The organism is Xanthomonas sacchari (assembly GCF_040529065.1).
Classification (GTDB): domain Bacteria; phylum Pseudomonadota; class Gammaproteobacteria; order Xanthomonadales; family Xanthomonadaceae; genus Xanthomonas_A; species Xanthomonas_A sacchari.
The window spans coordinates 3,603,159-3,718,501 of sequence record NZ_CP132343.1 but is presented as its reverse complement, the minus strand read 5'-3'; the positions used below and the strand labels follow the sequence as shown (position 1 = coordinate 3,718,501).

General features: G+C 68.2%; 90 protein-coding genes and 1 tRNA gene (1 of these 91 only partly in view). 55 read left to right on the top strand and 36 right to left on the bottom strand.

Annotated elements, in window-relative coordinates; all coding sequences use genetic code 11:
• Nucleotides 1-173: the 5' portion of a hypothetical protein gene (locus tag RAB71_RS15640; RefSeq protein WP_010344320.1), read on the bottom strand. 730 nt of this gene lie to the left of the window's left edge; only the first 173 of its 903 coding nucleotides appear in the window; the start codon lies at nt 171-173; its stop codon lies beyond the left edge, outside the window.
• 282 nt (nt 174-455) lie between these two features.
• Between RAB71_RS15640 and RAB71_RS15635 the strand changes: the two genes are divergently transcribed.
• The 16 genes from RAB71_RS15635 to RAB71_RS15560 all read left to right on the top strand — a co-directional run bounded on the left by RAB71_RS15635 (nt 456) and on the right by RAB71_RS15560 (nt 13,791).
• Nucleotides 456-1,190: a YebC/PmpR family DNA-binding transcriptional regulator gene (locus RAB71_RS15635; RefSeq protein WP_010344319.1), complete on the top strand. Its 735-nt coding sequence runs from the start codon at nt 456-458 to the stop codon at nt 1,188-1,190.
• An 82-nt stretch (nt 1,191-1,272) separates the two neighbouring features.
• Nucleotides 1,273-1,869, top strand: a complete 597-nt coding sequence (ruvC, locus tag RAB71_RS15630; protein WP_010344318.1) for a crossover junction endodeoxyribonuclease RuvC — start codon at nt 1,273-1,275, stop codon at nt 1,867-1,869.
• A gap of 124 nt (nt 1,870-1,993) precedes the next feature.
• A complete protein-coding gene (gene ruvA / locus RAB71_RS15625; RefSeq protein WP_010344317.1) occupies nt 1,994-2,578 on the top strand; it encodes a Holliday junction branch migration protein RuvA in 585 nt (194 codons plus the stop codon).
• A gap of 133 nt (nt 2,579-2,711) precedes the next feature.
• The gene (locus RAB71_RS15620; protein WP_234006659.1) at nt 2,712-4,553 is read left to right on the top strand and encodes a potassium transporter Kup; all 1,842 of its coding nucleotides are present in this window, start codon (nt 2,712-2,714) and stop codon (nt 4,551-4,553) included.
• Between the two features lie 131 nt (nt 4,554-4,684).
• Nucleotides 4,685-5,719, top strand: a complete 1,035-nt coding sequence (gene ruvB / locus RAB71_RS15615) for a Holliday junction branch migration DNA helicase RuvB (RefSeq protein WP_010344315.1) — start codon at nt 4,685-4,687, stop codon at nt 5,717-5,719.
• A 5-nt stretch (nt 5,720-5,724) separates the two neighbouring features.
• Nucleotides 5,725-6,219 (top strand): tol-pal system-associated acyl-CoA thioesterase, encoded by a 495-nt coding sequence (gene ybgC, locus RAB71_RS15610; RefSeq protein ID WP_040902314.1) that lies wholly within the window; start codon nt 5,725-5,727, stop codon nt 6,217-6,219.
• Nucleotides 6,216-6,992 carry a protein TolQ gene (gene tolQ / locus RAB71_RS15605; RefSeq protein WP_010344313.1) on the top strand — a complete coding sequence of 259 codons (777 nt, stop codon included), beginning with the start codon at nt 6,216-6,218 and terminating at the stop codon, nt 6,990-6,992. Before ybgC ends, tolQ begins: the two co-directional genes overlap by 4 nt.
• Before the next feature lie 37 nt (nt 6,993-7,029).
• A complete protein-coding gene (gene tolR, locus RAB71_RS15600; RefSeq protein ID WP_010344312.1) occupies nt 7,030-7,467 on the top strand; it encodes a protein TolR in 438 nt (145 codons plus the stop codon).
• Nucleotides 7,457-8,458, top strand: coding sequence for a cell envelope integrity protein TolA (gene tolA, locus RAB71_RS15595; protein WP_010344311.1), 1,002 nt, complete (start codon nt 7,457-7,459; stop codon nt 8,456-8,458). The genes tolR and tolA overlap by 11 nt, the downstream gene beginning before the upstream one ends.
• Before the next feature lie 171 nt (nt 8,459-8,629).
• Entirely contained in the window at nt 8,630-9,949 is a 1,320-nt protein-coding gene (gene tolB, locus RAB71_RS15590) for a Tol-Pal system beta propeller repeat protein TolB (RefSeq protein ID WP_010344310.1), read from the top strand.
• Nucleotides 9,950-10,017: 68 nt separating this feature from the next.
• Entirely contained in the window at nt 10,018-10,536 is a 519-nt protein-coding gene (pal, locus tag RAB71_RS15585; RefSeq protein ID WP_010344309.1) for a peptidoglycan-associated lipoprotein Pal, read from the top strand.
• Between the two features lie 6 nt (nt 10,537-10,542).
• The gene (ybgF, locus tag RAB71_RS15580) at nt 10,543-11,370 is read left to right on the top strand and encodes a tol-pal system protein YbgF (protein ID WP_029562293.1); all 828 of its coding nucleotides are present in this window, start codon (nt 10,543-10,545) and stop codon (nt 11,368-11,370) included.
• A 46-nt stretch (nt 11,371-11,416) separates the two neighbouring features.
• Nucleotides 11,417-12,094: a 7-carboxy-7-deazaguanine synthase QueE gene (queE, locus tag RAB71_RS15575; protein WP_010344307.1), complete on the top strand. Its 678-nt coding sequence runs from the start codon at nt 11,417-11,419 to the stop codon at nt 12,092-12,094.
• Nucleotides 12,095-12,280: 186 nt separating this feature from the next.
• Nucleotides 12,281-12,946, top strand: a complete 666-nt coding sequence (queC, locus tag RAB71_RS15570) for a 7-cyano-7-deazaguanine synthase QueC (RefSeq protein WP_010344306.1) — start codon at nt 12,281-12,283, stop codon at nt 12,944-12,946.
• A gap of 64 nt (nt 12,947-13,010) precedes the next feature.
• Nucleotides 13,011-13,086, top strand: a tRNA-Lys gene (locus RAB71_RS15565).
• 324 nt (nt 13,087-13,410) lie between these two features.
• Nucleotides 13,411-13,791, top strand: coding sequence for a hypothetical protein (locus RAB71_RS15560; RefSeq protein ID WP_138985781.1), 381 nt, complete (start codon nt 13,411-13,413; stop codon nt 13,789-13,791).
• 257 nt (nt 13,792-14,048) lie between these two features.
• Here the strand turns inward: RAB71_RS15560 and RAB71_RS15555 are convergent, their stop codons facing one another.
• Nucleotides 14,049-14,666: a LysE/ArgO family amino acid transporter gene (locus tag RAB71_RS15555; RefSeq protein ID WP_010344304.1), complete on the bottom strand. Its 618-nt coding sequence runs from the start codon at nt 14,664-14,666 to the stop codon at nt 14,049-14,051.
• Between the two features lie 104 nt (nt 14,667-14,770).
• Here RAB71_RS15555 and RAB71_RS15550 point away from each other — a divergent pair, with 104 nt between their 5' ends.
• Nucleotides 14,771-15,667, top strand: coding sequence for a LysR family transcriptional regulator ArgP (locus RAB71_RS15550; protein WP_010344303.1), 897 nt, complete (start codon nt 14,771-14,773; stop codon nt 15,665-15,667).
• Nucleotides 15,668-16,117: 450 nt separating this feature from the next.
• A complete protein-coding gene (locus RAB71_RS15545) occupies nt 16,118-18,229 on the top strand; it encodes a TonB-dependent receptor (protein WP_010344302.1) in 2,112 nt (703 codons plus the stop codon).
• A 552-nt stretch (nt 18,230-18,781) separates the two neighbouring features.
• Here the strand turns inward: RAB71_RS15545 and RAB71_RS15540 are convergent.
• From RAB71_RS15540 to RAB71_RS15525, 4 genes are all read right to left on the bottom strand, one after another.
• Entirely contained in the window at nt 18,782-19,408 is a 627-nt protein-coding gene (locus tag RAB71_RS15540) for a TetR/AcrR family transcriptional regulator (protein WP_010344301.1), read from the bottom strand.
• Nucleotides 19,409-19,978: 570 nt separating this feature from the next.
• Nucleotides 19,979-20,473, bottom strand: coding sequence for a hypothetical protein (locus RAB71_RS15535; protein WP_010344300.1), 495 nt, complete (start codon nt 20,471-20,473; stop codon nt 19,979-19,981).
• 172 nt (nt 20,474-20,645) lie between these two features.
• On the bottom strand, nt 20,646-22,454 hold the full coding sequence (gene recQ, locus RAB71_RS15530; RefSeq protein ID WP_010344298.1) for a DNA helicase RecQ: 1,809 nt from the start codon (nt 22,452-22,454) through the stop codon (nt 20,646-20,648).
• 251 nt (nt 22,455-22,705) lie between these two features.
• Complete coding sequence (locus RAB71_RS15525) at nt 22,706-23,272, bottom strand: Dps family protein (protein WP_010344296.1); 567 nt, start codon at nt 23,270-23,272, stop codon at nt 22,706-22,708.
• A gap of 93 nt (nt 23,273-23,365) precedes the next feature.
• On the opposite strand from RAB71_RS15525, the gene hrpA reads away from it, so the two are divergent.
• On the top strand, nt 23,366-27,502 hold the full coding sequence (hrpA, locus tag RAB71_RS15520; RefSeq protein ID WP_029562290.1) for an ATP-dependent RNA helicase HrpA: 4,137 nt from the start codon (nt 23,366-23,368) through the stop codon (nt 27,500-27,502).
• Nucleotides 27,503-27,782: 280 nt separating this feature from the next.
• Here the strand turns inward: hrpA and RAB71_RS15515 are convergent, their stop codons facing one another.
• From RAB71_RS15515 to pqqA, 7 genes are all read right to left on the bottom strand, one after another.
• Nucleotides 27,783-29,552 carry a chloride channel protein gene (locus RAB71_RS15515; protein WP_010344294.1) on the bottom strand — a complete coding sequence of 590 codons (1,770 nt, stop codon included), beginning with the start codon at nt 29,550-29,552 and terminating at the stop codon, nt 27,783-27,785.
• A gap of 17 nt (nt 29,553-29,569) precedes the next feature.
• Nucleotides 29,570-30,082, bottom strand: a complete 513-nt coding sequence (locus RAB71_RS15510; protein WP_010344293.1) for a hypothetical protein — start codon at nt 30,080-30,082, stop codon at nt 29,570-29,572.
• Between the two features lie 97 nt (nt 30,083-30,179).
• A complete protein-coding gene (gene pqqE / locus RAB71_RS15505; RefSeq protein WP_010344292.1) occupies nt 30,180-31,301 on the bottom strand; it encodes a pyrroloquinoline quinone biosynthesis protein PqqE in 1,122 nt (373 codons plus the stop codon).
• Nucleotides 31,298-31,576, bottom strand: coding sequence for a pyrroloquinoline quinone biosynthesis peptide chaperone PqqD (gene pqqD / locus RAB71_RS15500; RefSeq protein ID WP_010344290.1), 279 nt, complete (start codon nt 31,574-31,576; stop codon nt 31,298-31,300). Before pqqD ends, pqqE begins: the two co-directional genes overlap by 4 nt.
• Nucleotides 31,573-32,319, bottom strand: a complete 747-nt coding sequence (pqqC, locus tag RAB71_RS15495) for a pyrroloquinoline-quinone synthase PqqC (RefSeq protein ID WP_010344289.1) — start codon at nt 32,317-32,319, stop codon at nt 31,573-31,575. The genes pqqD and pqqC overlap by 4 nt, the downstream gene beginning before the upstream one ends.
• A 34-nt stretch (nt 32,320-32,353) precedes the next feature.
• Nucleotides 32,354-33,253 carry a pyrroloquinoline quinone biosynthesis protein PqqB gene (gene pqqB / locus RAB71_RS15490; protein ID WP_010344288.1) on the bottom strand — a complete coding sequence of 300 codons (900 nt, stop codon included), beginning with the start codon at nt 33,251-33,253 and terminating at the stop codon, nt 32,354-32,356.
• Between the two features lie 64 nt (nt 33,254-33,317).
• A complete protein-coding gene (gene pqqA, locus RAB71_RS15485; protein ID WP_199774638.1) occupies nt 33,318-33,479 on the bottom strand; it encodes a pyrroloquinoline quinone precursor peptide PqqA in 162 nt (53 codons plus the stop codon).
• 179 nt (nt 33,480-33,658) lie between these two features.
• Here pqqA and RAB71_RS15480 point away from each other — a divergent pair, with 179 nt between their 5' ends.
• Complete coding sequence (locus RAB71_RS15480) at nt 33,659-35,815, top strand: bifunctional (p)ppGpp synthetase/guanosine-3',5'-bis(diphosphate) 3'-pyrophosphohydrolase (RefSeq protein WP_010344286.1); 2,157 nt, start codon at nt 33,659-33,661, stop codon at nt 35,813-35,815.
• 227 nt (nt 35,816-36,042) lie between these two features.
• Nucleotides 36,043-37,455 carry a hypothetical protein gene (locus tag RAB71_RS15475; RefSeq protein WP_104609549.1) on the top strand — a complete coding sequence of 471 codons (1,413 nt, stop codon included), beginning with the start codon at nt 36,043-36,045 and terminating at the stop codon, nt 37,453-37,455.
• A 252-nt stretch (nt 37,456-37,707) separates the two neighbouring features.
• Here the strand turns inward: RAB71_RS15475 and RAB71_RS15470 are convergent, their stop codons facing one another.
• Nucleotides 37,708-39,804, bottom strand: a complete 2,097-nt coding sequence (locus tag RAB71_RS15470) for a glycosyltransferase (RefSeq protein ID WP_010343252.1) — start codon at nt 39,802-39,804, stop codon at nt 37,708-37,710.
• Nucleotides 39,805-39,897: 93 nt separating this feature from the next.
• Between RAB71_RS15470 and mrcB the strand changes: the two genes are divergently transcribed.
• The 5 genes from mrcB to RAB71_RS15445 all read left to right on the top strand — a co-directional run bounded on the left by mrcB (nt 39,898) and on the right by RAB71_RS15445 (nt 46,742).
• Entirely contained in the window at nt 39,898-42,330 is a 2,433-nt protein-coding gene (gene mrcB, locus RAB71_RS15465; protein WP_010343251.1) for a penicillin-binding protein 1B, read from the top strand.
• Between the two features lie 23 nt (nt 42,331-42,353).
• On the top strand, nt 42,354-42,875 hold the full coding sequence (locus RAB71_RS15460; RefSeq protein WP_010343249.1) for a tetratricopeptide repeat protein: 522 nt from the start codon (nt 42,354-42,356) through the stop codon (nt 42,873-42,875).
• Between the two features lie 180 nt (nt 42,876-43,055).
• A complete protein-coding gene (locus RAB71_RS15455) occupies nt 43,056-45,059 on the top strand; it encodes an ATP-dependent DNA helicase (RefSeq protein ID WP_010343248.1) in 2,004 nt (667 codons plus the stop codon).
• Nucleotides 45,060-45,120: 61 nt separating this feature from the next.
• A complete protein-coding gene (gene tsaB / locus RAB71_RS15450) occupies nt 45,121-45,825 on the top strand; it encodes a tRNA (adenosine(37)-N6)-threonylcarbamoyltransferase complex dimerization subunit type 1 TsaB (protein WP_010343247.1) in 705 nt (234 codons plus the stop codon).
• Nucleotides 45,822-46,742, top strand: coding sequence for an ADP-ribosylglycohydrolase family protein (locus tag RAB71_RS15445; RefSeq protein WP_010343246.1), 921 nt, complete (start codon nt 45,822-45,824; stop codon nt 46,740-46,742). The genes tsaB and RAB71_RS15445 overlap by 4 nt, the downstream gene beginning before the upstream one ends.
• A 59-nt stretch (nt 46,743-46,801) precedes the next feature.
• On the opposite strand, the gene RAB71_RS15440 is transcribed toward RAB71_RS15445, so the two are convergent.
• The 3 genes from RAB71_RS15440 to gshB form a co-directional block, all read right to left on the bottom strand.
• On the bottom strand, nt 46,802-49,801 hold the full coding sequence (locus tag RAB71_RS15440; protein WP_010343245.1) for a TonB-dependent receptor: 3,000 nt from the start codon (nt 49,799-49,801) through the stop codon (nt 46,802-46,804).
• 805 nt (nt 49,802-50,606) lie between these two features.
• Entirely contained in the window at nt 50,607-51,488 is an 882-nt protein-coding gene (locus RAB71_RS15435) for an energy transducer TonB (RefSeq protein ID WP_010343244.1), read from the bottom strand.
• A complete protein-coding gene (gene gshB, locus RAB71_RS15430; protein WP_010343243.1) occupies nt 51,485-52,435 on the bottom strand; it encodes a glutathione synthase in 951 nt (316 codons plus the stop codon). Before gshB ends, RAB71_RS15435 begins: the two co-directional genes overlap by 4 nt.
• Nucleotides 52,436-52,677: 242 nt before the next feature.
• On the opposite strand from gshB, the gene pilG reads away from it, so the two are divergent.
• The 13 genes from pilG to RAB71_RS15365 all read left to right on the top strand — a co-directional run bounded on the left by pilG (nt 52,678) and on the right by RAB71_RS15365 (nt 73,443).
• Nucleotides 52,678-53,079, top strand: coding sequence for a twitching motility response regulator PilG (gene pilG, locus RAB71_RS15425; RefSeq protein WP_003472648.1), 402 nt, complete (start codon nt 52,678-52,680; stop codon nt 53,077-53,079).
• A gap of 17 nt (nt 53,080-53,096) precedes the next feature.
• Nucleotides 53,097-53,459 carry a PleD family two-component system response regulator gene (locus tag RAB71_RS15420; protein WP_010343242.1) on the top strand — a complete coding sequence of 121 codons (363 nt, stop codon included), beginning with the start codon at nt 53,097-53,099 and terminating at the stop codon, nt 53,457-53,459.
• A 1-nt stretch (nt 53,460) separates the two neighbouring features.
• A complete protein-coding gene (locus tag RAB71_RS15415) occupies nt 53,461-53,991 on the top strand; it encodes a chemotaxis protein CheW (RefSeq protein WP_010343241.1) in 531 nt (176 codons plus the stop codon).
• Nucleotides 53,992-54,031: 40 nt separating this feature from the next.
• Complete coding sequence (locus RAB71_RS15410) at nt 54,032-56,068, top strand: methyl-accepting chemotaxis protein (protein ID WP_010343239.1); 2,037 nt, start codon at nt 54,032-54,034, stop codon at nt 56,066-56,068.
• A 111-nt stretch (nt 56,069-56,179) separates the two neighbouring features.
• A complete protein-coding gene (locus tag RAB71_RS15405; protein ID WP_010343238.1) occupies nt 56,180-63,382 on the top strand; it encodes an Hpt domain-containing protein in 7,203 nt (2,400 codons plus the stop codon).
• Nucleotides 63,369-64,706, top strand: a complete 1,338-nt coding sequence (locus tag RAB71_RS15400; RefSeq protein ID WP_010343237.1) for a chemotaxis protein CheB — start codon at nt 63,369-63,371, stop codon at nt 64,704-64,706. The genes RAB71_RS15405 and RAB71_RS15400 overlap by 14 nt, the downstream gene beginning before the upstream one ends.
• Before the next feature lie 73 nt (nt 64,707-64,779).
• On the top strand, nt 64,780-65,256 hold the full coding sequence (locus RAB71_RS15395; RefSeq protein WP_010343236.1) for a chemotaxis protein CheW: 477 nt from the start codon (nt 64,780-64,782) through the stop codon (nt 65,254-65,256).
• Nucleotides 65,257-65,406: 150 nt separating this feature from the next.
• On the top strand, nt 65,407-70,281 hold the full coding sequence (locus RAB71_RS15390) for an RHS repeat-associated core domain-containing protein (protein WP_138985757.1): 4,875 nt from the start codon (nt 65,407-65,409) through the stop codon (nt 70,279-70,281).
• Entirely contained in the window at nt 70,272-70,652 is a 381-nt protein-coding gene (locus RAB71_RS15385) for a hypothetical protein (protein ID WP_138985756.1), read from the top strand. Before RAB71_RS15390 ends, RAB71_RS15385 begins: the two co-directional genes overlap by 10 nt.
• A 93-nt stretch (nt 70,653-70,745) precedes the next feature.
• On the top strand, nt 70,746-71,111 hold the full coding sequence (locus RAB71_RS15380) for a hypothetical protein (RefSeq protein WP_138985755.1): 366 nt from the start codon (nt 70,746-70,748) through the stop codon (nt 71,109-71,111).
• A gap of 57 nt (nt 71,112-71,168) precedes the next feature.
• On the top strand, nt 71,169-71,552 hold the full coding sequence (locus tag RAB71_RS15375) for an ankyrin repeat domain-containing protein (protein ID WP_010343234.1): 384 nt from the start codon (nt 71,169-71,171) through the stop codon (nt 71,550-71,552).
• A gap of 92 nt (nt 71,553-71,644) precedes the next feature.
• Nucleotides 71,645-72,709, top strand: coding sequence for a N(4)-(beta-N-acetylglucosaminyl)-L-asparaginase (locus RAB71_RS15370; RefSeq protein ID WP_010343233.1), 1,065 nt, complete (start codon nt 71,645-71,647; stop codon nt 72,707-72,709).
• A gap of 14 nt (nt 72,710-72,723) precedes the next feature.
• Nucleotides 72,724-73,443, top strand: a complete 720-nt coding sequence (locus RAB71_RS15365) for a copper homeostasis protein CutC (RefSeq protein WP_029562125.1) — start codon at nt 72,724-72,726, stop codon at nt 73,441-73,443.
• 158 nt (nt 73,444-73,601) lie between these two features.
• Here RAB71_RS15365 and RAB71_RS15360 read toward each other — a convergent pair whose 3' ends face one another.
• The gene (locus RAB71_RS15360; protein ID WP_010343230.1) at nt 73,602-74,690 is read right to left on the bottom strand and encodes an exo-alpha-sialidase; all 1,089 of its coding nucleotides are present in this window, start codon (nt 74,688-74,690) and stop codon (nt 73,602-73,604) included.
• Nucleotides 74,691-74,806: 116 nt separating this feature from the next.
• Between RAB71_RS15360 and RAB71_RS15355 the strand changes: the two genes are divergently transcribed.
• The 7 genes from RAB71_RS15355 (at nt 74,807) to RAB71_RS15325 (ending at nt 78,029) form a co-directional block, all read left to right on the top strand.
• Nucleotides 74,807-74,947, top strand: coding sequence for a hypothetical protein (locus RAB71_RS15355; protein ID WP_234006503.1), 141 nt, complete (start codon nt 74,807-74,809; stop codon nt 74,945-74,947).
• 297 nt (nt 74,948-75,244) lie between these two features.
• The gene (locus RAB71_RS15350; RefSeq protein WP_010343229.1) at nt 75,245-75,370 is read left to right on the top strand and encodes a hypothetical protein; all 126 of its coding nucleotides are present in this window, start codon (nt 75,245-75,247) and stop codon (nt 75,368-75,370) included.
• Nucleotides 75,371-75,603: 233 nt separating this feature from the next.
• Nucleotides 75,604-75,927, top strand: coding sequence for a hypothetical protein (locus tag RAB71_RS15345; protein ID WP_010343228.1), 324 nt, complete (start codon nt 75,604-75,606; stop codon nt 75,925-75,927).
• Nucleotides 75,928-75,973: 46 nt separating this feature from the next.
• The gene (locus RAB71_RS15340) at nt 75,974-76,345 is read left to right on the top strand and encodes a hypothetical protein (protein ID WP_010343227.1); all 372 of its coding nucleotides are present in this window, start codon (nt 75,974-75,976) and stop codon (nt 76,343-76,345) included.
• 340 nt (nt 76,346-76,685) lie between these two features.
• Nucleotides 76,686-76,829, top strand: a complete 144-nt coding sequence (locus tag RAB71_RS15335; protein ID WP_156148505.1) for a hypothetical protein — start codon at nt 76,686-76,688, stop codon at nt 76,827-76,829.
• A gap of 267 nt (nt 76,830-77,096) precedes the next feature.
• Nucleotides 77,097-77,636 carry a sigma-70 family RNA polymerase sigma factor gene (locus tag RAB71_RS15330; protein ID WP_029562123.1) on the top strand — a complete coding sequence of 180 codons (540 nt, stop codon included), beginning with the start codon at nt 77,097-77,099 and terminating at the stop codon, nt 77,634-77,636.
• Between the two features lie 159 nt (nt 77,637-77,795).
• On the top strand, nt 77,796-78,029 hold the full coding sequence (locus RAB71_RS15325) for a RebB family R body protein (protein ID WP_010343225.1): 234 nt from the start codon (nt 77,796-77,798) through the stop codon (nt 78,027-78,029).
• A gap of 52 nt (nt 78,030-78,081) precedes the next feature.
• Here RAB71_RS15325 and RAB71_RS15320 read toward each other — a convergent pair whose 3' ends face one another.
• The gene (locus RAB71_RS15320) at nt 78,082-78,555 is read right to left on the bottom strand and encodes a hypothetical protein (protein WP_167397487.1); all 474 of its coding nucleotides are present in this window, start codon (nt 78,553-78,555) and stop codon (nt 78,082-78,084) included.
• Here RAB71_RS15320 and RAB71_RS15315 point away from each other — a divergent pair.
• The 5 genes from RAB71_RS15315 (at nt 78,509) to RAB71_RS15295 (ending at nt 81,845) form a co-directional block, all read left to right on the top strand.
• Nucleotides 78,509-78,958: a hypothetical protein gene (locus RAB71_RS15315; RefSeq protein WP_010343224.1), complete on the top strand. Its 450-nt coding sequence runs from the start codon at nt 78,509-78,511 to the stop codon at nt 78,956-78,958. The two genes, RAB71_RS15320 and RAB71_RS15315, sit on opposite strands and share 47 nt — an antisense overlap.
• Before the next feature lie 42 nt (nt 78,959-79,000).
• Nucleotides 79,001-79,573, top strand: a complete 573-nt coding sequence (locus RAB71_RS15310) for a hypothetical protein (protein WP_010343223.1) — start codon at nt 79,001-79,003, stop codon at nt 79,571-79,573.
• Nucleotides 79,574-80,033: 460 nt separating this feature from the next.
• The gene (locus RAB71_RS15305; RefSeq protein ID WP_010343222.1) at nt 80,034-80,360 is read left to right on the top strand and encodes a RebB family R body protein; all 327 of its coding nucleotides are present in this window, start codon (nt 80,034-80,036) and stop codon (nt 80,358-80,360) included.
• Between the two features lie 69 nt (nt 80,361-80,429).
• A complete protein-coding gene (locus RAB71_RS15300; protein WP_010343221.1) occupies nt 80,430-80,771 on the top strand; it encodes a RebB family R body protein in 342 nt (113 codons plus the stop codon).
• A 216-nt stretch (nt 80,772-80,987) separates the two neighbouring features.
• A complete protein-coding gene (locus RAB71_RS15295) occupies nt 80,988-81,845 on the top strand; it encodes a Crp/Fnr family transcriptional regulator (protein ID WP_010343220.1) in 858 nt (285 codons plus the stop codon).
• Nucleotides 81,846-82,008: 163 nt separating this feature from the next.
• Here RAB71_RS15295 and RAB71_RS15290 read toward each other — a convergent pair whose 3' ends face one another.
• Nucleotides 82,009-82,395: a helix-turn-helix domain-containing protein gene (locus tag RAB71_RS15290; RefSeq protein WP_010343219.1), complete on the bottom strand. Its 387-nt coding sequence runs from the start codon at nt 82,393-82,395 to the stop codon at nt 82,009-82,011.
• Nucleotides 82,396-82,545: 150 nt separating this feature from the next.
• Between RAB71_RS15290 and RAB71_RS15285 the strand changes: the two genes are divergently transcribed.
• Both RAB71_RS15285 and RAB71_RS15280 read left to right on the top strand, forming a co-directional pair.
• Nucleotides 82,546-83,553, top strand: a complete 1,008-nt coding sequence (locus RAB71_RS15285) for an NAD(P)-dependent alcohol dehydrogenase (protein ID WP_010343218.1) — start codon at nt 82,546-82,548, stop codon at nt 83,551-83,553.
• A 227-nt stretch (nt 83,554-83,780) separates the two neighbouring features.
• Nucleotides 83,781-84,656 (top strand): hypothetical protein, encoded by an 876-nt coding sequence (locus RAB71_RS15280; RefSeq protein WP_138985753.1) that lies wholly within the window; start codon nt 83,781-83,783, stop codon nt 84,654-84,656.
• Nucleotides 84,657-84,770: 114 nt separating this feature from the next.
• Here RAB71_RS15280 and RAB71_RS15275 read toward each other — a convergent pair whose 3' ends face one another.
• From RAB71_RS15275 to RAB71_RS15255, 5 genes are all read right to left on the bottom strand, one after another.
• Nucleotides 84,771-85,166 (bottom strand): hypothetical protein, encoded by a 396-nt coding sequence (locus RAB71_RS15275; protein WP_010343217.1) that lies wholly within the window; start codon nt 85,164-85,166, stop codon nt 84,771-84,773.
• A 20-nt stretch (nt 85,167-85,186) separates the two neighbouring features.
• Nucleotides 85,187-85,543, bottom strand: coding sequence for a hypothetical protein (locus RAB71_RS15270; protein ID WP_010343216.1), 357 nt, complete (start codon nt 85,541-85,543; stop codon nt 85,187-85,189).
• A 119-nt stretch (nt 85,544-85,662) separates the two neighbouring features.
• Complete coding sequence (locus RAB71_RS15265) at nt 85,663-86,193, bottom strand: hypothetical protein (RefSeq protein ID WP_010343215.1); 531 nt, start codon at nt 86,191-86,193, stop codon at nt 85,663-85,665.
• A 363-nt stretch (nt 86,194-86,556) separates the two neighbouring features.
• Entirely contained in the window at nt 86,557-86,805 is a 249-nt protein-coding gene (locus RAB71_RS15260; protein ID WP_010343214.1) for a SymE family type I addiction module toxin, read from the bottom strand.
• A 412-nt stretch (nt 86,806-87,217) separates the two neighbouring features.
• Complete coding sequence (locus tag RAB71_RS15255) at nt 87,218-87,421, bottom strand: hypothetical protein (RefSeq protein ID WP_010343213.1); 204 nt, start codon at nt 87,419-87,421, stop codon at nt 87,218-87,220.
• 233 nt (nt 87,422-87,654) lie between these two features.
• Here RAB71_RS15255 and RAB71_RS15250 point away from each other — a divergent pair, with 233 nt between their 5' ends.
• The gene (locus RAB71_RS15250) at nt 87,655-89,940 is read left to right on the top strand and encodes an NACHT domain-containing NTPase (protein ID WP_081481978.1); all 2,286 of its coding nucleotides are present in this window, start codon (nt 87,655-87,657) and stop codon (nt 89,938-89,940) included.
• A gap of 1,236 nt (nt 89,941-91,176) precedes the next feature.
• On the opposite strand, the gene RAB71_RS15245 is transcribed toward RAB71_RS15250, so the two are convergent.
• From RAB71_RS15245 to RAB71_RS15215, 7 genes are all read right to left on the bottom strand, one after another.
• Entirely contained in the window at nt 91,177-93,027 is a 1,851-nt protein-coding gene (locus tag RAB71_RS15245; RefSeq protein ID WP_010343212.1) for a beta-galactosidase family protein, read from the bottom strand.
• A gap of 134 nt (nt 93,028-93,161) precedes the next feature.
• Nucleotides 93,162-95,504, bottom strand: a complete 2,343-nt coding sequence (locus RAB71_RS15240; RefSeq protein ID WP_010343211.1) for a GH92 family glycosyl hydrolase — start codon at nt 95,502-95,504, stop codon at nt 93,162-93,164.
• A 112-nt stretch (nt 95,505-95,616) separates the two neighbouring features.
• Entirely contained in the window at nt 95,617-97,056 is a 1,440-nt protein-coding gene (locus RAB71_RS15235; RefSeq protein WP_010343210.1) for a glycoside hydrolase family 125 protein, read from the bottom strand.
• 170 nt (nt 97,057-97,226) lie between these two features.
• Complete coding sequence (locus RAB71_RS15230; protein WP_010343208.1) at nt 97,227-98,669, bottom strand: beta-glucosidase; 1,443 nt, start codon at nt 98,667-98,669, stop codon at nt 97,227-97,229.
• Nucleotides 98,644-99,579: a carbohydrate kinase family protein gene (locus RAB71_RS15225; RefSeq protein ID WP_010343207.1), complete on the bottom strand. Its 936-nt coding sequence runs from the start codon at nt 99,577-99,579 to the stop codon at nt 98,644-98,646. The genes RAB71_RS15230 and RAB71_RS15225 overlap by 26 nt, the downstream gene beginning before the upstream one ends.
• Nucleotides 99,576-100,952 (bottom strand): APC family permease, encoded by a 1,377-nt coding sequence (locus RAB71_RS15220; RefSeq protein ID WP_010343206.1) that lies wholly within the window; start codon nt 100,950-100,952, stop codon nt 99,576-99,578. Before RAB71_RS15220 ends, RAB71_RS15225 begins: the two co-directional genes overlap by 4 nt.
• On the bottom strand, nt 100,949-102,868 hold the full coding sequence (locus RAB71_RS15215) for a beta-galactosidase (RefSeq protein ID WP_010343205.1): 1,920 nt from the start codon (nt 102,866-102,868) through the stop codon (nt 100,949-100,951). Before RAB71_RS15215 ends, RAB71_RS15220 begins: the two co-directional genes overlap by 4 nt.
• A 20-nt stretch (nt 102,869-102,888) precedes the next feature.
• Between RAB71_RS15215 and RAB71_RS15210 the strand changes: the two genes are divergently transcribed.
• Nucleotides 102,889-103,299 carry a hypothetical protein gene (locus RAB71_RS15210; protein WP_138985752.1) on the top strand — a complete coding sequence of 137 codons (411 nt, stop codon included), beginning with the start codon at nt 102,889-102,891 and terminating at the stop codon, nt 103,297-103,299.
• 488 nt (nt 103,300-103,787) lie between these two features.
• Here the strand turns inward: RAB71_RS15210 and RAB71_RS15205 are convergent, their stop codons facing one another.
• The 4 genes from RAB71_RS15205 to RAB71_RS15190 all read right to left on the bottom strand — a co-directional run bounded on the left by RAB71_RS15205 (nt 103,788) and on the right by RAB71_RS15190 (nt 115,286).
• The gene (locus RAB71_RS15205; protein ID WP_010343204.1) at nt 103,788-106,760 is read right to left on the bottom strand and encodes a TonB-dependent receptor; all 2,973 of its coding nucleotides are present in this window, start codon (nt 106,758-106,760) and stop codon (nt 103,788-103,790) included.
• A gap of 636 nt (nt 106,761-107,396) precedes the next feature.
• Entirely contained in the window at nt 107,397-110,006 is a 2,610-nt protein-coding gene (locus tag RAB71_RS15200; RefSeq protein ID WP_050946584.1) for a glycoside hydrolase family 3 C-terminal domain-containing protein, read from the bottom strand.
• A 71-nt stretch (nt 110,007-110,077) separates the two neighbouring features.
• Nucleotides 110,078-112,777 carry a glycoside hydrolase family 2 protein gene (locus RAB71_RS15195; protein WP_010343202.1) on the bottom strand — a complete coding sequence of 900 codons (2,700 nt, stop codon included), beginning with the start codon at nt 112,775-112,777 and terminating at the stop codon, nt 110,078-110,080.
• Nucleotides 112,778-112,793: 16 nt separating this feature from the next.
• The gene (locus tag RAB71_RS15190; protein ID WP_040902011.1) at nt 112,794-115,286 is read right to left on the bottom strand and encodes a beta-N-acetylhexosaminidase; all 2,493 of its coding nucleotides are present in this window, start codon (nt 115,284-115,286) and stop codon (nt 112,794-112,796) included.
• Between the last annotated feature and the right edge of the window lie 57 nt (nt 115,287-115,343).

Here is a 115,343-nt window from a genome sequence, read left to right as displayed (position 1 = left end):
GCCGCGCGGGGCTCCTGGCCGCTGATCGCATAGGTGGTGACGCCGGCGCTGTAGCGCCCCCGGAAGGCATCGGTCTGGGCGCTGGCAAGGCCCGGGGCGGCGAGGGCGGCCAGGCCCAGGCAGCGCAGGGCCAGCGACAGGAACGGGTGGGCGAGGGACGTGCTGCAGGACATGGGGGATCTCCTTCGATGCGATGGAACGCTGGCGCGACCGGCGCGTTCAGCCTCCCAGTGGGGCGCTACAGTCTTGGCGGCAGTCCGCGCGCCGGGGTAGACAGCCCGCCAAGACTTGACGGCCACCACGGGCCGGCGCGCACCCGAGCGGTAGGCGCCAGCGGAACGCGGGACGCATGCGCGCCACGTGCCCCGGTCCGTCGTCGGCCCGCCTGGGCCGCGGGATGTGCGCTGCATCAGGTAAAATCCGCGCCTTGTCCTTACAACCGTCCGGAACGCCCCATGGGTAGAGGCCCCTCGATCGAAGCCCGCAAGAACGCATCCGATGCGAAGCGCGGCAAGATTTTCACCAAGATCATCCGCGAGATCGGCGTCGCCGCGCGCGCCGGCGGCGGCGATCCGTCCAACAACCCGCGGCTGCGCGTGGCGATGGACAAGGGGCTGGCCTCCAACATGTCCAAGGACGTGATCGAGCGCGCGATCAAGAAGGCCACCGGCGAACTGGAAGGCGTGGAGTACGAGGAAGTGCGCTACGAGGGCTATGCCCCGGGCGGCGTCGCAGTGATCGTCGACTGCCTGACCGACAATCGCGTGCGCACCGTGGCCGACGTGCGTCACGCCTTCAGCAAGTGCGGCGGCAACATGGGCACCGACGGCTCGGTGGCCTTCATGTTCAAGCGCCTGGGCGTGCTCAGCTTCGCCGCCGGCGCCGATGAGGAGAAGATCACCGAGGCGGCGATCGAGGCCGGTGCCGACGACATCGTGGTCTACCCCGAGGACGGCGCGATCGACGTGCTGACCGCACCGGAGGCGTTCCAGGCGGTCAAGGACGCCATGGACGCGGCCGGCCTGGCTGCCGACCACGCCGAAATCACCTTCCGCGCCGACAACGACATCGCCGTGGACGGCGACACCGCAGTGCAGGTGCGCAAGCTGCTGGACATGCTGGAAGACCTGGACGACGTGCAGAACGTCTATTCCAACGTGGACCAGGCCGCGCTGAGTGACGGGGGCTGAGACCATGACCGCCGGGGCCCGGGGCCCAACACCCGGAACCCGGAAGAACGCCGTGCCGGCACCGGAGGCATCGCAGACGTCGATGGCTGCCACGGGCATCTCTGCCCGCACGGGCGCTGCTTTCCCGATTCCCGATTCCCGAATCCCCAATCCCGGCTCCACCCGCATCCTCGGCATCGACCCCGGCTCGCAGCGCACCGGCGTGGGCATCATCGACGTGGATGCGGCCGGCCGTACCCGGCACGTGCACCATGCGCCGCTGGTGTTGCTGGGTGAGGGCGATTTCGCCCTGCGGCTCAAGCGCCTGCTGCACGGGCTGGACGCGCTGATCGAGGAATACCGGCCGCATGAAGTGGCGATCGAGCGGGTGTTCATGGGCAAGAGCGCCGACGCGGCGCTGAAGCTCGGCCATGCCCGCGGCGCGGCGATCTGCGCGGCGGTGCTGCGCGAACTGCCGGTGCACGAGTACGCCGCCAAGGAGATCAAGCTCGCCGTGGTCGGCAAGGGCGCGGCGGAGAAGCAACAAGTGCAACACATGGTCGGTCTCATGCTGAGCCTGACCGGCAAACTTCAGGCCGACGCCGCCGACGCACTGGCCGTCGCCATCACCCATGCCCACGTGCGCGCCACCGCGCAGCGCCTGGGCGTCAGCACGCAGCAGGCGTGGAGTAGAAAATGAGTGGAGCTGGGATTCGGGATTCGGGATTGGGGATTGGCAACAGCCGCGCGCGTGCGCGCCGGCCCCGCTTTGGCGAATCCCCAATCCCCAATCCCCAATCCCGGCTCCTCGCACGAGGCGCCCAATGATCGGCCGTCTGCGCGGGATCCTGGCCTACAAGCAGCCGCCGTGGCTGGTGATCGACGTGGGTGGGGTGGGGTATGAGCTGGAGGCGCCGATGAGCACCTTCTACGACCTGCCCGACGTCGGCCGCGACGTCATCCTGTTCACCCACTATGCGCAGAAGGAGGACAGCGTGTCGCTGTACGGCTTCCTGCGCGAGGGCGAGCGGCGCCTGTTCCGCGACGTGCAGCGGGTCAGCGGCATCGGCGCGAAGATCGCGCTGGCGGTGCTGTCCGGGGTCAGCGTGGATGAATTCGCGCGGCTGATCACCGCCGCCGACGTCACCGCGCTGACCCGCATCCCCGGCATCGGCAAGAAGACCGCCGAGCGCATGGTGGTGGAGCTGCGCGACCGCGCGGCCGACTTCAGCGGCGGCGCGCCGGTCACCGGGCAACTGGGCACCGACGCGGTGTCCGAGGCCACGGTGGCGCTGCAGCAGCTCGGCTACAAGCCGGCCGAGGCGGCGAAGATGGCGCGCGACGCCGCCGCCGACGGCGACGAGGTCGCCACGGTGATCCGCAAGGCCCTGCAGGCGGCGCTGCGCTGACCGCCCGGTCGGCCCGGCTTCCCCCGCTCTTTCTTCACGTTCTGGCGCTACTCTTCCCACCATGTCCAGCTCCTCCAGTTCCGCCGCCCGCCCGGGCAGCCACGATCCGCATGCCAAAACGGGCCTGGGGGTGATGCTGACCGCCATCGGCGTGGTCTTCGGCGACATCGGCACCAGTCCGCTGTACACGCTCAAGGAGGCGTTCTCGCCGCACTACGGGCTGACCCCGGACCACGACACCGTGCTGGGCATCCTGTCGCTGGTGTTCTGGGCGCTGATGCTGGTGGTCACGGTCAAGTACGTCACCGTGATCATGCGCGCCGACAACGACGGCGAGGGCGGCATCATGGCGCTGACCGCGCTGGCGCAGCGGACCCTGCCGGGTGGCTCGCGCTCGATGTACGTGGTCGGCATCCTCGGCATCTTCGGCGCCTCGCTGTTCTTCGGCGACGGCGTCATCACCCCGGCCATCTCGGTGCTGTCGGCGGTGGAAGGCCTGGAGGTGGCCGCGCCCAAGCTGGAGCCGTTCGTGGTGCCGATCACCCTGGTGGTGCTGGGGATGCTGTTCATGGCCCAGCGCTACGGCACCGAGCGGGTCGGCAAGGCGTTCGGGCCGATCACCCTGGTCTGGTTCGTGGCGCTGGGCGCGATCGGCGTCTACAACATGGCGCGCGCGCCGGAAGTGCTGCATGCGTTGAACCCCTGGTGGGGCGTGCGCTTCTTCGCCGAACACAACTGGCACGCGGTGTTCGTGCTCGGCGCGGTGGTGCTGGCGGTGACCGGTGGCGAGGCACTGTACGCGGACATGGGCCATTTCGGCGCCAAGGCGATCCGCCGCTCCTGGCAGTGCGTGGTGCTGCCGATGCTGACCCTGACCTACCTGGGGCAGGGCGCGCTGGTGCTGCGCGACCCGGCCGCGGTCAGCAACCCGTTCTACGAGGCGGTGCCGGAGTGGGCGCTGTACCCGATGATCGTGCTGGCCACCGCGGCCACGGTGATCGCCTCGCAGGCGCTGATCACCGGCGCCTACTCGGTGGCCAGCCAGGCCATGCAATTGGGCTACATCCCGCGCATGCACATCCGCCACACCTCGCACTCCACCATCGGCCAGATCTACGTGCCGGCGGTGAACTGGTGCCTGCTGGCGCTGGTGGTGGTGGCGGTGATCGGCTTCGGCGACTCCACCTCGCTGGCCACTGCCTACGGCGTCTCCGTGACCGGCACCATGCTGATCACCACCGTGCTGATGGTGATCTACGCGCGCGCCAACCCGCGCGTGCCGGCACCGCTGCTGTGGCTGTTCGCGCTGGTGTTCCTGGCGGTGGACTGCGCGTTCTTCTACGCCAACATCATCAAGTTCCTGGACGGCGCCTGGTTCCCGCTGCTGCTGGGCCTGATCCTGTTCACCCTGATGCGCACCTGGCGCCGCGGCCGCAAGCTGCTGCACGACGAGATCCGCAAGGACGGCATCAAGCTCGACACCTTCCTGCCCGGGCTGATGCTGGCGCCGCCGGTGCGCGTGCCCGGCACCGCGGTGTTCCTGACCGCCGACCCGATGGTCGTGCCGCACGCGCTGATGCACAACCTCAAGCACAACAAGGTGCTGCACGAGCGCAACGTGTTCCTGACCGTGGAGACCCTGCAGGTGCCGTATGCGGCGGCCGGGCAGCGGTTGAAGATCGACGCGATCGGCGACGAGTTCTACCGCGTCTACGTGCGCTTCGGCTTCATGGAGACCCCGGACGTGCCGCTGGCGCTGATGCGCTCCTGCGACCAGGGCGGGATCTACTTCGACCCCATGGACACCACCTATTTCGCCAGCCGCGAGACCATCGTGGCCAGCGCCAACCGCGGCATGCCGATCTGGCGCGACAAGCTGTTCGCGGTCATGCACCGCAACGCCGCCCCCGCCACCGGCTTCTTCCGCATCCCCGGCAACCGCCTGGTGGAACTGGGCGCGCAGGTGGAGATCTGAGGCCGCCTGCGGCGGCCGGGATTGGGGAGTCGGGATTCGGGATTGGTCAAGGCCATGGCGCCGAGACCGTCTCGCAGCCGATACTATTGCGCTACCAATCCCGAATCCCCACTCCCCAATCCCGGCTCTAAATGGACCGCATCATCGCCAGCAGCGCCACCCGCGAGGATGAGGCGGCCGAGGCCAGCATCCGCCCCAAGCGGCTGGACGACTACCTCGGCCAGCAGCCGGTGCGCGAGCAGCTGTCGATCTACATCGAGGCGGCCAAGGCGCGCGGGGAGGCGATGGACCATGTGCTGATCTTCGGGCCGCCGGGCCTGGGCAAGACCACGCTCAGCCACGTCATCGCCAACGAGTTGGGGGTCAACCTGCGGGTCACCTCCGGCCCGGTGATCGAGAAGGCCGGCGACCTGGCCGCGCTGCTGACCAACCTGCAGCCGCACGACGTGCTGTTCATCGACGAGATCCACCGCCTGTCGCCGGTGGTCGAGGAAGTGCTGTATCCGGCGATGGAAGACTTCCAGATCGACATCATGATCGGCGAGGGCCCGGCCGCGCGCTCGATCAAGATCGACCTGCCGCCGTTCACCCTGATCGGCGCCACCACCCGCGCCGGCCTGCTGACCGCGCCCTTGCGCGACCGCTTCGGCATCGTCCAGCGCCTGGCCTTCTACACCCCGGACGAGCTGGCGCAGATCGTGCGCCGCTCCGCCAGCATCCTCGGCATCGCCTGCAACGCCGACGGCTGCGCCGAGATCGCGCGCCGCGCGCGCGGCACCCCGCGCATCGCCAATCGCCTGCTGCGGCGGGTCCGTGACTTCGCCCAGGTCCGCGCCGGCGGGCAGATCGACCTGGCGGTGGCCCAGGCCGCCACGCAGATGCTCAAGGTCGACGCCGAGGGCTTCGACGAACTGGACCGGCGCATGCTGCGCACCATCATCGAGTACTTCGACGGCGGCCCGGTCGGCGTCGAGTCGCTGGCCGCCTCGCTGTCGGAGGAGCGCGGCACCCTGGAGGACGTGATCGAGCCCTACCTGATCCAGCAGGGCTACCTGATCCGCACCGCCCGCGGCCGCATGGCGACCAACAAGGCCTATCTGCACCTGGGCTTGCAGCCCAAGCGGGATTCGGGATTGGGGATTGGGGATACAGGAGCGCTGTTTTGACCGCGATCGACCCGAATACGCCGCCGTCCGGCGAATCCCCATTCCCGAATCCCCAATCCCCGCGTCTATTCAGTTGGCCGACACGCGTCTACTGGGAAGATACCGACGCCGGTGGCGTGGTCTACCACGCGCGCTACGTGGCCTTCCTGGAGCGGGCGCGCACGGAGTGGTTGCGGGCACTGGGGTATGGTCAGGAGCGTCTGCGCCTGCAACACGATCTGGTGTTCGCGGTGCGCGCGATGCAGCTCGACTTCCTGCGCCCGGCACGCCTGGACGATTCCCTGCAGGTCGGCGTCGCGCTGTCGCACTGCAAGCGCGCCAGCCTGGTGTTCGCGCAGTCGATCCGCCGCGACGACGGGGAGCTGCTGTTGCGCGCGCAGGTGCGGGTGGCGGCGCTCAGCGCCGGCAGCTTCCGCCCGCGCGGCATGGACGACGCGCTGCACGATGCATTGAAAGTTCTTGAAATCACTGAAGCCGAATTACTGAGGAACGACGGATGATCGCATTGCTCCTGGCCCTGCAGGACACGGTGGTGGAGGCGCTGCCGCAGGACGTGACCCAGACCGCCACCCAGGCCGTCGCCAGCACCGCCGCCCACGGCGGCATCAACTACCTGGACCTGATGGTCAAGGCCAGCCTGCCGGTCAAGGTGATCGTGCTGCTGCTGCTGCTCGGCTCGCTGATCAGTTGGGTCATCATCTTCCGCAAGGGCAAGGTGTTCAAGAACGCCAACCGCGAGGCCGACGACTTCGAAAACCGCTTCTGGTCCGGCACCGACCTGAGCAAGCTCTACGCCGGCGCCACCGACCGCAATCGCGTGGTCGGCGGGCTGGAGGCGATCTTCGAGGCCGGGTTCCGCGAATTCACCCGCCTGCGCGACAAGCGCCGGCTCGATGCGCGCATCCAGCTGGAAGGCGCGCAGCGGGCGATGCGCGCCACCTATGCGCGCGAAGTGGACCGCCTGGAGCGCAACCTGGAACTGCTCGCCAACATCGGCTCCACCGCGCCCTACGTGGGCCTGGTCGGCACCGTGTTCGGCATCATGGTGACCATGCACGACATGATCAATAGCGGCCAGCAGGCGGGCATCGCCGCGGTCGCGCCGGGCATCTCCGAGGCGCTGTTCGCCACCGCCATCGGCCTGTTCGTGGCGATCCCGGCGGTGTGGGCCTACAACCGCTTCACCACCCGGGTCGAGCGCCTGGCCGTGCGCTTCGAGACCTTCTCCGAAGAGTTCAGCTCCATCCTGCAGCGCCAGGCCAGCGGCGACTGAGCGTCGCCCGCCTGCCCACGACTCCCAGGATTCCCGCATGACTGCCGCCATTTCCCGCCGCAAGCGCCGCAAGCTCAAGTCCGAGATCAACGTCGTGCCGTACATCGACGTGATGCTGGTGCTGCTGATCATCTTCATGGTCACCGCGCCCTTGCTCAGCCTGAGCGTGGACGTGGACCTGCCCGATTCCACTGCGCGCTCGGTGGAGAGCAAGAAGGACCCGGTGATCGTCACCGTCGATGCCGAAGGCCGCTACACCCTGACCCTGCAGGACGGCAAGCCGGAGAAGATCGCCGCGCCGGAACTGAAGGCGAAGATCCAGGCCTTCGTCGGCCAGAACAAGGACGTGCCGGTGTTCGTCGCCGCGCCCGGCAGCTCCAACTACCAACTGGTCATGGACACCATGGTCATGCTGCAGCAGGCCGGCGTGCCCAAGGTCGGCCTGATGAGTCAGCCCGGAAACAATGCACGCTGAAGCCGATTTCCGCCCGCCGCAGCAGCGCGGCGACGACAAGGGCCTGATCCTCGGGGTCACCCTGGCGTTGCTGGTGCATGTGCTGATCGCGCTGCTGTTCTTCCTGGCCTGGTGGTGGTCGCCGGTGCGCCAGGTCGAACCCGCCGCCGGTTCGCCGATGGTCGAGGCCTCGCTGGTGGTCTCGGCCGCCGACGTGCGCTCGGCGCAGAAGGCGGTGAAGGACGCGCCCAAGCCCTTGCCCGAGCCGCTGCCCGAACCGGTCAAGGATGTCGCCGAGGAAGACACGGTGCCGCCGCCGCAGCCGCTGCCCACGCCCAAGCCGCAGCAGGCGCCGACCCCGCAGCAGCAGAAGGCGCAGGACTTCGTCCCGGTGCCCGACAAGGTCGACCAGGACCGCGCCACCCGCACCGCGATCTCCCAGGAAAAGGAGAAGCAGGAGCAGGAGGCCAAGCGCCGCCAGGAACAGATCGACCTGACCGAGCAGAAGCGTCAGCAGGAGGCCGAGCAGAAGCAGCGCCTGGCCGCGCAGCAGGAAGAAGAGCGGCAGAAGAAGATCGCCGACATCCGCAAGCAGCGCGAGAAGCTGGAGCGGGAGGCGCAACTGGCCCAGCAGAAGCTGCAGCAGATCGCCGACTTGAACGCGAAGAAGGCATCCGCGGCCGCGGCCACCACGCCGCAGCAGGCGCCGGGCCAGAACGGCACCAATACCGATTTGCAGGCCAAGTACGCCGCGGCGATCCAGCAGGCCGTGCTGAGCCAGTGGGTGCGCCCGGACTCGGTGCCGCTGGGGCAGAAGTGCAAGATCTCGATCACGCAGATTCCCGGTGGCCAGGTCATGCAGGCCAAGGTCAGCCCCGACTGCCCCTACGACGAGGCCGGGCGCCGCTCGATCGAGGCCGCGGTGCTGCGTGCGCAGCCGTTGCCCTACCGCGGCTTCGAGACCGTGTTCGCGCGCAATCTGACCTTCAACTTCACTGCCCAGGACCAATGAGCTCGGCGGTCACCGCCGCGTTTGCGCGCCGTCGGCCATCCATCGGACAGGCGATGGGCGATAATGGAGAGCGTCCTGCCATCGGCTTCACATGGCGATGGTTCATGATTGCGAATACGTTCACCCGCGCATTGCTATCTCTTGCGCCTTTCCGATCCTGCTGAGCGACCCATGAAGAAACTGCCGCGCTGGCTTGCCGTTCTCACCGCCCTGTTGCTGCCTCTCGCCGCGTCCGCGCAGGACAAGGGCCTGGAAATCGACATCGTCGGCGGCAATGCCTCGGCGACCCCGATCACCGTGGTGCCGATGCCGTACCAGGGCTCGGCGACCCCGCCGAGCACCGACGTCGCCGCCGTGGTGCGCGCCGACCTGGATCGCTCCGGCCAGTTCCGCAACCTGCCCGAGTCGCAGATCGTCGAGCGGCCGACCCGCGGCAGCGAGGTGCAGTTCGCCACCTGGCGCGCGCTAAAGCAGAGCTACTTGGTCGTCGGCCGGGTGATGGATGCGGGCGAAGGCGCCTACCGCGTCGAGTACGAACTGTTCGACGTGGGCAAGGGCGAGCGCATGCTCGGTCTGGCCATGACCGCCCGCGCCAACGCCATGCGCGACGTCGCCCACCAGATGGCCGATGCCATCTACGAGAAGATCACCGGCGTGCGCGGCGCGTTCTGGACCCGCATCGCCTACGTCACCGCCAGCGGCAAGGGCGGGGCGATGCGCTATGCGCTGATGGTGGCCGACTCCGACGGCTACAACCCGCAGACCATCGTCCGCTCGGCCGAGCCGCTGCTGTCGCCGAACTGGAGCCCGGACGGCAAGAAGCTGGCCTACGTGAGCTTCGAGCGCGGCAACTCGTCGATCTACATCCAGGACATCGCCACCGGTGCGCGCCAGTTGGTCTCCAGCTTCCGCGGCATCAACGGCGCCCCGTCGTTCTCGCCGGACGGCAAGAAGCTGGCGCTGGCGCTGTCGCGCAGCGGCAACCCGGAGATCTACGTGATGGATCTGGGCAGCAAGCAGCTGACCCAGCTGACCAACCACTTCGGCATCGACACCGAGCCGACCTGGGCGCCGGACGGCAACAGCATCTACTTCACCTCCGACCGCAGCGGCCGCCCGCAGATCTACCAGGTGCCGGCCACCGGCGGCAGCGCCACCCGCATCACCTTCCAGGGCAACTACAACGCGACCCCGAGCGTGTCCTTCGACGGCAACAAGCTGGTCGTGGCGCAGGGCAGCGGCAACACCTACAAGATCGCGATGATGGACCGCAGCCTGGGTTCGCCGCGCTGGAGCACGCTGTCGACCGGCTCGCTGGACGAGTCGCCGAGCTTCGCCCCCAACGCCAGCATGGTGCTGTATGCGGCGCGTGAAGGCGGCCGTGGTGTGCTGTACGCGGTCTCGGCCGATGCCCGCGTGCGGCAGCGCCTGGTGCTCGCCGATGGCGACGTGCGCGAGCCGTCCTGGTCGCCGTATCGCACCGCACGTTGACATGTAAGTTTGGTGTTAATATTTCGCTGTTGAACCCCTCATCGGCCCAGGAGCCACAAGGTATCCCCATGAACAAGACCACCCGCGTTCTGCTTGTTTCGCTGTTGTCCGTTGCAGCTCTGGCCGGCTGCGCCAAGAAGGTCAAGGAACAGCCCCAGACCGACACCACCGGCACCACCGGTACCACCGCCCCGACCGGCCCGTCGACCTCCGGTCTGTATGGCCCGGGCGACCTGGACACCGATTCCTGCCTGCGTCAGCGCGTGGTCTACTTCGACCTGGACAAGGACACCGTGAAGCCGGAGTTCCAGGCGATCATGGCCTGCCACGCCAAGTACCTGCGTGACCGTCCGTCCTCGCGCATCACCCTGCAGGGCAACACCGACGAGCGCGGTTCGCGCGAGTACAACATGGGCCTGGGCGAGCGTCGTGCCAACGCCGTGTCCTCGGCGCTGCAGGCCAACGGTGGCTCGGCTGCGCAGCTGACCGTGGTCAGCTACGGCGAAGAGCGTCCGGTCTGCACCGAGTCGAACGAGTCCTGCTGGTCGCAGAACCGTCGCGTCGAGATCGTCTACACGGCGCAGTAAGAAAAGATGCGTATCGGTGTCCTTACATCGATGATCGTCGCGGCGGCCCTCGTGGCCGCCGCGCCGGCTCATGCGCAGCGCGCAAGCCTGGCCGACCGCGTTTCCGCGCTTGAGCAGCAGGCCATGAATACCCAGGCCAACACCGACATGCTGAACCAGCTCAACCAGCTGCGGACGCAGATGCAGTCGATGGAGGCCACGATCGAACAACTGCAGCACAGCAACGACCAGCTCAAGCAGCAGATCAAGGACCAGTACCTGGACCTGGATGGCCGCGTGGGCCGGCTCGAGAATGGTGCAGGGGCAGGGGCGACGCCGCCGTTGCCGCCGGCCAATGGCGTCGCACCGGCTGCTGCGCCGGCCGCGCCCGCAGGCAAGCCGTCCGCCGTCGCCGAGCCGCCGCCGTCGGTGCACGGCGACGCCGGCACCCTGGCTGCCGCCGGCGACGAGCGTGCCGCCTACAACGTCGCCTTCGACGCCCTCAAGGCGGGCAAGTACGCCGACTCGGCGAACCTGTTCCAGAACTTCCTGCAGGCCTACCCGAACGGCGTGTATGCGCCGAACGCGCTGTACTGGCTCGGCGAAAGCTACTACGCCACCAAGAACTTCCAGCTGGCCGAGGCCCAGTTCCAGGACCTGATCGGCCGCTACCCGACCCATGACAAGGCGCCCGGTGCGCTGCTCAAGCTCGGCCTGTCCCAGTACGGCGAAGGCCGCGTCCAGGACGCCGAGCAGACCCTGCAACAGGTCGGCGCGAAGTATCCTGGATCCGATGCCGCGCGGACCGCGCAGGACCGCCTGCAGTCGATCCGTCTCGGCCAGCAGCTGCGCTGAGCCCCTAACGCTGCCGCCGCCGTCGCGGGAGCACTCTTCTCCCGCCATGGCCGCCGTTCCCAGCGATATCGTCCAAAGCCCGCTGCCCCGCCTGAAGCTGACGGAGATCTTCCTGTCGCTGCAGGGCGAGGCCGAGAGCGCCGGCTGGCCGACCGTGTTCGTACGTCTCACCGGCTGCCCGCTGCGCTGTAGCTACTGCGACACCGCCTACGCCTTCCATGGCGGGCAATGGTGGTACATCGACGCGATCCTCGACGAGGTGGCGCGCCACGGCGTGCGCCATGTCTGCGTCACCGGCGGCGAGCCGCTGGCGCAGAAACGCTGCCTGCAGCTGTTGCAGCGCCTGTGCGACGCCGGCTACGACGTGTCGCTGGAGACCTCCGGCGCGCTGGACATCGCCGAAGTCGACCCCCGGGTGTCGCGGGTGCTCGACATCAAGACCCCGGCGTCGCAGGAAGCGCATCGCAACCGCTGGGAGAACCTGCCGTTGCTGACCGCGCGCGACCAGATCAAGTTCGTCCTGTGCGGCCGCGCCGACTACGAGTGGGCGCGCAGCGTGGTCGCCGAACATCGGCTGGAGACCCGCTGCACGGTCTGGTTCTCGCCGAGCAAGAGCGAACTGACCGCGCGCGACCTGGCCGACTGGATCGTCGCCGACCGCCTGCCGGTACGGTTCCAGATGCAGTTGCACAAGCTACTGTGGAACGACGAGCCTGGCCGCTGAGCGGCCGGGATTAGGAATTCGGGATTAGGGATTCGTAGGAGCGGCTTCAGCCGCGACTGATCTTGTCCGAACTTTCATTGCGGCTGAAGCCGCTCCTCCATGGTCAAATGGACCATGTGGATCCCATTCGCCCACGTGCGCCCGCTTTTGCGAATCCCCAATCCCCACTCCCGAATCCCCGCCCTCATGAAAAACGCCGTCGTCCTTCTCTCCGGTGGCATGGACTCCGCCGTCGTCGTCGCGATCGCCCGTGCGCAGGGCTTCGCCGTGCATGCCTTGAGCGTGCGCTACGGTCAGCGCCACACCTCCGAACTGGACGCCGCCGCGCGTGTTGCTGCGGCGCTCGGCGCGGTGGCGCACAAGACCGTCAACGTCGACCTGCGCAGCATCGGCGGCTCCGCGCTGACCGACGACATCGAGGTGCCGGATGCCGGTGGCGACGGCATCCCGGTCACCTACGTGCCGGCGCGCAACACCATCATGCTGTCGGTGGCGTTGGGCTGGGCCGAGGTGCTGGGCGCGGCCGACATCTTCTGCGGGGTCAACGCGGTGGACTATTCCGGCTATCCCGATTGCCGCCCCGAGTTCATCGACGCGTTCCAGACCCTGGCCAACCTGGCGACCAAGGCCGGAGTGGAGGGCGCCGGGCTGCGCGTGCACGCGCCGCTGCAGCGCATGAGCAAGGCCGACATCGTGCGCGAAGGCGTGCGCCTGGGCGTGGACTTCGGCCTGACCGTGTCCTGCTACCGCGCCGACGACGCCGGCCGCGCCTGCGGCCACTGCGACGCCTGCCGCCTGCGCGCTGCCGGCTTCGCCGACGCGGGCGTCGCCGACCCGACCCGCTACGCCTGATTTCGCGAAACGCCCCGTGCTGGGGTAGACTACGCGCCCCGGTGCAACGCCGGGGTCTTGTTTTGGGCCGTTAGCTCAGTCGGTAGAGCAGAAGACTTTTAATCTTTTGGTCGATGGTTCGAATCCATCACGGCCCACCACGAGTCTCAAAGAGTTAGGCGTCGCCTTTGCTGGTTTTTTCGCCGGCTCCTGAAAGCTCTCCTGAAAACGACGGTAGTTGCTGCATCCCCATGCTCGGCAGTGCGTGTTCGCAGCATTGCCGCATTGACTTCGTTTTGCGGCCGCCTGTGCCCTCGTCATCCGAACCCACGGTGGCCTCGATGCGTCGTGGCCGTGCGACGCAACGCGATGACCTGCGGCGATGACGCCTTTCTTGGCCGCGCATGGCGAAGCGCTCTCAGAGGCTGCCGAAGCGGCACGCATGTCCCTTCCCTGCATCTGAACACTCAGTTCAAGCTGCTATCATGAATTTTGTCTACAGGGGACTCGCTATGCGCTCGAAGGCTTTTATTTTCACCGCCGTCCTGGCGCTTTTTTCCGTGTCCGTACACGCCGCCCAATCTGGCCGCTATATGGTCTCGCGCAAACCACTCACGATTGCCAGCATGCCGGACGACGACATGCGCCCAGAGATCGTCGGGACCGTCGTCGACGTCAGCGCCGGAAGCACCACCCTGAAAGGTGGCGCTCATGTCCCAGCGACCGGTGCCAAGGTCGGCGACCTGGCGCGCTTCGTCTGTGCGTCGATCGACTCGGGCAACCCGCCGGTCTCCACCGACTGCGAACTGGTCAGCTCCCAGGCACCAGACAAGAAGGCGCGCGACTACAACAACTTCTGGGACTGATCCGACGCCGCGGCGCGCGCCAACATCAGCACCTTCCGAGCCCCGGCCACGCGCCGGGGTTTTTGTTGCTCGCTTCATCCGCGTCGCGGGGGACAGCTAAAGCGCGCACACCCGCGCCATCTCTGCCGTGTTGAAAGTCTGCGATCGCTGAGGGGTGATCCGGAGTGGACGGTGCTGGCACGTGCTCGGCGTCTCGGATGTCGGCGTCGCTGCATCGGCGCAGTCGTACTGTGTCGGTGTTCAACGCTTCCGAGCGTTCATCCAAGGGGCTGCAGGAGCAACGCGAGGCACAAGCCCAGCATGAACAGTGCGATTGCCGCATCCAGCAGCCGCCACGCGGCGGGCTTGCGGAACACCGGCTGCAGCAACCGCGCGCCGTAGCCCAGGCTGCTGAACCAGGTCGCGCTGGCCACGCAGGCGCCGAGTGCGAACGCCCAGCGCAGCTGTCCCGGGTAGCGCGTGGAGAGGCTGCCCAGCAGCACCATGGTGTCCAGGTAGACATGCGGATTGAGGAAGGTGAAGGCCAGGCAGGTCAGCAGGACGCGCTGCCAGCGTTGCGAATCGCTGCCCTGCGCCTGCAGGCCGCCAGTGCCGCGCCAGGCGCGTCGTGCCGCCAGCAGCGCGTAGGCGCCGAGGAAGGCCGCGCCGCCGAAACGCAATGCCTGCAGCACGCCGGGCCATGCATCCACGACGGCACCGATGCCGGAGACGCCGAGGACGATCAGCGCGATATCGCTGGCGGCGCACACGGCCACAACCAGGCCGACATGCCGACGCTGCAGTCCCTGGCGCAGTACGAAGGCGTTCTGTGCGCCGATGGCGACGATCAGGCTGGCGCCGGCGGCGAGGCCGGCCAACAGTGCGTGCAGCAACATGGGGAGTGCCCGGTGGCGTGGGCAAGCATGCTGCATGTGCCAGTAGGATTAGCCAAACTCATTTTTCTGTAGGCTGTGAAGCGTTCCTAATCTGCCTTGCTGCCATGGATCTGCTTCATCCCCAACTGTCCGCCTTCGCCGCCGTGCTGGAAGAAGGCAGCTTCGAGGCCGCTGCGCGCCGCCTGGCGCTGACGCCGTCGGCGGTCTCGCAGCGGATCAAGGCGCTGGAAGACCGGCTCGGCCAGGTGCTGATCGTGCGCCAGGCTCCCTGCCGGCCGACGCCTGCCGGCGAGCGCCTGCTGCGCAGTGTGCGGCCGATGCAGGTGCTGGAGGCCGAGGCGGTGGCCGATCTGCTGCCGGCGCCTTCCAGCAGCTCAGCGGCCCGCAGCATCGCCATCGCCGTCAACGACGATTCGCTGCAGACTTGGTTCCTGGATGCCCTGGCGGCCCTGCACGATGCACACGGGTTTCTGTTCGACATCCACGTGGACGACCAGGACCACACGCTGGAGCTGCTGCGCAGTGGCGCGGTGCTCGGTGCCGTCACCTCCGTCGGCAAGGCCTTGCAGGGCTGCAATGTGCTGGCGCTGGGGGCGATGCGCTACCGCGCGATCGCCTCGCCGGTCTTTTTCGACCGCTACTTCGCCGATGGCCTGGATGCGGCAGCGCTGGCCCGCGCCCCGATGATCGTCTACAACCGCAAGGACGCGCTGCAGGCGCGCTTCGTGCGTCGCATCACCCGTGCGCGGTTGCACCCGCCGATCCACTACCTGCCGACCTCCATCGGCTTCGTCGAGGCAGCCGCGCGCGGCCTGGGCTGGTGTCTGGCGCCGGAGCAGATGCTGGTGGCCGCGCTGCGGCAGCGGCAGATCGTCGTCGTCGACCCGCAGCGCTGGCTCGACGTGCCGCTGTACTGGCAGCACGTCGCAGTCCGTTCCAGGACCCTGCAGCAGATCGGCCAGGCCATGCGCAGCGCGGCGCAGCGCATGCGGCCGGTCTGATCGATTCTGTGCAATGCCGGCGGTAAAGGCGCGGAGCCGAGCGCGTGCGTGGTTTCCGGGCGCCGCGTAGCGGGAATCAGGTACTGCATGGAGCCAGAGGGCGTGCTTCGCCAACGGACCGCGGCCCGGTGGCCATCCACCCGCCGGCACGCGCGCACAGGCGGCGGTCGACCAGGGGCGGTGTCATCAAGCAAGCCGACGTCGCATCTTCCTGCTGATCGCCCTTGGCGTTCCTCAGCATCGGTGACTCGGCGCATGCACCCGGGGCCTGGAAGAGAGGACGCTCCATCCGGTCTGGCCATCCGCGTTCGAGCATGCTGGAGCGGACAGGCATGCGCGGGGCCTGCAAAGACGGCGTGCGCAGTTTCTATATGTTTATAATAATCATTCTCATTATTGGGTGTCGTCGACAACGCCTGATCGTATCGCCCTCGTCACAAGGATCCGTTGATGCGTTTGCCGTTTTTCCTGTTCGCCGCGATGCTTCCGGCGACTGCCGTCACCACCACCGACGCCTGGGCGCAGTCGCCCTCCACGCAGACGCTGGACAGCGTCATCGTCAGCGCATCGCGTACCGACCAGCCCGCGGAGACGGCGCCGCAGACGGTGGTGGTGATCGACCAGCAGCAGATCGCGCAGCAGCTCAGCATCAGCGGCAATTCGTCGGACGTGCTGTCCAGCCTGCTGCCGTCGTACACGCCGAGCCGCGGCAAGATGAACGGCAGCGGCGAAACCCTGCGCGGACGCACGCCGCTGATCCTGGTCGACGGCATCCCGCAGTCCAACCCGCTGCGCCCGACCGGACGCGAGGCGCATACCATCGACTACGCGATGGTCGAGCGCATCGAAGTGATCCAGGGCGCCAACGCGATGAACGGTCTGGGCGCCAACGGCGGCACCATCAACCTGATCACCCGGCGGCCGCAACCCGGTACATTCAATCAGCACTTCGACGCGCAGACCACGCTGCCGACCGACGGCGCCGATGCCCAGACGCTGAGTTACAAGACCGGTTACCGCGTCGACGGCCGCGCCGACAAGCTCGATTACCTGCTCGCCGTCGGCTACGAGGACCAGGGACTGTACGTGGACGGCGACGGCCGCGCGATCGGCACCGACGTGACCCAGGGCGACCTGATGGCCACCCGCGCCTACGACCTGCATGCCAAGCTGGGTTACTGGATCGACGACCGGCAGGAGTTGCAGTTCAGTTCCAACCGCTACCGCATCAAGTCCAAGGCTGAGTACCTGGGCGTGGCCGGCGATCGCGATCTCGGCATTCCGACCACATCGGTGCGCGGCCGGCCCGAAGGCACGCCGCCGTGGAATGACGTGTGGACCACCGGCCTGTCCTATGAGCACCACGATCTGGCCGGCATGGAACTGAAGGCGATGGTGTTCAACCAGGAATTCGAAGGCCTGTTCGGCGCCGACAATTCCGCCACCTTCCAGGATCCACGGATCGCTCCCAACGGCAGGTTGTACGACCAGTCGCGCTCGGTGGCGTCCAAGTGGGGATCCAAGACCAACCTCGGCAAGGACGGTCTGCTCGATGGCCGGCTCAAGCTCACCGGCGGCTTCGACACCCTGTGGGACCGCGGCAAGCAGGACCTGTACAGCACCGGTCGCACCTACGTGCCCGAATCGCAGTACCGCGACTTCGCTGCGTTCCTGCAAGGCGAGTACCGGCTGCTGCCGCAGTTGACCGTGCATGGCGGGGTGCGCCACGAAGATGCGGAACTGGAGATCGACAGTTACCAGACGCTGGCGCGCTACAACCGCGTGCAGGTCCAGGGCGGCACGCTGTCGTTCTCCGAGACGTTGTACAACGCCGGCGCGGTGTTCGCGCCGAGCGAGGGCTTCAACGTCTTCGCCAGCTACTCCGAAGGCTTCGGCATGCCTGATGTCGGCCGTGTGCTGCGCTCGATCAACACCCCCGGGACCACTGTCGCCAGCCTGAGCGCGCTGCAGCCGGTGCTGACCCGCAACGTCGAGCTGGGCACGCGCCTGCGCGGCGACGCCTTGGACATGGAGATGGCCGTGTTCCAGTCGCGTTCGGATTACGGCACAAGAGTGATCGCGGTGGACGGCGCGTTCCAGATGGCGCGGGAAAAGACCCGCATCGAAGGCCTCGATGCCAGCCTTGCGTACCGCGTCGACGCTCGGCAGCGCGTCGGCCTGGCCTATGCATATACGCGTGGGCGCTACGACAGCGACGGCAACGGCACACTGGATGCGCACCTGGACGGGCTCAACATCGCGCCCAATCGCGTCGTGGGCACCTGGTCGGCGCAATGGGACGACCGGCTGTCAACGTTCGTGCAGGCGCAGTACGCGTTCAGCCGGCGCTTCGACGACCCGCAAAAGGAGTTCCACGGCTATGCGCTGGTCGATGCGGCAATGAACTACCGGTTGCCGCGCGGCGAACTGCGCCTGGCGATCGCCAACCTGCTCGATCGCCAGTACATCACCTACTACTCGCAAAGCGCGCTGGTCGAACCGCTGCGCTACTTCGCCGGGCGCGGTCGCACCCTGACCATAGGCTACAGCCTGGATTTCTGAGTCGCCGCCGAGCGAGGCGGGGTGTCTGCCGCGCGCGTATGCTCACGTTCTGTCGGTTTGCCGGCGAAAGGGCAGGCATGGCGCAGAAGGAGTGGGCGCTCCGACGTCAGCGAGGCGGTGCCGGGCGCAGGCGCCATGCCAGCGCGCATGCCGGCGTGTCAGTCGTGCACGCCTCCGACGCGTAAGCATCGTAGGGACTGCCGGCGCCTCCAGGACGCTGCAGCACATCGCTCAGGCGCTGCATGCCGCAGCGGAGGGCATGCACGCGCCAGCGCCGCTTGCCTGAGCGCCGCTCGCGTTGGGTCGCTTGCTCCGGTGCCGATCATCGTCCAGGTCGACCTCCTGCTTGTGACGGCAGCAGTGCATCGACGCCGAGCGTTGGGCGGGATCAGGTCAGGGACGTGCCGCAGATGACGCCGCTTGGCCTCATGCCGCCCTCGTGCAGGAACGCAGCGCCGGCGTCTGTGTCCGCAGGGCGCATCAGGATTCCGGTCAAGGCTTCGGTGATGTGGGGGCGAACCGTCAGGACGAAGGGAGCGGCGGACGACGGCGTCAGGCCTTCGCCGTACTGAAGATCCCCGCCAGGCTTTCGCTGAGGATCAACTGCAGGTGCATGCGGTTGAGCTCCACGCCCGTGGTCATCATCATGTGCAGGCCGCCGCACATCGCGGCGACCGCATAGACGCGGGCCTGGAACTCCGCCTCGCCGCCGCTCCAGCCGTGGTCGCGCAGCATGCGTCGCAGCAGGTCGCCCAGGTTCTGCACCAGGGAGACGTTGAGCCGGCGCGCGTACTGCGCCAGTTCTGGATCGCGCACGGCGGCCAGGTCCATCTCCAGGTCCAGGCGTCGCCGGCGCTGGTTGGCATCGGCCACCAGCCATTCTTCCAGCGCACCGGCGATGAAGGCGGTGGCGTCCTGGTGCGGTGGCGGTTGCAGCAGCCACATCGTGCGGATCGCGCGCTCGTAGTCGCGTTCCATCAGTGCCTGGACCATGCCGCGCTTGTCGTCGAACTGCCGGCGCACCGCGCTGCAGGAGACGTCGGCGGTCCCGGCAATCAGTTCGAAGGTGGTGGCGCCGAGGCCGTTTTCGACGATGCAGCGCTCGGCTGCATCGAGGACGTCATCGTGCAGGCGCTGCTCGCGTTCGCGGGCGCTGTGCAGCCGGACTACGTTGGACATGGCGTGGGCTCGGGGGGAAGCGGTGCCACATGGAGGGAATATCCGCCTGGCGTCTGTCCGCGGCGCGCACGCTGTAGCGCGTGCCGCCGCCGCATAAGCAGACGCCTGTGCAGCGCGATTGTAGACGTGATGCGTTGCTGCGGCGCGTGCGGCGGCACGTTGGTCGATCCCGTCGCCACGCGCGTGACGGCCGCCACTCTTGGATGGGGGCATTGGTGCACGCTTCGTGCTCGCAATGCGCACTGCATGATTGGGGACGTGTAGAGGAGCGCGAGCTGGCCCTGGCGGTTTCAGGGGTGCTGACTCGACATGAAGCACCGCGGGGCGCCGCGACTCAGGACGTGAACAGGGGGAGGTGCTGCCGGAGAGTTCCAGGCCGCGTGCGTACCCGGCCGGGAGAGCCGCGGGCGCTGGCAATCACGGCGGGAAGTGCGCGGTAGGAGCGGCTTCAGCCGCGATGATGCGTTACCGGGAAAGCCTGTCGCGGCTGAAGCCGCTCCTACGAGGTTACGTGCATCGGTTCGACGGTGGCGGGCGTGGCTTGTCGGCGCTGCCCTCGCGTCGCCGCGCTTACCAGCCGAACGGCGGCGGGCCATACGCGCCAGGATAGTAGCCGCGACCGAATGCCGGGCCATCGCCGCGGCCGACGCTGATGCTGATGCCCATCTGCCGCGGCTTGCCGTCGTCGGTGTAGGAGGTCTTGCACATGTTCAGATTGGCGGCCTGGTAGTTGCTGTTGCCGCCATGCGTGGAATAGCCGATGCCGGTGGCGACGCTGCCGTGCACGTCGCCGTTGCAGCGGTCGGCCTGCGCCTGCAGGGCCTCGGCGCGGGCCTGCGCGGCGGCGGCCTTCTGCGCCGAGGCGGAGGTGCCGCTGGTGTCGCCGTAGTAGGTGCCCGGCGGATCGGCCTTGGTGCCGGGGTCGGCATAGGTGATCGGCTGCTGCGGCACGCTCAGGTCGAGCTTGTGCTTGGCGGCCTCGCTGTCGCTGGTGGCATCGGCGGTCTGGGCCAGGGCGGGGCCGGCGAGCAGGGTGCAGACGAGAAAAAGGAGGCTGCGGTTCATCGGGCATCCGCCAGGAGAGAGAGGGCCGGGCGGGGTCGGTGAAACTCCCCGCCATGACGCTGACGCTATCAATACCACGTTGAACCCGGCCTGTCGGCACCGGGAAATTTTCTTGCCGGCGCCGGCCATCTTTCGCGATGCGCCGGCAAGCGACGCATCGCACCTGTCGCCGCTAGCCTTGCTGCAGGACGATATCGATCAGTTGCTGGCCGTAGCGGGCCAGCTTGCTGCCGCCGATCCCGCCGACCCGCGCCAGTTCGTCCAGGCTGCTGGGGCGCTGCTCGGCGATGTTGCGCAAGGTGCTGTCGTGGAAGATCACGAAGGCCGGCACGTTCTGCTCCTTGGCCAGGCCGGCGCGCAGGTCGCGCAGCGCATTGAACAGGGGCAGGTCCTGCGCCTGCACCGGCACGCCGGTGCGCGGGCTGCCGCTGCGATCGCCGCGTTCGCGGCCACGGCTGGGCAGTTCGCGGCGCATCATGATCTTGCGTTCGCCCTTGAGCACCTGGCGGCTGGCGTCGGTGAGGCGCAGGCCGCCGTAGGCGTCGCTGTCCACTTCCAGCAGGCCGGTGGCGACCAGTTGCCGGAACACGCCGCGCCAGGCGCGCGCGTCCAGGTCCTTGCCGATGCCGTAGGTGCTGAGCTGGTCGTGGCCGAACTGCTTGATCTTCTCGCCCTCGTTGCCGCGCAGGATGTCGATCAGGTGGCCGACGCCGAAGCGCTGGCCGCTGCGGTACACGCAGCTCAGCGCCTTCTGCACTGCGACCGTGGCGTCCCAGGCGTCGGCCGGCTGCAGGCAGTTGTCGCAGTTGCCGCAGGGCTGCGGATAGGTCTCGCCGAAGCCGGCCAGCAGCACCTGGCGGCGGCACTGCATCGATTCGCAGTAGCCCAGCAACTGGTCGAGCTTGCGCCGTTCCACGCGCTTGCGTTCTTCGCCGGCCTCGCCCTGCTCGATCATCTGCTTGAGCAGCACCACGTCGCCCAGGCCGTAGCACAGCCAGGCCTCGGCGGCCTCGCCGTCGCGCCCGGCGCGGCCGGTCTCCTGGTAGTAGCCCTCCAGCGACTTGGGCAGGTCGGTGTGGGCGACGAAGCGCACGTCGGGCTTGTCGATGCCCATGCCGAAGGCGATGGTGGCGCACATCACGATACCGTCCTCGCGCAGGAAGCGGCGCTGGTTGTCGGCGCGCACCTCGGCCGGCAGGCCGGCGTGGTAGGGCAGGGCGTTCAGGCCCTCGCGGGCCAGGAAGTCGGCGGTCTCCTCGACCTTGCGCCGCGACATGCAGTAGACGATGCCGGCGCTGCCGCGGTGCGCGCGCAGGAAGTCCAGCAGCTGGCGCCGCGCATTGTCCTTCTGCACCACGGTGTAGCGGATGTTGGGACGGTCGAAGGAACTGACGAAATGGCGGGCCTGCGCCAGGTCCAGGCGCTCGGCGATCTCGCGCTGGGTTGGCGGGTCGGCGGTGGCGGTAAGGGCGATGCGCGGGGTCTGCGGCCAGCGCTCGTGCAGCACGGTGAGCTGGCGGTATTCCGGGCGGAAATCGTGGCCCCATTGCGATACGCAGTGCGCCTCGTCGATGGCGAACAGGGCGATGCGGCTGCGCTCGATCAGCGACAGGAAGCGCGGGGTCAGCAGCCGTTCCGGGGCGACGTACAGCAGGTCCAGTTCGCCGGCCAGCAGGGCGCGCTCGACCCGCTGCGCGGTCTCGCCGTCCAGGGTGGAGTTGAGGTATTCGGCGCGCACGCCGAGCTGGCGCAGCGCCTCGACCTGGTCCTGCATCAGCGCGATCAGCGGCGAGATCACGATGCCGGTGCCGTCGCGCAGCAGCGAGGGGATCTGGTAGCACAGCGACTTGCCGCCGCCGGTGGGCATCAGCACCAGCGCGTCGTGGCCGGCGGCGACGTGTTCGACGATGTTCTGTTGCAGGCCGCGGAACTGGTCGTAGCCGAAGACGCGGCTGAGCAAGGCGTGGGCGGGGGAAGACATCTATGTAGGATACCGCGCCGCGCAAGGGCGCTTGCCTTCCTGGTGTGCGCAAGCGCGTGTCAGGCGAACGCGCGCTGGTCTGTAGGAGGCGACTGCCTTGCGGTCGCGGCAGACGAAGCCTGTCGCGGGCCGAGCTCGAAAGGCGTCGGGACTGAAGTCCCTCCCACAGTGCGCCGAGCCGATGTCTCGCTCCGCGCGGCGAGGCGCGCGGGCGGCTGGCCCTGCCTGCCAGGCAGGCAGGGCGGAACCCCTTACTGCAGCAGCGAGCGCAGCATCCAGGCGTACTTCTCGTGGGTCTGCAGGCGCTGGGTCAGCAGGTCGACCGAGGGGTCGTCGCCGGCGTCGTCGGCGGTCTTGAGCACCTTGCGCGCGGTGCGGCACACCGCTTCGTTGCCGACCACCAGCTGGCGCACCATCTCGCGCCAGTCGGCGCTGTCGCTGAGGCCTTCCTCTTCCGGGATCGAGGTCAGCGCCGCGTATTCCTTGTACGAACCGGGGGCGTTGAAGCCCAGGGCGCGGATGCGCTCGGCGACGTCGTCCAGCGCCGCCCACTGCTCGGTGTACTGGGTCTCGAACATCAGGTGCAGCGAGTTGAACATCGACCCGGTCACGTTCCAGTGGAAGTTGTGGGTCTTCAGGTACAGGGTGAAGGCGTCGGCCATGTAGTGCGACAGGCCGTCGGCGATCTTCTTGCGATCGCCGCCACCGATCCCGATATCGATGTTGGGCGCGGACGGCGCCAGGCCGGCCAGCGGCTGGCCGGCGACGGCCTTGCTGGCGGCGTTCTTGGTCTTGCCTGGGGTCTTGTTCTTGGCCATGGGAATTCCTCTTTGGGGGTTACAGACGAGATGGCGTCACAATAGACAGACTAAAGCATGTGCTGTGATTCAACGTTCAATGGCATCCGATTGATGAACGCTATCGAAAAACCTACCGTGCCGGCACGCCTGCGCGAACGCCGCGCCGCGATCGACGGCGCGCTGACCCGCGACCGTGGCCGCCTGCTGGGCCTATGGTCGCGCTGGCAGGCCGCGCCCGGCAATGCCGCGCTGGAGACGGCGTTCGAACAGGCGCTGCAGGCGTCGCAGTCGCGTTGCGCCGCGCGCGCGGCGCAGCAGCCGGCGATCACGTTGGATCCGCAACTGCCGATCGCGCGCGAGGCCGAGCGCATCGTCGCGCTGATCCGCGAGCACCAGGTGGTGGTGATCGCCGGCGAGACCGGCTCGGGCAAGACCACGCAGTTGCCCAAGCTGTGCCTGGCCGCCGGACGCGGCGCCGCCGGCATGATCGGCTGCACCCAGCCGCGGCGCATCGCCGCGCGCGCGGTGGCCAGCCGGGTGGCCGAGGAGCTGCGCACGCCGGTGGGCGAGACCGTGGGCTTCCAGGTGCGCTTCAACGACCGCGTCGGCGAGCAGACCCGCATCAAGTTCATGACCGACGGCATCCTGCTGGCCGAGATCGCCAGCGACCGCTGGCTGTCCAGCTACGACACGATCATCGTCGACGAGGCGCACGAGCGCAGCCTCAACATCGATTTCCTGCTCGGCTACCTGAAGCAACTGCTGCGCAAGCGCCCGGACCTGAAGGTCATCGTGACCTCGGCAACGATCGACACCGCGCGCTTCGCCGCGCATTTCGACGATGCGCCGGTGATCAGCGTGGAAGGCCGCACCTATCCGGTGGAGGTGCGCTACAGGCCGCTGGAGGAGGCGGGCGGCGAGGAGGCCGACGCCGACAGTGGCGACAACGCCGGCGACCGCACGGTCAACCAGGCGATCGTGGCGGCGATCGACGAAATCACCCGGCTGGATCCGCGCGGCGACGTGCTGGTGTTCCTGCCCGGCGAACGCGAGATCCGCGATGCGCACCATGCGCTGGAACGGCGCAAGTACCGCGAGACCGAGGTGCTGCCGCTGTACGCGCGGCTCTCCAACGCCGATCAGGACCGGGTGTTCAACCCTGGTCCGCGGCGGCGCCTGGTGCTGGCCACCAACGTCGCCGAAACCTCGCTGACGGTGCCGCGGATCCGCTACGTGGTCGATCCCGGCTATGCGCGGGTCAAGCGCTACAGCCCGCGGCAGAAGCTCGACCGCCTGCACATCGAGCCGATCTCGCAGGCCAGCGCCAACCAGCGCAAGGGCCGCTGCGGCCGCATCGCCGAGGGCATCTGCTACCGGCTGTATGCCGAGGCCGATTTCCAGGCGCGGCCGGAGTTCACCGACCCGGAGATCCGCCGCTCCAGCCTGGCCGGGGTGATCCTGCGCATGCTGCAGCTGGGGCTGGGAAGGATCGAGGATTTCCCGTTCCTGGAGCCGCCGGACGAGCGCGCGGTGGCCGACGGCTGGCAGCAACTGGTGGAGCTGGGCGCGGTCGGCGAGCCGGACCGCCACGGCCTGCGCAAGCTCACTGAGATCGGCCGCAAGATGGCGCGGCTGCCGGTGGACGTGAAGCTGGCGCGCATGCTGGTGGCCGCGCAGCAGCACGGCTGCCTGCGGCCGATGCTGGTGATCGCCGCGTTCCTGGGCATCCAGGACCCGCGCGAGCGCCCGCCGGAGGCGCGCGAAGCCGCAGACAACGCGCATGCCAAGTTCGCCGATGCGCGCTCGGAGTTCGTCGGCATCCTGCGCTTGTGGGACGGCTACCGGCAGGCGCACGAGGACCTGACCCAGTCCAAGCTGCGCGACTGGTGCGGACGGCATTTCCTCGGTTTCCTGCGCATGCGCGAGTGGCGCGAACTGCACCGCCAGCTGCATCTGCTGTGCGCGGAGCTGGGCTGGACCGAGGAGCCGGCGGAGGCCTCCCTGCGGCCCCTGCTGGCTGGCGCTTCCGCGCCCGCGCCGGCGCGCGATGCCGAGACCGCGGCGCGCGCGACACGCGGGCAGTTGCACCGCGCCGCACGCCTGGCCCGCGAAGGACGCGGCACCGGCACGCCGGCCGCGCCCGCACCGGTGGCCCAGGCCGCGCCACCGGCGCCCGCCGAGGCAGGCGAGGCGCCGCGTGCAAGCGAACGCGAGCGTGCCGCCGCCTACCAGGCGCTGCACCGCGCCTTGCTGGCCGGGCTGCCGACCCAGGTGGGCCACCGCACCGACAAGGGCGATTTCCTGGCGCCGCGGCAGCGCCGCTTCCTGCTGTTCCCCGGTTCGGCGCTTGCCCGCAAGCCGCCGTCGTGGGTGCTGCCGGCGACGCTGCTGGACACGCAGAAGGTGTGGGGCCTGACCAACGCCGCGATCGAGCCGGATTGGGTGATCGCCGAGTTGCCGCACCTGCTGGCGCGCAAGCATTTCGATCCGCACTGGTCGCGCGCGCAGGGGCAGGTACTGGCCTCCGAGCAGATCAGCCTGTTCGGGCTGGTGCTGGCGCCGAAGAAGCCGGTGCACTACGGCCGCATCGATCCGCCCGGTGCGCACGAGCTGTTCGTGCGCCAGGGCCTGGTGCCGGGCGAGATCAACACCCGCGCCAGCTTCGTTGCCGACAACCAGAAGGTGCTGGCGCAGGCGCACGAGGAAGAAGCCAAGCTGCGCCGCGCCGGCATCGTCGCCGACCAGGACTGGCAGACGCGCTGGTACCTGGACCGGATTCCCGGCGAGATCCATTCCGCCTCCGGCCTGGACGCCTGGTGGAAGGCGCTGGCGCCGGAGCAGCGGCGCACGCTGCACTGGTCGCTGGCCGACCTGCTGCCGGGCGAGGGCAGCGCGGCCGAACGCTATCCCAAGTACTTCCCGCTGGGCGATGCGCGGCTGCCGCTGCACTACCGATTCGAACCGGGCGCGGCCGACGACGGCGTGACCCTGGAAGTGCCGGTGCACCTGCTCAACGCGCTGGATCCGGCGCGGCTGTCGTGGCTGGCGCCGGGCTTCGTCGCCGACAAGGCGGCGGCGCTGATCCGCAGTCTGCCCAAGGCGCTGCGTCGCAACTACGTGCCGGCACCGGATTTCGCCCGCGCGTTCTACGAGGCGTTCCCGCAGCCCAGCGCCGACGACATGCGCGGCGAGCTGGCGCGCTTCCTGCAGCGCGCCACCGGTGCGCCGCTGAGTGCGCTGGAGTTCGACGAGAGTGCGCTGGAGCCGCATCTGCGCATGAACCTGCGCCTGCGCGACGAGGCCGGCAAGGTGCTGGCCGAGTCGCGCGACCTGGACGCGCTGCGTGCACGCTTCGGCGAACGCGCCGGACAGGCTTTTGCCGCGCGCGCCGGCCGCGCCATGGCCGCGGCCGGGCTGCGCGAGTTCCCGGCCACGCCGATCCCGTTGCAGGTGCCGGGCGAAGCCGGCGTGCCGGCGTATCCGGCGCTGGTGGACGAGGGCGACAGCGCCGCGCTGCGCATCTTCGCCGACCGCGCGCAGGCCGAGGCCGCGCATCCGCGCGGCGTGCGCCGGTTGCTGGAGATTGCCCTGGCCGACAAGGTCAAGCAGGCGCGCAAGCAGTTGCCGGTATCGCCCAAGACCGGCCTGCTGTACGCGGCGATCGAGTCGCAGGAACGCCTGCGCGGCGACCTGGTGGAGGCGGCGTTGAACGCGCTGCTGGAGCAGGGGCTGGAGGCGATCCGCGACGCGGACAGTTTCGCCCAGCGTCGCGATGCCGCGGCCAAGCAGCTATTCGGCGAGGCGATGGAGCGGCTGAAGCTGGCCGAGGCGATCATGGGCGCGGCGGCGGAGCTGAAGCCGCAACTGGAATCGCCGCTGATGGGCTGGGCCAGCGGCAACCTCGACGACCTGCGCGCGCAACTGGCGGCCTTGCTGCATCCGGGCTTCCTGCGCGAAACCCCGGCCACGGCACTGGCGCAGTTCCCGCGCTATCTGCGCGCGATGATCCTGCGCGCCGAACGTGCCAAGCGCGATCCCGCCCGCGACCAGGCACGGATGCTGGAGCTGAAGCCGTTCGTCGACGCCCTCGCCGACGCGGCCGCGGCCGGACGCGGCGACACGCCGGAATGGCAGGCACTGCGCTGGGATTTGGAAGAGCTGCGCGTGTCGCTGTTCGCCCAGGAATTGGGTGCCCGTGCCGGCATTTCCGCCAAGAAGCTGGCGCAGCGGGTGGCGCAACTGCGGTGATTCGGGATTAGGGATTGGGGATTGGTGGCGGGATTTCCGTGCTGTTTCTGCTATCCGTGGCCTGGGTGTTTGCGTTTGCAACTGTGGGAGGGGCTGCAGGGCAGTCGCACCACCCGGGTTCGTCATACGCGTCATTGCATCTGTAGGAGCGGCTTCAGCCGCGACCGCGTTCCCGGCAAAGCCTCGTCGCGGCTGAAGCCGCTCCTGCGACATGCGATCACGGCCCTCAACCTCTCAGGGGCCAGCAGTCCTGCGAATCCCCAATCCCCAATCCCGCCCCTCAATCATCCACCCGCTCGCCCATCAGCTCGCGCTGGCGCTTGTCCAGTTCCTCGGCGTAGCGCTTGCGCACGAAGCTTTCGCTCAGCACGCCCAGCACCTTGCCCTGCTCGTCGACCACCGCCAGTTCGTCGCTCTGGGTCAGGTCGAACTGGCGCATGGCGGTGACCACGTCGGTGTCCGCGGGCAGGGCCACGTCGCGGTTGCCGGCGTAGTTCACAATGGCTGCGTCGGCGTTGACGCCGTCGGCGTAGGCGGCGGCCAGGGTGACAAGGCCGGCGTAATGGCCGCTCTCGTCCTCCAGCACCACGCGCGTGCCCGAGCCGAGCGGGAAGCGGCGGCGGAATTCGGCCACGCTGGTGGTGGCGGCCAGCGGGTGCACGTCCTTCTGCATCATCCGCCCGGCGCTGAGGTGCTTGACCCAGCCGACGTCGCGCGCGCTCTTGATGGTCTCGCCGCGCAGGTGCAGGCGCCAGGTCGAGAACGAATAGCCGAAGATCTGCCGGACGATGGTGTTGGCCACCAGCACCGCCACCATCACCGCGCTGGCCAGCACGAAGTCGTGGGTGCCTTCCAGCACCAGCATCGCCATGGTCATCGGCGCGCCGATCACCGCGGCGGCCATCGCCGCCATGCCGGCCAGCGACGCCGCGGTGCCGTCGACCAGGGCCATGCCGCTGCCGAGATTCAGCACGCCGGCGAACAGCCCGCCGACCAGCGAACCCATGAACAACGAGGCGAAGAACAGGCCGCCGCGGAAGCCGAAGCCCAGCGAGATGGCCGAGCCCAGGCACTTGAGCAGCAACAGGATGCCCAGCCAGCGCAGCGAGGTCGGGCTGGTCAGGTCCAGGTGCAGCGCGCCATGCCCGGAGGACAGCACCTGCGGGGTGATCAGCGCCAGCGGGATCAGCAGCAGGCCGCCGGCCACCGGGCGCGCCCAGCGCGGCAGCGGGCTGCGGTTGATGGCCTGTTCGATCGCGCCGATCAGGCGCATCACCGCCACCGCCAGCAGGGCGCAGAGCACGCCGAGCAGCGCGTACAGCACGTAGTCGCGCGCCTCCAGCGCCGACGCCGCCGAGGCCGGCAGCAGGTACGGCTGCACCCCGGCCAGCTGCGACACGAACACCGCACCCAGCGAGGCCACCGCCACCGGTGCCAGCGCCGATGGCGAGTAGGCGCCGATCACGATCTCGAAGGCGTAGAACGCCCCGGCCAGCGGCGCGCCGAACGCGGCGGCGATGGCTGCGCCGGCGCCGGCGCCGACCAGGGTGCGGATGTCGGCGCGGCGCAGGCGCAGCACCCGGCCCAGGTGCGAGCCGCTGCCGGCGCCCATCTGCGTGTACGCCGCCTCCAGGCCGACCGAGGCGCCGACGCCGTTGGAGAACAGGGTCTGCACGGAGACGATCAGGTTGTCGCGCATCGACATGCGCCCGCCGTACAGCGCGTTGGCTTCGACGGCGTCGACCAGTTGCCGCTTGCGCGCGCGTGCGGCCATGCCCAGCAGGCCGACCAGCAGCCCGCCCAGCGGCAGCACCAGCAACTGGTGCACGCTCAGTTCGGACATGGCGCTGAGCCGCTCGTCGGCCTCCAGGCCGTACAGCAGGGCCTGCGCGCCATGCGCCAGGCTGCTCTGCAACAGGGTCAGCAGGCCGGCGATCACGCCGACCAGCAGGGCCAGGGCGATGAACCAGACATCGCTGGCGCGCAGGCGCCGGCGCAGCGCGTCGGCGAGGCTGTGCGAGGCGTCGGCCAGTCCCGGCCGCGGGCGCATGTTCACGGCGCGCGACCCTATTTGACGCGGCGGACCTTGGCGCGGGTGTTGTAGGTGCCGACCTGCATGTACCAGACGCCGGCGATGCCGGGGGTGATCTTCACCTTGGGCGCGGTGAGGTGCACGCTGGACAGGCTCGCTGCCTCGGTCTGTTCCCACTCCTGGCCGTTGGCCAGCACGTACTTGCGGCCCTTGCCGAAGCCGGTGAACTCGCCGACCAGGGTGCTCTCGATCGGCTCGGCGCTGCCGAAGTCGAAGAAGCCGCGGTTCTTGGTGATCACCTCGCGACGGCCCTCTTCCTTGGCTTTTTCCAGCGCCACCGCGGTTTCCTTGGCGACCTTGCCCTGCAGCCAGTCGTTCAGCGCGGCCAGCTCCTGTGGCGAGAGCTTGTCCAGCCCGGCCGCCTTGAACTCCTGCGGCGACATCTGCGTCTGCAGATCGCCGGAGACGGTGCGCTGGGCGAGCGCCGGGGCGGCGGACACGGCGAGCGCCGCGCACAGGACCAGGGGAGCGAGACGCGCAAGGGACATGGCGGGGATCCGGGCAGTGGGATGCGCCGTAGTGTAGTCGCAAGCGGTGACCGCGCACGGGACGCCGGGCGCGCCCGGGACCGCGTCGGCGCCCGATTCAGTCGTCGGCGGAGGCGGGCACGGCGGTGGCGCGTGGCGGCCGTCGGTACACGAAGTCCGGGGCCGGCGCGGCGGCTTCGCGCTGTGCCAGCGCCTGCAGCGCCGCGTGCGCCGGGGCGCGTTCGCACACCGGGTCCAGGGTCGCGGCATCGCCGCTCAGCGCCAGCGCCTGGCAGCGGCAGCCGCCCCAGTCGACCTCGCGTTTCGGGCAGCCCTGGCACACCTCGGGCATCCAGGCGCTGCCGCGGAAGCGCACGAAGGCTTCGCCGTCTTCCCAGATCGCCGCCAGCGGGCGCGTGCGCAGGTTCTCGAAGCGCATGTCCGGCAGGGTCTCGGCGGCATGGCAGGGCAGCACGTCGCCGCGCGGGGAGATGTTGACGAAGCGCTGGCCCCAGCCGCCCATGCAGGCCTTGGGCCGGTGCGCGTAGTAGTCGGGGGTGACGAAGTCGATGTGCAGGCGGTCCTGCAGGCGCAGCCGGGCGGCATCCACCGCGGCCACGGTCGCGTCGATCTGCGCGCGGCTGGGCATCAGCGCGGCGCGATTGCGCAGGCCCCAGCCGTAGTATTGGGTGTGCGCCACTTCCAGGCGTTCGGCACCGAGTTCCAGCGCCAGCTCGATCATCGCCGGCACGCGTTCGGCATTGTGGCGGTGGATCACCGCATTGATCGTCAGCGGCAGGTCGAGCGCGCGCACCGCCGCGGCGAAGGCGCGCTTCTTGGCCAGGCTGTCGCGGTAGCCGGCGATGCGGTCGGCGCCGGCGGCGTCGGCGTCCTGGACGCTCAGCTGCACGTGTTCCAGCCCGGCCGCGGCCAGGTCCGCCAGCATCGGCGCGCCACCGGCCACGCCGGAGGTGATCAGGTTGCTGTACAGGCCCAGCGCCCGCGCATGCGCCACCAGCGCGGGCAGGTCTTTGCGCAGCATCGGTTCGCCGCCGGAGAAATGCGCCTGCAGCACGCCCATCGCCGCGGCCTGGTCCAGCGCCGAGCGCCAGCCGGCCGTATCCAGTTCCTCGCGCAGGCCGGCCAGTGCGATGGGGTTGGAGCAATACGGACAGGCCAGCGGGCAGCGATGGGTCAGCTCCAGCAGGATCGACAGCGGCGGCGGCACCGAGACGTTCATGCGCGCAGCAGCCGCTTGGCGTGCAACTGCTGCGCCAGTTCGCGCACGTCGTGTTCGACCTCGGCCGGGTCGGCCTCGAATTCGGCCGCCAGTTCCGCGGCGATCGCCGCCAGGCTGCGCGCGCCGTCGCAGCGCGAGACGATGGCGTGGGCGATGGCGTCCAGTTCGATCACCCGCTCCGGCGCCAGCAGCACCCACTGGTCACGCGCACGGTCGTGCCGCAGGCGCACGCCGGCGGCGAGCCGTGGCTGGCTGCTGGCGTCCAGCGCGTTCATGCCGCGGCCTGCGACGTGTCCGGGACGAACGCGTCCGGCCAGGCCACGCCCGGTTGCACGTAGGCGAAGTGCAGCGCATCCAGTTGCGACCACAGCACCCCGCACTTGAAGCGCAGCGCGTCCTGCACCAGTTGCTGCTTCTCCACGGTGTCGGCGTGGCGTTTGACGTAGTCCAGGGCGAAGTCCGAATCGCGCGGCGCCTCGTGCAGGCGATGCTCGAAATACGCCAGCGCCTCGCGCGAGACGAAGTCGTAGTGCTGCAGCATGCCGGCGACGCGGTGGCCGATGATGCCGGGCGCGAACAATTCGGTCAGCGACGAGGCGATCGCTTCCAGCAGGCTCTTCTCGCGCACGAAGTGCAGGTAGGCCTGCACCGCGAAGCGGGTGCCGGGCAGCAGGCCGCGCCCGGACTGCACCAGGTCGCGGTCCAGTCCCAGCGCGTCGGTCAGGTGCAGCCAGCGGGCGATGCCGCCTTCGCCCTCGGCGCTGCCGTCGTGGTCGACGATGCGCTGGCGCCAGATCCGGCGCAGCGCCGGGTCGTCCATCCGCGCCAGGATCGCCGCGTCCTTGAGCGGGATGCAGCGTTGGTACTCGTAGCGGTTCAGCGCCCAGGCCTGGACCTGGCCGCGGTTTAGGCGGCCGCTGTGCAGCAGGGCGTGGAAGGGGTGCTGGTCGTGGTACAGCCGCGCACCGATCCCGCGCAGCGCTGTTTCCAGTTGTTCCGGGCTCAGCAGTGCGCTCACGGGGTCGGTCTCGCAGGCGATGGGGCGGCAGGGGTCACAGCGCGATCTCCATGCCGTCGTAGGCCACGTCCCAGCCGTGCGCGGCGACGGTGGCGCGCTCGGCGGAGCCGGCGTCGAGGATGGGGTTGGTGGTGTTGATGTGGATGAAGACCTTGCGGGCCACGCCCAGGTTGGCGAAGGCATGCAGGGTGCCGGCCTCGCCGTCGATGCTCATATGGCCCATGCGCTGGCCGGTCTTGGCGCTGATGCCCAGCTGCACCAGCTCGTCGTCGCGCCACAGGGTGCCGTCGAAGAACACCAGTTCGGCGCCGTGCAGGCGCTCGCGCAAAGCGTCGGTCAGCGCCGCGCAGCCGGGGATGTAGTGCAGGCGGTGCGTGCCGTCGTCGATGGTCAGGCCCAGCGTCTCCTCGGCCGAGCCGGCCAGGTCGCCGCTGTGGCGGGATTCCATGAACAGCGGCACCTTGCCCGGCACCGCAAACGGCGTCACCTGCAGGCCGAGCAGCGACAGCGGTGTGTCGAGGGCGAACGGATGGCGGTGCACGTAGGCCGGGTGCAGTGCGTCGAACACAGGGTTCTGCGCCAGCAGGTCGAGCACGCGGCTGCTCGCGTACAGGTCGAAGCGCTGGCTTTCGCGCATCGACAGCAGGCCGGCGATATGGTCGATCTCGCCGCTGGTCAGCAACACCGCCTCGATCGGCGAATGGCGCTGGTCGCGCTGCGGCCATAGCGCCGGCGTGGCCAGCACCTGCTGGCGGAAATCGGGCGAAGCGTTGATCAGCAGCCAGCGCTGGCGGTCGACGCTGACCGCGATGCTGGCCTGGGTACGGCGTTGGGCACCCGGGTGTTGCTGCCACGCGCGTTGGCTCGCGGGCGTGTGGCAGTTCCACTGCGGATGCCCTCCGCCTGCCGCCGATCCCAAAACGATGAGGTGCATCCGGTCTCCGTTGATGGCGCCTGGCCGGTCGCGCTTCGGTCGCGGGAAGGGAGGAGTGCGCGGGTCAGAGCTCGCCGGAGGCGTAGCAGTTGATTTCCGCGCCGACGCAGATTTCGCGGATCACAGGCTTGTTCCACTTCTTCATGTGCGTTCCTCTTCGAGTCGGTCCAGGGACGACGGCAGCGGCGCATGCGGACAGCAGCGGGTCGCCGTCGCGTTCGAGCATAGGCGCGGGAATTTGGGCGGTTGTGAAATTCCGGTAAAACCGCCGCAAGTCGCAACCGGATCACAGTGACGCGGCGGTGCGTATCCGCCAAGCGCCCCCGGCGCGCGGCCGGCGCAATTGTGAGAACGCGCACAAGCGCGTTAGTGTAGGCGGCACCGTTTCGTCGACTGCGTCCGTCCTTGAACCACACCGTCCACTCCGGCCTGGAGGCGTTGCTGCAGCGCCCGTCGGCCGCGACCCTGGCGCCCGCCCTGCGCGCGGCGCTGCTGCAGGCCTGGCAGACACAGGCCGAGCCGCTGCCGCGGCTGCCGTGGCCGGTGCTGGCCGACACCCTGGACGCGCTGGCGCTGCTGTCGGCCGACGAGGCCTCGCTGCTGGCGGCGTTGCTGTTCGACCTGCCGGCCTTGCGCGCACAGTTGCCGCAGTTGCCGGTGGCGCCACCAGCGCGGGCGCAAGCGGTGGCCGGCCTGCTGGAGGCGCAGGACGCCGCCGACCCGGTGTGGGCGCTGCATGCCGGGCGCGAGGCCGGGCGCAACAGCGAAGGCCTGCGCCGGCTGCTGCTGTCGATCGTGCAGGACCTGCGGGTGGTGCCGATCCTGCTGGCGCGGCAACTGGCGCAGATGCGCGTGGCCGACAAGGCGCCGGAGGCGCAGCGCCGCGCGCTGGCGCAGCTGACCCGCGACATCCACGCGCCGCTGGCCAACCGCCTGGGCATCTGGCAACTGAAATGGGAGCTGGAAGACCTGGCGTTCCGGCACCTGGAGCCGGACACCTACCGGCGCATCGCCCGCGAGGTCGACGAGAGCCGGGTGGCGCGCGAGCGCTACATCGAGGCGGTCAAGAAGATCCTGTCCAAGGCGCTGGCCGAGCAGGGCCTGCGCGCGGAGATCAGCGGGCGGCCCAAGCACATCTACAGCATCTGGCGGAAGATGCAGAAGAAGCGCCTGGCCTTCGACCAGCTGTACGACCTGCGCGCGGTGCGGGTGATGGTCGACGACGTCGCCGCCTGCTACGCCGCGCTGGGCGTGGTGCATGCGCTGTGGGCGCCGGTGCCCAGCGAGTTCGACGACTACATCGCCCGGCCCAAGGCCAACGACTACCGCTCGCTGCACACAGCGGTGGTCGGCCCGGAAGGGCGCACGATCGAGGTGCAGATCCGCACCCACGACATGCATGCGCAGGCCGAACTGGGCGTGGCCGCGCACTGGAAGTACAAGGAAGGCGGCAAGGGCGCGGAGAAGGCCTTCGACCGCAAGATCACCTGGATGCGGCAGCTGCTGGAACAGTCGCAGGACGGTGAGCAGGGCGGGCTGGCCGGGGCGCTGGACGCCGAACTGGTCGAGGACCGGGTCTATGCGCTGACCCCGATGGGCGAGGTGATCGACCTGCCGCAGGGCGCCACGCCGCTGGATTTCGCCTACCACGTGCACACCATGGTCGGGCACCGCTGCCGCGGCGCCAAGGTCAACAACCGCATCGTGCCGCTGACCCACAAGCTGCGCAGCGGCGACCGCGTGGAGATCCTCACCGGCAAGGAGGCCGAGCCGCGCCGCGACTGGCTGCTGCCGGCCAACGGTTACCTGGCCAGCGGACGCTCGCGCGACAAGGTGCGCGCCTGGTTCCACAAGCTGGACCGCGCGCGCAACGTGCAGGCCGGCAAGGAACTGCTGGAGCGCGAGCTCAAGCGCCTGGGACTGCAGCAGGCCGACCTGCTGCCGGCGGCGAAGAAGTTCCATGCCGATGGCGTGGAGGAGCTGTACATCCAGGTGGCGCTGGGCGACGTCGGCCCCAGCCAGGTCGGGCGCGCGCTGCACGAGGCCGAGCGCGCCGCGGCGCAGCCGACCGCGCCGGCCATGCCGCGGCCGACCGCACGGCGCACCGGCCTGGGCAAGTCCAAGTTCACCGTGCAGGGCGTGGGCAATCTGCTGGTGCAACTGGCGCGCTGCTGCCAGCCGGTGGCCGGCGAGCCGATCGCCGGGTATCTGACCCGCACCCGCGGCGTCACCGTGCACCGCAGCGACTGCGCCGCGTTCGCGCGGCTGGCCGCCAGCCATCCGCAGCGGGTGCTGCCGGTGGAATGGGGCCAGGCCGGCGGCGGCTACGAGGTCGACGTGCTGGTGCGCGCGGTGGATCGGCGCTGGCTGCTCAAGGACATCACCAACCTGATCGCCCAGGAAGAGGCGCACGTGCTGGAAATCAACAGCGAGAACGTGCGCGACAGCGGCCTGGCGCAACTGCGGCTGCGGCTGAAGGTCGGCGATTACGGGCAGTTGTCCACCTTGCTCGGCAAGCTCGATGCGCTGCCGGGCGTGCACGAGGCGCGGCGGCTGGGCTGAGGGGCGGCGCCGCGGCGTCCTGAGGCGCGCCGGCCGCGGGGTCGCTCGCCGTGGCGATGGCCGGTGCCATGCACAGCTGTTCGTCATCGGGCCGACGCTAAGCTTGCGCGGTGAGCATGCCGCCGGATCAGGTCAGGGACGAACCCACGCGCAGGCAGCGGCCGGTGCCGCTGTGGCGCGATCGGCGTGTCTGGCGCTGGGCGCTGGCGGTGCTACTGGTGCTGGGCATGGCCTTGGTGGTGTTCCGCCGCCCGCTGGCCGACCTGATCTGGCCGGAGACGCGCATCCAGCAATTGCTCGACCAGGGCCACGCGGCGCTGCGCGCGGGCAAGCTCAGCGCCGCCGACGGCAGCGGCGCGCGCGAGCGCTTCGAGGCCGCGCTGGCGCTGGACAGCGACCGCATGCAGGCGCGCGTCGGCTTGGCCGCGACCGGGCGTGCGGCACTGGGGCAGGCGCGTGCGGCGCTGGCCGCCGGGCGCTATCCGCAGGCGCGCGAGGCGCTGGCGCTGGCGCGCGCGCTGCAGGTGCCGCGCGCCGATGCCGACCGCATCGAGGCGGCACTGCGCGCGCGCGAGGCCGCGCACGCCGGCATCGATCAATTGCTGCAGCGGGCGGCGCAGGCGCGCCGCGACGGGCATCTGGACGATGGCCCGGACGCGGCCCTGCCGCTGTACCAGCGGGTGCTGGAATACGCCCCGGAACGCACTACGGCGCTGGAAGGCCGCGAGGATGCATTGTCGGAACTGCTGCAGCACGCGCGTAGTGCGCTGGCGCGCGGCGACCTGGCCGCCGCCGCGGCGCTGGTGGAGCGCGCGCGTGGCTACGACCCCGGGCATGTCGACCTGCCTGAGACCCAGGCGGAATTGAACCGGGCGCTGGAGCGCCTGCAGCGCGAGGCCGAGCAGGCCCTGCGCCGGCAGCGCCTGGACGCGGCGGCACACGCGTTTGCGCAGTGGCACGCGGCGGTGCCCGACGCCCCCGGCGCCAGCGACGGCCTGGAGCGGGTGGCGGCGGCCTATGCGCTGCAGGCGAGCCGTGCCGCCGCCGATTTCCGTTTCGGCGAGGCCGAGCGCGCCTTGCGCAAGGGCCAGGCCCTGGCACCGGACAGCCGCGCGCTGGCCGACGCGAAGCAGGCGTTGCAGCGCGCCCGGCAAAGTCAGGCCACGCCGCCTTCGCGGGTGTCGCCGGCCGAGCGCGAGCGGCGCCTGCAGCGTCTGCTGGCCGATCTGCAGGCCGCCGAGGTGCGCGGCGACTGGCTCACTCCGCCCGGCGCCAGCGCCTACGACACCTTGCTGGCGGCGCAGACCCTGGCGCCGCGCGATGCGCGGGTGCGCGCGGCCGAGCAGCGCGTGCTGGCGGCGCTGCGGCGCTGTTTCGACGATGCCATGCGCGGCAACCGGGTGCTGGCGGCGAGCGCCTGCTACGACGCCTGGCGCGCGCTGGCGCCGGGCGGCAATGGCTTGGTCACTGCGCGCCGGCGCCTGGCGCAGCGCTGGCTAGCGGTCGGCGACGAGCGCCTGAGCGGCGGCGATGCCGCCTTCGCGCGGCAGGCGCTGCAGCGCGCCCGCGCGATCGATCCGGCCACCCCGGAACTGGCCGCCTTCGAGCGCCGTTTGCGCAGCCTCAGCCCTGGGCGTTAGTGGGCGCAGTGAAGTGGGGGCTTCCTCAGGCTGATGGTGCGGCGCGTCGGGACTGAAGTCCCTCCCACAGGGGGGCGCTGAGCGATTGCGGCGATCGGTTGTAGATCCGCGGCTGCGAGCGTACTGGTTTGCCGTTCCCGCGTGGATGCGCGACAGCGCCTGCCGAGTGCCTGCCATAGCGGCGATGCCTGCAGCACCGTTGTGGGAGGGACTTCAGTCCCGACGCGATAGAAAACGGCGCGCCACCGCCGCTCAGGCCAGGAACGCCTCGCGCACCGTGGCGCGCGCAGCGTCCAGCGAGAAGTGGGTTTCGATGTTGCGCAGGCCGTTGTCGGCCAGCCGTTGCCACAGCGCCGGATCGGCGTACAGCTGCGCGATGGCGTCGGCGAACGCGGCGGGGTCGTCGGCGATCAGCACGTCCTCGCCGTCGCGCAGGTGCATGCCTTCCACCGCGCAGGCGGTGGCCACCACCGGCTGGCCATGCGCCATGCTGAGGTTGACCTTGCCCTTGACCCCCGCGCCGAAGCGCAGCGGCGCCACGGCGATGCGCATGCCGTCCATGTAGGCGGCGATCTCGGGGACGTGGCCGAGCAGCTCGACGCCAGCGGTGGCCTCGCCGAGGCGGCGGATGTCCTCCGGCATGTCCGCACCGATGCAGTGGAAGCGCACCTCCGGCAGGCGCAGGCGCACCGCCGGGAACACCTCCTGCAGGAACCAGCGCACCGCGTCCACGTTGGGCGCGTGGCGGAAGCCGCCGACGAACACCAGGTCGCGGCGCTGCGCCCACGGCAGGCCGGGGCCGGCGACCTCGTGCAGGTTCGAGATCAGCGCCGTGCGCACCTGCGGCGCCTCGCGCTGCAACTGTTCGCGTTCGACCGCGCTGACCAGCACGGTCACGTCCACCTGCGCCATCACCTCCAGCTCGCGCGCGCGGGTGCGCTCGGCCTCGCGCAGCAGGCGCGCGTCGCCGGCGAGTTCGGCACCGCGGCGCTCGCGCAGGTAGTGCAGGTCCACGGTGTCGAACAGGCGCCGTGCCTGCGGCGCGAACCGGCGCAGCAGCGGCAGGCAGGCGTGGGCGACGTGGTGGCGCACCAGCAGCACGCTGTGGAAGCGCGCGCCGTGCTGCTGCAGGAACCAGGTCAGGTTCTTCAGGTACGGCGCGTACCACACCTCCACGCCGAGCCGTTGCAGGGTCTCGCTATGGCGGCTGGCATAGCTGCGCTCGCTGGGCACGAACACCACGTGCGCGCCTTCCTCGAGCAGCAGGCGGATCAGGTTGAGCTGGCGCAGCGAGGCGGAATCGCGGTCCGGCTGCGGCAGCGCTTCGTCCAGGATCAGCACCTGGCGCTGCCGGCGGTGCAGCAGCGCCGGCGTCGGCACCTCGCCGGGCTGCAGGTACTGCGCCAACACCTCCGCCCACTTGCTGGCGAAGACCGCACGGTTGCGCACCTGATAGGCCTTGATCCCGCTGCCGGTGTCGGTGCCGTTGCTGGTGCCCTCGTCGTGCACCACGCGGCTGGCCGGCTGCACTAGCGTGCACAAGCCGGCGGCGCGCACCGCGAAGGCCAGGTCGGTGTCCTCGTAGTAGGCCGGCATGTAGCGCGTGTCGAAACCGCCCAGCGCCAGGAAGCGCGCGCGTTCGATCGCCAGCGCCGCGCCGCTGCCGTAGTCGACGTCGCGCAGGTAGGCATAGCGCGGATCGTCGGGCGACTCGAAGCGGCCGTAGCTCCAGGCGCTGCCGTCGGCGAAGACCACCCCGCCGGCGTCCTGCAGGCGGCCGTCGGGATACAGCAGTTGCGCGCTGACCAGGCCGGCCTGCGGCAGCTGCGCGAACGTGTCCAGCAACGCGTCCAGCCAGCCCGGCTGCGGCACCGTGTCGTTGTTGAGGAACACCAGGTAGCGGCCCTGCGCGCGCGCGGCGCCGTCGTTGCAGGTGGCGATGAAGCCGCCGTTGCGCTCGCGCACGTGGTAGTGCAGGCCGACCACCTGCGGCAGCCACTGCGCGGTGGCGTCGCTGCTGCCGTCGTCGATCACCAGGATCTCGCAGGGCGCGGCCGGCGGATGCGCGGCCAGCGCACGCAGGCAGGCGAGGGTATGCGCGACGTGGTTGTAGACCGGGATCACGATGCTGACCAGCGGCGCGGGACTGTTCGGCACCGCGAACGGCGCGAACGGCGCCGCTTCCACCGCGAACAGCGCGCGCTGCGGCGGCGGCAGCGGTTGCGCATGCACGCGCAACCGCTCCCAGGTGCTGCGCCAGCCGCGCGTGCGCAGACTGGTCAGGCCGCGCCGGAACAGGCCGGCCAGGCGGTTCAGGGCGTAGCGCGCATTCGCCCACGACATCGACATCCGGTACCACTCCAACTTAAACGAAGAGGCCGTCGCGCCGCGCTGCCCGCTGGGCTGCGCTAGACTCGGCGGAATTTACATTCTCGCATTCCCGTGCCCCGACGCTACGACGATCACGACACCGACGATCAGGACGACGCCCTGGACAGCCCCGCCGCCGTATGGCGCAGGCGCCTGCTCACCTGGGGCCTGGCCGCTGCCGCACTCGGCCTGGGCTTCCTGATTCCGTACACGATCTATCTGAACAAACAGGTCACCCAGCGTTTCGGCGAACTGCGCTGGCAGATTCCCACCCGCGTGTACGCGCGGCCGCTGGTGCTGGCGCCGGACACGGCGATGGACCCGCAGACGCTGAAGACCGAACTGGATGCGGCCAGCTATCGCGCCGACGCCGGCGCCGAACGCCCCGGCAGCTACCAGCAGGACGGCAGCCGCTTCACCATCGCCAGCCGCGGCTACGTCGACGTCGACGGGCGGGTCGCCCCACGGCGCATCGAGGTGGGCCTGGCCGGCGGGCGCGTGGTGGCGCTGCGCGATGCGCAGACGCGCAAGGCGCTCAAGGCCGCGCGGCTGGATCCGGCGCGCATCGCCACGCTGTACGGGCAGAAGCAGGAAGAGCGGCGCCTGGTGCGCGTGGACGAGGTGCCGGAACTGCTGGTCACCGGCTTGCAGGCGGTCGAGGACCGCGACTTCAATTCGCACCACGGCATCGACCTCAGCGGCATGGTCCGCGCGGCCTGGGTGATGGTGCGCTCCGGCGGCAAGAGCCGGCAGGGCGCCAGCACCCTGACCCAGCAGCTGGCGCGCAGCGGCCTGCTCGGCATCGGCAAGGAACAGACCGTCACCCGCAAGTTCAACGAGATCCTGTACGCGCTGATCATGGAGGCGCGCTACGACAAGCGCACCATCCTCGAGGCGTATCTGAACCAGGTGTACCTGGGCCAGCGCGGCAGCCAGGCGGTGCATGGTGTCGCGTCTGGTGCGGAGTTCTGGTTCGGCCGCGAACTCGATGCGCTGGCGCCGGAGCAGGTGGCGCTGCTGATCGGCCTGGTCAAGGGGCCGTCCTACTACGACCCGCGGCGCTATCCCGAGCGCGCGCTGGACCGGCGCAACTTCGTGCTCGGCAAGCTGCGCGAGAGCGAGCTGATCGACGAGCCGACCTATCGCAAGGCACTGGCCGCGCCGCTGGGCGTGCCGGCCGAACCCGGCCTGGTCGCGGCCAACCGGTTCCCCGCCTATGTCGACCTGGTGCGGCGCCAGCTGGCGCGCGATTACCCCGAAAGTGCGCTGCAGGGCGCCGGCCTGAGCGTGCTCACCGGCATGTCGCCGTCGGCGCAGGCTTATGCCGAGGGCGCGGTCACGCGCACCATCACTGCGCTGGAGACCAACAAGAAGCGCCCGCCGCTGCAAGCTGGGCTGGTGCTCACCGACACCCACAACGGTGAGGTGCTGGCGGTGGTCGGCAGCCGCGACGTGGCCCAGCCCGGCTTCAACCGCGCGATCGAGGCGCAGCGCCAGGTCGGTTCGCTGCTCAAGCCGTTCGTGTACCTGCTGGCGCTGGCGCAGCCGGACCGCTTTTCGCTGGCCAGTTGGGTCGACGACACCCCGGTCACCGTGCAACTGGGCCGCGGCCGCACCTGGAGCCCGGGCAATTCCGATGGTCGCAGCCATGGCACGGTGCGGGTGGTCGATGCGCTGGCGCACTCCTACAACCAGGCCACGGTGCGCGTCGGCATGCAGGTCGGGCCGGAGCGCGTGGCGCAACTGGTGAAGGTGCTGGCCGGCATCGAGGCAGAGGTCAATCCCTCGCTGATCCTCGGCGCCACCGACCAGAGCCCGTACGCGATGGCGCAGCTGTACCAGTTCCTGGCCTCCGGTGGCGAGATCCAGCCACTGCATGCGGTGCGCGGCGTGCTCGATCCGCAGGGCAAGCTTCTGAAGCGCTACGACAAGACCCCGGCGCCGGCGCAGGAGGGCGATTCCATCGCCGCCAACCTGGTCGGCATGGCGCTGCAGCAGGTGGTCAGCAACGGCACCGCGCGGCAGTTGCTCAGCGATGGCCTGGGCAAGCTGTCGCCGGCCGGCAAGACCGGCACCAGCAACGACGGCGTGGACAGCTGGTATGCCGGCTACACCGGCGATCACCTGGCGGTGATCTGGATCGGCAACGACCAGAACAAGCAGACCGGCCTGTACGGCGCCACCGGCGCGATGCGGGTGTGGTCGGGCATCTTCTCGCGGCTGCCGAGCGCGCCGCTGCAGGTGCAGGGCAAGGGCATCGACTGGCAGTGGATGGACCCGGTGGGGTACAACAGCACCGACCCGAGCTGCCCCGGCGCGCGCCAGTTCCCGTTCGTGGTCGGCTTCGTGCCGGCGTATGCCGCGTGCACGCCGCCGCAGGCGCTGCCGGAAGAAGCCGCCCCCGCCGAGGGCGAGCACCAGGGCGGCGGCTGGCGCAGCTGGTTCGGCCTGGACAAGAAGAAAGACCCGCCTGCCGACGCGGCCGCGCCGCCGCCGGCGCATTGATTCCCGGATCCCGGATACCGCTCATGACCCCACGTCTTCCCGCCATCGCCGCCCTCAGCCTGCTGCTCGCCTCCTGCGTCAGCGCACCGCCGCCGCCGCCGCCGGCTGCGCCGGTGGACACCACCACGCCGGCGCAGCGCATCGCCGCGATCGACGCCAGCGGCGGTGCCGACGACACCGAACTGAGCGTGCAGCCGCTGCGCGATCCGGAAGTGGAGGACCTGCGCGAGAGCGCCAAGCGCAAGCGCAGCGCCGGCGACCTGGCCGGCGCCGCCGCGGCGCTGGACCAGGCGCTGAAGCTGGTGCCGGACGACCCGGCGCTGCTGCAGGACCGCGCCGAAGTGGCGCTGCTGCAGAAGGACGACGCCCAGGCCGAAGCCTTCGCCAAGCGCGCCATCGACCTCGGCTCGCAGACCGGCCCGCTGTGCCGCCGCCACTGGGCGACCATCGAACAGGCGCGCCTGGCACGCGGGCAAAAGGAAAACGCCGCCTCGGCGCACGCGCAGATCGCCGGGTGCACGGTGCCAGGGATCAAGAGGTACTAAAGGGCCGGGAATGGGGAGTCGGGATTGGGGATTGGCAAGAGCGCATTCCGCGCGTTGCAGGCTGAAGTCGCTGGTTGGCGTGTCCTGCGCCTGCTTGGCCGAGCGCACTGACCCGCGACGCGCACGCCTTGTGCTTTTACCAATCCCCAATCCCGACTCCCCAATCCCGGCACCACCCCAATGTCGTTAGCTCACGCAAGCACCGAAGCGCTCAGCGAAGGCGGGGCGCTTGCGCGCCAGCTCGATGCGTTCGTGCCGCGGCCGGCGCAGTTGCGGTTGACCGCGGCGATCGCCGAGGCGTTCGAGCAGCGCGACGTGCTGCTGGCTGAGGCCGGCACCGGCACCGGCAAGACCTATGCGTACCTGGTGCCGGCGCTGCTGTCGGGGCTGAAGACCATCGTCTCCACCGGCACCCGCGCGCTGCAGGACCAGCTCTACCATCGCGATCTGCCGCGGGTGCGCGCGGCGCTGGGCGTGGGCCTGAGCAGCGCGCTGCTGAAGGGGCGCGCCAACTACCTGTGCAAGTATCGTCTGCAGCAGGCCCGCGGCGAGCCGCGTTTCACCGCGCGCGAGCAGGTGGCGCAGTTCCAGCGCATCGTCGCCTGGAGCGGGCGCACCCGCTTCGGCGACATCGCCGAACTGGACGCGCTGGCCGACGATTCGCCGCTGCTGCCGCTGGTCACCTCCACCGTGGACAACTGCCTGGGCACCGAATGCCCGTTCTGGGGCGAGTGTTTCGTGGTGCAGGCGCGGCAGCGCGCGCAGGCGGCCGACCTGGTGGTGGTCAACCACCACCTGCTGCTGGCCGACCTGGCGCTGAAGCAGGAGGGTTTCGGCGAGATCCTGCCCGGCGCACAGGTCTTCGTGATCGACGAGGCGCACCAATTGCCGGAGCTGGCGGCGAACTTCTTCGGCGAAGGTTTCGGCATGCGCCCGCTGCAGGAACTGGCGCGCGACTGCCTGGCCGAGAGCCGCAATGTCGCCGGCGCGCTGGCCAGCCTGCAGGCGCCAGCGCAGGCACTGGAACAGACCCTGCGCGAACTGCGCGCGGCGATGGAAGGGCTGCCGGCGCGCGGCACGCAGTGGCGGCTGCTGTCCAAGCCGCAGGTGCGCGATGGTTTCGATGCACTGCTGGCCGATCTGGCGCGGCTGCAGGAGCCGCTGGCTGTTTTGCGTGAGGCCTCGCCCGGTTTTGATGCCTGCGCGGCGCGTGCGCGCGAACTGCGCACGCGGTTGGGCCGCTGGCTCGGCGAGGATGCGCCGATCCCGGATTTCGAGGCCGAGCCGGAAGCGGACGCGCCGTCGAACGACGTGCTGTGGTACGAACTGACCCCGCGCGGCTTCCGCTGCCAGCGCACGCCGCTGGACGTGTCCGGGCCGCTGCGCGCGCACCGCGAGGCCTCGCACGCGGCCTGGGTGTTCACCTCGGCGACGCTGGCGGTGAAGGGCGAGTTCGAGCACATCGCCACCCGCCTGGGCCTGCGCGATCCGATGACCTTGCTGCAGCCCAGCCCGTTCGACTGGGCGCGGCAGGCGTTGTGCTACCTGCCGGCGTTGCCCGATCCGGCGGCGCGCGGCTTCGGCACGGCGCTGATCGCCGCGCTGCAGCCGGTGCTGGAGGCCTCGCAGGGCCGCGCTTTCCTGCTGTTCGCCTCGCACCGCGCGCTGCGCGAGGCGGCCGAGGCGCTGCGCGACGGGCCCTGGCCGCTGTTCGTGCAGGGCGAGGCGCCGCGCGCGACCTTGCTCGAGCGCTTCCGCGCCTCCGGCAACGGCGTGCTGCTCGGCTCGGCCAGTTTCCGCGAGGGCGTGGACGTGGTCGGCGATGCGCTGAGCGTGGTGGTGATCGACAAGCTGCCGTTCGCCGCGCCCGACGATCCGGTGTTCGAGGCGCGCCTGGAGGCGATCCGCCGCGACGGCGGCAATCCGTTCCGCGACGAGCAGCTGCCGCAGGCGGTGATCGCGCTGAAGCAGGGCGTGGGCCGCCTGATCCGCAGCGAGCGCGACCGCGGCGTGCTGGTGCTGTGCGACCCGCGCCTGCTGTCCAAGTCCTACGGCCGCACCTTCCTGGAGTCGCTGCCGCCGTTCGCCCGCACCCGCGACGTGGAGGACGTCCGCCAGTTCTTCGCCGCCGAGGTCCCGACGCTGGGCGATAATCCCGAGGCCGGCATGTCGCCATCCGGCTAGCCGCCGCGCCGCTCCTGCTTTTGCGAATCCCCAATCCCGAATCCCCAATCCCGGCTCCCCAATGAATCTGCTCGCCTTCGAAACCTCCACCGAAGCCTGCTCCGTCGCCGTCATGGTCGGCGACCGCGTGCTGGAGCGCTTCGACCTGGCGCCGCGGCGGCATGCCGAACTGGCGCTGCCCTGGGCCGAGCAACTGCTGGCCGAGGCCGGCATCGGCCGCCGCCAGCTCGATGCGGTGGCCTTCAGTCGCGGCCCCGGCGCGTTCACCGGCGTGCGGCTGGCGATCGCTGTGGCACAGGGCATCGCCCTGGCTTTGGACCTGCCGGTGTTGCCGGTGTCCACGCTGCAGGTGCTGGCGTTGCGCGCGCCGGCCGATGCGCCGCGGGTGCTGGCGGCGATCGACGCGCGTATGGGCGAGGTCTACACCGCGGCCTACGCGCGCCAGGCCGAGGGCGGCCTGCAGGCGCTGACCGCCGAGCAGGTGCTGGATCCGGAGGCCTTCGTGCTGCCGGAACCTGAAGCGGCCTGGGCCGCGGTCGGTACCGGGCTGGCGGCAGTCGATGGCACCCTGCAACGCCGCTTCGGCGCGCACTGGCGCAGCGCCGACGCGCAGGCGCTGCCGCATGCCGCCGACGTGCTGACCCTGGCCGCGGCCGCGTACGCGCGCGGCGAAGGCATTGCGCCGGAGCGCGCCGAGCCGGCCTACCTGCGCGACAACGTCGCCCTGACCCTGGCCGAGCAGCAGGCGCAGCGGGCCGCACGATGAGCGGTGGCGTGACGCCCGGCGACCGCTTCCGCGGTTGTCTGCTCGGGTTGGCGATCGGCGACGCGCTGGGGACTACCCTGGAATTCAAGGCGCCCGGCAGCTTCGCGCCGATCGACGACATGGTCGGCGGCGGCCCGTTCGAGCTGCAGCCGGGGCAGTGGACCGACGATACCTCGATGGCGCTGTGCCTGGCGCACAGCCTGCTGTACCGGCAGGACTTCGACGCCGCCGACCAGATGAACCGCTACTGCAACTGGTACCGGCACGGCTATCTGAGCAGCACCGGCACGTGCTTCGACATCGGCAACACCGTGCGCGCCGCGCTGGATAGGTATCTGCAGGGCGGGCCGGCGTTCAGTGGCAGCGACGATCCGCGCGCGGCCGGCAACGGCGCGCTGATGCGACTGGCGCCGGTGGCGATGTTCTACGCGCAGCGTCCCGACGAACTGGCCGCGCGTGCCGCCGACAGTTCGCGCACCACCCATGCCGCGGCCGAGGTGCTGGACGCCAGCCGGCTGTTCGCGTTCCAACTGCGTGCTGCCTTGCTGGGCGAGGACCGTGCGCAGGTGCTGCAGCCAACCGGTGCGCCGCCGATGCAGACCCCGGCCCTGCGTGCGCTGGTCGACCGCGACCATGCGGCGGTGCCGGCGGCGCAGATCCGCGGCACCGGCTACGTGGTCGATGCGTTGTCGGCGGCGCTGTGGTGCTTCGCGACCACCGACAATTTCGCCGATGCGGTGCTGCGTGCGGCTAACCTCGGCGACGATGCGGATACCACCGCGGCGATCTGCGGCCAGCTGGCTGGCGCGTTCTACGGCCTGCACGGCATTCCCGCGGCATGGCGCACGCGGGTCCAGGATGCGACGGAGATTTTGGCGCTCGCCGATCGGCTGTACGCCGCCAGTGTCGCCGGTTGAAGGCTGCCGCGGACGCCGGCCTTGCGTGGCCGGCGTCCTTGGCGTTGCTGTGAAGCGGATCAGTAGTCGTAGCTGACGCTCAACCGCAGCGAACGCGGGGCCTGGCGCAGCAATGCCGCGCCGTACACCGGGTCCGCGTTACCCGGGTCGGATTCCGAGTACGGATACTTCCACAGCGTGGCCTGGCCGTTGAAGACGTTGAACACGTCCAGGCTGAAGGCCAGTTTGCGGTCGGCGTAGGCCGGCCGCCACGACACGCCGAGATCCAGTTGCTGCAGCCACGGCAGACGACCCTGGCTGCCCGGAGGCGCCGGCTGACCTTCGTAGTAGTGATAGGCAATGCCATAGCCGGAGGGGTCAGTGTGGTCGGGGCCATAGGAGCCGAGCGCACTGAACGGCGAACCGGAGATCAGCTTGAAGTTGGCCGACACCAGCCATGCGGGGTTGATCTGGTAGTAGCCGTAGAACTTGAACTGATGGGTGTGGTCGTTGCTCTGCGGGCCGTTGGTGTGCTCCATCAACTGCGCGAAGTCCCAGGCCTGGGTGGTGGACACCGCGGTCTGGCCGATGCCCGACAGCAACTGGCCCTCGGTGGTGCCGTAGCTGCGCGACCAGGTGTAGTCGAGGCGGCCGTACCAGCGCTGGTCGAACGGATGCTCCAGCGACAGGTTGAGCCCGTAGTAATTGCGCTTGAACGCCGGGAAGCCGAACTGCGCATTGGTCAGCGGCACCTTGACGTAGTTGCCCGAGGTGTCGACCAGGGTGAAGGTGTTGGCCCGGCCCGGGTTGATCAGCCAGCAGCTGACCGGATTGCTGGCCAGGGTCACCGTATGCCCTTGCGCCGCGGCGGCGGCGAACACGGTATCGCTGTCGCAGTAGTCGTCCACGCCGCTGCGCAGGACGCGGTAGGTGCCCTTGGCGCCGTAGACCCAGCTGTCGCCCCAGGCCTTGGTGAAGCCGAGGATGAACTCGTCCTGGAACGAGGGCTTGATGCCCTGCGTGGCGACGGTCTTGGGATCGGGCAGGATGCCGTAGTTGTTGTTGGACGAGACCGCGCCGGAGATCTGGGTCAGGCCGGTCGGGTAGCCATTGGCGTCGATGCCGCCGTAGGTGTAGTAGGTCGAGGTGGCCAGGGTGGCGCCGGCGGCGTTGAACGCCGGATTCAGCGGCAGCGCCAGGTAGTAGCGGCCGACGTTGCCGTAGACCTTGAAGCGCGCGTCGCCGTCGACGTCCCAGCTGAAGCCCAGCCGTGGCGCCCATTGCCCGCTGGTCTGCTTGATGTACGGCGCGCCGTCGCGGTTGTAGTTGGTGAACTGGTCCAGGCGCAGGCCGAGGTTGAGCAACAGCCGGTCGTTGACCTGCCAGTTATCCTCCACATATTGCGCGCGCTGCGCCGAGCGCACCGATGCCAGCGCGCTGTAGATGTACTTGCGCACGTAGTAACCGTCCTGGCCGTTGGGATAGCCGCCGGTGGCCGGCACGCCGAGGCCGGTATTGATCGGCACGTTGGGGTTGGCCTGGCCGTAGATCCAGTAGTAGCCGTCGCCGGAGGCCACCGAACCGCGGTTGAGCGCGCGCGCGTTCTGGTTGTCGATGCCGACGGTGATGCTGTGCGCGCCGATGGCGTAGTTCAGATCCAGGCGCAGGTTGTCGGTGCGGTTGCCGCGCGCCGGGTCGACCAGCAGCGAGGTGGTCTGCGCATTAGTGATCGGGGTGCCGCCGGTGTAGGCCGGGTTCTCGAACGAAGTGCCGCTGAGGTAGGTCAGCGCGCCGTTGTAGCTGGGATTGCCGGTGTAGTCGTCGGTGCGCTGCTGGCCGTACTGGGCGCTGAAGGTCAGGCGGTCGGTGAGATAGCCGGTGTACTTGGCGGTCCACAGGTCGCCGCCGGTCTTGGTGGTGTTGGCGTCGCCGCGCAGGCTGCCGATATCGTAACCGCTGTAGTCGTAGTACTTGCCGCGGGTGATGTAGCGGCTGGAGGCGCCGGTGATCTCCAGCAGTTGGTTGTCGCTGATGTTCCAGTCGAGCTTGGCGTACCAGCTCGGCCGGCGGTACTGGTAGTCGTAGTAATAGGTTCCCGGGGTGGTCTCGCGCGCGCCGTAGAACCTGTCGCCGTCCTGGCGCTGCAATTCGTAGGCGCCGAAGAAGAACAGCTTGTCCTGGATCAGCGGGCCGCCCGCGTAGATGCTTTGGGTGCTGAGCGTGGAACCGCTTTTGCTGTCCGGCCGGTACAGGCTGCCGTCGCCAGGCGAGTAGACGTCCTTCTGCGAGGAGCGCAGCCCGTCCGGCTCCCAGGTCGCCTGGCCGCCGAAATGCCATTCGTTTGTGCCGCGCTTGCCGACGGCGTTGATCACACCGCCGTCGGAACGGCCGTACTTGGCGCTGTAGCCGCCGGTGTAGACCTCCAACTGGTCGATGCTGCCGTAGGGCAGGGTCAGTCCGCCCAGTCCGCGCAGCGGGTCGGTGGTGTTGAAGCCGTTGATGTAATAGGCGTTCTCCGCGGCAGAAGAGCCGCCGAAGCTGAGCAACTGCGCGCCGGTCGGGCCGATGTAGGTACCGCTGCCGCTGTTGCCGGCCACGCCGGGCGCCAGTTGCGCGATCGCCTCGGCCGAGCGGCCCAGCGGCAGGCGCTGCAGCTGTTCGGCATTGATCACCGTGCGCGAGTCCACGCTGCTCACGTCGATCGCGGCGGCGGCGCGATCGGCACTGACCTGGACGCCCGCCAGGCTGGTGGTGGCTGGGGCGAAGGAGACCTCGGTGACGCCGCCGACGGTGAGGCCGACGCCGTCGCGGCTGCCCAGCACGCTGCCGTCGGCGCCCTTGGCGATGATGGTGTAGGTGCCAAGCGGCAACTGGCCGACGCTGTAGCGGCCGCGCGCGTCCACGGCGACCTCGCGGCTGAGGCCGCTGTCGCTGCGCACCAGGATGCGTTGGGTGTCGGCGGGCGCCTGGCCGGCGACGGCGCCGGTGGTGGACTGGGCCTGGGCCGGCGGCAGGGCGAGGGCGGCACTCAGTGCCAGGGCGAGCAGGGCGGGCCTGCGGAGGGAGCGATGATTGTGCATGCGGAAGGCGACTCGGGTGGTGGGGACGGGGGCCCGCCGCGCCGACTCGAATCCGCCCGTCCTGGATGATGCGGTGTGCGCGGTAACGTTCCCCCGCTCCATTAACCTTAATAGGACGCCATCACAGAAATGCCGCGTCGTTATGTCGGCGGCACCAATGGTTATGTCCTTCTTCGCCGGGCTGCGTGCGGCTTTACCCTCACCCCAACCCCTCTCCCGAGGGGAGAGGGGCAGCGCTTCTCCCTTCTCCCATCGGGAGAAGGTGCCCCGAACGGGCGGATGAGGGTACGGGCGAAGCCTCGTGCATCCGAACTTCGCGACTCGCTGCGCGCCGACCCTCACCCCAACCCCTCTCCCGGTGGGAGAGGGGCTAGCGCCTTTCCTTCTCCCCTCGGGAGAAGGTGCCCCGAAGGGGCGGATGAGGGTACGGGCGAAGCCTCGTGCACCCGAACTTCGCGACTCGCTGCGCGCCGTACCCTCACCCCAACCCCTCTCCCGGTGAGAGAGGGGCTAGCGCTTCTCCCTTCTCCCACCGGGAGAAGGTGCCCCGCAGGGGCGGATGAGGGTACGGGCGGAGCCTCGTGCACCCAAACACCACGAGACGCTGCGCGCCGACCCTCACCCCAACCCCTCTCCCGGTGGGAGAGGGGCAGCGCTTCTCCCTTCTCCCGCCGGGAGAAGGTGCCCCGAAGGGGCGGATGAGGGTGCGGGTGAAGCCTCGTGCGTCAGAACTTTACGAGACGCTGCGCGCCGTACCCTCACCCCAACCCCTCTCCCGGGGGGAGAGGGGCGATCTGCATGCCGCTCAACGATCGTCGACCAGGCTGCCGCCAGGCAGGAACACCCAGGTGCGGGTCACCTGCAGGATGTCGACGTTGTCGTCGGTGCGCGGCAGCGGCGGGAACGGCTGCGCCAGTTGCACGATCCGCAGTGCGGCGGCATCGAGCATGGGGACGCCGCTGGAGCGCAGGATGCGGCTGCTTTCCAGGCTGCCGTCGCGGCGCACGCCGACGCTGATCACCACCTGGCCGCCAAGCCGGCGCCGCCGCGCTTCGTCGGGGTAGTTGAGGTTGCCGACGCGCTCGGCGCGGTCGACCCAGGCGCGCAGGTAGTTGGCGTAGGCGTATTCGCGGGTGCTGGCGGAGACGAACTTGCGGTTGGGGCGCTTGGCGTACTGCTCCGAGCGCAGGTGCACTTCGGCGGCCAGCCGCGCCATCTCGGCATCGCGCTGTTCGCGCTGCGCGTCCACCGGCCGTTGCGGCTCGTCGGTGCGCGGCTGGGTCTGCGCCAACGGCAGCGGTTGCTCGCCGCGCGCGCTGCTGACCACGCGCGGGGTCGGTTCCGGTGCGGCGGCCGCGGTCTGCGCGCGCAGCGCCTGCGGGGCCAGGCCGTCCTGGCGCTGCGGTACTACGCCCGGCTGGCTGTCGCGTGGGCGCTGCGGCGTGTCGTGGTCGCCGCCGCCCTGTTGGTTGGCCTGGGCCAGGAAGTCGGCCTGCTTCGGCGTCAGCGGCGTGCTGGTCTGGCTGAAGATCACGTCCAGGGTCGGCACCAGCGGTGCGTCGTCGTCGATCGCAAAGCCCACGCCGAGGATCAGCAGCCCGTGCACGATCAGCGACAGCACCAGGGTGGCGCTGAGCCGTTCGCGCTCGCCGATACGCGGCGCGGGCGTCGCGGCGGCCGCGCTCATCGCGCCGGGTAGGCCTCGATGGCGTCGAACAGCAGCCCGGCGATGTTGAGCCCGAACTGCGCGTCCAGTTCGCGCACGCAGGTGGGGCTGGTGACGTTGACCTCGGTGAGGTAGTCGCCGATCACGTCCAGGCCGACGAAGCGCATGCCGCGCCGCTTCATCTCCGGGCCGACCTGGGAAGCGATCCAGCGGTCGCGCTCGCTCAGCGGGCGGCCTTCGCCGCGGCCGCCGGCGGCCAGGTTGCCGCGGAACTCGTCGCCCTGCGGAATCCGCGCCAGGCAGTAGTCCACCGCCACGCCGTCAACCAGCAGGATGCGCTTGTCGCCGGCGCTGATGTCCGGGATGAAGCGCTGCGCCAGGGCCAGCTTGCGCCCGCCGTCGGTCAGCGTCTCCAGGATCACGTTGAGGTTGGGGTCGCCGGTGCCGCTGCGGAAGATCGAGCGCCCGCCCATGCCGTCCAGCGGCTTCAGCACCGCCTGGCCGTGTTCCAGCACGAAGGCCTTGAGCGTGGCGGCGTCGCGGCTGACCAGGGTCGGCGGGCAGCATTGCGGGAACAGCAGGGCCGCCAGCTTCTCGTTGAAGTCGCGCAGGCCCTGCGGGTCGTTGACCACCTGCGCGCCGGCGCGCTGGGCCACGCTGAGCACGTGGGTGTCGTACAGGAATTCCGAATCGAATGGCGGATCCTTGCGCATCAGCACCACCTGCCCGGGGCCGAAGGTCAGTTCGACGAACGCGTCCAGCTCGAACCAGCCGGCCTTGTCGTCGCGCACCCGCAGCGGCGCGGCCTGGGCCAGCGCGCGGCCGTCGCGCAGGGTCAGCCCGCCGGGGCGCACGTAGTGCAGGCGATGCCCGCGGCGCTGCGCTTCCAGCAGCATCGCGAAGGTCGTGTCTTTGGCGATCTTGATGCTGGCGATGGGATCCATCACCACGATGACATCGAACGGCATGGGGGCACCTGTGGGGCTGAGCGGAAGATGGTAGCGGGTCGGCGGGGGCGCCGCGCACCGGGCGTCCGGCGCGGTCGCACGGTGTCGCACGTCATCCGCCAAACTGTGACATAGTTTGTGCTGTTACGCGGTTCAACGCGGACCCGTCGCGGCGGCCTTGACAGTCGCAGCGGGTCTTGGGATACATGTCGTTTCGCAGCGAAGCCGGATCCGATGAAGCGTCGCGCGCTTGGGGGCAAGTGATGAGTGAAAACACGACTGCGGGTGGGGAACTCGCAGGCTTGCGGGTGATGGTGATCGACGATTCGAAAACAATCCGTCGTACCGCCGAAACGTTGCTGAAGCGCGAAGGGTGCGAAGTGGTGACGGCGACCGACGGCTTCGAGGCCCTGGCCAAGATCGCCGATCAGCAGCCGCAGATCATCTTCGTGGACATCATGATGCCGCGGCTGGACGGCTATCAGACCTGCGCGCTGATCAAGGGCAACCAGCTGTTCAAGGCCACGCCGGTGATCATGCTGTCCTCCAAGGACGGCCTGTTCGACAAGGCGCGCGGGCGCATCGTCGGGTCCGAGCAGTACCTCACCAAACCCTTTACACGCGAAGAGCTGCTGGGCGCGATCCGTACATACGTCAACGCCTGACCAGGGGGAAAGGCAGCATGGCCCGTATCTTGTTGATCGAGGACTCACCGACCGACCGGGCGGTGTTCACGCAATGGCTGGAAAAAGCCGGGCACCAGGTCCTGTCCACCGACAATGCGGAGGACGGGATCAAGCTGGTGCGCGAGCAGGCGCCGAGCCTGGTGCTGATGGACGTGGTGCTGCCGGGCATGAGCGGCTTCCAGGCCACCCGCGCGCTGTCGCGCGACGAGGCCACCCGGCACATCCCGGTGCTGATCATCAGCACCAAGAGCATGGAGACCGACAAGGTCTGGGGCATGCGCCAGGGCGCCACCGACTACATCGTCAAGCCGCCGCGCGAGGACGAGCTGATCGCCCGCATCAACCAGCTGGTGGGCTGACATGCGTTCGCCCTTCGACATTCTCGAGGCCTACGAGCGGCGCAGCCTGGCGCACGCCGTGCAGATGCCCGAACGCGCCTTCGACGACGACGTCTGGCGCGGCGTCGGCTACCGCGTCGGCACGCGCCACCTGGTCTCGGACTTCCGCGAAGTGGTGGAGATCGTGCGCATGCCGCCGGTCACCCCGGTGCCGGGCGCGCAGCCGTGGCTGCTGGGCGTGGGCAACCTGCGCGGCAACCTGTTCCCGGTGGTCGACCTGAAGCAGTTCCTGGAAGGCGAGCGCACCGCGCTGCAGGAAGGCCAGCGCGTGCTGATCATGCGCCAGAGCGGCGGCGACGTGGCCCTGACCATCGACGAACTGTTCGGCCAGCGCAGCTTCACCGAGGCGCAGGCGGTGGAGCCGGGCGATCTGGCCCAGGGCCGCTACGCGCACTTCATCGACCGCGCCTTCCGCGGCGACGCCCAGGATTGGGGCGTGTTCTCGCTGTCGCTGCTGTCGCGCACTCCCGAATTCCGGCAAGCCGCCGCCTGAGCGCGCGCGCTGCCTCCGCATCGAAGACCGAGGTCGCATCATGAGTACTGCTCCGGACGCCCGCAAGGCCAGCAAGCTCGGCAGCGTGGGCACGAGTTTCTGGCTGGGCCTGCTGGCGTTGTCGCTGGTCGTGTTCGGCGCCAACACCGGCGTGGCCACCTGGCAGGGCAACCGCCTGGCCGGCGCCAGCACCGGCGCGGCCGACCTGCAGGTGCTGTCGCAACAGTTGGCCAACCAGGCCCGCGACGCGGTGTCCGGCAACGCCGAGACCTACAAGCAGTTCAAGCAGACCAAGGCGAAGGTGGAGAGCACCGTCGCCGAGCTCAACGCACGCTACGCCAACGAGACCAACGTGTCCGGACCCCTGCAGGCCCTCGACGCCACCTGGGCGCCGCTGGCCAAGAACGCGCAGCAGGTGGTGGACAGCGAGCCGGCGGTGCTGGCGCTGGCCGGCAATGCCGACCGCTTCGTCGGCGGCGTGCCGCAGCTGCAGGCGCAGTTGAACGAGGTGGTGCGCGCGATGACCGTCGGCGGCGCCCCCGCCGCGCAGATCTACAACACCCTGCAGCAGGTGGTGGTGGCCGGCACCATGGCCCGCCGCGTCACCGAAATGCGCGCCGGCGGCCGCGGTGCGGCCAGCGCCGGCGACGCGCTGGCACGCGACGCGGTGGTGTTCGGGCAGATGCTCGAGGGCCTGCGCAACGGCAACGAGGAACTGGGCATCGCCCCGGTGCGCAACGCTGCCGCCCTAGCCGCGCTGGAGCAGTCGCAGGCGCAGTGGGCGGAGATGAAGAAGGACCTGGACGCGCTGCAGGGCAGCTCGCGCAGCCTGTTCGCCGCCCAATCCGCCGCCGCGGCGCTGACCGCCGGCTCGGGCAAGATGCTGGAGGACAGCAAGAAGCTGTTCGATGCGTTCTCCGCGTTCGGCTCCGCCCGCGACACCCGCCTGTTCCCGAACTTCTGGCTGGGCGTGGTGTCCGGCCTGCTGGCGCTGCTGTCGATCATCGGCTTCGTCTGGACCACGGTGCGCAGCCGCAGCCGCGAGCAGGAAATCCGCCTGCAGACCCAGGTGGAATACAACAGCCGCAACCAGCAGGCGATCATGCGCCTGCTCGACGAAATCAGCTCGCTCGGCGAAGGCGACCTGACGGTCAAGGCCTCGGTCACCGAGGACATGACCGGCGCCATCGCCGACGCGATCAACTACGCCGTCGACGAACTGCGTCACCTGGTGACCACCATCAACGACACCTCGGCCAAGGTCGCCGTGTCCACCGAGGAAACCCAGGCCACCGCGCGGCAATTGGCCGAGGCGGCGGGCCACCAGGCCGAGCAGATCGGTTCGGCCTCGGTGCGCATCAACGAAATCGCCGCCAGCATCGAGCAGGTCTCGCGCAACTCCACCGAGTCGGCGGAAGTGGCGCAGCGCTCGGTGGTGATCGCGGCCGAGGGTGCCGGCGTGGTCCGCGAGACCATCCAGGGCATGGACCAGATCCGCGACCAGATCCAGGAGACCTCCAAGCGCATCAAGCGCCTGGGCGAATCGACCCAGGAGATCGGCTCGATCGTGGAACTGATCAACGACATTTCCGAGCAGACCAACATCCTGGCGCTCAACGCCGCGGTGCAGGCCGCCTCGGCCGGCGAGGCCGGTCGCGGTTTCGCCCTGGTCGCCGACGAAGTGCAGCGCCTGGCCGAACGCACCTCCGGCGCCACCCGCCGCATCGAGGGCCTGGTGCAGACCATTCAGGCCGACACCAACGAAGCGGTCAGCTCGATGGAGCAGACCACCTCCGAAGTGGTGTCCGGCGCGCGCCTGGCCGAGGACGCCGGCACCGCGCTGACCGAGATCGAGCGCGTGTCCAACGCACTCAACACCCTCATCAAGAACATCTCCATCGCCGCGCACCAACAGTCGGCGGCGGCGATCGACATCACCCAGACGATGGACGTGATCCGGCAGATCACCGGACAGACCTCGCAAGGCGCGGGACAGACCGCCGAATCGATCGGCCGCCTGGCGCAACTGGCGGCGGACCTGCGGCGCTCAGTCGCCGACTTCAAGCTGCCGGCGTAAGCGGGCCGGAACCGGGTGGAAGGAAGCGCACATGACGTACCGTGAACAACTCCCGCACTCCGTCGCCGCGCTCGCGCGGCGCGGCGCGTGCCCGGCCGCGGGGACGCGGCGATGAGCGCGCTGCGCGATGCGATGAGCCATGCCGCGCTGGGCTGGGTCAAGCCGGAACTGGACGAGACCCTGCGCCAGGTCCGCGGTGAGATCGAAGCCTTCGTCGAGGAGCCGGCCGACACCGGCCGCATGCGCTTCTGCGCCGGCTACCTGCACCAGGTGCAGGGCACCTTGCGCATGGTCGAGCTGTACGCGCCGGCGATGGTGGCCGAGGAACTGGAACTGCTCGCCACGGCGGTGCAGCACGGCCAGGCGGCCGACCGCGACGAGGCCTGCGCGACGCTGATGCGCGGCACCGTGCTGTTGCCCGACTACCTGGAGCGCCTGCAGGACGGCCATCGCGACATTCCGATCGTGCTGCTGCCCTTGCTCAACGAGATCCGCGCCGCGCGCGGCGAAGCCGGCCTCAGCGAGGGCGCGCTGTTCGCGCTGGCCCCTGACGCCGCCGCCGCCACCGAGGCCGAACTGGACCATGCGCGCGGCAGTCTCGCCGGCCGCAACCGCGAACTGCTCGACACCGTCGGCACCGCGATCAAGGAAGAACTTCTGCGGGTCAAGGACGCGCTGGACCTGCACCTGCGCACCGGCGGCGACGTCGCCGCGCTGCAGACCCAGGTCGACGAACTGGGCAGCGTCGCCGACACCTTGGGCGTGATGGGCCTGGGCGTGGCGCGCAGCGTGGTGGTGCAGCAGCGCGATGCGCTGCGCAGCATCGTCGACGGCGCCCGCGCGGCTGACGAAGGCCTGCTGCTGGATATCGCCGGCGCGCTGCTGTACGTGGACGCCTCGCTCGACGACCAGGTCGCCTACCTGGGCGCCGGCGGCGACGTGCACGACGACGCCAGCGCCGCCGAGGCGCGGCGCACGGTGGAAGTGCTGGCGCACGAGGCCATTGCCAACTTCGGCAGCGCCCGAGAGCATTTCGTCGCCTTCATCGAGACCAACTGGGACCATGCGCGCCTGGACGAAGTGCCGCGCCTGCTCGGCGAGGTCGCCGGGGCGTTGCGCATGCTGGAACTGCCGCAGCCGGCCGACTACCTGGAAGGCGTGCGCCGCTATGTCGCCACCGAACTGATCGGCAAGCGCCGCGTGCCCAGCGGCCGCCAGCTCGACACCCTAGCCGACGCGATGGCCAGCCTCGAGTACTACCTGGAAGCCTTGCGCGAGCGCCGCCCCGGGCGCGAGGAGATCCTCGACATCACCCGCAGCAGCCTGGAAGCGCTGCGCTACTGGCCGCTGCCCGACACCGCGCCGGCCGCGCCCGGCGTGTTGCCGAGTGCAAGCGACTCTGCCGAGTCGGCCGAGGCCGCGCCTCCGGTGGTTGCCGACCGCATGGCCGAACCTGCGTCGCCACCGTCCATCGCCGCACCGGCCGTGCCGGCCTGGGATCTGGCGCCGGCCGAGGCCGCGCCGGAGACGACGTCGCGCACGCAGGACACGCCGTCCGCACCGCAGGCACCGCAGTGGAGCCTGGCGACGGACGAGCCCGACACCGCCGCCGAACATGCCTCCGCGCCCGCTGACGCTGACGCTGACGCCGCTGGCGATGCGCACGAGCAGGAACCTGTCGCGCCATCGCAGGCGCTCAGCTTCGATCCGGTCGCGGCCGAGCAGGACAGCTGGACCGGCACCGCCGAGCCGCTGCACATCAGTCTCGATTCCCTGGTGCTGGAACAGGATGCGTTGCGGCCGCAGACGCCTCCGGCGTTCGCGCGGGAAGACGACGTGGCAGCCGCTTCCGAGGTCACCGGCTTCGATCCGGTGGCCGCCGAGTACCACGACGAGGCGCAGGCCGATGGGTCGGCTGCGTTCGCCGAGCTTAGCCAGCACGACGATCCCAACCTGATCATCGTCGACACGCCCGCCGCGGCAGAACACACCGACGCCGCCACGCCGCCGCTGGTCATCGAACTGGAAGACGCGCCGGCGTTCGCCGACGCGCCGAACACGGCAGACGACGAAGTACACACGCTCGACTGGCACGCCACCCCGGCCGCGCATGACGAGGAAGCCGCGTCCGCGCTGCCGTCGGATGCGGATGCGCTGGCCGACGCGGGCGCCCATATTGCGCACGGCGAGCGCCTCGACGCGGCAGGAGCGGCTGAGCCTTTCGAGGACGCCGCTGCCGACGCCGAAGACGCCGCGCACGCGAGCCCGGCCGAGACCGCGGAGGTTGCCACCAGCGACGCCGCACACGAGACCGCGCCTCACGCTTCCCTCGATGACCAGGCGCATGTCGATGCCGACCTTGCCGCCATCGGCGAGGAAGCGCACATCGATGTTGTGGCCGATGCGCCATCGGCGCCGGAGCATGCCGCGCTGGAGTCCGAGGAACCTGCGGCGCCCGAACCGGCGCCGGAACACGCGGCCACCGCTGCGCCGGTGTCGGACGCGGAAGCCGCGTTCCTCGCCGACCTGGAAGCTGCCGCCGCGCAGTTCGATGTGACTTCTGCCGCGAGCAGCGGCGAGTCCGCGGCCGCAACGCCCGCCAGCGCGGAGGCGAGTGCCGCGCCCGCTACCGCAACGCCTGCCCTAGAGACTGGCTTCATCGACGGCGATGGCGAGATCGACGACGAGATCCGCGCCGTGTTCCTCGAGGAATTCGACGAGGAACTGGTCAATCTCGGCACGCTGCTGCCGGCCTGGCGCGCCGCGCCTGCCCATACCGAAAGCCTGCGGCCGATCCGCCGCGTGTTCCACACCTTGAAGGGCAGCGGCCGCCTGGTCGGCGCGCGCGTGCTCGGCGAGTTCAGCTGGAAGATCGAGAGCATGCTGAATCGCGTGCTCGACGGCTCGCGCCCGGCCAGTCCGGCGGTGGTGGCCATGGTCGAGCAGGCTTACGCGGTGCTGCCGCAGCTCAATGCCGCGCTGCGTGGCAACGGCACGGTGCAGGCCGACCTGGACGCGATCCAGACCGTGGCCGAGCGCATCGCCGCCGGCGAGGACGCGTTCTATTTCGCCACGCCGCAGGCGAGCGCCGCACCGCGCGCGGGCACGCCGGCGTCGGTGGACAGCGTGCTGCGCGAGATCCTCGAAGCCGAGGTCGCCACCCATCTGGAGACCGTGCACGCCTGGCTGCAGGACGCACCGCAGCCCGCGACCGAAGCGCTGCTGCGCGCGGTGCACACCATGAGCGGCGCGTTCGCGATGACCGACGTGCCGGAGATCACCGCGGTCACTGGCCCGGCCGAGAGCTATGTCAAGCGCGCCTTGGCGTCCGGCAGCGTTCCGACCGCCGAAGGCGTGCGCGCGCTCGAGGAGTCGGCGCGCGCCGTTGCCGACACCATCGCGGAACTGCAGGCGCCGTCGCCGGTGATTCCGCCGTTCACCGAGCTGTCGCAGCGCCTGCGCGCGCTGGTGGAGACCCTGCCGGAAGTGCAGTGGCCGCCGATCGCGCACGACGAGGACGACGAAGACCTGTCCGCGCCGGCACCGGCCGAGGCAGGCCTGGATGAGCAGGCCGTGCAGGCGGTGGAACTCACCGCGGCCGACGATCTGTCGGCGTTCCTCGGCGATGCCGGGCATCTGCACGAGACGCTGCCAGCGGACGAGGCGGCTGGCCAGGTAGGCGAGGGCGACGTCCATGCAGATGCGGCAGTCGCACCGTCTGCGGAAGAGGTACCGGCGTCCACGCAGGATCAGGCGTCGGCTCAGGACGCGCCCCCGGTCGAGGAACCGGCGGCATCGCAGGATGCAGTCCATGCCGAGGAACAGGCGGCCTTGGCGCAGGACGGCCAGCTCGACGCGTTGACGGTCGAGGCGCCGCTGAGCGCCGAGCAGGTGTCGGACGATCCCGCACCGGACGCGTTGGATGCGGCTGCGGCGCCGGACGCGACGGCCGATGCGGCCGCCGTCGATGCCCTGATCGACACGCCGACGGACGTGCAGGAACCACAGGCACCGTCGCACGAAGGCGAAGCGCACGATTCCGAGGATCGCCAGGCCGAGGAACAGGCCGACGCGACGCAGGACACGATCGTACACGCGCAGGATGCGCAGGCATCCGATCACCCGGCGGTCGACGGCGCTGCCGAAGGCCACGCGGCCGATGCGCAAGCAGACGCCACTCAGGATGACGCCGAGCACGCGCACGATGCGCAGGCGCCGGATCACAGGGCAGTCGACGGCGATGCCGCGGACCAGGCGACCGAAACGCCGGCCGACGACATCCACGACGCACATGCGCAGGAACAGGCGGCGGATGAAGCGGCCGCGCATGGCGCCGCCGACGCGCCCGCGCCTGCGGACGACACCGCTGAAGCGCACGAGCAGCATCTCAACGAGGACGCCCCTGCGCTCGGCTTGCAGCAGCAGCCGTTGGCGCCGTCGAGCGGCTGGCGCCACGATGGCGTGGCCTCGGCCAACGACGATACCGAGTCCGCCGCCGAGCACGGCGACACGACACCGGATGCCGCAGCGCATCTGGAGGACGCAACGCACGAGGGCGATGCGGCGTCTCTCGCCTCCGACGCGGTAGGCGAACACGCCGAAGCGGATGCGGAACACGTCGCGCCGACCGGTGATGCGGGTGATGGCGCGCCGCACGACGACGACGCCGAAGCGGAGCATGCCGTGCACGCGACGCCGTCCGACGGCGAAGCGGCGTCGGACGCGCATCCCGTGGCATCCGACGAAGCGCACCACGCGCCCGAGGACGCCGTCGGTCAGGGCGACACGACCACGGCGGCCGATGCCGACACGGCGTCCGCCAGCGATATCCACGAAGAACACCACCAGCACGCGCCGGAGGCCACCGCACCCGCGCCGTCCGATACCGACGCAGTGCAGGCCGCGGCCGATCCCGCGCGGACCGATCTGTCGGCCGTCGATCTGGGGCCGCTGGACTTCGCCGACCTCGATCGCGAACTGGTCGATATCTTCGTCGACGAAGGCAAGGACCTGCTCGACCATTGCGATCGCCTGATCGCCGAGTTGCGCGCCGCGCCACAGGACCGCGACGTGCTCGGCGGTCTGCAGCGCGACCTGCACACGCTCAAGGGCGGCGCGCGCATGGCCGGCATCAATGCCATCGGCGATCTCGGCCATGGCATCGAGTCCTTGCTGGAGGTGGTGGCCGCGCATCGCACCGAACTCGACCGCCAGGACGTGCAGTTGCTGGAGCGTGGCTTCGACCGCCTGCACCAGTTGCTGACCCTGACCGGCAACCACCGCGCGGTGGCGATGCCGCAGGACCTGATCGGCGCGTTCGACGCGCGCGCGCATGGGCAGGCGCCTGCCGCCATCGGCGATGTCGACACCGCCGCTGCGGCGCCGGTCGCGGCGACCGAGGACACGCAGGCTGCCGCGGCCCTGGCGGCGGTGGCGGCGCCGCTGTCGGCACCGCTGCCGGTGGAGGGCACGCTCGACGAAGAGTCGACGATCGCCCGGCCGATGCAGGAACAGGTGCGCGTGCGCGCCGACCTGCTCGACCGCCTGGTCAACCACGCTGGTGAAGTGGCGATCTACCGCTCGCGGCTGGAGCAGCAGTTGGGTGCGTTCCGCGGCGCGATGGCCGAACTGGACCGCACCAATGCGCGTCTGCGCGACCAATTGCGGCGCCTGGACCTGGAAACCGAGGCGCAGATCGTCGCCCGCTACCAGCGCGAACAGGATCAGGCCGAGCAGAGCTTCGACCCGCTGGAGCTGGACCGCTTCTCCACGCTGCAGCAGCTCAGCCGCGCGCTCAACGAGTCCGCGGCCGACCTGGGCGGCCTGCAGGGCGTGCTCGACGACCTGGCGCGGCAGTACGACGGCCTGCTGCAGCAGCAGTCGCGCGTCAGTTCCGAGTTGCAGGACGGGCTGATGCGCGCGCGCATGGTGCCGTTCGACGGCCTGGTGCCGCGGCTGCGGCGCGTGGTGCGCCAGGCCGCCAGCGAGACCGGCAAGCACGTGCACCTGAGCCTGGAAGGCACCCACGGCGAACTCGACCGCAACGTGCTCGACCGCATGGTCGCGCCGCTGGAGCACATGCTGCGCAACTCGGTCGCGCATGGCCTGGAAACGCCCGAACAGCGCCGCGCCGCAGGCAAGGCGGAGGAGGGCAACATCGCCATCCGCCTGCGCCGCGAAGGCTCGGAAATCGTGCTGGAAGTGGCCGATGATGGCGGCGGGCTCGACCGCGAGGCGATCCGCCGCCGCGCCGAGCAGCGCGGGCTGATCGCCGCCGACGCGGTGCTGTCCGACGACGAGCTAGATGCGCTGATCTTCGCGCCCGGGTTCAGCACCTATGACCAGGTCAGCCAGCTGGCCGGCCGCGGCGTCGGCATGGACGTGGTGCGCAACGAAGTGCGCCAGCTCGGCGGCTCGGTGGACATCCACTCGGTGCGCGGCCAGGGCGTCACCTTCACCCTGCGCCTGCCGCAGACCCTGGCGGTCACCCAGGCGGTGTTCGTGCAGATCGGCGACACCACCTTCGCGGTGCCGGTGGCCTCGGTCAGCGGCATCGGCCGCATCGGCCGCGAGCGCTTCGAGGCCGGTACCGGCGGCTACCGCTACAGCGGCGAGGAATACGCGCTGCACGACCTCGGCTCGCTGGTCGGGCAGGCGCCGGCGCGCGCCGAAGGCCAGGCGCAGGTGCCGTTGCTGCTGGTGCGCGCGGGCGACCTGCGCGCGGCGGTGGCGATCGACCAGGTGCTCGGCAACCGCGAAATCGTGGTCAAGCCGGTCGGCCTGCAGATCGCCTCGGTGCCTGGCATCTACGGCGCCACCATCACCGGCGACGGCCGCGTGGTGGTGATCCTCGACATCGCCCCGCTGGTGCGTCGCTTCCTGGCGCAGCCGCAGCGGCCGGTGGTGGAGGCCGCGCCGACCGAACAGCGGCGCGTGCCGCTGGTGATGGTGGTCGACGACTCGCTGACCATGCGCAAGGTCACCGGCCGCGTGCTGGAACGGCACAACTTCGACGTGGTGTCCGCGCGCGACGGCGTCGAGGCGCTGGAGCGTCTGGAAGAGCGTGTGCCCGACCTGATGCTGCTGGACATCGAGATGCCGCGCATGGACGGCTACGAACTGGCGACCGCCATGCGCGCCGATCCGCGCTACGCCGCCGTGCCGATCGTGATGATCACCTCGCGCAGCGGCGAAAAGCACCGCCAGCGCGCCTTCGAACTGGGCGTGCAGCGCTATCTCGGCAAGCCTTACCAAGAGTTGGATCTGATGCGCAACGTCTACGACCTGCTGGGGATCGCCCGTGTTCGCGAATGACGGCGACGCCACCTCCACGCCGGTCGCGTTGCTGGCCCGTCCCGGCAAGGCGCGCGAGCGCCTGCGCGAAGCGCTGCACCTGGTCGGCGCGGCGATCGTGCTGGAGGACGACCCGGGTGCGATCGACGCGCAGACCCTGTCCGACGCTGCGCCGGCGGCGGTGCTGATCGCGCTGGAGCCGGCGATCGAGGACGCGCTGGAGCGGCTGGATGCGGCGCTGGCGCTGCCCGGCGTCACCGTGATCTTCGACGAAGCCGAACTGGCCGCGCGCCGCGAAGGCTGGGAAGCGCAGCGCTGGGCGCGGCATCTGGCGGCCAAGCTGCAAGGCCACCAGGATGTGCTGCCCCCCGGCCGCGAGACCGAGACCGGCCTGCAGCCGGAGCCGGGCCTGCCGGCGACACCGGCGCAGTTGCATGACGACGCACCGATCGGCCTGCACGTCGACGAAGCCGCCGGCTTCGCCGAGGCCGCGCCGGAAGACGGCATGTATGCCTGGCAGCCGCCGGCCGACGTCGCGCCCGGCTTCGAGGAGCTGCAGTTCGCGCGCGCCGAAGCCGCTGCCAGCGAAGCGTCTGCGCAGCCGGCTGTGCCGCACGTCGATGCGGCACCGGCTGCGCCCGCCGCCATACCCGCCGCGCTGCCGGCCAGTGCCTGGTCGCTGGTCGACGACGACGCGCCCTTGCTCGCCGCCGCGCCGCGCGCGCCGCAGCACATCCCGCAGTTCTCCACCGAGGGCCTGTCGCTGGTCGCGCTGGAGTCCGAAGAACCCGCGGCCACGAGCGGCGCCGGTGCAGGCGCCGCCGCGCGCGGTGCGGTGCTGGTGATGGCCGGCATCGGCGGCCCCGACGCGATCCGCCGCCTGCTCGCCGCGCTGCCGGAGAGTTTCCCGCTGCCGCTGCTGGTGCAGTTGCGCCTGGACGGCGGCCGCTACGGCAACCTGGTCAAGCAGATCGCGCGCGTGTCCGCGCTGCCGGTGCTGTTGGCCGAGGCCGGCGAGCCGGTCGTTCCCGGCAACGTCTACATCCTGCCCGACGACGTCGGCGTGCACGGCACGGCCGGCCTGCGCTTCGTCGCCCAGGACGCCGGCGCCTCCGTGGTCGCCGGCCTGCCGGCCGCGCACAGCGCGGTGCTGCTGCTCAGCGGCAGCGACCCACAACAGGTGGAGGCCGTGCTGGCGCTGGCCGCGCAGGGCGCCTGGGTGGCCGGGCAGTCTGGCGATGGCTGCTACGACCCCGCCGCCGGCGCGCACCTGATCCTGCAGGGTCATCCCGGCGGCGATCCGGCGCAACTGGCCCAGGCCTTGACCGCGCGGTGGAGCGGCTGAGCGAGGCGGCACACGCCAATCATCGCTGCGCCCGTATCGCGCGTTTTTTCCGCTTTCAGGACGAAGTCACTCCATGAGCAGCTACGCCAGCAACGACGAAATCCGCGGTGTCCTCATCCTGGCCGGCAGCGAGCGCGTGCTGCTGCCCAACGCCACCATCGCCGAAGTGATGTCGCGCGTGCCGGTCGAACCGCTGCCCGACGCCCCGCACTGGCTGCTCGGCCAGATCGCCTGGTACGGCTGGAAAGTCCCTCTGGTCTCCTTCGCCCGCCTGACCGGCCTGGGCGCCGAGATCGTGGCCGCCAACAACAAGATCGTCGTGCTCAAGGCCCTGGGCGGCAACCCCGACCTGCCGTACGTGGCACTGCTCACCCAATCCTTCCCGCAACTGATCTCCGTCCCCCGCGACGGCCTGCTCGCCGACGCCTCCGAAGAAACCCTCCCGCCCGGCGTGCACATGCGCGTGCTGCTGGGCGAGCAGAGCGCGTTGCTGCCGGATCTGGAGGCGATCGAGGGGATGGTGGTGGAGCGGTTTGCGGCGGTTTCATAACTTCGAAACTGCTTGCTACACAACACTGTTGGATTTTTTGCCGACCTTTCTGAAGTCGGCAAGCGGTTAGCTGACTGTTGCGAAGGTATCTTTTCGCTCGGTCGATTTTTGAACATGCCTCTTGAACTGATGTTCTAATGGAGCTGGATTATGCGTGGATTTTTGCCTTTCCTGTTCAGTATTTTTATGGGCGGGATGTGCTGTCTTGTTCCGCCTTCGGCAGAGGCGCAGGCAGTGGGGCAATATTGTTATCAGTCCTGTTTTGGCTCGCTTGATGAGGCTGAGGCTGAAATGCGTTCAGCCCTTACTTATGGCGCTTATCTTGTCAGGGATGAGACAGTCATCACCGACGGTGATTCGTCCGCGCCATCCTACCAAATTAGGTATAAGGTAAAGCGTCAGCCCCCATCCTATATCAGTTCACCAGGGTTTTTGATTGGTGGAAATGGGCCTGACAGTACTAAGCCATCTATTTGTGCGGCCAACTCCGATCCGATCTTAAAAGATTACTGCGCTACTGAGTCGGAGATGGTGCAGGGGTGGATGAATTTGATGCGTTATAATTCTCCGGATTGTACAATCTCCAATGAGCGTATAACCGGTGCTTACGGTGAGCCATTTGTTCAGAGCATCCTTTATCATAGTGGGCTTGGAATGCTCACTTTTGATCTTCCTGGGTTTAAGTGGTTGAAATATAGCATTTCATGCCCTGGTTGGGATGATCCCACTCCTTCTCCTCGGGAGGCTACGCTTGTAAAGACAAGAGTTTATTCTTGTCCGGCAGGGTTGAAGCCGGTTGTGGGGTACGGTCCTTCCTATAGTCCGTCTGGAAGTTCTACGTCTGTGGTTGAGTATCCGTACCTTTGTGGTAACTCTGATGCGCCAATTATCTATGTAAAAGGTATTGATCAGACGAAGTCTTGTGCAGTCAACGCAAATCCGTGCTTTCCTGCGACTGGAGATAAGTTTAGGCAGGAAGATGATTTGGTCTTCGCAGGCAGAAGCTTTCAACGCTTCTATCACTCTGTTCAGCAGCTTCAGGTCGGCATGGGGATGGCGCCGGGTTGGAGTCATTCGTTTGCTGACCTTATAGGCTCCGGTGGGAGCTACATGGTTACCTATGACGGATTTTTTGAGCAGTTCGTCAGGGTGGCTGACGGTAAATATAGAGGTCGTAGAAACGCGGCTGAGATGATGTCGCGTTCTTCCGATGGTGTTTGGACTCTTGTCCAGGCAAACGGAGATCGGCGGATATATAACGCCCAGGGGCGCCTCGCTTCCATTAAGTCTAGCGCTTCTCCGGCGTTTGACATTGATTTTGTATATTCAGGAGAGAATCTGGTCAAGGCAATTGATGGGCTTGGGCATGTCTTGACTTTTGCCTATAGCAATGGATTTCTCGGTAAGGTGACATTGGACGATGGGAGTTACGTGAAATATGATTACGATGCTGCCCAGAATCTAGTGAGCGTCACCCGTTCTGACGGAAGCGTTCGAGCTTACCGTTATGGAGAGTCCGGGCATGCGCCTGCGGGGCGTGCGCACCTGCTGACTGGTATTGAAGAAGATGGCGTTCGATACGCGACCTTCAGTTATGCAACTGATGGGCGGGTGGCGGGCAGCAGCCTGCATGCAAACGGAGCGGAAGTGGAAACGACCTCCATCACCTACTCTGGCGCCAGTAGCGCACAAGTTTTGCAGCCTAATGGCGCGAGCTATACATATCAGTTCGGGCAAGGCCTTTTCCGCCAGATCGAAGCCATCAGTGGCCCTGATGGGACCAAGGCAATGAGTTTCGATGCAGGGCGGCCCGTCTCCATTACGGATAGGTTAGGGAACTCCACTCAATTCAGCTATCAGGATTCTTTGGATGACCAAGGTGCCTCTTCGAGCACTGTGACTGAGGGGGTTGGTACGTCTTACCAAAGATCTCAAACCCTTACTCGCGACTCGGAGAATCAGGTCGTGGCGCAGCAAGGGAGCGAGGGGAGTGGAACAACGTCTCTTTCTCGTGCAGTTTACGCTGCAGGGCGGGTGACTTTCCGCTGTCAGTACGATGTGTCTGTTTCGGCTGCTTCCGCCTATGTCTGCGGTTCGATGGCAAGTGCGCCCGCTGGTGTCCGACAGGATGCCTATACCTATTGCACCGATAGCGACCTGGCTGATGGTTCAAGTAATTGTCCGAAGTTGGGACTTCTAAAACAGGTCGATGGCGCGCGCACCGACGTCAGCGATACCACCAGCTTTACCTATTACCCCACCGACGACAGCACCTGCGCCACGTCCGCAGCCACCTGCCCGCACCGCAAGGGCGACCTGTGGAAGGTGACCAACGCGCTGGGCCAAGTCACCGAGTACTTGGCCTACGACGGCGCCGGTCGCGTGCTGTCGGTGAAAGACGCCAATGGCGTGGTCACTGACTACACGTACCACCCGCGCGGCTGGCTGACCGCCAGCAAGGTGCGTGGGGCCGACGACAGCAGCGAGAGCGACGACCGCATCACCACGATCGACTACTGGCCGACCGGCCTGGTCAAGCAGGTGACGCAACCCGATGGCGCCTTCACCCGCTTCACCTACGATGCGGCGCATCGGCTGACCGATATCGCCGACAACGCCGGCAACACCATCCACTACACCCTGGACAATGCCGGCAACCGCCTCAAGGAAGACACCAAGGACGCGTCTGGCACGCTCAAGCGCACCTTGTCGCGCATCTACAACCAGCTTGGCCAACTGGCCACGCAGGCCACCGCGCAGGGCGATCCGACCGACTTAGGCTACGACGGCAACGGCAACACCAAGACCGTCACCGACGCGCTCGGTCATGCCACCCAGAACGACTACGACCCGCTCAATCGCCTGGCGCGCACGCTGCAGGACGTGGGCGGCATCGCCGCCGAGACCAAGTTCGGCTACGACGCACTGGATAACCTCACCAAGGTCACTGACCCCAAGGGCCTGGACACCACCTACGCCTACAACGGCCTGGGCGACCTGACCAAACTCACCAGCCCGGACACCGGCAGCACCACCTACACCTACGACAGCGCCGGCAACCGCGCCACCCAGACCGATGCGCGCAACATCAAGACCAGCTACGGTTACGACGCGCTGAACCGGCTGACCCAGGTCACCTATCCGACCACCAGCCTCAACGTCAGCTACACCTACGACGTCAGCCAGAGCACCTGCGCCAGCGGCGAGACCTACGCGGTGGGCCGCCTGAGCCGGATGCAGGACGGCAGCGGCAGCACCGACTACTGCTATGACCGCTTCGGCGATCTGGTACGCAAGGTGCAAACCACCAACGGCAAGGTGTTCGTGGTCCGCTACGCGTACACCAAGGCAGGGCAGCTGAGCCGCCTGACCTACCCGGATGGGGCGGTGGTGGACTACGTGCGCAACGCCCAGGGCCAGACCACCGAGGTCGGGGTGACTCCGCCCGGCGGCACGCGCCAGGTGCTGCTGAATCAGGCCACCTACTATCCGTTCGGCGCGGTCGCCGGCTGGACCTACGGCAACGGCCGTCCGATGCAGCGCGTGCTGGATCAGGACTACCGCCCGCTGGCGGTCAACGACACCCGTAGCGACGGCCTGGCGGTGGGCTTCGCCTTCGACCCGGTCGGCAACCTCAGCGCGCTGACCGCACCGGGCAACACCGCACCGGTCATCAAACTGGACTACGACCCGCTGGGCCGGCTGACCGCGTTCAAGGACGGCCCGACCGACACGGTGATCGATGGTTATACCTACGACGCCACCGGCAACCGCCTCAGCGCCAAGGTCAATACCACTACGCAGACTTACAGCTATCCGACCACCAGCCACCGCCTGAGCAGTGTGGCCGGTACCGCGCGCAGCTATGACGCGGCTGGCAACACCACCGCGATCGGCGGCACGGCCGTGCAGTACGTATATGGCGCCAATGGCCGGCTGACACAGGTCAAGCGCAGTGGTACCACCGTGGCGAACTACGCCTACAACGGCCGCGGCGAGCAGGTGCGGCGAGTGGGCAAGACCAACGTCTACACGCTGTACGACGAGAGCGGCCACTGGCTGGGCGACTACGACAACAATGGCGCGGTCGTGCAGCAGGCGATCTGGCTGGATGACCTGCCGGTGGGCGTGCTGGCCAAGACCACGCTGCGCTACGTGCAACCGGACCATCTGGGCACCCCCCGCGCGGTGATCGACCCGGTCCGCGACGTGGCGATCTGGCGCTGGGACCTGAAGGGCGAAGCCTTCGGCACCACCGCGCCGGATCAGGACCCGGACAAGGATGGCACTGCCTTCGTATTCGATATGCGGTTCCCGGGTCAGCGCTATGACGCGTTGAGCGGGCTTAACCAGAACTACTTCCGTGACTACGAGTCCGGCACTGGGCGGTATGTGCAGAGTGATCCGATTGGGTTAAATGGCGGGATTTCGACTTATGGCTACATCGGCTCAAGGCCGATGGCCTCTATCGATCCCATGGGGCTAGCCTGTAGCTCAGTAAACGGTACCACGCGCTGTGATTATCCTGGTGGTCCTTCTTTTAGCTTGCCAACTCCCCCTGGTTGGAAGGATTTTAACGGCAGCGAGTGGATGTACCATCATTATGACGTCAGGCGCAAAATAGGATGTGCGAATGCGAACGGCGTAATGCAGGACCTCATAAAGCATCCGACTCCATCACCTAATGCTAGGCCTGCTACATCATCTGGGACAAAGAGGAACGACGCTGGAGTTCCTTACTTGCCTGTTTCTAATTTTGTAACTAGCTATTTGACGACCGATTTGCGGACTGGCCAGCCCGTAGTTGTGAACATTACTGCTCCAGGTAGTTTTTTTGATCCTGGTTACGTTGCGCGTACGGTCACTAACGGAGTTGCTCATACCTATGGGGAGGGCACGAGCTCTGTTCAGCATGACAAAAGTATGAATGGTGCAATGATCAATTGGGTCGTAAATGAGCTCGTGTGGGGAGATCAAATGCAGGGATTTATTGACGAAAATTCACCTAGTTGCGGATGTTCTTAGCTATGGATGTACGCAGGGCGACTCTATCGCTTCTCGTTGCTGCCCTCATGCCGGGGGGTGTTGCACTTGCTGTAACTCCTAGTCAGTCTGAAAGTTTTCTTCATGCGGTTGTTATTTTTGGTGCTTGGTACTTTTTGTCATTGCCTATAGTTTTAATATTAGGTCTTCTCACTCTGCATTTTTCTATGAAGATGAAGTATGGGGCAGTTATTTTGCCGCCATTGATTGGTTGCTTATCTGGAGCGGCCATTGCCAAGATGATGTATGCGAGTGGAACGCCTCTGCATGATATGTGGTTGCTTGTGCTTGATGGGTTGCTTGTGGCAGTAATGGCGGCCTTTATATATTTTAGGCCTTGGGTTAAAGCGTGAAAAAGCTATAAAGTTTTCGCTTTTTTTGGTTGCAATGAAGTGCATGCTCAAATACGAGTTGACTGAGGCGGACTTCTGCGGCACGTGGCCACAATGCGAACTGAATTTCGGGATGATTTCAAAAGTGCCAATGTATTGATCGTCATGGGGTCTGCGTTGGATATGCAGTCATTTAGTGCAGGCCTCCATGCTTGGATCTCACGTCCAGAGCAGATGCTTGTGTCCTCGATAGTGCCATCATGCGAGGGTGTAGAAATCATGTTGCAGCGACACGAGTTACCCTGCGCCTCAACAGCGAGCGACTCGCCTATCGGCGTCATCTGGCGCATCGGCGAGGATGCTGCCCGTCATCTTGCCGACCTCATCGGCCAACTCTCCCGGCATCCACGGCCAGCGCATCTCTATCTTGATTTCGAGGGCTATGCGCGGACCATCATCGTTTCGATGGATGAATACTGATCATCGGGCCTTACATTGGCGGTGAAAGCTTTGTGGTTATCAGCGTGGGCGTAGTAAATGAATGGCTCGTATGATTTGGAGGCTGCGCTTTCCACTTTCAGGCAGCTGGCAATGTTCGAGGATTGCGAGGTAAGCGGACCTGAGAGTCCCGGGATGGATGGCGATACGCCGTTGCACATTGCGGCAATGAATGGTGATCTTAAGGTGGTCGAGATTTTTATCCCGTTCGTAAAAAACATCGACATCAAAGGCGGTATTGGTTCTTCGCCTCTTCACTATGCTGTCAGATGGGGCCATCCTGAGGTTGCCAAACTTCTTCTGAGGCATGGCGCCGATATCAACTTGCAGGACGACTATGGGGACACGCCCTCGAGTCTGATGAAAGGCCAGGCCTGCTTCCACGCAATCCTGCAGGAGCGAGCGGGCCAAGTTACTCCCTGACACCAGCAGGCCATTCAATCCCATCCCGCTCTGCCGCATGATGTAAGGCCACGCGCCCCCTCCCGCGCGCCCTCGCAACGCCGGAGCCTCCCATGCCGCAACGCCGCCACTTCCTGAAAACCGCCGCCTTCGGCGCCCTGGCCGCCGGGTTGGGCGGTGTGCTTCCTGGCGCACACGCCGCCGTGGCCAAGGCGCAAGCCAAGGCCGGCGTCGGCCCCTTGCCACACGGCGCAGCACGGGTGATCTCCACCTGGGACTTCGGCGTCGCCGCCAACCAGGCGGCATGGCAGGTGCTGTCGCGCGGTGGGGCGGCGCTGGATGCGGTCGAGGTCGGGGTGCGGGTGCCGGAGGCCGATCCGGACAATCACACGGTCGGACTGGGCGGCTATCCGGACCGGGATGGGCGGGTTACGTTGGATGCCTGCATCATGGATCACACCGGCGGCTGCGGGTCGGTCGCGGCGCTGGAGGACATCGTGCATGCGATCTCGGTGGCGCGGCGGGTGATGGAGAAGACGCCGCATGTGATGCTGGTCGGCGATGGCGCGCTGCAGTTCGCGCTGGCGCAGGGGTTCGAGCGCACCAAGCTGCTCACGCCTGAGTCGGAACAGGCGTGGAAGGAGTGGCTGAAGACCTCCCACTACGCGCCCGAGGCCAATATCGAGAACCGTGCCTATCGCCGCGGCACGCTGCCCGGCGGCAAGGACAACCACGACACCATCGGCATGCTGGCGCTGGATGCGCACGGCAATCTGTCCGGGGCCTGCACCACCAGCGGCATGGCCTGGAAGATGCACGGCCGGGTCGGCGACAGCCCGATCATCGGGGCAGGGCTGTACGTCGACAACGAGGTGGGCGGGGCGACCTCAACCGGCGTCGGCGAGGAGGTGATCCGCAACGTCGGCAGTTTTGCGGTGGTGGAGATGATGCGGCAGGGCAAGAGTCCGGCCGAGGCCTGCCGCGAGGTGGTGATGCGCATCGTGCGGCGCAAGCCGGAACTCACCCACGATCTGCAAGTCGGGTTCCTGGCGATGAACAAGCGCGGGGAAGTCGGTGCGTTCGCGATCCAGCCCGGTTTCAGTTATGCGGTCTGCGATGCGCAGCGGCAGGATTTGCTGCTGCCCGGGCAGAGCCATTTCGCGGCGCCGGCGGCATGAGCGCGATGGTGCCGATGGGCCTGGAGGTGGCCGCCGATGCGATCGGCTCGGCGCTGGCCGCGCAGGACGGTGGGGCGATGCGGGTGGAGCTGTGCGGCGGCCTGGATGGCGGTGGGCTGACGCCGTCGTTCGGCACGCTGGCGGCGGTGCGCGATCGGTTGCGGATTCCGCTGTACGTGCTGATCCGTCCGCGGGTCGGCGATTTCGTGTTCGACGCGGCGGAAGTGGAGGCGATGCGTCGCGACGTGGAGCAGTGCGTGCGCCTGGGCTGCGACGGCGTGGTGCTCGGCGCGCTCACCGCAAACGGCGAGGTGGACACGGCGACGATGCGCGAGCTGATCGCCGCGGCCGGGCCGCTCGGCGTCACCTTCCATCGCGCCTTCGATGTCAGTGCCGATCCGCGGCGCGCGCTGGAGGATGTGATCGCGCTGGGCTGCGAGCGGGTGCTGACCTCCGGTGCGCGCGAGACGGCGGAAGAAGGTGCAGACCTGATCGCCGAGCTGGTGCAGCAGGCCGGCGCGCGCTTGAGCGTGATGCCGGGGTCCGGCGTCACCGAAGTCAACCTGGCGCAGTTGCGTGCGCGCACCGGTGCGCGCGAGTTCCATGGCTCGGCGCGTGGGCCGCTGGCGTCGCGGGCGACGTCGCCGCATTCGCATGTGCGCAGCCTCGGCGGCGACCGCATGCAGACCGATGTGGCGCGGGTGCGGCGGATGGTGGCCTTGCTGGCGGAGTAGGGCGCCGCCGATGCGTGGTGAGCATCGGATCGCAGCGGTGCGGCGGATGGTGACGAGATTCGTGTGTCGCGGCTGAAGCCGCTCCTATGAGAGGCGGCGGTTCGGGGGGGGCTACCACCACTGACGGGTGGTGCGCGGCGCGCTACCCCGCAGCTCGGTCAGCGTGACGCGCCCGTTGCGGGCGTGCCGGTCAAGCGCTTCGGATCCAGCACCACGTGCTTGATGCGCGTGCGCTTCCAGGTGTAGCTGATGTGCACCTTGCCGTCGCGGGTCTGGATCACCGCGGGATAGGAGAACTCGTCCTTGGGGCTGTCTTCCAGGGTCAGCACGCGGGTCCAGTGCTGACCATCATCGGACAGCGCAACGGCGAGCACGCCGCGGCCGTCCCACCAGTCCTTGCCGGCCTCGGTCGGGTTGTAGACCAGCAGCGAACGGCCGTCGGCCAGCACCACGGCGTCGGTGCCGGAATTGGGATTGGCCAGGTCGAGCAGGGTCATCGGTTCCCAGGTGCGGCCGTTGTCGCGCGACCAGGTGCTGAACACGTGGTTCTGCTGGCTGCGGCCCACCGCCTGCAGGCGGCCGTCCTTGTGCAGCAGCACGCTGGGCTGGATCGCGCCTATCCTGGCCGGGTCGTTCATTGCCGGGCCGCGGGTCCAGTGCGCGCCGTTGTCGTCGGACCATTCCATGTGCGCCACCCAGCCGGCGTCTTCGCTGCTGCTGGGGCTGAGGATGCGGCCGCTCGGCAACTGCACCGGCTTGTTCTTGATCGGGCCGAGGATGCCGTCGGGCAGGCGCTCGGGCGTGGACCAGTGATGGCCAGCATCGCTGGACGTGGTCTGCATGCCCCACCAGCGCTTCGGATCCGGACCCACCTTGTAGAACAGCCGCAGCGGCCCTTGCGCAGGCTGGAACAGGACAGGATTCCAGGTCGGCAACGGCTTGCCCTGCGGCTGCGCGCCGTCGGCCACCCGCTGCGCCGGTTGCCAGCCGTGCGCGTCGCGACGCGCCACCCAGATGGCGACGTCGTCGGCGCCCTCGTGGCGGCCGCCGAACCACGCCGCGAGCAGGCCGTCGCGGGTTTCCACCAGGGTGGAGGCGTGGCACTGCGCGGTCGGCGCCTGCGCATTGACGAATTCGCTGTAGACGATGGGCGAGGGCGGCACCTGCGGCGGGGCGACGGCGGCCGGACCGGCGATGGCGCGCACCGCGAACAGCGACAGCAGGGGGAACAGCGAAGGCGACATCATGTGGTACGGTCCTGGCCTGCAAATGAGGATACCTATTTATCATCAATTAAATACCATGTGCTGACACCACCGGTAGCGCCGCCTGTCTGCCCGACCGACGATTGCGCGGAATCGCAATGCCGGACTCTCCGCTCCGCCGGCTGGCGGCATTCGGCCTGAATGTTCTGGCCGCGCCGCCGCTGCTCGCCGAGAACTTCGCCGGCACCGCGCTGTTCGAGTACGGCGACGTGCGTTGGGTCGGCAGCGAGGCCGGGTGATAGAGGGCGAGAACTGGAACACCATCGATCGCCACGGCGACCTGCGCTGGCGCCCGGTCGAGGTGGACACGCCGCTGCGCAGGCTGCAGTGGTTCTGGCATCCAAACAGCGATCAGACGCTCGAGAGCGTCGACGAGCCTGGTGCAGATCTGGGAAGACAGCGGCGGCCAGATGGCTGGGCATCGTGCCGGACAAGCGCGGCCTGCTGCCCGAGGTCGACGTGCAGCGGCCGGAGGAAATGGGCCCGGCGCTGCAGGCGCGCTACGGCGCCGAGCGCAGGCGCAGGCGAGCGGCCATATGAAGATCGACCACTTCCCCGCGGTCACCGCCTCGCGCGTGCGCCTGAACATCCTGTCCAGCGTGGATGCCGCGCATATCCGCGCGTTCCAGTTGTTCAACGTGGGCGCTTCCGTGACGCCTTGATCCGCACGCCGCTGCCCACGGCGGCGCCCATCGCAGTTCACACGCCATCGGCTGCACCGTTCTTGACGGGAGCGGCCGATGGCGTTTCTGGCGTACGCAACATCGCCATCGGCAACCGGCAGCGGCGACGTAGCGGATGCCGCTGTCCGGGCGCGAAGGCTGCCGGCGCATTGACGGCGCAGCAGCGGTGCCCGTGCAGTGCGGGCGCTGCCATCTAACAGGAGCGTAAGCAAATGAACGGCGATGGGATGTTTTCGGCAGGCACCGCCTGCCAGGAGGGCGGCCGTTTCGGAACGGGCGAAGGCGATCCGCTTTGGGACGATGGCAATGGCTGGAGCGATGAACCCGTGGCCGACGGCAGCGGCCCATGCGTCATCACGCTGTTTCGGACGCAGACGACGCCGAGTGGCAACGGGTATCTGCGGGATGAAGAAGGACTCACGATGGAAATGCTGTCGCCACGCCGGGGCGATAGCGATGCTGCACTGCGCGGCGTACTGAACGACCCACGCCTGCTGGCGATGATCTGGCTATCGCGGCTGCCCCGAGGCAGATGAGGTCGGCGGGTTGTATCCACTCCGTTCCATTCACGGGAGCATGACCATGGCTTACGAAGACGATTTCTACATCCGCGGCAACATCATCGGCTATACCGGCGCGCTGAACAATGCGCCGACTGTGTATTTCGCCAAGGTATTTTCCGACGCGCTGTTGGGGAAGAAGATGTTCGAGTTCGGGCGGATCACCCAGGATCATCCGCACCGCGACAATATCGGGCGCAACAAGGTCCGCTATGCGCGCGATTACGCCATCTACAATCTTCAGTCGGATAACCAAGAGTATGCGGCCGAGTTCTATCAAGGCGATATTCGCCACAGAAGCCGGAATCCGTTCATCCAGGTGCACGAAGGCGATCCGGCGATGGACGCATTGGCCGCCGCGATCGCCAGATTCCCGGATCGGAAGCCGAAATAGCGCCTCGGCGCGTTGAGCGGATGCGGCGGCACCCGCTGGGATGTCACGTTTGTCGCATTCGCCAGTTCCGCGCTAGGCCGCGTAGCGGCGGAGACCTGGTCTTCGCCGCGCCCAACTCGGTTTCCCTTGTGCTGTTCATTGCACGCCGTGTCGGCGCTCGCGAAGACCGCCAGGCATCGCGACCTGCCCGCTGCGCCACTGTGGCGGTGCGGAACCAGGGCTTCATCCATCGTGGAGTAACGCCATGCCTAACGGTGAGGTCGGATCGAGATTGCGTTCTGCATCGATCGGGCTGCGCAGGCGACTGCGGTGGCGGGCGCGCCTGCGCCAGGGTGTGTGCGTGACCCTGGCCTGCGTCGCGGTGGCCTTGGCGCCGTCGTGGGACGCACGCGCCGCGCCGCCGCATTCGCAGGCGCGCCTGCACGCTCGGCTGGGCTGGAGCGACCAGATGGCAATGGAGGCACTGATCAAGCTGTTGCGCTGAGCCGCTCGCAAGACACGATTCGGGCCCGCTGTCCGTGAAGCGGGCCCATTTTTTTGCGCGACTGGCCCACATAACCGCAGCGCCGCCGCTTCAGCCGTATGCAGGTGTAGACAAAGCGCGCGCCCACGCCACACGCCGTGCGGCTGCGCGTGCATTGCGCCCGCGGTTGTCACCCAGGGAACAGCTATTGCCGCCGACCGGCACAGAGACTCGTCGCACAACCGGATTTCGGAGCATGCGATGGAGATGGCAAAGGAAAAGGCAGGCGTGACCGCCAAGCGATTCGTGGAGGCCGACGAGATGTTCACCCGCGCCTGGCGCGCGACGCTGCCGGACCTGCGGCGGCGTGCGCTGCGGCTGGCCAACGGGCGTGCGGACGCGGCCGAGGACCTGCTGTCGGATACCGCGGTGAAGGCGCTGCTGTTCATGCGCCGCTCGCCGGAGGCGATGACCGACCCGCAGGGATTCCTGTTCGTGGTGCTGCGCCACGTGTTCCTGGACCTGGTGCGGCGGCGCCGCGGCGGCGGCGAACCGCTGGACCGCCCATCCGAGGCTAAGGAAGTGGACGCCGTGGCCGATCAAGCAATGACCGCCCTGCAACGCGCCGAGCTGGAGGAGCAGATGGAGCGCGTGGTGGCGGCGGTGGCGGCGCTGAGTCGGGAGCAGCGCCGCCTGTTCGCCTATCGCTTCGTCGAGGAGTTGCCGTATCCGGCCATCGCCAACCTGTTGCGCATCAACCAGCCGCTGGCGCGCAAGCGCGTGGAACTGCTGCGCAAGCGGCTGCGGCTGGCGATGGTGGCCGAATGAGCGCGTCGGCTGCTGTTTCACAAGCCGCCCACGGCGGCGTTTTCCCTCCACGCCGGGCCGTCCAGGGCCGCGGCATCGCGGGCGCCGCGGCGGGGCGTGGCACCGGCCATCCCCGTCGCGGCGCCTACCCGGCAGGCGACTCACCAAGGAACCAGGCTCATGGCAGACAACACGCTCGTCAATTCGCAGATCACCGACGCGGTCACCCAGACCAACGTCAAGGTGGTGGCCGAGGCGCCCGCCCAGGCGATCGCCTCGCTGTACCAGGTCTCCAGCCACTCCACCGGGCTGGCGTTGCAGAACGCGGTGCACAGCCAGCAGGCGCTGAACCAGGTCTCCAACGCCGTGGTGTCCAAGGCGGTGGCGCTGATCATGGCGATCGGCGAGAAGTGATGCAGCGCCGTGGCCCGCGCCGCGGCGGCTGAGGCGGGCACCGATCCATCCATCAGGAGAGTGGCATGTGGCCTTTCGCAAGCAAGAAACCCCCAGGATCGACGGCCGCGGCGCCGACAAGCGCGGCAACGGCGTCAGTATCGGCCGCGGCTGCGGCGCAGACGCCGGACGCGCCTGCGGCGGCACCGGCGACGACCGACGCAGCGCCAGCCCCCTCGGCTGCGGTGCGTGACACACCAGCACCCACTGCGGCCGCGGCGAGCGACCCGTCCGCCACAGCGCCGGCGAGCGACAGCGCGCCGGCCGCTGCAGCCGCCGGCACCGCCGCGCCCAGCAGCACAGCCGAGTCCAGCGCCGATGCCGCAGCAGCGGCAGGTGGCGATGGCGCCGCGCCGCCCACGGCATCGCCTGCGGCTGCGGTCTCGCCGCCGCCACCGCCGCCACCACCGCCGTCCATGTTGAGGACGCTTAACACGCACATGCTCGCGCAGGCCTCGGCGGCCAGCCCGGCCAGCGATGCGCTCAACAGCAAGATCGTGCAGGCCGTGCAGCTCACCAATGCCGAGACCATGGCCTACGCGCCGTCGCAGATCGTGGTCGGCTCGAACATGCTGATCAGCCAGGCCTCGGGCCTGATCGCGCAATCGGCGGCGGTGTACTTCGACGGCGTCAGCAAGATGGCCTTGGCCAGCCAGGGCGTGCTGCTCAAGCAGATGACCGAGAACCTGGCCGAGAACAAGATGGAGCAGGCCGCCGAGGATGCGCTGGGCGTGCTGGCCACCGACGTGCTGGTCGGGGCCGCCGCAGCGGTGGCGGCCGCTGCCGGCGCGCTGGAGGCCGAGTCCGCCGGCTTCGCCATCGACAAGATCGACCAGAGCATCGCCAAGTACGCGGACCTGATGCGCGGCCGCAAGTCCGCGTCCACGTAGGCGTTCGCACCACCGGTTTCACCACACGCACAGGGGAGCACCATGCAAGACAACCAAGCATCCGATTTCGCCACGCTGCGCCAGTTCGCCGAGAAGTGGCTGGGCCGTCCACTGGTCGGCGCCGAGGAAGAGCAACTGCGGCGCTTCGCGTCGGAAACGTCCGCACCGCCGGCAGTGCCTGCCGCCGAAACAGTCGGCACTTCGCCGTCGCTGATCGATGCCGAGCGCCAGCGGGTGCAGGGCCTGATCCAGCAGATGATGCAGAAGATGCAGAACACCCGCGGCGACCTGAACGGCGCCACCGCAGCCAGCGAAGCGGCGGTGCTCAGGGCGGTCCAGTCGGCCAATTCGCTGGATCAGCTGCGGCCGGGCCAGTTGCGTCCGCCGCAGAGCGGCGAGGGCGGCAGCAATCAATTGGTGATGTCGCAGATCGCTGATCGCCTGGCCAATCTCGTGCAGGCCGAAGTGCGCGCGTGCTTCGAGCGTGAGTTCGGCAGCCTGGCCCAGCAGATGCAGGCGGTGGTCGAGGCGGCGCGTGCGCAGGGGCTCATCGCGGCCACGCCGGCCGCGCCGGCCGCGGAGCCGCACGCGCCATCGCCGCCTCCGGCTGCCTGAGTCGTTCCGCGGCACGGCGTCGCCTTCGCGTATTCCACGCGAAGGCGTGCGCCGTGTGCGCGTGTCTGCTGCGCACGAACGTATGGGTGTCGCGTGGCGCGTGTCGCATACGTCGGCTGTGCCGTGTGGCGTATGCCAGGCCCTGGCGCCACGTCCCGGCAGCGAACGCAGCTGCGCGCCATCGGCGATCCAGTCGGTGGCATGTCGCACGCCATCGTCCGTTCGCCTGCGGTACGGGTGAATCGCACTGCATGGTGGCGTAGGCAGCAAGGCGGCCTGCGCCGCCGTGGTTGCAACACGCATCGGTCGAGGTCGCGGCGTATCGCGGTCGATGTTCCTGCGTCGCGCACATCGCGACGACGCCGGCGAGACAAACGCCGCACCGGGTTTCACAGGTTCTGCACTGTCCCGTTTTCAGAGATCGTACGGCGTGGGCCGTACCCCAACCAGGAGCGAACACATGGCATTTCCCACCGCGGTCAACGACCAGATCACCGATGCGGTCACCCAGTCCAACGTGAAGGTCATCGGCGAGGCGCCGGCCTTTGCGATGGCGTCGATCTACCAGAGCATGGCGCACTCGACCGGCATCCTGTTCGAGAACGCCGTCTCCGCGCAGCAGCAGCAGAACACCCTGGCGCAGGCCGCGGCCAACCAGGGCGTCATGCAGATCTACAGCCTCGATTCCACCGCCGCCGCCGGCGCCACCGAGAAGGTCGCGCAGACCGGCGTGTCCGACAACCTCACCAGCCTGCTGACCGTGCTCAACGCGTTCAAGCAATCGTAAGCCACGCGCGCTAACGCCGCCGCCAGGCCGCGCTAGCCATGCAACTCCCTTCCTAACGAGGACCGTTCCATGGCCTATCCCACCGCAGTCAACAACCAGATCACCGACGCCGTCACCCAGTCCAACGTCAAGGTCATCGGCGAAGCGCCGGCCTTCGCGATGGGCTCGATCTACCAGAGCCTGGCGCACTCCAGCGGCATCCTGTACGAGAACGCGGTCGCCGCGCAGCAGCAGCAGAACACGCTGGCGCAGGCGGCGAACAACCAGGGCGTCATGCAGGTGTACAGCCTGGACACCACCGCGGCCGCGGGCGCGTCGGAGAAGATCGCCCAGACCGGCGTGTCGGACAACCTGACCAGCCTGCTGACCGTGCTGCAGGCGTTCCAGGGTTCGCCCTACAGCAAGGGCTAAGCCCGCAAGGCACGACGTCACGCGGCTGCGTGGCGCCGTCCGGCTGGACGCGTCGCTCCGGTCCCGACACGGGCCGGAGCGACGCCATCACCACGCGGCCATTGCCGCCCTTTGATGACCCACTGCACTCGAACGGCACGCGCCTTGGCTGCCTGCCGCGACAGGGTGCGTTCGAGGCCCTGGCGCCACGCCCCCTGCGCCCAGGGAAGGGGAACTATGGACCTTCCTGCAATCGCCGATTTGCAGCGCGCCGACCGCATCCTGCCGGCCGACGCCAGCGACGCCCCGCCCGCGGATGCGGCCGGTGCCCGCCATCGCCCGTTGCTGGAGCGCTCGGCCGTGTTCCAGGGCATGCCGGCGTCGGCGCTCGATTACCTGCTCGCGCACGCCAGCGAATGCGCCCTGGATTCGGGAAGCGTGCTGTTCTTCAAGCACGATCCCAGCAGTTTCGTCGGGGTGGTGGTGCAGGGGCGCCTGTACAAGGTGCTGTACGGGCCCGATGGGCAGGAGTTGATCGTCGGCACCATCGAGCCGGGCGGGCTGGTCGACGAACAGGCCTTGCTGGAACAACATGGGCGCAGCTTCACCGCCATCGCCTTCGGCCCGAGTTGCGTGCTGAAACTCGCGCGCCGCCATTTCGCCGCGCTGATGACGGTGCCGCTGTTCCAGCAGCGGATCGATGCACTGCTGCGTCTGCGCCTGCGGCAGACCCTGGACAGCCTGGAAAGCATCTGCCTGCACCGCCTGGAAGTGCGCCTGGCGCGCTACGTGCTGCATCAACTCGAACTGCAGGCGCCGCACGCGGGCGGCGGCGATACGGTCGCGCTCCCGCCGAACCAGAGCATCCTGGCGGCGATGCTCAACGCCAGCCGCTCCAAACTCAATGCGCAACTGCAGCGCTGGGTCCGCAGCGGCCTGGTCAGCCGACGCCGCCACCTGTTGCGCGTCCACGACCTCGGCGCGCTGTATGCCAAGGCCAGCCTGCAGGGCGCGGCGGCGATGTCGGTGTCGGACGGCGAGGGCACGCCAGCGCGTGCCGCCTGTCCGCCGTGGACCGATCGCCGCGCCGACTGAGGCCACTGCTCACCGATGGCGGGATCGAATGCCTGCCGCGCGTTCGCCGCACGCGCCGTGTGGGATCGCAACGCAGTCCTGACCTGAGCGGCTTGTGGTCATGCGATACCAACGGCACCGACACCAGTGCTCGACCCGTTCCAGGGAAGCGCTTACGCGACCATCAACTCGCCACTGTCTCGCGACCAACGCAGTCCGGTGCTGCGGCCGGTGCGCGCGACAGTTCGCTGCTGCGATACGCCTCGCCCCATTCGCGCAGGCTGATCAGCACCGGCGCGAGGGAGTGGCCCAGCGGCGTCAGCGCATATTCGACCTTGGGCGGCACCTGCGGATAGACGTGGCGCACGATGACGCCGTCCTCCTCGAGCTCGCGCAACTGCAGGGTCAGCATGCGCTGCGTGGCATTGGGAACCAGGCGCGTCAGTTCCATGAAGCGCTTCTTGCCGGAGAGCAGGTGGAACAGGATCACCGGCTTCCACACCCCGCCGATCACCGAAAGCGTGACTTCGACCGCGCAGCCGCTCTTGCCATCCAGACGTTTCAGACGCATGGTCGTTGTACCTACAAAATTGATAGTACCTGCGAAAATTGTACGTTCTTGCGATGCAGGAAGTGCATCCCGACAATGCCTGCAACGCGGTGTCGCTGCAACTGATGCGGCGCTGTCCCTCGCCACTTTTCCGCTAAGGATGTCGTGCCCATGAAAGCCATCACCCTGCGCCAGCCCGCTGGCCTCGAGAACCTCCGCCTCGTCGATCTGCCCGATCCCGGCCAGCCGGGCGCCGGCGAACTCCGCGTGCGCGTGCATGCCAGCTCGCTCAACTTCCACGACCTGGGCGTGGTGACCGGGCGCATGCCCAGCGCCGACGGCCGCATCCCGATGTCCGACGGCGCCGGCGTGGTCGAGGCGGTGGGCGAGGGCGTGGACGAGTTCGCCGTGGGCGACGCGATCGTCTCGACCTTCTTCCCGACCTGGCTGGACGGCGGCCCGACCATCGCCGATTTCGCCACCGTGCCCGGCGATGGCGTCGACGGCTATGCACGCGAATACGTCGTTCGTCCCGCGCACTGGTTCACGCACGCACCGCGCGGCTACAGCCACGCCGAAGCGGCGACGTTGACGACCGCCGGGCTCACCGCCTGGCGCGCACTGGTGGTGGATGCGCGCCTGAAGGCCGGCGACACCGTGCTGGTGCTCGGCACCGGCGGCGTGTCGATCTTCGCGCTGCAGTTCGCCAAGCACATGGGCGCCACCGTGATCGCCACCTCGTCCTCCGACGAAAAGCTCGCGCGTGCGCAGGCGCTGGGCGCGGACTTCACCATCAACTACCGCCGCGACACCGACTGGGCAGCCAAGGTGCTCGACTACACCAACGGCCGCGGCGTCGACGTAGTGATCGAAGTGGGCGGACCGGACACGCTGGGCCAGTCCATCCGAGCCTGCCGCATCGGCGGCCATATCGCGTTGATCGGCGTGCTGACCGGCATTGCCGGCCAGGTGCCGACGGTGGCGCTGATGCAACGCCACCAGACCCTGCAGGGCCTGATCGTCGGCAGCCGCCGCCACCAGCGCGACATGGTCCGCGCCCTCGACGCAACCGGCATCAAACCGGTGGTCGACCAGACCTTCGCGCTGGCAGATATCGCCGATGCGTTTGCGCATCAGGCGGCGGGGAAGCATTTTGGGAAGTTGTGTTTGTCGATTTGAATCGGGCGGGCCAAGGAAGACATGGCCGAGTCAGGAGGTTGCCAACGCCGCTGCACGGCCCTGGCGATCTTCGATGTCGGCATCTTGGCCGACGAGCAGCATGGAACGCTGCTCGTGGTGGTAGGCTTCACGCGCAACGAGGCTCAAGCGTCACGGATGTCTGGTGACGGCAGCGCTTAGCGCCATCCTCAGTGTTCCTGCCGTTACGCGCTATATCTGGGGGTGGCGTGAAAAAGTACCTTTCCGTTTCTCTGGTCATTGTCGCCCTCATTGCAGGGCTGATGGTGCGTGGCGTTGTCGGAGGCGAGAAGCGGGTTGGCGATCTCAGCGGCGATGAGGTGTCAATTCCCTCTGCAGTCGAACCCAGGGGAACGCCAAGTGACGGTGTCCATGTCGAATCTGGTGTCGCCAGATCGCGATCGGCGGAATATCTGTCCAGGTTTGAAGCAGTAAAGGATAAGGCGTTGCGTGGGGATGCAGCGGCTCAATTGGAGCTGTCCCGGATGTACGACCGCTGCTTCTCCGTCAGCATGTCGCGGCAGCAGTATCTCTCCGGTGTGGATGCCATGGCACTTCAAGTGGGCAAGGCTGCAGCCGCCATGAAGGCAACTGCCAGGCGCATTGCAGACGACTGTGCGTTGGTTGGAGGTGGTTCTCCCATTCCGCTTGATGCGCAAAAGGAATGGTTGAAGGCATCTGCGGCTTCAGGAAATCTGGCTGCAAAAATAAGATTTCATGTGAGATATGCGGGCGAGGCAAGGGGGAGTGTCACCGATCTGGTGCAGGCGGCGGTCGAGAGGCGAGATTCCGAAGCCATGTTCGAACTTGCGGATTTGCTGTCGACTCAGTCGTCCGATGCAGAACTGGGGCCGTTTGAGGCCGTTGCTGGGGATGAGACATCCGCATATGCCTGGGGAATCGTCGCGTGTCGGATGGGTGCGGAGTGTGGTGCTGGATCGGCGGTCATTGAAGGGTCTTGCTTGAATGGTGCCTGCGCCTCGAACTACGAGCAGTTGGTTCGCAATGACCTGTTGCCCAAGGGAGAGGGTGAGCGCTTGGATAGAAACATAGCGCGCATAGATTCTCTGCTTGGTCGGAGATGAACGTCCCATCCAATTGATGGGGTTCCGCCTTCGCAAAGTGGGGATGGCGGCATCGTGAGTAGCTGGTGGTTGCGTAAGTTCCGCCACGGAACCGCGCCGGCGCGGCCTGACGGGCTAGTCGCCCGCCACGAAGTAGACCATGCGCCAGCCCTGGTCCGTCTTGGAGAAGCCTGCGCGGTAGCCGATACCGGCGTGCGTCGGGCATTGAATCAGGTTCTTGTCGACATACCCGCATGCGTGCGCCGTGAGCCGGGCAAGCATGCGCAGCTTGGATGGCGATGTGCGCCAGCTCTGGATGGCCTGGTCGGCATCGCCGTCCCCACCGAAGCTCCAGACGAACTCCTGCACCATCAGCCTGCGAAGGGACTGCAGATCGCGGTGCGCCGCGGCCCGATGCGCGGCGGCGATGGCCGCGCTCGCGTTCTTCGGGAGCTTGGGATGCGGCGTACCGGCGAGAGCGCCGATCGGCGACAGCAGGGCGAAGCAGATGGCGGCTTTCAGGATCGTCATGGGAGTCGCGCCGCGCGTCGTCATGGTTTCGCGAGCGCAGCGCCGCACTTCCGGCATTCCGTGCGCGCCTGCCGATGGCCTTGTGGCGCGTTGAGCGCCGCACAGGCGTCGCAGAAGCGCGTCAAGTGAATGCTCTGCCAGAGGCCGTAGCCCACGACGGCGGCCGCAAAGACGAGAAACAGGGGCGGGGCGCCGGTCGCCCAGAAGAAGACCAGCATCAGTCCATTCGTCGCGATGCTGCCCACAATGAGGACCCGCCGCTTCAGGGGCGCATTCTTGTTGAAGGTGAAGAACGCCAGCGCCACAAGCCCGATCGCGGCCCAGAACCCGAATAGGTAGGGATAGAGTTCGTTCAACTGTTGGGGCGTGAGGTGCATGGATGTCCTGTCCGGATGCAGATGTGCTGGTCGAAGTCTAGGGCCTGGCGACATCAGGCGCGCGACAGCCTGCGATGCCCTGGTGTCATCGCGTGGAGGCGGCTGGCCCGGGCGCGCAATCAGGTTCCCGCATCGCGCTGCGGAAGTGCGGCACCGCAGGACGAGCAGAAACGATCGGCATGGTCCACGCGGTGGCCCGACGGGCACTTGGCGACGCTGAGCAGCCACGGCTTGCGGTACACGGAATACAGCATCGAGAAGGCCATGCCATAGAAAAACATCCAGTGCCCGGAGAATCCGCGCAGCAGGGTGGGTGTCACGCCTGGCGCTTTCGGTTGGTCGCCCGTCAGGTGGGCGACGATCAAGAAATTCACGATGGCGTAGGCGAACAGGCCGTAAGTGGCGTATCGCATCCAGCGTGGAGATCCCGCCAGCGAGCGCTTCCAGCTATGGCGGGATTTCAGGGTGTGGTTGAGCCGCAGGGAAAGCAGCACGGTCGGCAGCCAGACGATGAAGACGCCGAAGTGCATGGCGAACACGGCCTCGCCGCCTGGCGGCACATACCCGGCAAGCGCCATCACGTGGACGATGAGGCTGAGGACGAAGCCGAGGGCGGCGAGCACCATCAAGGGAAGCAGGAGCGCGATCATGCGGTGGCTGCGATGTGAGTGCGGTGCGTTAGGGCGGTGGCCCTAGGGCGGTCACGTGAATGGCCGGGCTATCGACAAGTCTACAGAGGGAAGTCCAGCCTGAACCCTGCCGTCTCCGGCCGGCCAGCGCGCAGACCACTATCGGCGCTTCGTGCTGGATGCGATCGACCCGGACGAGACTGCAGCCATCCGCCTCAACTTGCAGCGGCAACACGCGATGGGCAACGACCGCTTTCGAGAGGCGGTTGAAGGCTAGCTTGGCCGTCGAACTGGCGCTGCACGCATGGGCGGCCATGGAAAGTCAGATCGAAGTAGAAGAGGGCAGGTGCACTCTGCCCCTGTTTTCCGTGGGCGACCGCCGTGTCAGTCCTTGCCGGCTACGCTCACCACCAGTTCGCCGTCGTGTACCTGCACGCGCAGGGTGCTGCCGATGGTGAAGCCCAGTTCTTCCATCCAGCGGCCGCCCAAGCGCAGCGCGGGCGTGCGCTTGCCGTTGGCGGAGTGGCCGCAGCCGACGGTGCACTGCTGTGGCGGGCGTGGGCGGCGAGGCGGTCGCGAGGCGCGGGCAAGATCGGCGGCGTTGGCGGCGGCGATCTGTTCGGGTGTCAGCATGGGGATGAGCGACGACTCGACGATCGTCCACTGCGGGCAGTGGCGATGCTTGTGCGACTTGCGCTTGCAGGGAGCGGCGGAGCGGGGTGACGGTTGACGCATGGCACAGCCTCCTTGGCAGACAGGAACCCTCGCCGAACGGCGACGGGATGTCGGGAGGTTAGAAACCGCAGAGAGCCGGCGGGCTTATTTCCCCGAAGGGTGTTGTATTCACCGCCCTCCCGACGCAGACAGCGCGTCGGAGTGTGCCTGCGAACAGGCACAAAAAACCCACCGGTTTGACGGAGGTGGGTGCCGCTCTCTGAGGAGTTTCTACGCTCCTTGGAAGGAATGTTGCTACTGGTTTTTGGGCATGTCAACTGGTATGGACTGCGGCGCGAAGATGCGCTTTGAACCTGACCCGTTATCGAACCTAACCCCGTTTCTGCTTCATCCATCGTGGCGATTCCGCCAGCGAGCGTTTCCAGCCATAGCGGGATTTCAGGATGCGGTTGAGCCGCAGTGCGATCACCACGTTCCGAAACCACACCGCGAAAGCGCCGAAGTACATGGCGAACACGGCATCGTCGTCTGGCAGGACATACCCGGCAGGGACCGAGTCGCGGGTCAGGTCCACTTAGAAAGTCAACCTGCCCCTGTTTATAGCTGCCAGCGGCTGACCAAGCGCTACCTCGCAGAGACGAAAAAACTATCATGTCCGCGATTACGTGCCCATCACCAACTAGCCAACCCGCTCTGGGCAAGCTAGCAGGTAACTGGCAAACTGGGCCATGCCCGTCCAATTCACGCCAGCCGGCCTCCACGTAAGGCGGGAAAATTCAAGGCGGAAACGCCAGAAGGGAGTTTAACATGACCGCACAACTCACAGAGAATGAGACTTCCATAGAGTTTGAGCAGAGAGGGGTTGAGCTCGCGCGCGCACTTCATGATCCGTCTGGAGTCCAAGGTGCATTGATGATAAACGGGCGAGAACGTGATGGCGTATTTGTCTCCCACGAAGACATTAACGCCTACGAGTTCACGCTCATGCGTACTAAGGACAAAGCGGAGAAAGACGCTGGCAAGTTGGTGGAGCTTCTTGAACATCTCTCAAAAGTTCCCGAGAATTCATTTAAGACCACCACCGGATGGTTTGTTACCCGGGATGAGCCAACAGCCGACCAGCGCACGGCCGTCAACTTCATCGCGCGGAAAGCTGGCCGCCAGATTCATGCGATCAGTATTGCTCAAATGTACAAGCGGATCTGTAATTCCGAAATGTACATCCAGGGGCGTGACAAGGCCCCCTTTGGAAGCACCGTTTTTACACCGGAGAGATCAGGTAAGCCAGTTCGCGTGCGTGTTCAGTTAGTGAGCTCAAGCGGCGGGATTTCATTGACTGAAGATATAGCAAGAGCGTTAGCGGATGGTCAGCGAACCTTAATTATCGGAGACTACGGGACGGGTAAGAGTCACGCATTGCGCGACATTTATTCATTCCTTCGTAAGGAACACTTTCGGCATGGTCACCTCAATCCCTTTCCAATTCACATCAATCTGCGGGACTGCGTCGGGTTGAGGACACCTGCTGAAATCCTCCGCCGCCATGCGGAGGAAATCGGCTTTAGCCACGCCAATGGTTTGATCTCTGCTTGGCGTGCAGGCCTTTGTGCGCTGCTACTGGATGGCTTCGACGAAGTGTTGCCAAGTAGATGGCTTGGAAGCGTAGCAGACCTAAAGCGCGTACGATGGGAAGCTCTCGCTCCAATCCGCCGTCTTGTCGATGAAAGCCCGGCTAGCGTCGGCGTGGTTGTAGCTGGCCGCTCTCACTACTTCTCGGGCACGGCCGAGATGACCGAGGCCCTTGGCTTCAAGCCCCGGGAAATCCTGTCCATGCTTGACTTCGACGAAGAACAGCTCGCCGACTTTCTAAAGCAATCGGGCGCAACTTGGACGCTGCCGGAATGGGTTCCCACACGCCCCCTACTTCTCGGTTACCTCGTCACTTTGGGAGAGGACTCATCCGGAGCAATTGCGTCGTCCGTGAGTCGCGCAGAAGGGTGGCGCGCATTCCTTGATGCCATTTGCATACGTGAAGCGAAGATGTTCAGTGCGGTACGCCCTGAAATCATTGGCCAGATTATTTCACGTGTCGCCACGATTGCCCGAGGAGGAACATCGGCGACTGGGCCAATCTCAACAGAACAACTCCGCACGGCCTTTGTTTCAGTCAATGGTTTTCAGCCTGACGAAGAAGGTATTCAACTTCTTCTTCGACTGCCAGGTCTTACAGCGGCGTTTGGTCCTGGCGGTGAGGAGATGCGCTCGTTCGCAGATGAAGACTTGGCGGAAACCGCCTACGGGCTTGATCTGGTGACCTTTATTATTAACCCCTACGATGAAACAAACCCGCTGGCTAGCCCGGCAGCATGGATAAATGCTTCTTCCGGATTGGGTGCGGAGGTTGCCGCAAGTCATCTCCTAGCCGATGCCCAATCATCTGGAGTGGTATCAGCAGTCATCACAAAACGGCAGAGAGCTGGGAAACATGATGCCGTGCTGGCAGATCTTCTCGCTATAGCGGCAGCTATGCCCATCGATGGACTAAAAGCTCAAGGACATTTTCTTGTTGCAGGCGTCGCGTTCGAAGAACTCCAGATAGTCGAACACCCTATCTATGGCGGTACGACCTTTCAGGACTGCCTCATCGAACGCCTCGACCTGAGCGGAATCGACGAGCATTCAGCGGCGCCACACTTTCAAAGTTGCGTCATTTCATACATGGAAGGGCTCGCAAGTATTCCAGAGTGGCTCAAAACCAACTTTGTAAACACCGAGATCGAGCGCTTTAGCACTGCAGCGCAGACTACCGCTGGAATAATGCAACTAAAAATTGACCGAGAGTCGCGGGTTGCATTGACTGTGCTAAAGAAGGTCTTCAGCCAACGTGGCTCTGCTCGAAAGGAGGGTGCTCTCAGTCGCGGGCTTGCTCCAAACGATAGGGTGATTGTGCCAGCCGTACTCGCAGAACTTGTATCGAAAGGGTGGATCCGCAAAGAGGATTCAGGCAATAATGTTCTCTACGTAGGATCCAAAGATCGGCGCAAGGAGGCCCTTCGCGCATTGGAGGCACCTAATGATTTCCGACTTCAATAGGTGTAGCCGGTGCCAATTGCTTGGGTTTAGGTTGAGCCACCCCTATGCTCGGACACCTTAAAGCGAGGACAATCCTCGCACGCAGGTGTTCGATGCAGACGCGACAACGGCCACTGCGGAATTCAAGCGGTAAGGGATGTCGTTACTCAAGGCGGGAGATCGGCCAGAGGGCGTGATCGCGGGAGTTAGGCATCCCGCGCAACCGTCTCTACAAGTGGGCCGCAGATCTAGATGCGAAGGGCGCGGCGCCTTTGGCGGCAGTGGCCGGCCCGCTGTAATTGGGTTAGGTTCACTTAGGAAGTCAACCTAACCCCGTTCCCTTTGCGCTTAACTCTTTTTCTTTGGGTTGTGAATCGGTAGCGTTGGATGCTTAGGGGCTGTGGGCGGATCTACGCGACGCCTTCTGTCGTCTTGGCCATCGTCTCGTTTCGGCTTTGGTCCTGGTTTGATGTTGAACATAAAAAATCCTATCTCATTGATATGTGAGTATTTTATTTAGTCTGACTGTGGTGCATTAACGAAAGTCACGAATAAGGCGGTCAGATCACTTATCAGTCGGTCTGGATGCTTTGCATGTGCGAGATGTGGGCCTGATGCGAAGCGCCGAGTGCTGGCCTGGACCGTGTAACGAGTCAGGTGCACTTAGAAAGTCAACATGACGCGCTTCTAGTAATGAAGCCGCGCCGAGAGGCGGCGTCGGTTTTTGTTGCGTGTTTCTTAGCGGGTGTGGCAGTCCCTAGAGCACCAGAAGCAACCATCTACATTGTTGTAGTATCGCTTTGCAGCAACTATTGCATCTTTACAGTTAAAAAATGCTCCTAGATACGTCCTATTAGGCGGGAGATATGTGCATGTATCTTTGTGTACCTCATGCTCTCCCGTCGGCTGAGGATTGTTATTCACGTAGTAAGAGGTCATCTCTTTGTCCCCGTGGATTGATTATGGTTATTAATTGATGGCGAGCGCTTGTATAAAGGCGGCTAGCAGAAATAATCCGCCACCTTGTGATAGCGCACGCTTTAGCTTCTGTCTAATGAAGTCCCACTTTCGCGTATCCCTGCGCCTGATCCTAAAGCCAAGCCTCGGTGCCCTTCCGCACCAAGCCAACGCTACCACTTGTTGACGTACGTCACAAGTTAAAGGCCGCTCGGCGAACAGCCGGCGGCCTTAATTTGTAGACAAGTTGTTTCTTCCCACGCCATCCGGATTTACCGGACGGCGCGCTTCGCGGATAAGTCAGTTACTGGGCGTACTCCAAACCTGCCCCGTAACTCCCCGCACGCTCGCATCAGGCGTGCTATCCAAATCAAACACAATCACGCTATTCCCGCCCTTGCGCTGCCAAGGCGCCGGAAAATACAACGCCCGCTGCGGCCCAATCTTCCAGTGCCTTCCCAGGTTATGGCCATTGGCCCACGCGAAGCCCTTGCCGAAGGCCTGCATGTCCAGGAACGTATCGGCAGGCGTGCCGATCTTGAGGGTGCCGCGGTGGAAGGCGGGGCCGTCGATCTTGGCCGTGGTCCAGCCGGTGAGTTTGCTCGGGTCGTCCATCGGCAGGGGGAAGGTCTGCCAGCCGGTGAGTTGCTTGCCGTCAAGCAGCACGGGGTCGACCAGGCCGGCGCGGCCGTCGGGGAGGTGGGCGCCGTAGTTGATGCGGCCGGTGTTTTCCACCAGCACGTCCAGGGTGTGGGTGCCGGCGGGGATGTCCACGTCCACCGCCACTTGCTGCAGGCGGCGCTCGGCGCTGCCGGCCAGTTTTCGATCGACGTAGACGCGGGCGTAGTCGCGCACGTCGCCCAGGTACAGGCTGCCCTTGCGCGGGCCGGTGACGGTGGTGCGGTAGAGGATGTAGCCGTAGGCCTGGCCGTAGCGCTCCATCGGTTGCGGGGTGTCGGTGGTGGCGGCCGGGGCGGGCAGGTTGTCCCAGAGCGAGGCGGATTCGCGCAGCGGCGTGGCGGGGAGTTCGGCGAAGCGGATCGGCTTTGGCAGCGCCGGCGGGGCGATGCCGGTGACGCGCTGGATGGCGTCGCGGAACAGGGTGAACTTGGGAGTGGGGCGGCCGGCTTCGTCGAGCACGGCGTCGTAGTCGTAGCTGGTGGTCTGCGGGGCGTAGTGGTCGCTGGGGTTCTTCTGGAAGTTGGCGCCGTTCATGAAGCCGAAACTGGTGCCGCCGACGAACATGTAAATGTTGGCGGAGTGGCCCTGGCGCAGGATCCATTCGAATTCGCTGGCCTGCTTGGTGGCATCGGTGGCCGCGTGCTTCTCGCCCCACTGGTCGAACCAGCCGGCCCAGTATTCGCCCACCATCTGCGGTTGCCCGGGGCGGAACTTGGCCAGGGTCTCGAAGGCGTTCTTGGCGTCGCCGGGCGCGAAGTTCACCACGGCCAGAGTGTCGGGCAAGGTGCCGTTGGCGAGTACGTCGGGGCCGTCGGCGGTGAACAGCAGCGCCTTGTCGAAGCCGGCCTGCACGAACATGGCGCGGTTAAGGCGCATGTAGGCGTGGTCGTCGCCGTAGGAGCCGTATTCGTTCTCCACCTGCACGGCGACGATCGGGCCGCCGTTGCCGTTGAGCCGCGGTTTGACCTGGGCGGCGAGGGCGTCGAGGTAGGCCTGGCTGGCGGCGAGGAAGCGCGGATCCTGGCTGCGCACGCGCATGCCGGGTTCGGCGAACAGCCACGCCGGATAGCCGCCGGCTTCCCACTCGGCGCACACGTACGGGCCGGGGCGCAGGATCACGTTGAGGCCTTGCGCGGCGGCTTCGTCGACGAAGGCGGCGATGTCGTTGTTGCCGCTGAAGTCGAACTGGCCCGGCCGCGGTTCCACCAGGTTCCAGAACACGTAGGTCTCCACCGTGTTCAGGCCCATCGCGCGCGCTTTCTGCAGGCGGTCCTTCCAGTAGGCGCGGGGGATGCGCTGGAAGTGGATGGCGCCGGAAATGACCTGGTACGGCTTGCCGTCGCGGATGAAGTGATCGCCCTGGGTGGCGAAGGCGGGCCAGGCGGTCCCGCTGTCGGCCGCGCGCACGTGGGCGGCGGGCAGGGCGAACGCCAGGGCGAGGGCGAGAGCGGCGAGGGTCTTACGCGGCATGGGGGATTCTCGAAAAAAGCGATGCGATGGCGACAGTAGGACGACCGGAGCGCGCGCCGTCGTGCATCGGGTCACGCACAGGCGCGGATGTGGGGAACCACCAATCCCGATTCCCCAATCCCCATTCCCGGCGGTCAGCTAAACGATGGCGGCAGATCGTCCTTGCCCGCGCCGAACGCGGTGTTGGGCTTGGGTCCCATCTCCAGCTCCAGCGTACCGCCCGCGGCGAGGTCGGCGTGGCGCAACCAGCTGCGGGTGTACGGCTTGCCGTTCCAGCGGGCGCTCTGGATGTAGACGTTGGCCGGGCTGTTGCCGTGGGCGACGATGCGCAGGGTGCGGCCGTTGCCCACGTCCAGTTCGGCGCGCTTGAACAGCGGGCTGCCCAGCACATAGTTGGCGCTGACCGGGTCCACCGCATACAGGCCCAGTGCGCTGAGCACGAACCAGGCGCTCATTTGCCCGCAGTCCTCGTTGCCGGACAGGCCGTTGCGCGCGTCGTGGTATTGCTCGCGCAGCAGCCGCCGCACCATCGCCTGGGTCTTGTACGGCTGCCCGGCGTAGGCGTAGAGATAGGCGACGTGGTGGCTGGGTTCGTTGCCGTGCGCGTACTGGCCGACCATGCCGTCGATGTCCGGCGGTGCGTCCGCCGGCAGTTCGGAGCTGGTGGTGAACAGTTCGTCGAGCTTGGCGACGAAATTGTCGCGGCCGCCGAACAGGTCCATGTAGCCGTACAGGTCGTGCTGGTTGAGGAAGGTGGCCTGCCAGGCGTTGGACTCGGTGAAGTCGCGCCACTGCGCGCTGTGGCCCATCGCGCGCGGATCGAACGGGGTGGCCCACTGGCCGTCGCTCAGGCGCGGCTGCACGAAGGTGCTTTCGCGGTTGAACACGTTGCGGTACTGGCGCGAGCGTTCGCGCAGGTGCTTGGCGTCGTCGTCGGCGCCGACCGCCTGCGCCAGGTGCGCCACCGCCCAGTCGTCGTAAGCGAATTCCAGGGTGCGGCTGACCGATTCGTCGACCTTGTCGCAGGGGATGTAGCCCATCTGCCGGTACAGCCCCAGGCCGTGCACGTCGTCGTCCATCGCGCGCTTGCGCCAGGCCGGGTAGGCGGCCTTCCAGTCGATGCCGGTGAAGCCCTTGGCGTGCGCTTCGGCCAGCACCACGGCGGAGTGGTAGCCGATCATGCAGTCTGTCTCCACGCCCTGCAGCGGCCAGATGGCGACGCCTTGCGGCGATTCGTGGGCGCCGCGCACCAGGCACTGCACCAGGTCGGGCACGCGCTCGGGCTGCACCAGGGTCAGCAAGGGATGCAGGGCGCGGTAGGTGTCCCACAGCGAGTAGGTGCTGTAGTTGTGGTAGCCGGCCGGCGCTTGGTGCACCTGCAGGTCCATGCCGCGGTAGCGGCCGTCGGTGTCGCTGAACAGGGTCGGCGCGATCAGGCTGTGGTACAGCGCGGTGTAGAAGATGCGGCGCTGCGCTTCGTCGTCGCTGTCGATGCGCACACGGCCCAGTTCCTTTTCCCATTCCGCCACGGCGGCGGCGTGCACGCGGGCGAAGTCGAAGTCGGGCAGCTCCGCGTCGAGGTTGGCCAGGGCGTTCTCGGCGCTGACCGCGGAGAGGCCGACCTTGACCAGCAGCGGCGCGTCGGCCGCATCGGGGTAGTGCAGGGCCAGTTTCAGCCGGTTGCCGTCGGCGCTGCGCGCGCTCGCGGCTAGCGGTTGGTCGTCGGCATACAGCTGCGCGCTGGCGAACGGCCGCGACAGGCGCATGGCGAAGTAGATGTAGCGGCCCTTGGCCCATTGGTAGACGCGGCGGCCGCCGGTGACGGTCTGCGTGTCGACCAGGCGCAGGCTGGCGTCCTCGACGCGGGCGGGGATCTCCGGCTTGTCCTGCATGCCGTGGCACAGGTCCAGCAGCAAATGCGCCGGCTTGCCCTTGGGGAAGTGGTAGCGGTGCAGGCCGGCGCGCGCGGTGGCGGTGAGCTCGGCATGCACGCCGCTGTCCTTCAGCCGCACACGGTAGTAGCCGGGCGAGGCGGCTTCGTCGGCGTGGTCGAAGCGCGAGCGGTAGCCGGTCTCGGGGTGCTCGCGCGTGCCGGGCTGCAGCTTCACCGGGCCGGTGGCCGGCACCACCAGGAAGTCGAGCATGTCGCCGACGCCGGTGCCGGACAGGTGGGTGTGCGAGAAGCCCATGATCGAGCTGTCGTCGGCGTGGTAGCCGGAGCAGGCGTCCCAGTCGGCGTTGTAGGTGTCCGGGCTCAGTTGCACCATGCCGAACGGCAGCGTGGCGCCGGGAAAGGTGTGGCCGTGGCCGCCGGTGCCGATGAACACGTCGACGTTGCGGATGAGCTCGGCCTTGGCGCGCGCATCGGCCGGCAGCGCGTAGCTGCCGGCGCGTGCCTGCGCCAGGCGCGCGATGCCGCTGCTGCCGAACAGGGCCAGGGCGATGGCGCCCTGCAGGAAACCGCGTCGTGTGGCCATGGTGCTGTCCTCGGGATGTGCGGCGGTGCGGTGGGGGTTTGGTTTTTTTGTAGGAGCGGCTTCAGCCGCGATGGGCGTTACCGGTAAAGCCCGGTCGCGGCGGAAGCCGCTCCTACGACAGCAGGTGCGGCTTGCGCTGATGCAGATCGATGATCAACTCGCCGAACAAGGTGTTGGCCCAGGCGAACCAGTCGCGGGTGAAGGTGCTCGGGTTGTCCTTGTCGAAGGCCTCGTGCATGAAGCCGCTATCGGCGTCGGTGGTCTTGAGCCACTGCAGGCACTGGCGGATCTGTGCGTCGTCGTCGCTGGCCAGCGCGTACTGCATCAGCGACATCGGCCAGATCGTGCCCAGGCCGCTGTGCGGGCTGCCCACGCCGTCGGCGGCACGGCCGCGATAGAAGTACGGGTTGCGCTCGCTCCAGGCCAGTTGCCGGGTGCGCAGGAACACGGGATCGCGGCGATCGCAGCAGCCCAGGTAGGCCAGGCTCAGCAGGCCGGGCGCGTTGGCGTCGTCGATGAACAACTGGTTGCCGTAGCCGTCCACTTCGTAGGCCCAGAACGGCTGACCGTCGGCATCGCGCATCTGCCCGAACTGACGGGTGGCGGTCTCGACCTGGTCGGCCAGGGCGCGGCATTCGCCGGCGAAGGCGGCGTCGTGATGCAGCGCCTCGCTCATCGTCGCCAGTTGCCGCAGCGAGGTGACCGCGAACAGGTTGGCGGGGACGAACAGCGGATACAGGCAGGCGTCGTCGGACGGGCGGAACATCGAATGGATCATGCCGTTGGGCCGGGTCGGCTGCCCGTAGCCGTCCAGCACCAGGGTTTCGGTGGCCAGCGGCGAGGGCCGCTGGAAACTGTACGGGCCGCGGCCGTGCAGGCGCTGCTGCTCGCGGAAGGTGCGCACCACCACGTGCATGGCCTCGCGCCAGTCGTCGTCGAACGGCGCGGCATCGCCGCTGGCGCGCCAGTACTCGTGCGCCAGGCGGATCGGGTAGCACAGCGAATCCACTTCCCATTTGCGCTCGCCGACGCCGGGCTTCATCTCGGTGATATCGGCCACCGACCACTTCAGGCGCTGGCTGGTGCCGTCCGGTAGGAAGGCGTTGGCGTAGGGATCCAGGCGGATGCAGGCGGCCTGGCGCTGGATCAGCCCATGGAACATGCGCCGCAGCGCCGGGTCGCGCTTGGCCAGCGGCACGTAGGGATGCACTTGCGCGGAGGAATCGCGCAGCCACATCGCCTCGATGTCGCCGGTGATGACGAAGGTGTCCGGCTTGCCGTTGCGGGTGCCGGTCTCGACGGTGGTGTCGAGGGTGTTGGGGTAGCAGTTCTCGAACAGCCAGGCCAGGCGCGGGTCGGCGATGCCGGCCTTGACCGTGCGCAACTGGCGCTCGACCGCGGCGCTGACGAAACGGCGCTTGCCCGGCGGTGGCCGCTTGCTGGGCAGCGCGGTGGAGGCCGAGGCCGCGGCGGCGGCCGGCAGCGCCCCGCTCAGCAGCGCGGCGCCGGCGCTGGCGCCGAGGAAGTGGAGGATGTCGCGGCGGGTGGGCATGGCCTGGAACGCTCCGTGGAATCGACGAACGCTCCCGGTGCGGGCCGGCACCGGGGAGGTGCCGGCCGCGGCCGGGAGGGCAGGTTGATGGTACCTATAACGGACCAATTTGCGACGACCTTACAACGTGTGGCCGTCCGATGCATCCTGCGACTGCACAACCGACCCGCTCACGGATGGTGATGCGCGCCGTGCCAGTGCATCGGTCCCGAGCACACGCATTCGCCGTCGTCGTCGCCGTTGCCGGCATGGCCGAACAAGGCCTCCAGCAGCCGCCGCGACGGGCTCCACTCGCCGATGGCCGGGTGGATCAGCATCGCCTTGCAGGCGTCCAGGTGGCTGCCGCTGAGCGCGGCGTCGATGGCGGCGTGCTCGTAGGCCTTGACTGTGCGCACCAGGCCCTGGATCGCCTCGGGCATCGGCCGCGCCGGCAGCGGGGTGATGCGGTCGCGCTCGATGGTGGAGGAGATCTCCACGATGTCGTCGTCGGCCAGTTCCGGCATGCAGCCCTGGTTGCGCACGTTGACCACGTGCCGCCCTGGCAGCGCGCCGGTCAGTGCGCTCATCACGTCCACGGCGATGCGGTGGTAGCCGGTGCTGGCGCGGAACGGGTCCGGCTGCGGCGCGAGGTCGTCGGCGAAGGCCGAGCCGGCCTCGGCCTCCAGCCGCATGTACGAGCCGGAGCGCTGCTGCAGGTAGGCGGCGTAGGTCTGCACCGCGCCGCTGCCGTCGCCGGCGTTGAGGCGGCTGCGCAGGTCGGCGATCAGGGTGTGGTTGAGTCGCTCGATCTCGCTGCCGCGGCTGGCGCCGCTGGCGCGCTGGTTTTCCAGGGCGCGACTGCGCTCGTAGTAGAAGTACAGGTATTCGGTTGGGATCAGCCGCAGCGTGCGCAGCATGTCGAAGTCGAACAGCGGCGCCAGGTACAGCTGGCGCAGGATCGCGTCGTCGGCCAGGATGCGGTCGAGCACGTCCTCGCCGCGCACGCGCACCGCGCGGATCCAGCCCAGGTGGTTGAGGCCGACGTACTCGCAGTCCACGTCCGCGGGCGGCTCGCCGAGCGCGCGGGCGATGTTGTGGAACAGTTCCACCGGCGTGTCGCAGATGCCGACCACGCGCGCGCGGGTGTGGCGGCTGATGGCCTGGGTGATCAGCCCGGCCGGGTTGGTGAAGCTGACCAGCCAGGCGTCGGGGCTGAGCCGCTCCACCATCCGCGCCTGCTCGATCGCCACCGGCACCGTGCGCAGCGCCTTGGCGACGCCGCCGGGGCCGGTGGTCTCCTGCCCGGCGTAGCCGTGGCGGATGATGGTGTGCTCGTCGGTGGCGCGCTGGCGGATGCCGCCGATGCGGATGCTGTTGAGCACGAAGTGCGCGCCGTCGATCGCCGCTTCCGCCGAACTGGCCGCGTTGACCTGCAGCTCGCCGCCGAACTCGGCGACCACGGCGCGGCCCAGCGCGACCATCAGCGCCAGCCGATCCTGGTCAGGATCGTAGAGCACGATCTCGCGCGCGCCGAGCGCTTCGGCGGCATCGTTGACGCCGTACACCACCAGCGGCGCGCGCACGCCGCCGCCGCCGATCAGGGCGAGCTTACGGTTGGGAAAGGAACTGCTCATGGAGACTCCTGAGACGTGGGGGATCGGGAAGGCCGTCGAGCGCGCCGAGCGCGGTGCAGCAGGCGGCGCCGCACAGGCAGCCGCGCTGCGCGCAGGCATCGAGGGAAAGGTGGTCCAGCAGCGCGTCGATGAAGCCGGCATCGAAGGCGTCGCCGGCGCCGGTGGTGTCCTGCACGGCGACCGTGGGCGCGGCGACCCGCCGCGCGCCGGCCGCATCCACCACGCAGGCGCCGGCGCCGCCGAGCTTGATCGTGACCTGCGCCAGCCCCAGCGCCTGCGCCCAGGCGTGGCAGGACGCCACGTCATCGCCCGTGCAGCCGGCCAGTGCCGCCTCTTTCTGGTTGGGCAGGAAGTGATCGACCGCGCGGCAGGTGGCGTGGTTGTCCGGATCGGCCAGCCACGCCGGGTTGAAGCCGACGTCCAGCGAGGTGCTGCAGCCGGCCGCGCGCAACGCCGGCAGCAGCGTGCGCGCCAGCGTCGCCGGCAGCGGCAGGGCGAAGTGCACATGGCGCGCGGCGCACATCGCCTGCAGCGCGGCCGCACTGCCCAACAGCGGTTCCAACTCGGCGTTGGCGCCGGGATAGGTGAAGAACGAGCGGTCGTCGTGCAGCGACACGCTGGCGGTGACGCCGGTGCCGGCGGGGTGGTCGACCAGGCCTTCTGTGCCGACGCCGAACGCGCCCAGGCGCTGCGCGAACCAGTCGCGGTCGCCGGCGCCGATCGCGCCGATCAGCGTGACCTTGCGTCCGAGCCGCGCCAGCCCGCAGGCGGTGTTGACGGTGCCGCCACCGAGGTCGCGATGGTAGTGCCGCGCCATCGCTTCCTCGCCCGGCCCGGGCCAGGCGGTGAAGCCGCTGAAGATGTGGTCGAGATAGACCTCGCCGACCACCGCGACGTCGTGGGTTTTCATTGCTGGAAGGGCCATGCTGCCTCGCGTTTGGCCTGGATGAGATAGAGCGCAGTACCCAAGCACAGCGCCAGCACCGCCGCCAGCAACCGCGGCAGCGGGCTGGTGGCCAGCAGCGCCAGCCAGCCGCAGACGCTGATCAGCAGCGGCCACGGATACAGCGGCATGGCGAAGCGGGCGCGGCGCCGCGGCTGCCGCCGCAGCAGCACCACCGCCAGGCATTGCGCCAGGAACTGGAACAGGATCTGGATGATCATCAGCGTGGCGATCAGGTCGTCCAGCGACAGCGGACAGGCCAGCGCCGAGGCGATGCCGACGAACAGCAGCGACACGGTGGGAAAGCGCCCGCGCGGATGCAGCCGCGCGAACACGCCGAAGAACTGGCCGGACGCGGCCGCGGCATACGGCACCCGCGAATAGCCCAGCAGCACCACCAGCGCCGAACCCCAACTGGCGAGCACGATCAGCGCCACCGCCACGGTGCTGCCCACCGGGCCGTAGATGGCCTGCATGAAGTCGGCCACCACCGCCTTGGACTGCGCGGCCTGCTGCCACGGCAGCACGCCGAGCAGGGTCACGTTCAAGCCCAGGTACAGCACCGCCACGATCGGGATCGACCACAGCACCGCACGCGGAATCGTACGGCGCGGCTTGCGGATCTCGCCGCCGAGCATGCACACGTTGTTGTAGCCGCCGTAGTCGTACACCGCGATCAGCGCCACCGCGCCGAAGCCCAGCCAGAAGCCGTGCGGCGAGGCCGGCCGCGCCTGCAGGAACTCGCGCGCCAGCGCCATGTCGAAATGCAGCGCGCCGCTGAGCACGATCCACACGCACGCGGCGATCACCACCGCACTGACCAGCAGCGACAGCAGCTGTACCGAGCGCACCTGCCGGTACAGCAGCGCGGTGTTGAACAGGCACAGCGCCATGGCGATGCCGGTGAGCGCGGTGTGGCTCAGCCCCGGCATCAGGTAGGCCAGGTATTGCGCGCAGCCGACTGCCGCCGCCGCTACCGACAGCGGCGCGGTCAGCAGCGTCTGCCACAGGTACAGGAAGCCGAACAGGCGCCCGGCGCGGTCGCGGCCGTAGGCGTCGCGCAGGTAGTGGTAGGGCCCGCCCGAGCGCGGGATCGCCGAGCCGAGTTCGGCCCACACCAGGCCGTCGCACAGGCACAGCAGCGCGCCGACCACCCAACCCAGCAGCACCGCCGGCCCGGCCAGCGCCGACAGCGCCAGCGGGATGGTGATGAACGGGCCGATGCCGATCATGTTGAGCAGGTTGGCCGACAGCGCGCTCCAGAATCCCAGCGTGCGCGGCGGCGCGCCCTGGTCCGCGGCGGACGAAGAGGACGCGACGGGTGCGGCGAGCGATGTCATGTGCATGCGCGATCCTGCGGGGAGGGAAGGGGAGCGGAGGCCTGCGTTGCAGGCGCGGGCACCAGGCCGTCGGCGCAACGCACCAGGCCCGGTTGCAGGCGATGCAGATCGAGGATCAGCACCTGGTTGGAACCGGCGCGCAGCCAGGCGCCGGGGCAGTACAGGCATTGCTGCGGGCCGATGTCCCAGTAGCGGCCGAGCAGGCGCCCGTTGACCCACAGATAGCCCTTGCGCCAGTCGCGCATGTCCAGGTGTACATCGCCGGGCTGGTCGAGGGTGAATTCGGTGGCGAAGAACAGACCCGGGCGCTGCGGCGGCGCCTGCAGCGGGCGCAGCGACGGCGTCGGGTCTGCGTCCAGCGCCAGCCCGCGCACCTCCCAGCCATGCAGCTCCTGCCCATCGAGCCGCACCGGACCGAGCAGGCCCTTGCGATCGCCCAGCGCCGGGCCGAAGTTGATGTGGCCGAAACTGTCGACCAGCACCTCCAGCTCGCGCGTGTCCTGCGCTGCATCGGGCAGGCGCAACTGCAGCGCGCTGTGCAGGCGAGGATGCCGCACCCGCGACACGTGGTCCAGTTCGCGGCCGTCCAGATGCACCACCGCGTAGTCGTGGACCTGTCCCAGGTGCAACGCCTGGCCCGCGCCGATCTGGCGCCGATACAGCACCAGGCCCTGGTCCTGGCCGAGCAGGCGTTGGTTATCGATGGGCGTGTCGGTCTGCAGCGCGGGGCCGAGGTTGTCCCACAGCGCGGCCACGGGCCTGGCCTGCACTGCGTCGAAGCGCGCGCGCCGCGGAGTGGCTGGTAGCGGCGGCGGTGGCATGTCGGCCTGCGCGGCGATGATCTTGCGCAGCGCGAAGTACGCCGGCGTGGCACGGCCGGCCTCGTCGATCGGCGCCCCGTAGTCGTAGCTGGTCAGCGCCGGCTGGAACTGCGAGCCGTCGTCCTCGGCATTGGCCCCGGCGCTGAGGCCGAAGTTGGTGCCGCCATGCACCACGTACAGATTGAACGAATAACCTGCGGCGGCGATGAGGCGCAGCAGCGGCGCATAGTCGCGGCGCGCGAACTGTGGCTCGCCCCAATGCGTGAGCCAGCCGGGGTAGCCCTCGGACACCCACACCGGCGCCTGCCCGGCGAACGCGGTGGCCGCCTGCAGATCGTGCAGATCGGGACCATCGAGCCCGAGCGCTGCGCCTGGCAGCATCGCCTGGCGCCGCCGCAGATCCTTGAGCCCTTCGGCCAGCGAGAACGGCCCCTCGACCCCATGCGCCCGCCACAGCGCGGCCAGCGCCTGCAGATAGCCGACGTCGCTGCCGTGCATCGAGTATTCGTTCTCGATCTGCAGCATCAGCACCGGCCCACCGGCACTGGCCATCAACGGCGCGATGCGCGGCGCGATCGCCCCGATGTAGCGCTGCACCGCCTCCATGTAGCGCGCATCGTGGCGATCGCGCAGACGGATGTTCGCCTCGCGCAGCAGATACGGCGGCAACCCGCCCAGCGTCCACTCCGCGCACACATATGGACCCGGGCGCAGATACACCCATAGTCCCTCCTGCTGGCACAGCCGGATGAACCCGACGAAATCGCGCTCGTCGCTGTCCAGATCGAACTGTCCCGGCGCCGTTTCCAGCGCATTCCACATCAGATACAGCGCGATGGTGTTCAATCCCATCGCCTTGGCCATGCGAATCCGATGCAACCAATCCGCCTTCGCGATCCGTAGCGGATGCAGTTCCCCGCTGCGGATCTGCCATGGTTGCCCGTCCAGCGTGAAGCGGCCCTGGGCGAAGCCGAACGCGTGCGGCTGTCCATCCGGCACCGGCGCTGATGCCGGCGCCGCCGCGCGCAGCATCGGCATCGCCGCCAAGCCCAACGGCGCGAGCAAACCGAACCGACAGAATGCGCGGCGTTTCATTGCAGGCTCCAGGAGGATTGGTGGCCTTCAGCGGCGGCCGGAATCCCGAAGCGATGGGAGGGGTGTTGGATGCAGGAAGTAACGCGTGGCGCAGTGCTGCCGCGTGCATCGACTGTGTCGATCCACGAAGGGACTTCGTATTGCTGATGCTGATTTTGCTGTTGCTGTTGCTGTTGCTGTTGCTCTTCAGCTGTTGCTTTTCTCGGGTCCCCTCCGCAGCGGCGGAGCTGGCGGGTAAAACCCCCCGCAGGGGGGCGGCGCACAAGGATGTGCGCCGTTTTCGGCCGGGGCAGGATGCCCCGTCCGAAAATCCCGTCAGCGGAGCGGACCCGCGTAGCGGGCGCGAAGGCGGGGTGTGCTTGATCAGCCATTCGGCTGCTGTAAAGCGGCTTCTTTTGGTTACTTTTCTTTGCACAAGCAAAGAAAAGTGACTCGCCGTCAGGCGAAAGCTTTTGCCTTCGCTTTCCAGCATCCCCACTAAAGCCCGTCGGGACTGAAGTCCCTCCCACAAGAGCGATGGTCCAGGCTTTGTCGGTGGAGCCTGTCGCGGCTGAAGCCGCTCCTACGACAAGCGGGCTGCGCGCTGCGCGAGCGGGCTGCCGATGCAGCCTGATCCAGGCCGCATCGGTAACGCCCGTCGGGACTGAAGTCCCTCCCACAAAAAGCGTTGTTCCAGCCGAGTCGGGAAAGCCCGGCGCGGCTGAAGGCGCTCCTACGACAGCCGAAGCGCGCGCTGCTTGAGTGGACTCCCGATGCGGCCTGATCCAGGCCGCACCGGTAAAGCCCGTCGGGACTGAAGTCCCTCCCACAAAAGGCCTGATCCATGCGGAGTCGGTAACACCCGTCGGGACCGAAGTCCCTCCCACAGAGCGCGTGGTACCTCTCCGCCATGGCATCCCAGTGAGCACGCCGCCGCGCCCTAGAACGCGTACTTGACGGTCAACAACGTCATCATGCCGGCATCCACGATGTCCGACACCGCCAGATTGTGCCGGCCCACATGCCCCCAGTAACTGTATTCCTTGGTGAGATTGGAGATCGACAGATCCACATTCACCCCATTGTCGAACCGATAGCCCGCATGCAGATCCACCCGCCGCGTCGGCCGCGCCCACAGATCATCCCACGGCGCGTTCTGGTGCAGGAAATCGTAGTTCAGCAGATACGAACTGCTGAAGTGATAGCTCAGGTTCACCGAGAACTTCGAACGCTCGTAGAACAGTTCCAGATTGGCCATCGCATTCGGCGCCGACTGCATCTGCTCATCCTCGAAGCCGACCATGCCCAGATCCGCGTGCGCATGCTGGCGCGTGGCGTTGGCGCTCACGCCCAGCCCGTCGAACGGCGCCGGCAGATCCTGGAAGCGCTGCCGCGCGCTGACCTCCACGCCGTAGACGCGGCCGTCGCCGCCGTTGGTCGGCATCTGGTAGAACACCGTGCCGCTGCCGCTGGTGCCCGAATTGGCCTGGCCGGAACCGGCGTCGTAGATGTAGTGGTGCAGGCGCTTGTAGAAGCCGGCCACCGAGAAGAACCCGCCATGGTCGGTCGCCCACTCGCCGGACAGATCCAGGTTGGTCGAGGTGATCGCCTTCAGGTCCGGATTGCCCTGGGTGATGGTGGTGATGCCATTGGAGATGTTGATCTGGGTGCCGCCGCCCAGCTGCACGAACGCCGGCCGCGTATAGCTGGTCCACAGCGCGGCGCGATAGGTGGTGGCGCTGTCCGGGCGCCAGGTCAGGAACACGCTCGGCAGCGGCTGGTCGTAATGCGTGCTGTTGGCGGCGAAGTAGCCGACCTGCTGGTTGCCGTCGCTGTCGGTGGGCGTGGTCCAGAAGGTGTTGTGGATGCTGGTGTGCTCGAAGCGCACGCCCGGCACCACTTCCAGGCTGCCGAAGGAGAAGGTCGCCATCGCGTAGGCGGCGCTGACCGCCTCGGTACCGCGCATGGTGTTGCAGTTGTAGTTGTTGACGTAGAACGCGCTGCCGCAGGTGTCCAGGTCGTCGTCGGTGAGGTGGTTGGCGATGACCTGCGCCACCGCGCCTTCGCTGACCCGCGGCGTGGCCCAGTGGTACTTGCCGGGGAAGATCGCCGCGTAGCCGCCGTTGAAGATGCCCAGGTCGCCCAGCGTGCTGGTGTCGGGCACCGGGCCGGTCCACCAGTCGCGGTTGCTGTAGTGGCGGCTACTCTTGCTGTACTTCACGCCGAACTGCAGCGCGGTCAGCGCGCCGTCGGCGAAGTCGTAGCGCGCGTCGAACTTGGCGCCGCCCTTCTTCTGCCCGGAGTAGATCTTGGTGGATTCGCCGTAGCTGCTGGCGTACAGCGAGGGGATGTTGTTGACCTGCGCCAGCAGCGCCGGGGTCAGCTGCGGATAGGGGAAGGCGCCGCTGCCGTACTGCATCAGGCTGCTGCCGGAGTAGGCGAAGTTGGCCTGGCTGAACTTGTCCTCGCGCCCGTCGATCTCGATGTGGTCGGGGCGGTCGTTGTCGCCGAAGCTGTAGAACAGGTTCGGCGACAGCGTCCAGTTGCCGGCGGTCTTGCGCGCGCCCACCTGAAAGGTGGCCAGGTCGGCGATTTCCGGGTTGGTCTCGTACCAGAAGCGCGCGGCGATGCGGTTGATGTTGGGCGAATACACGCCGGGCGTGGCGGTCGGCACGAAGCTGACGTCCTGCGGCAGCAACTGCACGAAGGTGGTGCCCTGGTCGGTCTTGGCGTAGGCGTAGGTGGCGCGCGCGTACAGCGACAGGGTCTCGTCCACGTTCCAGTCGAAGGCGGCATTGCCGCCGTAGCGGCGCTCCCAGCCGGCGACCACACCGACGTTCATGCCGGTGCTGGTCAGGTTGTCCTGCGGCGCGTAGCCGGCGGCGTTGCTGCCGTCGGCGTTGGCGTGCAGGAATTTCCAGGAGCCGTCGTTGAGCGCGCTGGTGGCCGCGGCCACCTCGCTGTTGGTCGAGGTGCGGTAGTCGTAATAGGCGCTGGCGTAGAAGCCGAACTGCTGCTCGTCGCCGAACTTGTGCTGGAACTCGCCGGCCAGGCCGCCACCGAGGCCATCGCCGCCGTAGTCGCGGGCGCGGCTCTCGACGCGGCCGCTGACGGTGACGCTGCCGCTGGTGGTGTCCTTGTAGTCGTAGGCGGTGGGCGTGCGGAAATCCAGGGTGCCGCCGATCGCATCGCCGTCCATGTCGGCGGTGGAGGTCTTGTTGGCGACGATGGTCTGCAGGCCCGAGGGCGGCAGCAGGCTCAACTGCACGCTGCGGCTGTACGGCATGCCCTGGGCGACGGTGACGCCGTCGATCAGGTTGACGTTGTATTCGGAGGGCAGGCCGCGCACCGAGGCGAACATGCCTTCGCCGCGCGCGGCGCCGTCGACGCCGCCGAAGTAGCCCGAGCCGCTGTAGGTGATGTTGATGCCGGCGATCAGGCCCAGCGCCTCGGCAACGTTGTGCACCGCGGTGTGCTCGAGGTCGTTGGCCGAGAGCACGTCCACCGTGTTCGAGGAGTTCATCTTCAGCGTGCTGGCGTCGTAGCGGTTGGCCGCCACGCTGATGGTCTGCAACTGCTTGGCCTCGTCCAGCGCGATCGACACCGTGGCGGCGCCGCTGTCGGCGACCTGCACGGTGGTTTCCGGGGCGCTGAAGCCGGGGTAGTCCAGTTGCAGCGCGTACTGCCCGGCCGGCACGTCGGCGATGACGAAGCGGCCCTGCGCGTCGGTGACGGCGCTCAGTGCGGTGCCGGTGATGGCGACCTTGGCGTGCGCGGCGGGCTTGCCGCTGCTGCGCTCCTTGAGTTCGCCCTGCACGGTGCCGGCCAGCGCAGGTGCGGTGGCGGCGAGGCCGGTGATGGCCAGAATGGCGGCGCACAGCGCCTTGCGCTTGCAATGGGGATGGGTTGCCACGTGACACCTCGCTGATCGTGATCGGTGCGGGCACGCGCCGAAGGCGACGCGCCGCTGCGTTCCTGGATGGCAGACACGGTGGACGGAAGGCGCGCGCGCTCGAACCGCACGCCGGACGGCGTGCGAACAGGACAGAGCGAACGGCGACCGACGCGAGGCGTCTGCCGGCTGGGGCGGACCGTTAGATGGCGATCAGTGGCGTGGCGGCGAGTAGCCGGCGATGCACTTGGAGCGCGAACGCAGCGCGCTCAGCTTGTAGCGACGGGTCATGCGCAGCGGCCCCCGTGCGTGCCCGCGGGGAACGCGGACGACAGGCAGGGCGCCGGAACTCCGGCGAGGCATCGATCCTGGCTGCGACGACTGCATGACATGGCACATCACCCCTGGAACTGCCCTGGAAAGCGCCGCAAGTGCTGCGGCGTTCGGCGCGTCTGGCATCGTCGGCGCGTGGCACCGACGTGTTATCGATACCTCTGTCCCGGAAGACTGTCAATAGGTCGTGAAAAATAAATTAGCAGGGCGCTGAAACGCAGGGAGTTGGAGCCCGGCGGTGGAAGCGCGCCGGGCCGTTACGCTGCACCGCCGCATGCGCTGGCGCATTTTGTAGACAGGGGCCGCGGGCGGCGGCCCCGTCGCTCACTTGGGCAGGGCCATGCGGCCGCTGATCGAGAACACGGCGTCCTGGCCGGGCGCGCCGGTGCCGGGCTGGCCGCCGCCGACGAACAGGCGGTAGTCGCCGGCCTCGACCGCGCGCTGGCCGCTGCGGTCGACGTCGCTGAGCTGGCGCGCATCCAATGCGAAGCTCAGCGTCCGCGCCTCGCCCGGTTGCAGATGCACGCGCTGGAAGCCGACCAGGCTGCGCAGCGGCGACTGCGCGCGCTGCGGGTACTGCAGGTAGACCTGCACCACTTCATCGCCGGCGCGCGCGCCGGTGTTGCGCACGGTGGTGCTCACCTGCAGCGGCTGGCCGGCCTGCAGCGTCGTGGTCGACAGCTGCGGTGCGTCGTAGGCGAACTGGGTATAGCTGAGGCCGTAGCCGAACGGGAACAGCGGCTCGCCCTTGAAGTAGCGGTAGGTGCGGCCCTTCATGTCGTAGCTGACGTAGGGCGGCAGGTCCTTGGTCGAGCGATAGAAGGTCACCGGCAGGCGGCCGCCGGGGTTGATGTCGCCGGCCAGCGCCTGGGCGATGGCGGTACCGCCGGACTGGCCCGGATACCACGCGGCGATGATCGCGTCGGCATGCTGCTCGGCCCAGTTCAACGCCACCGCGCTGCCGCTCATCAGCACCACGACCAGCGGCTTGCCGCTGGCCTTGGCCCGTTCCAGCAACGCCTGCTGCGCCGCCGGCAGGGCCAGGTCGTTGCGGTCGCCGCCGTCGAAGCCGGGCACGTCGATGCGCAGTTCCTCGCCTTCCACGTCCGGCGACAGGCCGACGAAGGCCACCACCGCGTCGGCCTGCGCCACCGCACGTTCGGCTTCGGCCAACTGCAGCGCCGGCGGCGCCAGCCACTCCAGGCGCAAGCCTTGGTCCTGGCCGCGGTGCTCCAGCTCCAGGCGGATCCGCCGCGGTTGCGCGTCGTCGAAATGCAGCACCGCCTCGACGTTGCGGCCGTCGGCGTTGTGCATGCCGGCCGGCAGGTGCTTGTCCTCGGCGTTGCCGGCGATCACCAACTGGTCGTCGACGTACAGGCGCACCGGGTCGTGGCCGGCGCAGTCGAAGCAGCGCGCCACCCGCACCGCCAGGGTGTAGTCGCCGGGGCCGGGCGGCAGCAGTTCGCCGCTCCAGCGTACCGAGTAGCGGTCCTTGTCCACGCCCTTGGCCGGGGCCACGTGGTCCCAATTGAAGCCGACCACGCGGTCCTGGCGCTGCACGCGCGGCGTGCCGGCCAGGTCCAGGTTGTCGAAGTACTCGCCGCGCAGTCCGGGCTTGCCGTCGCTGCGCAGCGCGGTCTCGGGGATCATGCCGGGCACGCCGGCGGCCAGCGGCGCGCCCTGCGCATAGGCGACCTGAGCGGCGCCGAAGCGCGTGCGCAGGCCCTGCAACGGCGTCACCGGTTGCACCGAGGTGCCCTGGTAGTTGGCTTCCAGCGCGGCCAGCGCATCGGCGTTGGGTCCGAGCACGGCCAGGCGCAGGCCCGGGCGCAGCGGCAGGGTGGCGTTGGCGTTCTTCAGCAGCACCAGCGATTGCTGCGCGGCCTGCAGCGCCAGCGCGCGGTGCGCGGCGCTGTCGATGTCCCTGGCGCCCAGTCGCGCATACGGATCGTTGCGCCGCGGCTGCAGTTCGCCGAGCCGGTAGCGCGCGGCGAACAGGCGCACCAGCGAGCGGTCGAGCAAGGCTTCGTCGGCTTCGCCGCGGTCGAAGGCGATGCCGAGCTCGCGGTAGGCGGTGCCGCAGTTCAGATCGTGCCCGGCCTTGAGCGCGGCCGCGGACGAGCCGGCATTGTCGGGGCGGTAGTAGTGGAACTGGGTCATGTCGTCGATCGCATCGCAATCGGACACGACGAAGCCCTTGAAGCCCCAGTCGCCACGCACGCGGCCGTCGATCAGCCAGTCGGCGGCGCAGGCGGGTGTGCCGTGCAGCGAGTTGTACGCGCACATCACCGAGCCGGCCTGGCCGTCGACGATGGCGGCGCGGAACGCGGGCGAGTAGGTCGCCTCGAAATCGTGCGGCGACACGTCCACGTCGAAACCGTGGCGGCCCGGTTCCGGCCCGCTGTGCACGGCCAGGTGCTTGGGCGTGGCGATGGTGCGCGGATGCGCCGGATCGTCGCCCTGCAGGCCGTGGATGAAGCCGACCGCCAGCCGCCCGGTGAGGTAGGGATCCTCGCCGTAGGTCTCCATGCCGCGGCCCCAGCGTGGGTCGCGGAAGATGTTGATGTTGGGCGACCAGATGGTCAGTCCGGCGTAGCGCGGATGGTCCTTGCCGGGCCCGCCAGCGAGGTTGAACTTGGCCCGCGCCTCGGTGGAGGTGACGGTGCCGACGTCGTGCAGCAGCTCCGGGTTCCAGGTCGCGGCCAAGCCGATCGCCTGCGGGAACACCGTGGCCTCGCCGTTGCGGGCGATGCCGTGCAGGCCCTCGCTCCACCACTCGTAGGCGGGCACGCCCAGGCGCGGGATCGCCGGCGCAGCGTTCATCGCCTGCGCGATCTTCTCGGCGCGGGTCATCTTCGCCACCAGCGCGGCGGCGCGGTCTTCCGCGTCGTCGGCATGGGCGAGCGGGGCGGCGAGCAGGCCGATCGCGCACAGCGCCTGTGCCAGCGGCTGTAGGAGCGGCTTCAGCCGCGACCGAGTCACTCCCGGTACCGTCGTCGCGCCCATCACTTCGCCTCCGCCGGCTCGGCCGGCGCACCGGCCAGGGTCCCGCCCAGGTCGCGCACCTGCAGCGCCGCACGCACCTGCTCCAGCGTCGCGCTGCTGTGCACGCGCACGGTCAGCGGCTCGCCCGGCAGCAGGTCGAAGGCGTTGTCGGACACGGTCACGTCGAGGTCGCCGAAGCTCAGCCACACCTGCGCGGCGAGGGTGGCGCTGCTCAGGGTCAGCGCGTAGCCGTCGCCATCGGCGCGCAGGTCGCTGCGGATGTCGGCCTGCGGCCACTGCAGGCGCTTGGCCGCGTCGAAGTACACCAGGGTGCGCGACAGCACGCGCTCGCCGTCGAGCAGCTCGAACACTGCCACGCTGCGGCGCGGATCGGCGCGGCGCAGCAACTGCGCATCGCTGAAGCTGCCCACGCGCACGCTGGACAGCGGCGCCAGGGTCACCGGCTTCTCGGTCTTGCTCAGCACCTTGCCGGACAGGTCCATCACCCGCATGCGCCAGCGCGCAGCCAGCGGCGTGGTGCGGTCGGAAACCAGCGACACGGTGGTCTGCCCCTTGTCGTCGCGCAGCGCGGCGATCAGTTCCGGCGCGTAGAAGCGGCGCGCGTGGTACTGCAGCGCCTTCCAGCGGCCGAAGTAGTCCACGCTCGACCACGAGGCGCCGGGCCACACGTCGTTGAGCTGCCAGTACAGCGAGCCCATCGCCTGCGGCCGCGAAGCGCGCAGGTGTTCGGCGGCCAGGGTGATGCCCTCGGCCTGCATGATCTGGCTCAGGTAGACGAAGCTGGCGAAGTCCTTGGGCTCGCCGAACGCACGGCGGATATACAGCAGCAGGCGCTGGTTGCCGTTGCCCTTGTCGAACTTCTGGTGCGCGCGCATCACCGGCGATTCCGGCTTCAGGTCGCCGGGTTCGGCGAAGGCGCGGATGGTGCGCATCTCGGGGAACGACTGCAGGCCGTATTCGGACATGAAGCGCGGGGTCATGTTGAGGTATTCGGTGACCGGCAGCGCCGGCCCGCCCCAGACCTTCCAGTAATGCATGTCGCCGTCGTCGGGCTGGTCGGCGGCGCCATCGAAATCGGTGCCCGGCGAGGTCGCCCAGTATGGGGTGTCGCTGTCGTACTTCTGTACCGCCTCGCGCAGCACCGTGCCGAACAGCGTGGTCATGCCGCGGACGATGCGCTCGCGCTCTTCCGGGTCGATCGACTGCTTGAACTTGATGCGGTCGCCCCAGTTCTCCCAGCCGGTCTGCACTTCGTTGTTGCCGCACCAGATGACGATGCTGGGGTGATCGCCCAGGCGCCGCACCTGCTCCTCGGCCTCGGCGCGGGTGTTCTCGCGGAAGGCGACGTCGTAGGGCGGGATCGCGCCGCCGAACATGAAGTCCTGCCAGATCATGATGCCCAGGCGGTCGGCGTCCTCGTAGAAGCTGTCCGGCTGGTAGTGGCCGCCGCCCCACATGCGCAGCATGTTCATGTTGGCATCGCGCGCGGACTGCAGGAAGCCGCGCATGCGCGCGGCGTCGACGCGGGTGGGGAAACTGTCGAACGGAATCAGGTTGGCGCCTTTGGCGAACACCGGGATGCCGTTGACCACCAGGGCGAAGCTCTTGCCCCACTGGTCCTTCTCGCGGCGCAGTTCGACGCTGCGCAGGCCGGTGACGCGCTGCGCCTCGAATCGCTCGCCCGCGGCATCGCGCAGGTGCGCCTTGAACGTGTACAGGTCCTGGCGGCCATAGCCGGCCGGGAACCAGCGCTGCGGCTTGGCGATGCGCACCGGCACGGTCAGGGTGTTGGCACCCGGGTCGACGACCGCGCGCTGGCTGAACTGGCCGACGCGCTGGCCGTCGGGACCGAGCACGTCCAGGTCCAGCTGGACTTCGCCGCTGCGGCCGGCCTGCACCTGCAACTGTGCCAGCAACTGCGCCGCGTCTGCGTCGACGCGCTGCTGGGCGATGCGCAGGCCGTCCACGCGCAGCTCGTCCCAGGCCTCCAGGCGCACGCCCTGCCAGATGCCGGCGGTGACGATGCGCGGGCCCCAGTCCCAGCCGAAGTTGTAAGGCGCCTTGCGCACGTAGGTGGAGCTGTGACGCGCCACCGGTTCGTCGCCGAACGCCGAATCGTAGGCGCCGGGCAGCGCGTAGGGCTGCTTGGCCAGCCACGGCTGGATCTTCTTGATCGGCGAGGCGATGCGCACTTCCAGCACGTTGTCGCCGCGCTTGAGCAGCGGTTTGGCGTCGACCCGCCACTGCCGGAACATGTTGTCGGCGGCGAGCAGCTTCTTGCCGTTGAGGTAGACCTCGGCGAAGGTGTCCAGCCCGTCGAACACCAGTTCCAGGTGCGGGCGCGCCAGCAGGGCCGCGTCGACCTGGAACCGGGTCTGGTACTGCCAGTCGCTCAAACCCGCCCACTGGATCTGCGCTTCGTTGTCGCGATAGAACGGATCCGGTACCACCCCGGCGGCGATCAGGTCGGTCTGCACCGTGCCCGGCACCTGCGCCGGCAGCCACTGCGCCGCCTTCGGGTGCACCTTGGCATTGGCGTCGCCCGGCGCCAGCCGCACCTGCCAGCCCTGTTGCAGCGACAGCGTCGTCGGCGCCGCCGCCTGGCCCAGCGCCGGCAAGGCCAGCGCCAGCAGCAGCCCGAGGCGGGCAGGAAGGCGCGTGCGCGACGCGGAACGGGGGCGGCAGGGCGGCTGGGTCATGCGAGGGTCTCCGTGGTCAGTGCGCGGCGGCGGGGGGCGCCTGCGCTGCGGTGTCGATCAGATGGACGGCGCCGATGGCGTAGTACGGCCCGGCGATGGGCGCGGTGGAGCGCAGGCACAGGTCGTGCACGCCGCGCTGCTTGGGCAGCCGCGCTTCCAGCGCGAACTGGTCGCCCAGGGTCTTGCCGGCCGGCAGCGGCAGCCGCGCCAGCAGCTTGCCCTTGCAGTCGCCCAGCCGCACTTCGAACTCGCCGCGCGCGCTGTGCGCCGGGTAGCGCTTGACCTTGGCCTGGTCGTGCGCCAGCCCGTAGTTGCGCGCCAGGCGGGCGGCGTCGATGCGGATGCGGTCGATGCCGTCCAGGCGCGCGTCGGCATAGCGCCAGCAACTGGTGAACAGGTCGATGTTGAACACCGGCGTGTCCTGGTCGGCCAGGTCCGGCAGCAGCGGCACGCGCAGGCCCAGCTCGCCGCCTTCGCACGAAGCCAGGCCCTGGGTGTCGCGGCTGAGCAGGTTGGCGCGGTCGAGGATGCGGCTGCGCGGCGCGGCCAGCAGGCGGCCGTCGTCGGCGTAGGTGGCCGCGCGCACGGTCACCGGCAGGGTCACCGCGAACGGCGTGGTGTAGCGCGGCGAATCGGCCTTGGGCTCGCTGCCGTCGGTGGTGTAGCGGAAGCTGCCGAACTTGGCCTGGTTGCCCAGCACCACCGTGGCCTGGCCGCTGTCCAGCGCCGCGTTGTCGCCGCCTTGCACGGCGATGTCCGGGGCGAAGGCGCCGTCGCCGTAGGCGATGCCCTGCAGGCGGTAGCGGTCCAGCTGCGCCGGCATGCGCTGCAGGAAGCCGTTCCAGTCGCGCGCGGCCATCGGCGACCAGCCGGCCTCGGCCACCGCGCTCAGCCGCGGGAACAGCGCATGGTCGATATGCCAGGTGGAGGGGATGTACTCGCTCCACAGCGCCGCCTGCACGCCGAGCACGTGCTTGCTCTCCTCGGCGCTGAGCGCCGCCGGCACCGGGTCGAAGCCGTAGACCTTCTGCAGCGGCAGCGTCGCCAGACGGCCGTTGGGCTCGTCGTTGCGCGCGCTCTGCAGGTTGTCCAGGTACATCCAGCCGGCCGGCGCCAGCACCACGTCGTGGCCCTGCTTGGCGGCGGCGACCGCGCCGTCCACGCCGCGCCAGGACATCACCGAGGCACTCGCGGGCAGCCCGCCTTCCAGGATCTCGTCCCAGCCGATCAGGCGCCGCTGGTGCTGGGTCAGGTAGTCGGCCAGCTGCTGGTTGAACCAGCCCTGCAGCGCGTGCGCGTCCTTGATGCCGAGCTTGCGCATCTGCGCGCGCACCGCCGGCGAGCGTTCCCACTGGTCCTTGACCGCTTCGTCGCCGCCGATGTGGATGTACGGCGAGGGGAATAGCTGCAGTACTTCATCCAGCACGCCGCGGATGAAGGTCATGCTCTTGTCGTTGGTGTTGAACAGGTAGGGATTGACGCCCCAGTCCACCGACACCTTGGGCCGCTGCCGAGTCACCCCGACCAGTTCCGGATACGCCGCCACCGCCGCCTGCGCGTGCCCAGGCATGTCCAGCTCCGGCACGATGGTGATGTGGCGTTCGGCGGCGTAGGCCACCAGGTCGCGGATCTGGTCCTGGGTGTAGAAGCCGCCGTAGCGATCGGGCAGGCCGTGGGTGCCCGCGCCGGGCGGGGTGCGCCAGGCGCCGATCTCGGTGAGCTTGGGATAGCGCTTGATCTCGATGCGCCAGCCCTGGTCGTCGGTCAGGTGCAGGTGCAGCACGTTGAGCTTGTGCTGGGCCATCGCGTCGAGCAGGCGCTTGACCGTGTCCGGGCCATGGAAGTGCCGCGCCACGTCGAGCAGCACGCCGCGCCAGCCGAAGCGCGGCCAGTCGCGGATGTGCACCTGCGGCACGTCCACCTCGCCCTTGCCGGCGTCGGGGGTCATCAACTGCCAGGCGCTGATCGCGCCATAGAACAGGCCGCGCTCCTCGCGCGCCTGGATCAGCATGGTGCGCGGGTCCACGTCCAGCGTGTAGCCCTCGGCCTGCGCGACCTCGGTATTGGGATTGAGCTGCAGGCGGATGCTGCCGTCGGCGGGGATGGTTTCCGCACGCACCTCCAGCGACAGGCCGCGGGTCTTGCTCAGCAATTGCGACAGTTGCTGCGCCACGCGCTGCGCGCCGGCGTCGTCGAGGGGCACCGACAGCACGGCGCCGGTGCCGATGGTCAGGGTGCCGCCGTCGCGCTCGGCCTTGGCCGGCGCCGGGATCAGCGGCAGCGGCGTCTTGTCGTCGTCGTCATCGTGTTTCGGGGCCGGCGGCGGCGCTGCAGCAGGCTTGGCCGCGGGCGCCGGTGCCGGCGGCGGAGCGCGGTCGCAGCCGCCGAGCAGGCTGCCACAGGCGAGCAGGGACAACCCCAGCCAGGCGTTGCGGGAGGCCGCCGCGATGCGCGCGGCGGCGGGCATCGGGCGGTGCGGCAATCGGGGGTGTGCACCCACTGCAGTCATCGGTCTACCTCAAGCGATCGAGATGCATATCGTAGAGGCTGCGGGGTCGCCTGAGGT

Excerpts from the sequence above, each read along its gene's own strand:
- RAB71_RS15635 (WP_010344319.1), top strand. The coding sequence starts at position 456 with ATGGGTAGAGGCCCCTCGATCGAAGCCCGCAAGAACGCATCCGATGCG.
- ruvC (WP_010344318.1), top strand. The coding sequence starts at position 1,273 with ATGGCTGCCACGGGCATCTCTGCCCGCACGGGCGCTGCTTTCCCGATT.
- ruvA (WP_010344317.1), top strand. The coding sequence starts at position 1,994 with ATGATCGGCCGTCTGCGCGGGATCCTGGCCTACAAGCAGCCGCCGTGG.
- RAB71_RS15620 (WP_234006659.1), top strand. The coding sequence starts at position 2,712 with ATGCTGACCGCCATCGGCGTGGTCTTCGGCGACATCGGCACCAGTCCG.
- ruvB (WP_010344315.1), top strand. The coding sequence starts at position 4,685 with ATGGACCGCATCATCGCCAGCAGCGCCACCCGCGAGGATGAGGCGGCC.
- tolQ (WP_010344313.1), top strand. The coding sequence starts at position 6,216 with ATGATCGCATTGCTCCTGGCCCTGCAGGACACGGTGGTGGAGGCGCTG.
- tolR (WP_010344312.1), top strand. The coding sequence starts at position 7,030 with ATGACTGCCGCCATTTCCCGCCGCAAGCGCCGCAAGCTCAAGTCCGAG.
- tolA (WP_010344311.1), top strand. The coding sequence starts at position 7,457 with ATGCACGCTGAAGCCGATTTCCGCCCGCCGCAGCAGCGCGGCGACGAC.
- tolB (WP_010344310.1), top strand. The coding sequence starts at position 8,630 with ATGAAGAAACTGCCGCGCTGGCTTGCCGTTCTCACCGCCCTGTTGCTG.
- pal (WP_010344309.1), top strand. The coding sequence starts at position 10,018 with ATGAACAAGACCACCCGCGTTCTGCTTGTTTCGCTGTTGTCCGTTGCA.
- ybgF (WP_029562293.1), top strand. The coding sequence starts at position 10,543 with ATGCGTATCGGTGTCCTTACATCGATGATCGTCGCGGCGGCCCTCGTG.
- queE (WP_010344307.1), top strand. The coding sequence starts at position 11,417 with ATGGCCGCCGTTCCCAGCGATATCGTCCAAAGCCCGCTGCCCCGCCTG.
- queC (WP_010344306.1), top strand. The coding sequence starts at position 12,281 with ATGAAAAACGCCGTCGTCCTTCTCTCCGGTGGCATGGACTCCGCCGTC.
- RAB71_RS15560 (WP_138985781.1), top strand. The coding sequence starts at position 13,411 with ATGAATTTTGTCTACAGGGGACTCGCTATGCGCTCGAAGGCTTTTATT.
- RAB71_RS15555 (WP_010344304.1), bottom strand. The coding sequence starts at position 14,666 with ATGTTGCTGCACGCACTGTTGGCCGGCCTCGCCGCCGGCGCCAGCCTG.
- RAB71_RS15550 (WP_010344303.1), top strand. The coding sequence starts at position 14,771 with ATGGATCTGCTTCATCCCCAACTGTCCGCCTTCGCCGCCGTGCTGGAA.
- RAB71_RS15545 (WP_010344302.1), top strand. The coding sequence starts at position 16,118 with ATGCGTTTGCCGTTTTTCCTGTTCGCCGCGATGCTTCCGGCGACTGCC.
- RAB71_RS15540 (WP_010344301.1), bottom strand. The coding sequence starts at position 19,408 with ATGTCCAACGTAGTCCGGCTGCACAGCGCCCGCGAACGCGAGCAGCGC.
- RAB71_RS15535 (WP_010344300.1), bottom strand. The coding sequence starts at position 20,473 with ATGAACCGCAGCCTCCTTTTTCTCGTCTGCACCCTGCTCGCCGGCCCC.
- recQ (WP_010344298.1), bottom strand. The coding sequence starts at position 22,454 with ATGTCTTCCCCCGCCCACGCCTTGCTCAGCCGCGTCTTCGGCTACGAC.
- RAB71_RS15525 (WP_010344296.1), bottom strand. The coding sequence starts at position 23,272 with ATGGCCAAGAACAAGACCCCAGGCAAGACCAAGAACGCCGCCAGCAAG.
- hrpA (WP_029562290.1), top strand. The coding sequence starts at position 23,366 with ATGAACGCTATCGAAAAACCTACCGTGCCGGCACGCCTGCGCGAACGC.
- RAB71_RS15515 (WP_010344294.1), bottom strand. The coding sequence starts at position 29,552 with ATGCGCCCGCGGCCGGGACTGGCCGACGCCTCGCACAGCCTCGCCGAC.
- RAB71_RS15510 (WP_010344293.1), bottom strand. The coding sequence starts at position 30,082 with ATGTCCCTTGCGCGTCTCGCTCCCCTGGTCCTGTGCGCGGCGCTCGCC.
- pqqE (WP_010344292.1), bottom strand. The coding sequence starts at position 31,301 with ATGAACGTCTCGGTGCCGCCGCCGCTGTCGATCCTGCTGGAGCTGACC.
- pqqD (WP_010344290.1), bottom strand. The coding sequence starts at position 31,576 with ATGAACGCGCTGGACGCCAGCAGCCAGCCACGGCTCGCCGCCGGCGTG.
- pqqB (WP_010344288.1), bottom strand. The coding sequence starts at position 33,253 with ATGCACCTCATCGTTTTGGGATCGGCGGCAGGCGGAGGGCATCCGCAG.
- pqqA (WP_199774638.1), bottom strand. The coding sequence starts at position 33,479 with ATGCTCGAACGCGACGGCGACCCGCTGCTGTCCGCATGCGCCGCTGCC.
- RAB71_RS15475 (WP_104609549.1), top strand. The coding sequence starts at position 36,043 with ATGGCCTTGGTGGTGTTCCGCCGCCCGCTGGCCGACCTGATCTGGCCG.
- RAB71_RS15470 (WP_010343252.1), bottom strand. The coding sequence starts at position 39,804 with ATGTCGATGTCGTGGGCGAATGCGCGCTACGCCCTGAACCGCCTGGCC.
- RAB71_RS15460 (WP_010343249.1), top strand. The coding sequence starts at position 42,354 with ATGACCCCACGTCTTCCCGCCATCGCCGCCCTCAGCCTGCTGCTCGCC.
- RAB71_RS15455 (WP_010343248.1), top strand. The coding sequence starts at position 43,056 with ATGTCGTTAGCTCACGCAAGCACCGAAGCGCTCAGCGAAGGCGGGGCG.
- tsaB (WP_010343247.1), top strand. The coding sequence starts at position 45,121 with ATGAATCTGCTCGCCTTCGAAACCTCCACCGAAGCCTGCTCCGTCGCC.
- RAB71_RS15445 (WP_010343246.1), top strand. The coding sequence starts at position 45,822 with ATGAGCGGTGGCGTGACGCCCGGCGACCGCTTCCGCGGTTGTCTGCTC.
- RAB71_RS15440 (WP_010343245.1), bottom strand. The coding sequence starts at position 49,801 with ATGCACAATCATCGCTCCCTCCGCAGGCCCGCCCTGCTCGCCCTGGCA.
- RAB71_RS15435 (WP_010343244.1), bottom strand. The coding sequence starts at position 51,488 with ATGAGCGCGGCCGCCGCGACGCCCGCGCCGCGTATCGGCGAGCGCGAA.
- gshB (WP_010343243.1), bottom strand. The coding sequence starts at position 52,435 with ATGCCGTTCGATGTCATCGTGGTGATGGATCCCATCGCCAGCATCAAG.
- pilG (WP_003472648.1), top strand. The coding sequence starts at position 52,678 with ATGAGTGAAAACACGACTGCGGGTGGGGAACTCGCAGGCTTGCGGGTG.
- RAB71_RS15420 (WP_010343242.1), top strand. The coding sequence starts at position 53,097 with ATGGCCCGTATCTTGTTGATCGAGGACTCACCGACCGACCGGGCGGTG.
- RAB71_RS15415 (WP_010343241.1), top strand. The coding sequence starts at position 53,461 with ATGCGTTCGCCCTTCGACATTCTCGAGGCCTACGAGCGGCGCAGCCTG.
- RAB71_RS15410 (WP_010343239.1), top strand. The coding sequence starts at position 54,032 with ATGAGTACTGCTCCGGACGCCCGCAAGGCCAGCAAGCTCGGCAGCGTG.
- RAB71_RS15405 (WP_010343238.1), top strand. The coding sequence starts at position 56,180 with ATGAGCGCGCTGCGCGATGCGATGAGCCATGCCGCGCTGGGCTGGGTC.
- RAB71_RS15395 (WP_010343236.1), top strand. The coding sequence starts at position 64,780 with ATGAGCAGCTACGCCAGCAACGACGAAATCCGCGGTGTCCTCATCCTG.
- RAB71_RS15390 (WP_138985757.1), top strand. The coding sequence starts at position 65,407 with ATGCGTGGATTTTTGCCTTTCCTGTTCAGTATTTTTATGGGCGGGATG.
- RAB71_RS15385 (WP_138985756.1), top strand. The coding sequence starts at position 70,272 with ATGTTCTTAGCTATGGATGTACGCAGGGCGACTCTATCGCTTCTCGTT.
- RAB71_RS15380 (WP_138985755.1), top strand. The coding sequence starts at position 70,746 with ATGCGAACTGAATTTCGGGATGATTTCAAAAGTGCCAATGTATTGATC.
- RAB71_RS15375 (WP_010343234.1), top strand. The coding sequence starts at position 71,169 with ATGAATGGCTCGTATGATTTGGAGGCTGCGCTTTCCACTTTCAGGCAG.
- RAB71_RS15370 (WP_010343233.1), top strand. The coding sequence starts at position 71,645 with ATGCCGCAACGCCGCCACTTCCTGAAAACCGCCGCCTTCGGCGCCCTG.
- RAB71_RS15365 (WP_029562125.1), top strand. The coding sequence starts at position 72,724 with ATGGGCCTGGAGGTGGCCGCCGATGCGATCGGCTCGGCGCTGGCCGCG.
- RAB71_RS15360 (WP_010343230.1), bottom strand. The coding sequence starts at position 74,690 with ATGATGTCGCCTTCGCTGTTCCCCCTGCTGTCGCTGTTCGCGGTGCGC.
- RAB71_RS15355 (WP_234006503.1), top strand. The coding sequence starts at position 74,807 with ATGCCGGACTCTCCGCTCCGCCGGCTGGCGGCATTCGGCCTGAATGTT.
- RAB71_RS15350 (WP_010343229.1), top strand. The coding sequence starts at position 75,245 with ATGAAGATCGACCACTTCCCCGCGGTCACCGCCTCGCGCGTGCGCCTG.
- RAB71_RS15345 (WP_010343228.1), top strand. The coding sequence starts at position 75,604 with ATGAACGGCGATGGGATGTTTTCGGCAGGCACCGCCTGCCAGGAGGGC.
- RAB71_RS15340 (WP_010343227.1), top strand. The coding sequence starts at position 75,974 with ATGGCTTACGAAGACGATTTCTACATCCGCGGCAACATCATCGGCTAT.
- RAB71_RS15325 (WP_010343225.1), top strand. The coding sequence starts at position 77,796 with ATGGCAGACAACACGCTCGTCAATTCGCAGATCACCGACGCGGTCACC.
- RAB71_RS15315 (WP_010343224.1), top strand. The coding sequence starts at position 78,509 with ATGCTCGCGCAGGCCTCGGCGGCCAGCCCGGCCAGCGATGCGCTCAAC.
- RAB71_RS15310 (WP_010343223.1), top strand. The coding sequence starts at position 79,001 with ATGCAAGACAACCAAGCATCCGATTTCGCCACGCTGCGCCAGTTCGCC.
- RAB71_RS15305 (WP_010343222.1), top strand. The coding sequence starts at position 80,034 with ATGGCATTTCCCACCGCGGTCAACGACCAGATCACCGATGCGGTCACC.
- RAB71_RS15300 (WP_010343221.1), top strand. The coding sequence starts at position 80,430 with ATGGCCTATCCCACCGCAGTCAACAACCAGATCACCGACGCCGTCACC.
- RAB71_RS15295 (WP_010343220.1), top strand. The coding sequence starts at position 80,988 with ATGGACCTTCCTGCAATCGCCGATTTGCAGCGCGCCGACCGCATCCTG.
- RAB71_RS15290 (WP_010343219.1), bottom strand. The coding sequence starts at position 82,395 with ATGCGTCTGAAACGTCTGGATGGCAAGAGCGGCTGCGCGGTCGAAGTC.
- RAB71_RS15285 (WP_010343218.1), top strand. The coding sequence starts at position 82,546 with ATGAAAGCCATCACCCTGCGCCAGCCCGCTGGCCTCGAGAACCTCCGC.
- RAB71_RS15275 (WP_010343217.1), bottom strand. The coding sequence starts at position 85,166 with ATGACGATCCTGAAAGCCGCCATCTGCTTCGCCCTGCTGTCGCCGATC.
- RAB71_RS15270 (WP_010343216.1), bottom strand. The coding sequence starts at position 85,543 with ATGCACCTCACGCCCCAACAGTTGAACGAACTCTATCCCTACCTATTC.
- RAB71_RS15265 (WP_010343215.1), bottom strand. The coding sequence starts at position 86,193 with ATGATCGCGCTCCTGCTTCCCTTGATGGTGCTCGCCGCCCTCGGCTTC.
- RAB71_RS15260 (WP_010343214.1), bottom strand. The coding sequence starts at position 86,805 with ATGCTGACACCCGAACAGATCGCCGCCGCCAACGCCGCCGATCTTGCC.
- RAB71_RS15250 (WP_081481978.1), top strand. The coding sequence starts at position 87,655 with ATGACCGCACAACTCACAGAGAATGAGACTTCCATAGAGTTTGAGCAG.
- RAB71_RS15245 (WP_010343212.1), bottom strand. The coding sequence starts at position 93,027 with ATGCCGCGTAAGACCCTCGCCGCTCTCGCCCTCGCCCTGGCGTTCGCC.
- RAB71_RS15240 (WP_010343211.1), bottom strand. The coding sequence starts at position 95,504 with ATGGCCACACGACGCGGTTTCCTGCAGGGCGCCATCGCCCTGGCCCTG.
- RAB71_RS15235 (WP_010343210.1), bottom strand. The coding sequence starts at position 97,056 with ATGCCCACCCGCCGCGACATCCTCCACTTCCTCGGCGCCAGCGCCGGC.
- RAB71_RS15230 (WP_010343208.1), bottom strand. The coding sequence starts at position 98,669 with ATGAGCAGTTCCTTTCCCAACCGTAAGCTCGCCCTGATCGGCGGCGGC.
- RAB71_RS15225 (WP_010343207.1), bottom strand. The coding sequence starts at position 99,579 with ATGAAAACCCACGACGTCGCGGTGGTCGGCGAGGTCTATCTCGACCAC.
- RAB71_RS15220 (WP_010343206.1), bottom strand. The coding sequence starts at position 100,952 with ATGACATCGCTCGCCGCACCCGTCGCGTCCTCTTCGTCCGCCGCGGAC.
- RAB71_RS15215 (WP_010343205.1), bottom strand. The coding sequence starts at position 102,868 with ATGAAACGCCGCGCATTCTGTCGGTTCGGTTTGCTCGCGCCGTTGGGC.
- RAB71_RS15195 (WP_010343202.1), bottom strand. The coding sequence starts at position 112,777 with ATGACCCAGCCGCCCTGCCGCCCCCGTTCCGCGTCGCGCACGCGCCTT.
- RAB71_RS15190 (WP_040902011.1), bottom strand. The coding sequence starts at position 115,286 with ATGACTGCAGTGGGTGCACACCCCCGATTGCCGCACCGCCCGATGCCC.